The sequence below is a fragment of the Streptomyces sp. SID8352 genome (assembly GCF_009862265.1).
Classification (GTDB): domain Bacteria; phylum Actinomycetota; class Actinomycetes; order Streptomycetales; family Streptomycetaceae; genus Streptomyces.
The window spans coordinates 309175-424517 of record NZ_WWGX01000022.1 but is presented as its reverse complement, the minus strand read 5'-3'; the positions used below and the strand labels follow the sequence as shown (position 1 = coordinate 424517).

General features: G+C 73.9%; 91 protein-coding genes, 1 tRNA gene and 2 pseudogenes (2 of these 94 only partly in view). 32 read left to right on the top strand and 62 right to left on the bottom strand.

The genetic code is table 11. The annotated features are described in order from the left end of the window. Positions 1 to 843, bottom strand: partial view of a helix-turn-helix transcriptional regulator gene (locus tag GTY84_RS07185; protein WP_161225250.1) — the 5' portion only. 18 nt of this gene lie to the left of the window's left edge; the window shows 843 of its 861 coding nt (coding positions 1-843); it begins with the start codon at positions 841 to 843; the stop codon falls past the left edge of the window. A 244-nt stretch (positions 844 to 1087) separates the two neighbouring features. Between GTY84_RS07185 and GTY84_RS07180 the strand changes: the two genes are divergently transcribed. Beyond that, entirely contained in the window at positions 1088 to 1726 is a 639-nt protein-coding gene (locus GTY84_RS07180) for an ATP-binding protein (RefSeq protein ID WP_161225249.1), read from the top strand. Further along, the gene (locus tag GTY84_RS07175; protein ID WP_202550111.1) at positions 1723 to 2157 is read left to right on the top strand and encodes a hypothetical protein; all 435 of its coding nucleotides are present in this window, start codon (positions 1723 to 1725) and stop codon (positions 2155 to 2157) included. Before GTY84_RS07180 ends, GTY84_RS07175 begins: the two co-directional genes overlap by 4 nt. A gap of 418 nt (positions 2158 to 2575) precedes the next feature. Here the strand turns inward: GTY84_RS07175 and GTY84_RS07170 are convergent, their stop codons facing one another. Further along, positions 2576 to 3304, bottom strand: coding sequence for a uracil-DNA glycosylase (locus tag GTY84_RS07170; RefSeq protein WP_161225247.1), 729 nt, complete (start codon positions 3302 to 3304; stop codon positions 2576 to 2578). Positions 3305 to 3416: 112 nt separating this feature from the next. Between GTY84_RS07170 and GTY84_RS07165 the strand changes: the two genes are divergently transcribed. Continuing rightward, positions 3417 to 3977, top strand: coding sequence for an RNA-binding S4 domain-containing protein (locus tag GTY84_RS07165; protein WP_161225246.1), 561 nt, complete (start codon positions 3417 to 3419; stop codon positions 3975 to 3977). A gap of 227 nt (positions 3978 to 4204) precedes the next feature. Continuing rightward, positions 4205 to 4564, top strand: coding sequence for a DUF6343 family protein (locus tag GTY84_RS07160; protein WP_161225245.1), 360 nt, complete (start codon positions 4205 to 4207; stop codon positions 4562 to 4564). 329 nt (positions 4565 to 4893) lie between these two features. Here GTY84_RS07160 and GTY84_RS07155 read toward each other — a convergent pair whose 3' ends face one another. The 4 genes from GTY84_RS07155 to rpsA all read right to left on the bottom strand — a co-directional run bounded on the left by GTY84_RS07155 (position 4894) and on the right by rpsA (position 8743). Continuing rightward, complete coding sequence (locus GTY84_RS07155) at positions 4894 to 5274, bottom strand: tetratricopeptide repeat protein (RefSeq protein ID WP_161225244.1); 381 nt, start codon at positions 5272 to 5274, stop codon at positions 4894 to 4896. Positions 5275 to 5341: 67 nt separating this feature from the next. Next, positions 5342 to 5989: a dephospho-CoA kinase gene (coaE, locus tag GTY84_RS07150; protein WP_161225243.1), complete on the bottom strand. Its 648-nt coding sequence runs from the start codon at positions 5987 to 5989 to the stop codon at positions 5342 to 5344. A 135-nt stretch (positions 5990 to 6124) separates the two neighbouring features. Further along, complete coding sequence (locus GTY84_RS07145; RefSeq protein ID WP_161225242.1) at positions 6125 to 7063, bottom strand: PAC2 family protein; 939 nt, start codon at positions 7061 to 7063, stop codon at positions 6125 to 6127. Between the two features lie 186 nt (positions 7064 to 7249). After that, a complete protein-coding gene (gene rpsA / locus GTY84_RS07140; RefSeq protein ID WP_161225241.1) occupies positions 7250 to 8743 on the bottom strand; it encodes a 30S ribosomal protein S1 in 1494 nt (497 codons plus the stop codon). Positions 8744 to 9141: 398 nt separating this feature from the next. Here rpsA and GTY84_RS07135 point away from each other — a divergent pair, with 398 nt between their 5' ends. Together GTY84_RS07135 and GTY84_RS07130 are read left to right on the top strand one after the other, a co-directional pair. Next, complete coding sequence (locus tag GTY84_RS07135; protein WP_202549998.1) at positions 9142 to 9939, top strand: class I SAM-dependent methyltransferase; 798 nt, start codon at positions 9142 to 9144, stop codon at positions 9937 to 9939. Positions 9940 to 9981: 42 nt separating this feature from the next. After that, positions 9982 to 12732 carry an ATP-dependent helicase C-terminal domain-containing protein gene (locus tag GTY84_RS07130; RefSeq protein ID WP_161225240.1) on the top strand — a complete coding sequence of 917 codons (2751 nt, stop codon included), beginning with the start codon at positions 9982 to 9984 and terminating at the stop codon, positions 12730 to 12732. Positions 12733 to 12742: 10 nt separating this feature from the next. Here GTY84_RS07130 and GTY84_RS07125 read toward each other — a convergent pair whose 3' ends face one another. Then, positions 12743 to 14683, bottom strand: a complete 1941-nt coding sequence (locus GTY84_RS07125; protein WP_161225239.1) for a lytic transglycosylase domain-containing protein — start codon at positions 14681 to 14683, stop codon at positions 12743 to 12745. 267 nt (positions 14684 to 14950) lie between these two features. Here GTY84_RS07125 and GTY84_RS07120 point away from each other — a divergent pair, with 267 nt between their 5' ends. Continuing rightward, a complete protein-coding gene (locus GTY84_RS07120; protein WP_161225238.1) occupies positions 14951 to 15925 on the top strand; it encodes a DUF4184 family protein in 975 nt (324 codons plus the stop codon). A gap of 985 nt (positions 15926 to 16910) precedes the next feature. Here the strand turns inward: GTY84_RS07120 and polA are convergent. Beyond that, complete coding sequence (polA, locus tag GTY84_RS07115) at positions 16911 to 19637, bottom strand: DNA polymerase I (protein ID WP_161225237.1); 2727 nt, start codon at positions 19635 to 19637, stop codon at positions 16911 to 16913. 295 nt (positions 19638 to 19932) lie between these two features. Here polA and GTY84_RS07110 point away from each other — a divergent pair, with 295 nt between their 5' ends. The 7 genes from GTY84_RS07110 to GTY84_RS07080 all read left to right on the top strand — a co-directional run bounded on the left by GTY84_RS07110 (position 19933) and on the right by GTY84_RS07080 (position 29753). Then, positions 19933 to 22212: an FdhF/YdeP family oxidoreductase gene (locus tag GTY84_RS07110; protein ID WP_161225236.1), complete on the top strand. Its 2280-nt coding sequence runs from the start codon at positions 19933 to 19935 to the stop codon at positions 22210 to 22212. Positions 22213 to 22281: 69 nt separating this feature from the next. After that, a complete protein-coding gene (locus GTY84_RS07105) occupies positions 22282 to 22776 on the top strand; it encodes a hotdog fold thioesterase (RefSeq protein WP_161225235.1) in 495 nt (164 codons plus the stop codon). A 1245-nt stretch (positions 22777 to 24021) separates the two neighbouring features. Further along, positions 24022 to 25263, top strand: coding sequence for a branched-chain amino acid ABC transporter substrate-binding protein (locus GTY84_RS07100; RefSeq protein WP_161225234.1), 1242 nt, complete (start codon positions 24022 to 24024; stop codon positions 25261 to 25263). A gap of 117 nt (positions 25264 to 25380) precedes the next feature. Next, positions 25381 to 26313, top strand: a complete 933-nt coding sequence (locus GTY84_RS07095; protein ID WP_161225233.1) for a branched-chain amino acid ABC transporter permease — start codon at positions 25381 to 25383, stop codon at positions 26311 to 26313. A gap of 5 nt (positions 26314 to 26318) precedes the next feature. Next, on the top strand, positions 26319 to 28145 hold the full coding sequence (locus GTY84_RS07090; protein ID WP_161225232.1) for a branched-chain amino acid ABC transporter permease: 1827 nt from the start codon (positions 26319 to 26321) through the stop codon (positions 28143 to 28145). Between the two features lie 4 nt (positions 28146 to 28149). Then, entirely contained in the window at positions 28150 to 29040 is an 891-nt protein-coding gene (locus GTY84_RS07085) for an ABC transporter ATP-binding protein (RefSeq protein ID WP_161225231.1), read from the top strand. Beyond that, a complete protein-coding gene (locus tag GTY84_RS07080) occupies positions 29037 to 29753 on the top strand; it encodes an ABC transporter ATP-binding protein (protein ID WP_161225230.1) in 717 nt (238 codons plus the stop codon). The genes GTY84_RS07085 and GTY84_RS07080 overlap by 4 nt, the downstream gene beginning before the upstream one ends. 119 nt (positions 29754 to 29872) lie before the next feature. Here the strand turns inward: GTY84_RS07080 and GTY84_RS07075 are convergent, their stop codons facing one another. Then, entirely contained in the window at positions 29873 to 30529 is a 657-nt protein-coding gene (locus GTY84_RS07075; protein ID WP_161225229.1) for a response regulator, read from the bottom strand. A gap of 101 nt (positions 30530 to 30630) precedes the next feature. Between GTY84_RS07075 and GTY84_RS07070 the strand changes: the two genes are divergently transcribed. Beyond that, a tRNA-Leu gene (locus GTY84_RS07070) sits at positions 30631 to 30704 on the top strand. Between the two features lie 21 nt (positions 30705 to 30725). Here GTY84_RS07070 and pyk read toward each other — a convergent pair. From pyk to GTY84_RS07050, 4 genes are all read right to left on the bottom strand, one after another. After that, on the bottom strand, positions 30726 to 32156 hold the full coding sequence (gene pyk / locus GTY84_RS07065) for a pyruvate kinase (RefSeq protein WP_161225228.1): 1431 nt from the start codon (positions 32154 to 32156) through the stop codon (positions 30726 to 30728). A 155-nt stretch (positions 32157 to 32311) separates the two neighbouring features. Then, positions 32312 to 33730, bottom strand: a complete 1419-nt coding sequence (locus GTY84_RS07060) for a SidA/IucD/PvdA family monooxygenase (RefSeq protein ID WP_237532093.1) — start codon at positions 33728 to 33730, stop codon at positions 32312 to 32314. A gap of 799 nt (positions 33731 to 34529) precedes the next feature. Next, positions 34530 to 37028, bottom strand: coding sequence for an aminopeptidase N (pepN, locus tag GTY84_RS07055; protein ID WP_161225226.1), 2499 nt, complete (start codon positions 37026 to 37028; stop codon positions 34530 to 34532). A 133-nt stretch (positions 37029 to 37161) separates the two neighbouring features. Next, the gene (locus tag GTY84_RS07050) at positions 37162 to 37512 is read right to left on the bottom strand and encodes a chorismate mutase (RefSeq protein WP_161225225.1); all 351 of its coding nucleotides are present in this window, start codon (positions 37510 to 37512) and stop codon (positions 37162 to 37164) included. Positions 37513 to 37753: 241 nt separating this feature from the next. Here GTY84_RS07050 and GTY84_RS07045 point away from each other — a divergent pair, with 241 nt between their 5' ends. Continuing rightward, positions 37754 to 38389 (top strand): SIMPL domain-containing protein, encoded by a 636-nt coding sequence (locus GTY84_RS07045; protein ID WP_161225224.1) that lies wholly within the window; start codon positions 37754 to 37756, stop codon positions 38387 to 38389. Here the strand turns inward: GTY84_RS07045 and GTY84_RS07040 are convergent. Beyond that, the gene (locus GTY84_RS07040) at positions 38379 to 39128 is read right to left on the bottom strand and encodes a VWA domain-containing protein (protein ID WP_161225223.1); all 750 of its coding nucleotides are present in this window, start codon (positions 39126 to 39128) and stop codon (positions 38379 to 38381) included. The two genes, GTY84_RS07045 and GTY84_RS07040, sit on opposite strands and share 11 nt — an antisense overlap. Before the next feature lie 203 nt (positions 39129 to 39331). Between GTY84_RS07040 and GTY84_RS07035 the strand changes: the two genes are divergently transcribed. Continuing rightward, a complete protein-coding gene (locus tag GTY84_RS07035; protein ID WP_345943356.1) occupies positions 39332 to 40216 on the top strand; it encodes a chitosanase in 885 nt (294 codons plus the stop codon). Positions 40217 to 40416: 200 nt separating this feature from the next. Here GTY84_RS07035 and GTY84_RS07030 read toward each other — a convergent pair whose 3' ends face one another. The 13 genes from GTY84_RS07030 to hisI form a co-directional block, all read right to left on the bottom strand. Continuing rightward, positions 40417 to 41880 carry a glutamate synthase subunit beta gene (locus tag GTY84_RS07030; RefSeq protein WP_161225222.1) on the bottom strand — a complete coding sequence of 488 codons (1464 nt, stop codon included), beginning with the start codon at positions 41878 to 41880 and terminating at the stop codon, positions 40417 to 40419. Beyond that, positions 41873 to 46456, bottom strand: coding sequence for a glutamate synthase large subunit (gltB, locus tag GTY84_RS07025; RefSeq protein ID WP_202550106.1), 4584 nt, complete (start codon positions 46454 to 46456; stop codon positions 41873 to 41875). The genes GTY84_RS07030 and gltB overlap by 8 nt, the downstream gene beginning before the upstream one ends. Positions 46457 to 46900: 444 nt before the next feature. Further along, the gene (locus tag GTY84_RS07020) at positions 46901 to 47632 is read right to left on the bottom strand and encodes a VIT1/CCC1 transporter family protein (protein ID WP_161225221.1); all 732 of its coding nucleotides are present in this window, start codon (positions 47630 to 47632) and stop codon (positions 46901 to 46903) included. A 606-nt stretch (positions 47633 to 48238) separates the two neighbouring features. After that, positions 48239 to 49318, bottom strand: coding sequence for a prolipoprotein diacylglyceryl transferase (gene lgt / locus GTY84_RS07015; RefSeq protein ID WP_161225220.1), 1080 nt, complete (start codon positions 49316 to 49318; stop codon positions 48239 to 48241). A 125-nt stretch (positions 49319 to 49443) separates the two neighbouring features. Then, positions 49444 to 50214 (bottom strand): thioredoxin domain-containing protein, encoded by a 771-nt coding sequence (locus tag GTY84_RS07010; protein ID WP_161225219.1) that lies wholly within the window; start codon positions 50212 to 50214, stop codon positions 49444 to 49446. A gap of 111 nt (positions 50215 to 50325) precedes the next feature. Continuing rightward, a complete protein-coding gene (gene trpA, locus GTY84_RS07005) occupies positions 50326 to 51141 on the bottom strand; it encodes a tryptophan synthase subunit alpha (protein ID WP_161225218.1) in 816 nt (271 codons plus the stop codon). Further along, a complete protein-coding gene (gene trpB / locus GTY84_RS07000; protein WP_161225217.1) occupies positions 51138 to 52421 on the bottom strand; it encodes a tryptophan synthase subunit beta in 1284 nt (427 codons plus the stop codon). The genes trpA and trpB overlap by 4 nt, the downstream gene beginning before the upstream one ends. 322 nt (positions 52422 to 52743) lie before the next feature. Then, entirely contained in the window at positions 52744 to 53553 is an 810-nt protein-coding gene (gene trpC / locus GTY84_RS06995; protein ID WP_161225216.1) for an indole-3-glycerol phosphate synthase TrpC, read from the bottom strand. A gap of 116 nt (positions 53554 to 53669) precedes the next feature. Next, positions 53670 to 54206 carry a DUF2752 domain-containing protein gene (locus GTY84_RS06990; protein WP_161225215.1) on the bottom strand — a complete coding sequence of 179 codons (537 nt, stop codon included), beginning with the start codon at positions 54204 to 54206 and terminating at the stop codon, positions 53670 to 53672. 200 nt (positions 54207 to 54406) lie between these two features. After that, positions 54407 to 54652, bottom strand: a complete 246-nt coding sequence (locus tag GTY84_RS06985; RefSeq protein ID WP_161225410.1) for an HGxxPAAW family protein — start codon at positions 54650 to 54652, stop codon at positions 54407 to 54409. Between the two features lie 135 nt (positions 54653 to 54787). Continuing rightward, positions 54788 to 55432 carry a TIGR02234 family membrane protein gene (locus GTY84_RS06980; protein ID WP_161225409.1) on the bottom strand — a complete coding sequence of 215 codons (645 nt, stop codon included), beginning with the start codon at positions 55430 to 55432 and terminating at the stop codon, positions 54788 to 54790. Between the two features lie 205 nt (positions 55433 to 55637). Further along, positions 55638 to 57158 (bottom strand): anthranilate synthase component I, encoded by a 1521-nt coding sequence (locus GTY84_RS06975; RefSeq protein ID WP_161225408.1) that lies wholly within the window; start codon positions 57156 to 57158, stop codon positions 55638 to 55640. Between the two features lie 20 nt (positions 57159 to 57178). Further along, on the bottom strand, positions 57179 to 57580 hold the full coding sequence (gene hisI, locus GTY84_RS06970) for a phosphoribosyl-AMP cyclohydrolase (protein ID WP_161225214.1): 402 nt from the start codon (positions 57578 to 57580) through the stop codon (positions 57179 to 57181). Positions 57581 to 57661: 81 nt separating this feature from the next. Here hisI and GTY84_RS06965 point away from each other — a divergent pair, with 81 nt between their 5' ends. Next, on the top strand, positions 57662 to 58297 hold the full coding sequence (locus tag GTY84_RS06965; RefSeq protein WP_161225213.1) for a TIGR03085 family metal-binding protein: 636 nt from the start codon (positions 57662 to 57664) through the stop codon (positions 58295 to 58297). A 328-nt stretch (positions 58298 to 58625) separates the two neighbouring features. Here the strand turns inward: GTY84_RS06965 and hisF are convergent, their stop codons facing one another. The 8 genes from hisF to hisD are packed head-to-tail and all read right to left on the bottom strand — an operon-like array spanning position 58626 to position 64417. Further along, the gene (gene hisF, locus GTY84_RS06960; protein ID WP_161225212.1) at positions 58626 to 59381 is read right to left on the bottom strand and encodes an imidazole glycerol phosphate synthase subunit HisF; all 756 of its coding nucleotides are present in this window, start codon (positions 59379 to 59381) and stop codon (positions 58626 to 58628) included. Positions 59382 to 59426: 45 nt separating this feature from the next. Further along, positions 59427 to 59858, bottom strand: a complete 432-nt coding sequence (locus GTY84_RS06955) for a Rid family hydrolase (RefSeq protein ID WP_161225211.1) — start codon at positions 59856 to 59858, stop codon at positions 59427 to 59429. After that, the gene (gene priA, locus GTY84_RS06950; RefSeq protein WP_161225210.1) at positions 59855 to 60580 is read right to left on the bottom strand and encodes a bifunctional 1-(5-phosphoribosyl)-5-((5-phosphoribosylamino)methylideneamino)imidazole-4-carboxamide isomerase/phosphoribosylanthranilate isomerase PriA; all 726 of its coding nucleotides are present in this window, start codon (positions 60578 to 60580) and stop codon (positions 59855 to 59857) included. The genes GTY84_RS06955 and priA overlap by 4 nt, the downstream gene beginning before the upstream one ends. Continuing rightward, complete coding sequence (gene hisH, locus GTY84_RS06945) at positions 60581 to 61231, bottom strand: imidazole glycerol phosphate synthase subunit HisH (protein WP_161225209.1); 651 nt, start codon at positions 61229 to 61231, stop codon at positions 60581 to 60583. Further along, positions 61222 to 61386, bottom strand: a complete 165-nt coding sequence (locus GTY84_RS32890; protein ID WP_202549996.1) for a hypothetical protein — start codon at positions 61384 to 61386, stop codon at positions 61222 to 61224. Before GTY84_RS32890 ends, hisH begins: the two co-directional genes overlap by 10 nt. A gap of 3 nt (positions 61387 to 61389) precedes the next feature. Further along, positions 61390 to 61983 carry an imidazoleglycerol-phosphate dehydratase HisB gene (gene hisB / locus GTY84_RS06940; protein ID WP_161225208.1) on the bottom strand — a complete coding sequence of 198 codons (594 nt, stop codon included), beginning with the start codon at positions 61981 to 61983 and terminating at the stop codon, positions 61390 to 61392. Beyond that, a complete protein-coding gene (locus tag GTY84_RS06935) occupies positions 61980 to 63095 on the bottom strand; it encodes a histidinol-phosphate transaminase (protein WP_161225207.1) in 1116 nt (371 codons plus the stop codon). Before GTY84_RS06935 ends, hisB begins: the two co-directional genes overlap by 4 nt. Then, positions 63092 to 64417: a histidinol dehydrogenase gene (gene hisD, locus GTY84_RS06930; RefSeq protein WP_161225206.1), complete on the bottom strand. Its 1326-nt coding sequence runs from the start codon at positions 64415 to 64417 to the stop codon at positions 63092 to 63094. Before hisD ends, GTY84_RS06935 begins: the two co-directional genes overlap by 4 nt. A 199-nt stretch (positions 64418 to 64616) precedes the next feature. Between hisD and GTY84_RS06925 the strand changes: the two genes are divergently transcribed. The 3 genes from GTY84_RS06925 to ybaK all read left to right on the top strand — a co-directional run bounded on the left by GTY84_RS06925 (position 64617) and on the right by ybaK (position 67806). Then, positions 64617 to 66194: an oxidoreductase gene (locus GTY84_RS06925; RefSeq protein ID WP_161225205.1), complete on the top strand. Its 1578-nt coding sequence runs from the start codon at positions 64617 to 64619 to the stop codon at positions 66192 to 66194. A 280-nt stretch (positions 66195 to 66474) separates the two neighbouring features. Next, complete coding sequence (locus GTY84_RS06920; RefSeq protein ID WP_161225204.1) at positions 66475 to 67215, top strand: LON peptidase substrate-binding domain-containing protein; 741 nt, start codon at positions 66475 to 66477, stop codon at positions 67213 to 67215. 90 nt (positions 67216 to 67305) lie between these two features. After that, the gene (ybaK, locus tag GTY84_RS06915) at positions 67306 to 67806 is read left to right on the top strand and encodes a Cys-tRNA(Pro) deacylase (protein ID WP_161225203.1); all 501 of its coding nucleotides are present in this window, start codon (positions 67306 to 67308) and stop codon (positions 67804 to 67806) included. Positions 67807 to 68980: 1174 nt separating this feature from the next. On the opposite strand, the gene GTY84_RS06910 is transcribed toward ybaK, so the two are convergent. The 4 genes from GTY84_RS06910 to GTY84_RS06895 all read right to left on the bottom strand — a co-directional run bounded on the left by GTY84_RS06910 (position 68981) and on the right by GTY84_RS06895 (position 73009). Then, on the bottom strand, positions 68981 to 69706 hold the full coding sequence (locus GTY84_RS06910) for an AAA family ATPase (protein ID WP_161225202.1): 726 nt from the start codon (positions 69704 to 69706) through the stop codon (positions 68981 to 68983). A 34-nt stretch (positions 69707 to 69740) separates the two neighbouring features. Beyond that, complete coding sequence (locus tag GTY84_RS06905) at positions 69741 to 70568, bottom strand: ABC transporter permease (protein ID WP_161225201.1); 828 nt, start codon at positions 70566 to 70568, stop codon at positions 69741 to 69743. 89 nt (positions 70569 to 70657) lie between these two features. Further along, positions 70658 to 71632: an ABC transporter ATP-binding protein gene (locus tag GTY84_RS06900; protein WP_161225200.1), complete on the bottom strand. Its 975-nt coding sequence runs from the start codon at positions 71630 to 71632 to the stop codon at positions 70658 to 70660. Positions 71633 to 71794: 162 nt separating this feature from the next. Further along, positions 71795 to 73009, bottom strand: a complete 1215-nt coding sequence (locus GTY84_RS06895; RefSeq protein WP_161225199.1) for an NYN domain-containing protein — start codon at positions 73007 to 73009, stop codon at positions 71795 to 71797. Positions 73010 to 73232: 223 nt separating this feature from the next. On the opposite strand from GTY84_RS06895, the gene GTY84_RS32885 reads away from it, so the two are divergent. Further along, a complete protein-coding gene (locus tag GTY84_RS32885; RefSeq protein WP_202549994.1) occupies positions 73233 to 73400 on the top strand; it encodes a hypothetical protein in 168 nt (55 codons plus the stop codon). Between the two features lie 125 nt (positions 73401 to 73525). Here the strand turns inward: GTY84_RS32885 and dnaE are convergent, their stop codons facing one another. Beyond that, on the bottom strand, positions 73526 to 77065 hold the full coding sequence (gene dnaE, locus GTY84_RS06890; RefSeq protein WP_161225198.1) for a DNA polymerase III subunit alpha: 3540 nt from the start codon (positions 77063 to 77065) through the stop codon (positions 73526 to 73528). Positions 77066 to 77391: 326 nt separating this feature from the next. On the opposite strand from dnaE, the gene GTY84_RS06885 reads away from it, so the two are divergent. From GTY84_RS06885 to GTY84_RS06870, 4 genes and pseudogenes are all read left to right on the top strand, one after another. After that, on the top strand, positions 77392 to 78720 hold the full coding sequence (locus GTY84_RS06885; protein ID WP_161225197.1) for a DUF2252 family protein: 1329 nt from the start codon (positions 77392 to 77394) through the stop codon (positions 78718 to 78720). Positions 78721 to 78992: 272 nt separating this feature from the next. Next, a complete protein-coding gene (locus GTY84_RS06880) occupies positions 78993 to 79700 on the top strand; it encodes a hypothetical protein (protein WP_161225196.1) in 708 nt (235 codons plus the stop codon). A gap of 78 nt (positions 79701 to 79778) precedes the next feature. Continuing rightward, positions 79779 to 80579, top strand: a complete 801-nt coding sequence (locus GTY84_RS06875; protein WP_161225195.1) for a thioredoxin domain-containing protein — start codon at positions 79779 to 79781, stop codon at positions 80577 to 80579. A 162-nt stretch (positions 80580 to 80741) separates the two neighbouring features. Beyond that, a pseudogene (locus GTY84_RS06870) lies at positions 80742 to 81227 on the top strand (PhoD-like phosphatase N-terminal domain-containing protein); the annotation flags it as partial. 59 nt (positions 81228 to 81286) lie between these two features. On the opposite strand, the gene GTY84_RS06865 reads toward GTY84_RS06870, so the two are convergent. After that, complete coding sequence (locus GTY84_RS06865; protein ID WP_161225194.1) at positions 81287 to 81880, bottom strand: dienelactone hydrolase family protein; 594 nt, start codon at positions 81878 to 81880, stop codon at positions 81287 to 81289. A 134-nt stretch (positions 81881 to 82014) separates the two neighbouring features. Here GTY84_RS06865 and GTY84_RS06860 point away from each other — a divergent pair. Beyond that, a pseudogene (locus tag GTY84_RS06860) lies at positions 82015 to 83043 on the top strand (mechanosensitive ion channel domain-containing protein); the annotation flags it as partial. Between the two features lie 598 nt (positions 83044 to 83641). Here GTY84_RS06860 and GTY84_RS06855 read toward each other — a convergent pair. From GTY84_RS06855 to GTY84_RS06835, 5 genes are all read right to left on the bottom strand, one after another. Continuing rightward, positions 83642 to 85228: a Na+/H+ antiporter gene (locus GTY84_RS06855; protein WP_161225193.1), complete on the bottom strand. Its 1587-nt coding sequence runs from the start codon at positions 85226 to 85228 to the stop codon at positions 83642 to 83644. Positions 85229 to 85318: 90 nt separating this feature from the next. After that, a complete protein-coding gene (locus GTY84_RS06850) occupies positions 85319 to 85792 on the bottom strand; it encodes a GNAT family N-acetyltransferase (protein ID WP_161225192.1) in 474 nt (157 codons plus the stop codon). After that, entirely contained in the window at positions 85789 to 86733 is a 945-nt protein-coding gene (locus GTY84_RS06845; protein ID WP_161225191.1) for an RluA family pseudouridine synthase, read from the bottom strand. Before GTY84_RS06845 ends, GTY84_RS06850 begins: the two co-directional genes overlap by 4 nt. A 212-nt stretch (positions 86734 to 86945) precedes the next feature. Beyond that, the gene (gene lspA / locus GTY84_RS06840) at positions 86946 to 87671 is read right to left on the bottom strand and encodes a signal peptidase II (RefSeq protein WP_161225190.1); all 726 of its coding nucleotides are present in this window, start codon (positions 87669 to 87671) and stop codon (positions 86946 to 86948) included. An 88-nt stretch (positions 87672 to 87759) separates the two neighbouring features. Beyond that, on the bottom strand, positions 87760 to 88500 hold the full coding sequence (locus GTY84_RS06835; RefSeq protein ID WP_161225189.1) for a TraR/DksA family transcriptional regulator: 741 nt from the start codon (positions 88498 to 88500) through the stop codon (positions 87760 to 87762). A 658-nt stretch (positions 88501 to 89158) separates the two neighbouring features. On the opposite strand from GTY84_RS06835, the gene ileS reads away from it, so the two are divergent. Next, positions 89159 to 92305 carry an isoleucine--tRNA ligase gene (gene ileS, locus GTY84_RS06830; protein ID WP_202549993.1) on the top strand — a complete coding sequence of 1049 codons (3147 nt, stop codon included), beginning with the start codon at positions 89159 to 89161 and terminating at the stop codon, positions 92303 to 92305. Positions 92306 to 92687: 382 nt separating this feature from the next. On the opposite strand, the gene GTY84_RS06825 is transcribed toward ileS, so the two are convergent. The 16 genes from GTY84_RS06825 to rsmH all read right to left on the bottom strand — a co-directional run bounded on the left by GTY84_RS06825 (position 92688) and on the right by rsmH (position 110703). Then, a complete protein-coding gene (locus tag GTY84_RS06825; protein ID WP_161225188.1) occupies positions 92688 to 93860 on the bottom strand; it encodes a DivIVA domain-containing protein in 1173 nt (390 codons plus the stop codon). Between the two features lie 55 nt (positions 93861 to 93915). After that, on the bottom strand, positions 93916 to 94200 hold the full coding sequence (locus GTY84_RS06820; RefSeq protein WP_161168615.1) for a YggT family protein: 285 nt from the start codon (positions 94198 to 94200) through the stop codon (positions 93916 to 93918). Between the two features lie 71 nt (positions 94201 to 94271). Further along, positions 94272 to 94913, bottom strand: a complete 642-nt coding sequence (gene sepF / locus GTY84_RS06815) for a cell division protein SepF (protein ID WP_161225187.1) — start codon at positions 94911 to 94913, stop codon at positions 94272 to 94274. A gap of 129 nt (positions 94914 to 95042) precedes the next feature. Next, positions 95043 to 95762 (bottom strand): YggS family pyridoxal phosphate-dependent enzyme, encoded by a 720-nt coding sequence (locus tag GTY84_RS06810; RefSeq protein ID WP_161225186.1) that lies wholly within the window; start codon positions 95760 to 95762, stop codon positions 95043 to 95045. 6 nt (positions 95763 to 95768) lie between these two features. Beyond that, positions 95769 to 96497, bottom strand: a complete 729-nt coding sequence (gene pgeF / locus GTY84_RS06805; RefSeq protein WP_161225185.1) for a peptidoglycan editing factor PgeF — start codon at positions 96495 to 96497, stop codon at positions 95769 to 95771. After that, complete coding sequence (gene ftsZ / locus GTY84_RS06800; RefSeq protein ID WP_161225184.1) at positions 96494 to 97693, bottom strand: cell division protein FtsZ; 1200 nt, start codon at positions 97691 to 97693, stop codon at positions 96494 to 96496. The genes pgeF and ftsZ overlap by 4 nt, the downstream gene beginning before the upstream one ends. A gap of 286 nt (positions 97694 to 97979) precedes the next feature. Continuing rightward, positions 97980 to 98777, bottom strand: a complete 798-nt coding sequence (locus GTY84_RS06795; protein WP_161225183.1) for an FtsQ-type POTRA domain-containing protein — start codon at positions 98775 to 98777, stop codon at positions 97980 to 97982. A 25-nt stretch (positions 98778 to 98802) separates the two neighbouring features. Further along, positions 98803 to 99897, bottom strand: coding sequence for an undecaprenyldiphospho-muramoylpentapeptide beta-N-acetylglucosaminyltransferase (gene murG / locus GTY84_RS06790; RefSeq protein ID WP_161225182.1), 1095 nt, complete (start codon positions 99895 to 99897; stop codon positions 98803 to 98805). 6 nt (positions 99898 to 99903) lie between these two features. Beyond that, positions 99904 to 101286, bottom strand: a complete 1383-nt coding sequence (ftsW, locus tag GTY84_RS06785) for a putative lipid II flippase FtsW (RefSeq protein ID WP_161225181.1) — start codon at positions 101284 to 101286, stop codon at positions 99904 to 99906. A gap of 74 nt (positions 101287 to 101360) precedes the next feature. Then, positions 101361 to 102767 carry a UDP-N-acetylmuramoyl-L-alanine--D-glutamate ligase gene (gene murD, locus GTY84_RS06780; RefSeq protein ID WP_265291697.1) on the bottom strand — a complete coding sequence of 469 codons (1407 nt, stop codon included), beginning with the start codon at positions 102765 to 102767 and terminating at the stop codon, positions 101361 to 101363. Positions 102768 to 102775: 8 nt separating this feature from the next. Continuing rightward, positions 102776 to 103867: a phospho-N-acetylmuramoyl-pentapeptide-transferase gene (gene mraY / locus GTY84_RS06775; RefSeq protein WP_161225406.1), complete on the bottom strand. Its 1092-nt coding sequence runs from the start codon at positions 103865 to 103867 to the stop codon at positions 102776 to 102778. Further along, the gene (gene murF, locus GTY84_RS06770) at positions 103867 to 105297 is read right to left on the bottom strand and encodes a UDP-N-acetylmuramoyl-tripeptide--D-alanyl-D-alanine ligase (protein ID WP_161225179.1); all 1431 of its coding nucleotides are present in this window, start codon (positions 105295 to 105297) and stop codon (positions 103867 to 103869) included. Before murF ends, mraY begins: the two co-directional genes overlap by 1 nt. Before the next feature lie 28 nt (positions 105298 to 105325). Further along, the gene (locus GTY84_RS06765; protein WP_161225405.1) at positions 105326 to 106846 is read right to left on the bottom strand and encodes a UDP-N-acetylmuramoyl-L-alanyl-D-glutamate--2,6-diaminopimelate ligase; all 1521 of its coding nucleotides are present in this window, start codon (positions 106844 to 106846) and stop codon (positions 105326 to 105328) included. Positions 106847 to 107107: 261 nt separating this feature from the next. Continuing rightward, a complete protein-coding gene (locus GTY84_RS06760; RefSeq protein WP_161225178.1) occupies positions 107108 to 109066 on the bottom strand; it encodes a penicillin-binding protein 2 in 1959 nt (652 codons plus the stop codon). Between the two features lie 4 nt (positions 109067 to 109070). Further along, the gene (locus GTY84_RS06755; protein ID WP_161225177.1) at positions 109071 to 109697 is read right to left on the bottom strand and encodes a septum formation initiator family protein; all 627 of its coding nucleotides are present in this window, start codon (positions 109695 to 109697) and stop codon (positions 109071 to 109073) included. A 52-nt stretch (positions 109698 to 109749) separates the two neighbouring features. Then, positions 109750 to 110703, bottom strand: a complete 954-nt coding sequence (gene rsmH / locus GTY84_RS06750; RefSeq protein WP_265291537.1) for a 16S rRNA (cytosine(1402)-N(4))-methyltransferase RsmH — start codon at positions 110701 to 110703, stop codon at positions 109750 to 109752. Between the two features lie 417 nt (positions 110704 to 111120). Here rsmH and GTY84_RS06745 point away from each other — a divergent pair, with 417 nt between their 5' ends. The 4 genes from GTY84_RS06745 to GTY84_RS06730 all read left to right on the top strand — a co-directional run. Then, entirely contained in the window at positions 111121 to 111666 is a 546-nt protein-coding gene (locus tag GTY84_RS06745; protein WP_161225176.1) for a carbonic anhydrase, read from the top strand. A gap of 280 nt (positions 111667 to 111946) precedes the next feature. Beyond that, on the top strand, positions 111947 to 113011 hold the full coding sequence (locus GTY84_RS06740; RefSeq protein WP_161225175.1) for a MoxR family ATPase: 1065 nt from the start codon (positions 111947 to 111949) through the stop codon (positions 113009 to 113011). Further along, complete coding sequence (locus GTY84_RS06735; RefSeq protein WP_161225174.1) at positions 113011 to 114414, top strand: DUF58 domain-containing protein; 1404 nt, start codon at positions 113011 to 113013, stop codon at positions 114412 to 114414. Before GTY84_RS06740 ends, GTY84_RS06735 begins: the two co-directional genes overlap by 1 nt. Further along, positions 114411 to 115343, top strand: the start of a protein-coding gene (locus tag GTY84_RS06730; RefSeq protein WP_161225173.1) for a transglutaminaseTgpA domain-containing protein. The gene runs 1470 nt beyond the window's last position; the window shows 933 of its 2403 coding nt (coding positions 1-933); the start codon lies at positions 114411 to 114413; the stop codon falls past the right edge of the window. The genes GTY84_RS06735 and GTY84_RS06730 overlap by 4 nt, the downstream gene beginning before the upstream one ends.

The following is a 115343-nucleotide window of genomic DNA, read 5'->3' as shown; positions in this document are numbered from 1 at the left end:
ATCCCGGAGGATCTCCTTCGTGCGATGTGCCGTGGCGGCCTGCGCCGCCATGCGGTCCATGACCTCGAGATGGGTCGCCACCTCGGCGCGCGCGTCCAGGTAGACGGCGCCGGTCAGGTACTCGCTGTAGACCATGTCCGGAAGCTCCGGCATGGCGAATCGGAACAGCACGAAGGGCCCGTAGGTGCCGGGGTGCGGCCCGTTGGCGAACGGGGCGACCTGCAGCGTGACGTTGGGCAGCTTCGTGGCGTCGAGCAACCTGTCGATCTGGGCACGCATCACCTCCGGACCGCCGACCCCGCGGTGCAGCGCGGTCTCGTCCATCACGACCCACAGGCGGGGCGCGTCCTGGCGGGTCAGCAGCTCCTGGCGCCGCATGCGCAGCGCGACATGGCGTTCGATGTCGTCGGGCCGGGTCTGGCCTATGGCGCCCGAGCGGAGGACCCCCCGCGCGTAGTCCTCGGTCTGGAGCAACCCGGGGACGAAGTGGGGGTCGTAGGAGCGGATCAGGGAGGCCGCGCCCTCCAGGCTGACGTACATGGAGAACCAGCCCGGCAGGATGTCGTGGTAGCGCTGCCACCACCCGGGCTTGTTGGCGTCCTCGGCGAGCCGGACGAAGATCTCCGCCTCGTCGTCCGGGATGCCGTAGGCCTTCAGGAGCAGCTGGAGGTAGGGGATCTTGAGGGCGACCTCGGCGGTCTCCATGCGGCGGACGGTGGCCGGGGCGACGCGCAGGACGCGGGCCGCCTCCTCGCGCTTGAGTCCGGCGCGTTCGCGCAGGTCCAGCAGTCGACGGCCGAGGACGACCTGGCCGACCGTCGGCGCGGACCGGGGCTCACTCACCCTTTCACCTCCTGAAAGCACTGCTGCGAACGGGCCCGTTGGTCCGGACCGGTCCGGACCCGTCCGGACAGCCCGGCGGCGCCATTCGAAGATCCGTTCGAAGGCCCGCGGCAGACCTTCGGGGATCTGAAGTGGCGCCGCTCGACGTGCTGTTGTGAGCAGTGTGCCACGACCGCTCAGACCGTCACACAGCACTCTGCATTTTTCAGAGTGACACTTGCCAAGTGTTCTCGGCGGGGCGATAGTGGCAAGCGTGATTCCGTCCGCGCCCTTAGGAACTGATGCCATCGTGAACCGTCCGGTTCTCGGTGCCGCCATGGGAGCCGGCCCGTTGGGGGCCGTCGCCGCCCAGCGCCGTTTCCGTTTCGAGCTGGCCGCGCATCCGGGCTCTCCCGCGCAGGCCAGACGCCTGACCCGGGACCGGCTGACCGGCTGGGCGGTGGGCGAGGACACCCGCGACACGGCGGCCCTGGTGGTCTCCGAACTCGTCACCAACGCGATCGTGCACACCGCGAGCGCGCACATCGTCTGCGAGCTGCACGACGACGACGATCTGGTCCGCATAGCCGTGCGCGACGAGGGCTGCGCCCCTGGCCGGCCCCAGCCCTCGGCCGACCGGCAGCCCGAGGACGAGCACGGCCGGGGGCTGCTGCTCGTCGACGCCCTCTGCGAGGCGTGGGGCGCCCATGAGCACGGCCCCGGTCTGCTCGTCTGGGCCGAGCTGACGCGTGGGACGGACACCTCCCGGGAGCCCCGCGACGACCTGGGCTGGGGCGCCCGTCCGAAGCCGGTGCCGCCGCGCGGCGGCGGGGGGACCGAGGCCGAACCGGGTTTCGGGGCACGACAGCAGATCCACGGGGGAACGGGGACCGCATGGCTATGAGGGCCGCGACCGGCATCCGGCCGCTCGGCATGGACACGCTGGTACGGCTCCAGCGCGAACTGCGCGCTCCGGCGCTGCCCCGGCGACTGCCCGTGCCGGACGGTATGACGGCGCCGCTGGGCTGCGACGCGGTGGCGGTGCCCGCGCGGCTGGGCCCGCTGGTGATGCCCCGGCTGCCGCGCGTGGGCTGTGTCTACGCCGACGAGGCGCACTGGTGGTGGATCGTCCCGTCCGACTCCGACTACGCCCTGGAGTGGCCCGCCCCGGCGTGCTACGCCACCGGCGCGGTCCTGCCGGACTCCCCCGTCCTCCCCGGGCTCATCCACCGCCCCGACGGCACCGTGCCGTACACGCCGCCGATACCTCTCTACCTGGCGCTGTGCCGGCTGACGGACACGAAGCCCACCTGGTCGCGGGCGGTCAGCGCGTAGCGGTGGCGAACGGCCCCGCGGTGCGGCAGCGTCGGCGGCGGCAGCAGGGGGACGGTGCCGGCTCCGGGCCCCGGTTTCACCGTCACTGGTGAACGGCTCCCCCGTCCCCGTCCATGACGACCGCGCGGCCGCCTCCACGGCCACCCGCAGGCCGCCCACCACGGCACCCCCGCACAGCGGCGCGGGCCCGGGACACGGCCACCACGGCCGGCGGCGCCTTCACGGCACGCACACCACCAGTGCCGCGCCGCCGCGTCCCCCGCGCGACGAAGACCGGTGACTCACGCGCCGTACGGCGCCCTCGTACCGCCGCGAGCGTGGTGCCCGCGCGCCCACGCGCCCGGGGATGGCCGAGGCGGCCGTTCCGGGGACGACGGGAGTCGTCGCGGACGGCGCGGACTCCTGTCCGGGCGCCCGCTCATTCCTCGTCCTTCGTCGGCAGTCCCGCCGCCCCGGCCGCCGTGCGCAGCACGTCGCGCAGCATCGCGGGGGTGAGCCGGCCGGTGAACGTGTTGCGCTGGCTGACGTGGAAGCAGCCGAAGACCCGGAGCGGCTCGCCGCCGGGCGCCTCCAGGGTGGCCCGGGCCCCGTGGGAGAAGACGGGGCGGGGGCGGGGCACCGTCCAGCCCGCCGCGGCGAACGCGGGCAGCGCGGCCTGCCAGCCGAAGGCGCCGAGGACGACCGCCGCGCGCACGGTGGGCCGCAGCAGGTCAAGCTCGCGCACCAGCCAGGGGCGGCAGGTGTCGCGCTCCCCGGGAGTGGGCTTGTTGGCGGGCGGCGCGCAGTGCACCGGTGAGGTGAGCCGCACCCCGCGCAGTTCGAGGCCGTCGTCGGCGGAGACCGCGGTGGGCCGGGATGCGAGGCCCACGTCGTACAGCGCCCGGTACAGCACGTCGCCGGAGCGGTCGCCGGTGAACATCCGTCCGGTGCGGTTGGCGCCGTGGGCGGCCGGGGCGAGGCCGACGATCAGCAGGCGGGCATCGGGTGGGCCGAAGCCCGGCACCGGGCGGCCCCAGTACGTCCGGTCGGCGAAGGCCGCGCGCTTGGTGCGGGCCACCTCCTCGCGCCAGGCGACCAGCCGGGGGCAGGCCCGGCAGCCCGTGATCCTCCGGTCGAGGTCGGCGAGGCCGCTGCCGCTGCTGTTCATGGCTCCACGGTAGGACCGCCGGGCGGGTCGCCGCTCCGGGACCGCGTCGGGGCCGCGGGGCGCCCCCGGATATCCGCTCCCCGTGCGCGGGGGTGACGGCTAAGGTCGGGGCATGGCTTCCGAGCGTGACGAGGACGGCGACGGCGGGGCGCGGACCCCGCGGGACCCCATGGACCGGGCGACCGGCACGGACCCGGCGACCGTCGCAAACGACCCCGCGGACGGCACGGACGCGACGGCGCGTGCGGCGGCCGCCGCCGACGCGGCCGGGCCGCGGACCGGCGAGAGCGTCCGGATCGACAGCTGGATCTGGGCGGTCCGGCTGATCAAGACGCGCTCGCTCGGCGCGTCCGCCTGCCGGGGCGGCCATGTCCGGGTCAACGGCGAGCGGGTCAAGCCCGCCCACGCGGTGCGCGTCGGTGACGAGGTCCGCCTGCGGCACGAGGGCCGGGAGCGGGTGGTGGTCGTGAAGCGGCTGATCCGCAAGCGGGTCGGCGCCCCCGTGGCCGTCCAGTGCTATGTCGACAACTCCCCGCCGCCTCCGCCCCGCGAGGCCGTCGCCCCGGCCGGCGTCCGCGACCGCGGCACGGGCCGTCCGACCAAGCGCGACCGCCGCGATCTGGAACGCCTGCGCGCGCTGGAGAGCCAGGGCCGCCGGGCCGCCGGGCACTGAGCCCTCCGCGGTCCCCTCCCTCCGCGGTCCCCTCCCTCCGTGGTCCCCTCCCGCCCCGGGCCCCTCTGGGACGCCCCTCCTCCGCCGTGCGGAGACGGAGGCAGCCCCGGGGCCGTGGTGGGTGCCCGTGGCAAGGCACCGGGGAGCGCCGCCCCACGGGCACCCTCCGGCGCCCGTGCCATCCCGTTGCGCCCGCAGTACCGTGGCAGCAGGAGTAGTGGTTCCCGATGCGTACGGGCAGTGAACCGGCGACCGCGCGCAGCGCCCTGCGGGCGCGATTCTGGCTGAGCCTGTGGGGGCTGGTCTGGGCGGTCTTCGGAACGGCGGTCTTCGCCCTGACCGGGCGGCTCGGCTGGGCCCTGGCCTGCGGGGTGCTGTGGCTCGTCGCCACCGTCGACATGACCGTGATCCTGCGCCACATCCGCCAGGGACCCCACTACCAGCCCGGCCCCGACGTCCCTCCGTACCGGCCGCCGGCCGTGCCCCCGGACCGGTCGCGGGGCGCTCCCCCGCACCGCCCGCCGGACATCCCCTCGGGGCGTCCCCCGGACCGACCGCCCGGCGGGGACCGCGACCGGCGCGGGTGACGTACCAAAGCCCAGCCCAGCCGACCGGCACCAACGTCGACGCCGACACCAACGTCGACGCCGACGCCGCACCGAGACTGCACCGGCACCGGCACGAGAGAGTCACGACATCGGCCGCTCCCCCGCGCCCCGCCGCCTCCCACGGCTTCCGGCCCGCACCCCGCGCCCGACGGCACTCGCGCCCGGCCCGGCGACCGCCGCGCACGCTCCTGAACCCACCGCACCGGTCCCACGACGCACCGGCCGGGGCCGGGCCGGTCACCAGGGGCCGGTCGCCCGGGGCCGGTCACCCGGGCCCGTCGGCCCCCCGCCCGGGGCCCCGCCCCGGATCAGTCCTCGAAGCGCGCCCGCTCCAGGTACTCCGGGTTCGGGTCCAGTGCCGCCGCCAGCCGGAAGTGGCGCCGGGCCAGGTCGGGACAGCTCCGGCGCTCATAGGTGCGGGCGAGGGCGAAGTGCGCGAACGCGTTGTCCGGCTCGCGCTCCAGGACGATGGTGAACTCCAGCTCGGCCGCCCTGAGCTGCGCCGCGAGGAAGAAGGCCCGCGCCCGCAGCAGCCGGGCCGCGGTGTTCTCCGGGTGCGCGGCGATGACGGCGTCCAGGAGCTTCACCGCGCCCCGGGGGTCGCGGGCGGCGAGGAGTTGCTCGGCGGCCCGGAAGTCTATGACGTCGGTCTCCGGAGTGCGTCCGGTCGGGCCACTGGTCTCGGACACGGCACTGTCCTTCCTTCGGTGGAGACGGTCGACGCCCCCGCGGGGGCCGCTGTTCCCGGGCGTTCCCTCACCCGTCACCCGGCCCCGGGGGCCGGTCGCGGTCCGGGGCGGGGTCCGCCGCCCGCGCCCTGCGGACCAGCTCCGCCCACACCTCCCGCACCCGGCGCCGCAGGTCCTCCAGCGGCACGTCGTTGTCGATGACGATGTCCGCGACGGCCCGGCGCTGCTCGCGGGTCGCCTGGGCGGCCATGCGCGCGCGGGCGTCCCCGGGCGTCATGCCGCGCAGCCGCACCAGCCGGTCGAGCTGGGTGGCGGGGTCGGCGTCGACCACGATCACCAGGTCGTACCGGGGGGCGAGGCCGTTCTCGGTGAGCAGGGGGACGTCGTGGACGACGACGGCGTCCGGGTCGGCGGCCTCCTCCAGGGCGCGGGAGCGGGCGGCGACCAGGGGATGCACGATCGCGTTCAGCGCGGCCAGCTTCTCGGGGTCGGCGAAGACCACGGCGCCCAGGGCGGGCCGGTCCAGACTTCCGTCGGGGGCGAGCGCCTCCGGGCCGAAGGCCGCCGCGACCGCGGCAAGGCCCGGCGTCCCCGGGGCGACGACCTCCCGCGCGATGCGGTCCGCGTCGACCAGCACGGCCCCGCAGTCGACGAGGAGCCTGGACACCTCGCTCTTGCCGGCGCCGATACCACCGGTCAGGCCCACGGACAGCATGGCAGCGCCTCCACCCCTCACCGCCCCGCGCCGGCGGGGACACTCGTACCGGCCGCGGCCCGCGGCGGACGCCCCGCCGCCGGTCCGGCCGGCGGCCGGGACCGGCCGGGCGCGGTCCGCCAGCAGCCTAGCGGATCAGCCCTCGCCCTCCCGTTCGGCCAGGAAGCGCTCGAACTCCCGGCCGATCTCGTCCGCCGACGGGATCTCGACGGGCTCGGCGAGCATGTTGCCGCGGGTCTCGGCACCTGCGGCGGCGTCGTACTGGTGCTCCAGGCCCTGGACCAGCGCGGTCAGCTCCTCGTCGCCCTCCCGGACCTGCCGGTCGATCTCGGTCTGGGTGCGGTGGGCGTCGGTGCGCAGGGAGTGGGCGACGCCGGGCAGCACCAGCCCGGTGGCGGCGGTGATGGCCTCCAGCACGGTCAGCGCCGCGTCCGGGTAGGCGGAGCGGGCGATGTAGTGCGGAACGTGCGCGGCGACCCCGAGGACCTCGTGTCCGGCCTGCGCCAGCCGGTACTCGATCAGCCCCTCTGCGCTGCCCGGGACCTGCGCCTCGTCGAAGGGGCTGCGGTGGCCCGGAACGAGGTCGGTCCGGTTGCCGTGCGGAGTGATGCCGACGGGGCGGGTGTGCGGGACGCCCATGGGGATGCCGTGGAAGTTCACCGAGAGGCGCACGCCGAGCCGCTCGACGATCTGGCCGACGGCGGCGGCGAAGCGCTCCCATTCGACGTCCGGTTCGGGGCCGGACAGCAGCAGGAAGGGCGCACCGGTGGCGTCCTGGACGAGCCGCACCTCGATGGCGGGCTCCTCGTAGTCGGTCCAGGCGTCCTTCTGGAAGGTGAGCAGCGGGCGGCGGGCGCGGTAGTCGACGAGCCGGTCGTGGTCGAACCGGGCGACGACCTGATGGGGCAGCGTGTCGAGCAGCCGGTCGACGATTTGGTCGCCCGTCTCGCCGGCGTCGATGTAGCCGTCGAAGTGGTAGAGCATGACGAGTCCGGCGGACTCCTGGGCGAGGGCCACGTCGACGACGCCCAGGCCCTTCGGCTCCCATGCGTACAAACCCTGCGGATCAAGCACAGTGACCGCTCCCCTCCTCGTGTTCGCTACCCACAACACGGGTACCGGTTCCGGCATTCCCGTCCGTTCCCATGATCATGTCCTGGCCGCCGCTCCGGGAACGCCGGAGGGCCCGCATCCCGGGTGGGGATGCGGGCCCTCCGTCATGAGCTACCGCTCGGGGCGGAACCCCTGCTCAGCGCGTGATCAGCTCTGGCCGCCGGCCAGCTTCTCGCGCAGCGCGGCCAGCGCCTCGTCCGACGCCAGGGCGCCGGAGTTGTCGCCGCCCTCGGAGGAGTACGAACCGCCGCCGGAAGCGGCCGGAGCGGCGTCCTCGCCACCCTCGGCAGCCGCCTGGGCGTCCGCCTCGCGGGACTTGATGACCTGCGCCTGGTGCTGCTCGAAGCGCTGCTGCGCCTCGGCGTACTGGCGCTCCCACTCCTCGCGCTGCTTCTCGTAGCCCTCGAGCCAGTCGTTGGTCTCGGGGTCGAAGCCCTCGGGGTAGATGTAGTTGCCCTGGTCGTCGTAGGACGCGGCCATGCCGTACAGGGTCGGGTCGAACTCGACCGCCGACGGGTCGGCACCGAAGGACTCGTTGGCCTGCTTGAGGGACAGCGAGATCCGGCGGCGCTCCAGGTCGATGTCGATGACCTTGACGAAGATCTCGTCGTTGACCTGGACGACCTGCTCGGGGATCTCCACGTGGCGCTCGGCCAGCTCGGAGATGTGCACCAGGCCCTCGATGCCCTCGTCCACACGGACGAACGCGCCGAACGGAACCAGCTTCGTGACCTTGCCGGGGACGACCTGGCCGATCTGGTGGGTGCGGGCGAACTGCTGCCACGGGTCTTCCTGGGTCGCCTTCAGCGACAGGGAGACGCGCTCGCGGTCCATGTCGACGTCCAGGACCTCGACCGTGACCTCCTGGCCGACCTCGACGACCTCGGAGGGGTGGTCGATGTGCTTCCAGGACAGCTCGGAGACGTGAACCAGACCGTCGACGCCACCCAGGTCCACGAAGGCACCGAAGTTGACGATCGAGGAGACCACGCCGGAGCGGACCTGACCCTTCTGGAGGGTCGTGAGGAAGGTCTGGCGGACCTCGGACTGGGTCTGCTCCAGCCAGGCACGGCGGGACAGGACCACGTTGTTGCGGTTCTTGTCCAGCTCGATGATCTTCGCCTCGAGCTCCTTGCCCACGTAGGGCTGGAGGTCGCGGACGCGGCGCATCTCGACCAGGGAGGCCGGGAGGAAGCCGCGGAGGCCGATGTCGAGGATGAGACCACCCTTGACGACCTCGATGACGGTACCGGTGACGATGCCGTCCTCTTCCTTGATCTTCTCGATGGTGCCCCAGGCACGCTCGTACTGCGCGCGCTTCTTCGAGAGGATCAGGCGGCCTTCCTTGTCCTCCTTCTGGAGGACAAGGGCCTCGATCTCGTCACCGACGGCGACGACCTCGTTGGGGTCGACGTCGTGCTTGATCGAGAGCTCGCGGCTCGGGATGACACCTTCGGTCTTGTAACCGATGTCGAGCAGGACCTCGTCCCGGTCGACCTTCACGATGACGCCGTCGACGATGTCGCCGTCGTTGAAGTACTTGATCGTCTCGTCGATCGCGGCGAGGAAGGCTTCCTCGTTACCGATGTCGTTGACCGCTACCTGCGGGGTGGTGGCGGTGGTCTCGGTGCTGCTCGTCATGTGGGAAAGGGCTCCGGTACGGACATTGAAGTCGTAGGCACTGCTTGCGCCGGGAGCCGGTTTCGCTCTGAAGAAGCCGGACAGCCAAGGAAGCGTCAGCCGAAACCACTGGCGACGCCTCGACAACCGAGGGGACATACAACAGATGCGAGCGCGACCTGCTACGTCTGAGGTGCGCAGGCCCGCAGCGCAACTTGTAGCATACGGGGGCAGCCGGGCAGGGTCAATGCGCGAAGCCGCACACGCGGGGCGGTTCGCCGCATACCCGGCACGAAAACGTCCCCCGGAGCCGCCGCGACACCTCCGCGCACCGTGCGCGCCGGCCCGCGGCCCCCGGGGACGGACCACGGAAGTGCCCGCAGATTAGTACGAGGGAGCCGGTCATCCAAGAGCCCGTCATGTCCGACGAACCGGAGGCCACCCGGCGTGCCGCCGGGGTCACGGAGAGCGCCCGCGCCAACCGCGGCTGGTGGGACCGCAACGCGGACGAGTACCAGAACGAGCACGGCACCTTCCTCGGCGACGACCGCTTCGTGTGGTGCCCCGAGGGACTGGACGAGGTGGAGGCCGAACTCCTCGGCCCCGCGGATGAGTTGAAGGGGCGGGACATCCTGGAGATCGGCGCCGGGGCGGGCCAGTGCTCGCGCTGGCTGGCCGCCCGGGGCGCCCGTCCGGTGGCCCTGGACCTCTCCCACCGCCAGCTCCAGCACTCCCTGCGCATCGGCGGTGACTTCCCGCTGGTCTGCGCGGACGCCGCGGTGCTGCCCTTCGCCGACGCCTCCTTCGACCTGGCCTGCTCGGCGTACGGGGCGCTGCCCTTCGTGGCCGACCCCCGGCTGGTGCTGCGGGAGGTGCGCCGGGTGCTGCGGCCCGGGGGCCGGTTCGTGTTCTCGGTGACCCACCCGCTGCGCTGGGCGTTCCCGGACGAGCCCGGCCCCGAGGGGCTGTCGGTGGCCTCCTCCTACTTCGACCGCACGCCCTACGTCGAGCAGGACGAGGCGGGCCGCGCGGTCTACGTCGAGCACCACCGCACGCTGGGCGACCGGGTCCGGGACGTGGTGGCGTCCGGGTTCCGGCTGGTGGACCTGGTGGAGCCGGAGTGGCCGGACTGGAACACCTCCGAGTGGGGCGGCTGGTCGCCGCTGCGCGGGGGGCTGATCCCGGGCACGGCGATCTTCGTGTGCGAGCGCGACTGAGCGGCGGTGACCGCGCCCGGCCGGGTCGACGACACTGGGTCCGTGATCCGTGACGACGCCCTGGCCTCCCTGCCCGTCCGCGATGCCCTGCCCGCCCTGCACGAGGCCCTGGCGGGGCACGGCTGCGCGGTGCTGGTGGCGCCGCCGGGCACCGGCAAGACGACCCTGGTGCCGCTGGCGCTCGCGGGCCTGCTGGACGGAGGGCCGGCGCGACGGGTGGTCGTGGCGGAGCCGCGGCGGATCGCGGCGCGGGCGGCGTCCCGGCGGATGGCGTGGCTGCTGGGCGAGCGGCCCGGCGGGCTCGTCGGCCACACGGTCCGCGGCGAGCGGGTGACCGGGCGGAACACCCGGGTGGAGGTCGTCACCACGGGCGTGCTGCTCCAGCGGCTCCAGCGGGACCAGGAGCTGGCCGGCACCGACGTGGTGGTGCTGGACGAGTGCCACGAGCGTCATCTGGACGCGGACACCGCGGCGGCGTTCCTCTGGGACGTGCGGCAGGCCCTGCGGCCCGGGCTGCGACTGGTGGCGGCGTCGGCGACGACGGACGCGGAGGGCTGGTCGGAGCTGCTGGGCGGGGCCCCGGTGGTCGCGGCGCCGGGCGTGTCGTACCCGGTCGAGGTGGTGTGGGCGCCGCCGGTCCGGCCGGTGCGCCCGCCGCACGGGACGCGGGTGGACCCGGCGCTGCTCGCGCACGTGGCCGCGGTGGTGCGGCGGGCGCTGGCCGAGCGGGACGGGGACGTGCTGTGCTTCCTGCCCGGTGTCGGGGAGATCGCCCGGGTCGCCGGGCTGCTCGGGGACGCCGGCCCGGAGGTGCTCCAGGTGCACGGGCGGGCGCCCGCCGCGGTGCAGGACGCGGTGCTCGCGCCCGGGGCGCGGCGCCGGGTGGTGCTGGCGACGTCGGTGGCCGAGTCGTCGCTGACGGTGCCGGGGGTGCGGGTGGTGGTGGACGCGGGGCTGGCGCGCGAACCCCGGGTGGACCACGCGCGGGGGCTGAGCGCGCTGACGACGGTGCGCGCCTCGCGGGCGTCGGCCCGGCAGCGGGCCGGCCGGGCGGGGCGGGAGGCGCCGGGGGCGGTGTACCGCTGCTGGGCGGAGGCGGAGGACGCGCGGCTGCCGGGGTTCCCGGCGCCGGAGATCAAGGTGGCCGATCTGACGGCCTTCGCGCTCCAGGCGGCCTGCTGGGGCGACCCGGACGCGTCGGGGCTGGCCCTGCTGGACGCGCCGCCGGGCGGGGCGATGGCGGCGGCGCGGGCGGTCCTGACGGCAGTCGGCGCGGTCGACCGGGCGGGCCGCGCCACGGAGCGGGGCGCGCGCATGACGCGTCTGGGGGTGCACCCCCGGCTGGGCCGGGCGCTGCTGGACGCGGGCGGCGGGGACGCGGGGGACGCCGTCGCGGAGGTGGTGGCGCTGCTCAGCGAGGAGGCCCCGCGCGAGTACGGGGACGATCTGGTGACCGCGCTGCGCACCGCCCGGCGCGGCGGCGACGCGTACGGGGCGCGCTGGCGCCGGGAGGCACGGCGGCTGCGCGCCGCCGCGGCGGACGACGGGAGCGGGGGCGCGGGCGGACGCGGGGGCGGGGACCGGGGCGCGGCGGCGGACCCCGGGCACGGTGGCACGGACGGGCACGGATCGGCCGGCGGCGGGCGCGGAACGGAAGGCGCTCGTGGCACGGCCGCCGCCGGGCGGCGCGGGAGCGCGGGCGGCACCCGGACCACGGGGCGGCATGAGCCGGCGGACCGCGTCCGGCGGAGCACCGGAGGCCCCGGGTCGGCGGACCGGGGAGGTGCGGCCGGCGGCGGGGGCGGGGCGGCGCGCGGTTCCGAGGAGGCGCTGGTCGGCCGGGTGGCCGCGCTGGCGTATCCGGAGCGGGTGGCGAGGCTGGACGGAGGGTCGTACCTCATGGTCTCCGGCACCCGCGCGGAGCTGCCGGAGGGGTCGGCGCTGCGCGGGGCGCCGTGGATCGCGGTGGCGGTGGCCGACCGGCCCGTCGGGCGGGGGCACGCGCGGGTGCGGCTCGCGGCGGCCGTCGACGAGGCGACGGCCGTGCGGGCGGCGGGCGCGCTGCGGGAGACGCGGGACGAGGTGCGCTGGGCCGACGGCGACGTCGTGGCCCGGAGGGTGGAGCGGCTGGGCGCCGTCGAACTGGCGGTGCGGCCGCTGCGGGACGCCGCCCCGGACCTCGTGCGGGAGGCGTTGCTGGAGGGGCTGCGCCGGGAGGGGCTGGAGCCGCTGCGCTGGTCGGCCGGGGCGCGGTCGCTGCGGCTGCGGCTGGCGTTCCTGCGGCTGCGGCTCGGCGGGCCCTGGCCGGACGTCGCCGACGAAGCGCTGCTGGCGCGCGCGGACGAGTGGCTGGAGCCCGAGCTGGGCCGGGCGCGGCGGCGGGCGGACCTGGCGCGGATCGACGCCGGGCAGGCGCTGGCGCGGCTGCTGCCCTGGGCCTCCGGGGAGGCGGGGCGGCTGGACGAGCTGGCCCCGGAACGGATCACGGTGCCCAGCGGCTCCCGCGTCCGGATCGACTACGCCGACCCCGAGCGGCCGGTGCTCGCGGTCAAGCTCCAGGAGATGTTCGGGCTGGACCGCTCGCCCGAGGTGGCGGGTGTGCCGCTGCTGGTGCACCTGCTGTCCCCCGCAGGGCGGCCCGCCGCCGTCACCGCCGACCTGGCCTCCTTCTGGCGGGACGGCTACCGGGGCGTGCGGGCGGAGCTGCGCGGCCGGTATCCCCGGCATCCGTGGCCCGAGGACCCCGCCGCGGCCGAGCCGACGCGCCGCACCGACGCGCGGCCCGGACGGTGACGGACGGGGGCTACTTCGCGGCGCCGGGCGAGGGCGAACCGGTGGACGGGGTGCCGGACGCCGACGCGGACCCGGATCCCGACGGGGTGGCGGATCCGGACGGGGTGGCGGCGGGCGCCGTGGCGGAGGGGCTCGGCGAGGTCCCGGCCGAGGGCTCCCCGGACGGCGTGGACGGGCTCGGGGACGGTTCGGCCTCCTCGGCGGGGGTCACGGTGAGCCCGATGTTGAGCGTGGCGCCGCCCGGGGCGGTCAGCCGCAGCACGTAGGCGCCGGCCGTGTCGTCCGCGTGCAGCCGTGGCAGCGTCAGCAGCCCCTTGGCGTCGGTGAGTCGGGTGAGGGTGCGGACGGGTTCGCCGTCGGCACCCTCGAAGTAGGGGCCCTTGTCGTTCTCGGCCGGGTCGGTCGCCGACCGCACCAGGGTGGCGGTGACGGCGACCCCGCTCGCGGCGGCGCCCTTGAGGGTTGCCCTGACCCCGATCGGGTCCGCGAAGGTGCCGCCGGCCGCGCAGACCGGGGCGGTGCCGTCGCCGGTGCGGGCGAGGGCGTCGGCGACGCGCTCGGTGACGGTGGCCCGGTAGCCGAGGCCGGGGACGGCGCGGCCGACGACGGTGGCGCGGACGGTGAACGCGCCGGTCCGCTCGCCCGCGACCAGGGCGGGGGCGGTGGCCACGCCGGAGCGGTCGGTGAGGACGGTGGCGACGCGTTCCCCGCCGGTGAAGACGGTGTCGGTGTCGCCCCGGATGGTGAAGCGGACCCGGACCTTGGCGACGCCCCTGCCCTCGTCGGTCTCCGCGCGGGCGGCGGCCCGCTGGGCGAAGGTCTCCCCGGCGGTCGCGGTGAGCGGCTCGGTGCCGGTCTTCTCCAGGTGGTCCACCGTGTCGGTGGGCGTCGGCTTCGTGCCGGGCGGGGGCGGCGTCGGCGCGGGCGGCTTGGGCTCGGCGGGCTTGCCCGGTTCGGTCGGCTTCGTCGGGTCGGTCGGCTTCGTCGGGTCGGTCGGCTCGGTCGGCTCGGTGGGCTCGGTGGGCGTGCCGGTGCCCGTGCCGGGCGAGGGCGTGCCGGGACCGGTGGGGCCGCCGGGCGGGATCGACGGCGGGACCACCGGGGACGGGTCGTCGCTGCGGCCCACGGGCAGTGTGCCGGTGCCGTCCGGGACCGAGTGGCTTCCCCTGCGGTAGTAGTCCAGCCAGGACAGGACGGTGTGCAGGTAGTCCTGCGAGTTGTTGTAGCTGAGGATCGCGCGCTTGAGGTGGGCCGGAACGTCGAGGTCCCAGCCGTTGCGGCAGAGGTAGCCGCCGGCCGAGAGGGCCGCGTCGTAGACGTTGTTCGGGTCCGCGCGTCCGTCGCCGTTGCCGTCGCGGCCCGCCCACGCCCAGGTGGACGGGATGAACTGCATGGGGCCGACGGCGTTGTCGTAGGCGCTGTTGCCGTCGTACAGACCGTTGTCGGTGTCCTTGATGAGCGCGAAGCCGTTGCCGTCGAGCTGGGGGCCGATGATGGGGCTGGTGGTGGTGCCGTCGGCGCCGACCCGTCCGCCCCGGGCGTGGCCCGACTCCACCTTGCCGATGGCGGCCAGGAGTTGCCAGGGCAGGTTGCAGCCGGGCTTGGTGCGGCGCAGTTCGGCCTCGGCCCTGCGGTAGGCGTCGAGGACGGTGGCGGGGATGCCCTCCTCGGCGGGGCCCTGGACGACGGGCGTGCCGCCGATGGTGGGGGACGGCGCGGGACTCGGGCTGTTCAGCGGCGGAAGGTCGGTGTGGTACGGCGAGTTGCCGGTGGCGCTCTGGTCGGCGGGGGGCGCGTCGGACGCGGTGGCGCTGTCCGACGAGGTCCGTCTGCCCTGGGCGTCGACCGTCACGTCGGGAGCCTGGGAGGCGGACAGGGCCGCGACGGCGAGTGCCGCCACGGTGGTGGTGACCGCCGCCTTGCGGAGTCTCCTGTCGAAGTGCGCCGCCATAGAGTGAACCCCTCCCCTGAACGCTCGTGCGCGTCGTCGTCCGTCCGTGCCCGTCGTCTTCCGCTGTCGTGCCCGCCCGGTCGGGGCGGTACGCCGGCACTCGCCCCGCGGTGACGGACGAGCGCTCGGGGGACGCACCGAATCCCTCCCCGGGCGTTGATCGTCTGTTCGACCGGTACGGTGCCGCTGGCGACCCTACGGCACCTTGCTGTGAGCGGGCACCGGTACCCGCCCGATTTTCACCGATTGACCACGCGAGGAGCTCCGTTGCCGTTCACCGCAAGCCATGCCGCCGCCGTCCTGCCCGCCGTGCGCGGGGACGGGACCGGGCGGGGACGGCTGGTGCCGTCGGTCCTCGTGGCGGGTTCGTTCGCGCCCGACATGACCTACTACGCGGCGAGTCTGGTCCCCGGGGCGATGGAGTTCGGGCGGGTCACGCACTCCTTCCCGGGCGTCCTGACCCTGGACGTGCTCGTCGCCTGGACGCTGGTGGGGCTGTGGCTGACGGTGCGTGAGCCGCTGGTGGCCCTGCTTCCGGCGGGCCGTCAGGGGCGGCCGGCCGCGCTGCTGCGCTGCGGGGCGCCCCGGGCGCGGCCCCGGCCGTCCCTGGTGGCCCGGTGGTACGCCTCGGCGGTGCTCGGCGCGCTCACCCATGTGGTGTGGGACGCCTTCACGCATCACAGCCGGTGGGGCGCGCGGATGTTCCCGGTCCTGGAGCGGGAGTTCGCGGGGTCGCCGCTCTACTGGTACCTCCAGTACGGCGGTTCGGCGGTGGCGGCGGTGGTGATCGCGCTGTTCCTGCTCCGGGCGCTGCGGGGGATGCCGGACCTCCCCCGGCCGGCCGTGCCTTCGCTGTCGGCGCGGGACCGTTGGTGGGCCCTGGCCCTGTTCGGCGGCTGCGCGGCGACCGGTGCGGTGGTGCGGGCGGTGCGGTGGTGGGCGTACTGGGGAGCGGTCGCGAAACCGTGGGAGCTGATCCCGACGGTGTGCTTCGGCGCCGGGGCGGGGCTGCTGCTCGCCCTGCCGCTGTACGCGATGGCGGCCAGGACGTGGCGCCCGGTCCGGGCACCCGGCGGTACGGCGGGACCGGAAGCGGACGGCGACGCGGGGGCGGGCGCGGGCCCGTGCGGGGGAGCGGACGGCGGCACGGGGGCGGACGCCGGTCCGGGCACGAGGACGGACGGCGACACGGGAACGGGCGCGGGCCCGGACGCCTCGCGGGGGCGGCGGGTGACGCGCTGAGACGGCGCCGGGTCCCGTCCTCGGCCCCTCGCCCGGCCGAGGCCGGGCCGGAAGGCGTCCGGCGCGTGACCTCCCACGGTGGCGGCGCACCGGTGCGGTGTGCCGACGTCCGGGGCACCTCCGCGGAGGTGCCCCGGACGGCAACGCCCGAAGGCACGCTCCGGAGAAGGGGTCTCAGGCATGTCCGACCATTCCCGTCCCCCTCACGACGCCGTGCGCGCACTCCCGCCGCACCACCCCCGGCACCGAGTACGTCCGCATGCGAAGGCCCGGGGCAGGCGCGCCGACAGCGCGCACCTGACACCGCGCGGCCGCCCTACGGGCGACGACGGCAATCGTCGGACAGGCCCCGGCCGCGGCGGTCGGACCGCAGGCGCGGCACCAGGGCGAGGACGCCGGCCAGACCGCCCCGGACCGGCCCGCTCCCGGACCTCGGGGCAGGGGGTTCACGCGGGACGACGGCCGCCGGAACACTGCGGGCGAGCCGCCGCCGCAGAACGGCCGCCGTGCGGCGGGGGGTGTCCAGGAGGGTGGTGGGGACGCGGAGGGTGCTCGCGTCGGGGGCGAGGACCGGAGCCGGTGGGAGGAGCACCCGGGCGGGTCGCTGTGTGCCTGCCCGTGCCGGGTTCGTCCGGTGGTGGAGCATGCGTATACCCATGCCCGCCATCCTCACGGCCCCCTCTCCGGCCGTCCTTCCCACGGCCCCCACCTGAGTGACGCGCCTCCCGGCCCGTCCCCGCCGCGACACCCGCCCCGGGACGGGCGGCCGGGCCCACGCCCCGGAGCCGTCCGCGCGGGACCGTCGGAACCGGTGCCGTCCGCGCGGGGCCGCCCGTACAGGGGCGCCCGTACGGTGAGCGCCCGGGCACGGAACCCGGCCCCGGGAGCGGCGCTGCCGCGCGTCGACCCCGGCCGGGCGCCCCCGCGCAGGGGGCGGTCGGACTGGGCGGAGGACCTCCGGCGCGGGGCCGGGACACGTCCGCCGTCAGTGGGCCGCCGACTCCCAGTCCGGGCCCGAGCCGACCGAGACGCCCAGCGGCACCCGCAGGTCCACCGCCGTCGACATCTCCCGGCGGATGATCTCCTCCACCGCGGCGCTCTCCCCGGGGGCGATCTCCAGGACGATTTCGTCGTGCACCTGGAGCAGCATCCGGGAGGTGAGCCCGGCCTCGCGCAGCGCCCGGTCCACCCGGAGCATGGCGATCTTGACGATGTCGGCCGCCGTGCCCTGGATCGGGGCGTTGAGCGCCATCCGCTCGGCCGCCTCCCGGCGCTGGCGGTTGTCGCTGTTGAGGTCGGGAAGATACCGGCGGCGGCCGAACAGCGTCGCCGTGTAGCCCGTCGCCCGCGCCTCCTCCACCACCCGGTGGAGATAGTCCCGTACGCCGCCGAACCGCTCGAAGTAGGCGTCCATGAGCCCGCGGGCCTCGGCCGCCTCGATGTTGAGCTGCTGGGAGAGACCGAAGGCCGACAGCCCGTAGGCCAGCCCGTACGACATGGCCTTGATCTTGCGCCGCATCTCCGCGTCGACCGCGGACCGCTCCACGGAGAACACCTGTGCGGCGGCCGTGGTGTGCAGGTCCTCGCCGGAGGTGAACGCCTCGATCAGGCCCGCGTCCTCGGAGAGGTGGGCCATCACCCGCAGCTCGATCTGGCTGTAGTCGGCCGTCATCAGGGACTCGAACCCCTCGCCGACGACGAAGCCGCGCCGGATCGCCCGGCCCTCGTCGGTGCGGACCGGGATGTTCTGCAGGTTCGGGTCGGTGGAGGAGAGCCGGCCGGTGGCCGCGACCGTCTGGTTGAAGGTCGTGTGGATACGGCCGTCCGCGGCGACCGTCTTGATCAGGCCCTCGACGGTGACGCGCAGCTTGGCCTGCTCCCGGTGGCGGAGCATGATCACCGGCAGCTCGTTCTCCGTCTGGGTGGCCAGCCAGGCGAGCGCGTCGGCGTCGGTGGTGTAACCGGTCTTGGTCTTCTTGGTCTTGGGCAGGTTCAGCTCGCCGAAGAGGACCTCCTGGAGCTGCTTGGGCGAGCCGAGGTTGAACTCGCGGCCGGCCGCCGCGTGCGCCTCCTTCACCGCCTGCTGCACCGCGCCCGCGAACATCTGCTCCATGGCCCGGAGGTGCTCCGGGTCGGCCGCGATGCCGTGCCGCTCCATGCGGGCCAGCAGGGCGGAGGTCGGCAGCTCCACGTCGCGCAGCAGGTCGGCGGCGCCGACCTCGGCCAGCCGGTCCCCGAACGCCTCGCCCAGATCGAGGACGGCGCGGGCCTGCACCATCAGCGCCTCGGCCTCGGCGCCCTCGTCCGTGCCGAAGGCGAGCTGGCCGTCGGCCGCGGCGGCCGGGGCCAGTTCGCGGTGCAGGTACTCCAGGGAGAGCGCGTCCAGGTCGAAGGAGCGGCGGCCCGGCTTCACGAGGTAGGCGGCGAGCGCGGTGTCCATGGAGACGCCCTCGACCGACCAGCCGTGCTCGGCGAAGACCCGCATGGCGCCCTTGGCGTTGTGGAGGACCTTGGGCCGGGAGGCGTCGGCCAGCCAGCCCGCGAACGCCGTCTCGTCCGCCTCGTCCAGCTGGGCCGGGTCGAACCACGCGGCGGTGCCGTCGGCCGCGGCCAGCGCCACCTCGGCGACCGAGCCGGTGCCGAGCGCCCAGGTCGCGACGGTGGCGACGCCGAGCGGCCCGGCTCCGCGCCCGGCGAGCCAGCCGGCCAGCTCGCCGGTGGCCAGCACGGTGCCGTCCAGCTCCACGCCGTCCGTGACGACCGGTGCGGCCTCGGCCTCCTCGGAGCCGGGGTCGACGGCGAACAGCCGCTCGCGCAGGGAGGGATTGCGGATCTCCAGGGTGTCCAGGATCATCGCGACGCCCTTGCGGTCGTACGCGGGGCGCTCCAGCTCGGTGACCCGCCGGGGCAGCTCCACCCGGCGCTCCAGCTCGGTGAGCCGGCGGTTGAGCTTGACGGACTCCAGGTGGTCGCGGAGGTTCTGCCCGGCCTTGCCCTTGATCTCGTCGGCGCGCTCGACCAGCTCGGCGAAGGAGCCGAACTCGTTGATCCACTTGGTGGCGGTCTTCGGGCCGACGCCGGGGATGCCCGGGAGGTTGTCGGACGGGTCGCCGCGCAGGGCGGCGAAGTCGGGGTACTGGGCGGGGGTCAGTCCGTACTTCTCGACGACCTTCTCCGGGGTGAACCGGGTCAGCTCGGAGACGCCCTTGGTCGGGTAGAGCACCGTGGTGTGCTCGCTGACCAGTTGGAAGGAGTCCCGGTCGCCGGTGACGATCAACACGTCGAAGCCCTCGGCCTCGGCCTCGGTGGCGAGGGTGGCGATGACGTCGTCGGCCTCGAAGCCCTCCACGGCGAACCGGGGCACGTGCATCACGTCGAGCAGCTCGCCGATCAGCTCCACCTGGCCCTTGAACTCGTCCGGGGTCTTGGAGCGGTTCGCCTTGTACTCGGTGAACTCCTCGGAGCGCCAGGTCCTGCGGGAGACGTCGAAGGCCACCGCGAAGTGCGTGGGCGCCTCGTCGCGCAGCGTGTTGGCCAGCATCGACGCGAAACCGTAGATCGCGTTGGTCGGCTGGCCCGTCGCGGTGGTGAAGTTCTCCACGGGCAGCGCGAAGAACGCGCGGTACGCCAGCGAGTGCCCGTCCATGAGCATCAGGCGCGGGCGGCTGCCGCCGGGGGTCTGGTCGGTCTTCTTCGATGCTGTCTCTGCCACGCCCCCGATCCTGCCACGAACCACTGACACCCGGTCCCGCCCACGCCCTGCCGCGCCGCCGGACCGCGCCGCCGGGCTCCCCGGCCGCTCCCCTCCGGGTCCGGCGGCCCGCCCCAGCGCAGCCTCTTCGCAGCCCCGCCGCGCCCCGCCGCGCCGGCCGCGCCTCTGCCGTGTCCCCGCAGGGCCCCGGCCCCCGGTCCCGGAGGGCCCGGATGTCGGCGGGGCGTGCGAGGATCGCTGACACGGCCCGTACGACGGATACGAGGCCCGCACGGGACGCGAAGGGGAGTGCGCGATGGCCAGGAAGCCGCCCGCGAGTGATCCGGTCCAGGACGCGCCGACGGTCACCGGACCGAAGCACGCGGCGGCGGGAATCCCCGCCGTCGCCCACACCCTGCGCGCCGCGCAGCGGCAGATGGGCGTGCGGCGCACCGCGCTGACCCTGCTGAGCGTCAACCAGGAGAACGGTTTCGACTGCCCGGGGTGCGCCTGGCCCGACCCGGAGCACCGGCACACGGCGGAGTTCTGCGAGAACGGCGCGAAGGCGGTGGCCGAGGAGGCCACCCTGCGCCGGGTCACCCCCGAGTTCTTCGCCGCGCACCCCGTGGCCGACCTCGCGACCCGCAGCGGCTACTGGCTGGGCCAGCAGGGGCGGCTCACCCACCCGGTGTACCTCCCGGAGGGCGGCGAGCACTACGAGCCGGTGACCTGGGAGCGTGCCTTCGGGATCGTCGCCGAGGAGCTCGGCGCCCTCTCCTCCCCCGACGAGGCCCTCTTCTACACCTCCGGGCGCACCAGCAACGAGGCGGCCTTCCTCTACCAGCTCTTCGCCCGCGAGCTGGGCACCAACAACCTGCCGGACTGCTCGAACCTGTGCCACGAGTCGTCCGGCTCGGCGCTGACCGAGACCCTCGGCGTCGGCAAGGGCAGCGTCCTGCTGGAGGACCTCCACCGGGCCGACCTGATCATCGTGGCCGGGCAGAACCCGGGCACCAACCACCCGCGGATGCTCTCCGCGCTGGAGCGGGCCAAGGCGAACGGGGCGCGGATCGTCAGCGTCAACCCGCTGCCCGAGGCGGGCATGGAGCGGTTCCGCAACCCGCAGACCCCGAAGGGGCTCACCCGGGGGACCGCGCTGACCGACCTGTTCCTGCAGATCCGGCTCGGCGGCGACCAGGCGCTGTTCCGGCTCCTCAACCGGCTGGTCCTGGAGACGCCGGGCGCGGTCGACGAGGAGTTCGTCCGGGAACACACCCACGGCTACGAGGAGTTCGCCCGGACCGCTCGGGAGGCCGACTGGGAGGAGACGCTCGCCGCGACGGGTCTCACCCGCGCGGACATCGAGGAGGCGCTGCGCCTGGTGCTCGGCTCCGAGCGGATCATCGTGTGCTGGGCGATGGGGCTGACCCAGCACAAGCACTCGGTGCCCACCATCCGCGAGATCGTCAACTTCCTGCTGCTGCGCGGCAACATCGGCCGCCCCGGCGCCGGGGTGTGCCCGGTGCGCGGCCACTCCAACGTGCAGGGCGACCGCACCATGGGCATCTTCGAGCGCCCCGCGCCCGCCTTCCTGGACGCCCTGGAGAAGGAGTTCGGCTTCGCCCCGCCGCGCGAGCACGGGTACGACGTCGTCCGGGCCATCCGGGCGCTGCGCGACGGCGACGCCAAGGTGTTCTTCGCCATGGGCGGCAACTTCGTCTCCGCCTCCCCCGACACGGAGGTCACCGAGGCGGCCGTGCGGCGCGCGCGGCTGACGGTGCACGTGTCGACGAAGCTGAATCGCTCGCACGCGGTCACCGGCGCGCGGGCGCTCATCCTGCCGACGCTCGGCCGCACCGAGCGCGACGTGCAGGCGGGCGGCGAGCAGTTCGTGACGGTCGAGGACTCGATGGGCATGGTGCACGCCTCGCGCGGCCGGCTGGAGCCCGCGAGCCCCCATCTGCTCTCCGAACCGGCGATCGTGTGCCGCCTGGCGCGGCGGGTGCTCGGCGGGCGCAGCAGGGTGCCGTGGGAGGAGTTCGAGCGGGACTACGGGACCGTCCGCGACCGCATCGCGCGCGTGGTGCCCGGCTTCGAGGACTTCAACGCGCGGGTGGCCCGCCCCGGCGGCTTCGCGCTGCCGCACGCGCCGCGCGACGAGCGCCGCTTCCCGACGGCGACCGGGCGGGCGAACTTCACCGCCGCGCCGGTGGAGTACCCGAGGCTGCCCGAGGGGCGGCTGCTGCTCCAGACGCTCCGTTCGCACGACCAGTACAACACCACGATCTACGGCCTGGACGACCGCTACCGGGGCATCCGCAACGGGCGCCGGGTCGTCCTGGTGAACCCGGAGGACGCCGGGCGGCTCGGGGTCGCGGACGGCTCGTACGTCGATCTGGTCGGGGAGTGGCCGGACGGGGTGGAGCGGCGGGCCCCGGGCTTCCGCGTGGTGCACTACCCGACGGCCCGGGGCTGCGCGGCGGCGTACTACCCGGAGACGAACGTGCTGGTGCCGCTGGACGCCACGGCGGACACCAGCAACACCCCGGCCAGCAAGTCGGTGGTGGTCCGTCTGGAACAATCGGCGACCGGCTGAGCGTTCGCTCAGCCCGTGCGGCGCGCAGGCCGCGCCGCACCACCGATCACGAAGAACGGAGTCCGGCCCATGGGCGAGCAGCAGCGGGTCACGTTCCCCCGGGAAGTCCTCGACGAGTACGCCGCGCTCGGCATCGACCTGCCCGCCCTGTTCTCCGCCGGGGCGCTCGGCAAGCGGATGGGCGTCGAACTGCTGGAGGCGTCGGCGGACCGCGTGGTCGGCACGATGCCGGTGGAGGGCAACACCCAGCCGTACGGGCTGCTGCACGGCGGCGCCTCGGCGGTCCTGGCGGAGACGCTGGGCTCGGTCGGCGCGATGCTGCACGGCGGCAGCACGCGGATCGCCGTCGGTGTCGACCTGAACTGCACCCACCACCGCGGGGTCCGCTCCGGGACGGTCACCGGTGTGGCCACGCCGGTGCACCGGGGCCGCACGACGGCGACGTACGAGATCGTGATCAGCGACGAGAGCGGCCGGCGGGTGTGCAGCGCCCGGCTGACCTGTCTGCTGCGGGAGTCGGCCGTCCCCGCGGACGCGGCGCGGCCCGGCGGCGGCACGGCCTGAGCGGAGCCGGCGGCGGGCGCCCCTGACGGCGCCCCCACCGGCCCCCTCCCCACGGCCGGGGCCCCCACGGCCGCCCCGCCGGCCGGTCCTTCCCCCTCCCCATCGGCGTCGCTTCCCACAGGCCGGCATTTCCCGGCCGGCCGGTGCTCCCCCTCCGTCCGCCGCGCGCTCCGGACGCCCCGAGGATCGCCACGGCCGGGCTCCGCGGCCCACGCGGGCCCTCTGCCACCCGGCACTCCCCCACCGGCCGGGGCCGCTCCCCCGGGCCGGGGCCGCGATGCCGGGGCGCGCCGGGCGACCCGCGACCCGTCAGCAGCCGCCCCGCGCCTTCCGGCTCCGCGCGCCCCGGGCCGCCGCCCCCGCCCCGGTCGCACCGCCCACGGCACCGGGACGGCACCTCCCCGTGTCGTCCCGCCGACCTCCGTGCGGGGCCGCCGAGGCCGCCGAGGCCGCCGAGGCCGCCGGCGAGTCAACCTGCCCGAACCGGCGCGGTTGAGCCCCCCCCCGGCCTCCCCACGCACCCCCCTGGCCACCCCGACCCGCCCCCTTGCACACCCCACCGCTTCCTAGCCACCGTCAGGGGCCGGAACCGGCCTTTTTCCTGAGCGGGCGCCAATGGCTCCCGCAGGCGCTCCGGCACCACCGCCGACGGTCTCCGCACCCGTCCGCGAACGGCGGGAAACGACCGGTCACGCGCCTGCGGGAGCCACCCGCCGCCGGGTTACTCCACCGCCGGGGAACCTTTCCCGACAAAGCCGCATTCCCTGCACAAGATCATTGCCACACCGCGGATCACGGAATATGAAAAAGCACCACGGAACCCCGGACTCCCCTTCTTGGGCGTAACGCTGTGTAATGCACACACAATGCACATGCATGATTTCCGGCCGCCCCGGAGCTATGTCCAACCTCCCCCCATAGGCCCCACCAGTCGCCCCTGGCAACGTTTTCCGGTAATCACCAAAACGGCTCATACGCCTGAACAAGCCCCGTCGTTCCTGCGGGTTCTCACGATGCGGACAGGGCGAATCGGCCTGAATTCCGCCCTTCTTCCCCACTGACACCGCTCTGCATTACCGCGTGTCATAACAAGAGAGTCACATCATCAGTCAGACCCTCCTCCACATTCCCCGCACCCGCCTAGAGTCACGGCCAGTCACCGCGCAGTCGGAATGACACTTCGGCACAGCGCTCGACTCGGCCGCCTTCCACAAGGCAGCGGCCGTGCCAGGGAAAGGACTGATCGTGCGCCAACGTTCGCTCATCGCCATCACCGCCGCTCTGGCGGCGGGAGCGCTCACCCTCACCGCCTGCGGTTCGCGTGACGACGACGGCGGCTCCAAGTCCGGTGACGGTTCCGGCGGTGGCAGCACCACCGTCGTCATCGGCGTGGACGCCCCCCTGACCGGCGACCTGTCCGCGCTGGGCCTCGGCATCAAGAACTCCGCGGACCTCGCCGCCAAGACGGCCAACAAGCAGAAGTTCGTCGAGGGCGTCACCTTCAAGATCCAGGCGCTCGACGACCAGGGTCAGCCCTCGGTCGGCCAGCAGAACGCCACCAAGCTCGTCGCCAACAAGGACGTGCTCGGCGTGGTCGGCCCGCTGAACTCCTCGGTCGGCGAGTCCATGCAGAAGGTCTTCGACACGGCGAAGCTGGTCGAGGTCTCCCCGGCCAACACCAACCCGTCGCTGACCCAGGGCGTGGACTGGCAGAACAAGCAGGTCCGCCCGTACAAGTCGTACTTCCGCACCGCGACCACGGACGCCGTCCAGGGCCCGTTCGCCGCGCAGTACGTCTACAACGACTCCAAGAAGCGCAAGGTCTTCGTCATCGACGACAAGAAGACCTACGGCGCCGGCCTCGCGGGCACCTTCACGGAGGAGTTCAAGAAGCTCGGCGGCAAGGTGGTCGGCACCGAGCACATCAACCCGGACACCAAGGACTTCAACGCGGTCGCCACCAAGGTCAAGAACTCCGGCGCCGACGTCGTCTACTACGGCGGCGAGTACCCGCAGGCCGGCCCGCTGAGCAAGCAGATCAAGGAGGCCGGGGCGAAGATCCCGCTGGTCGGCGGCGACGGCATCTACAGCGCCGACTTCATCAAGCTCGCCGGCGCCAACGGCACCGGCGACCTCGCGACCTCGGTCGGCGCGCCCGTCGAGGAGCTCCCGTCCGCCAAGGAGTTCGTCGCCAACTACAAGGCCGAGGGGTACAAGGACGCCTTCGAGGCGTACGGCGGCTACTCCTACGACTCCGCCTGGTCGATCATCGAGGCCGTGAAGAAGGTCGTCGACGACAACGGCGGCAAGCTGCCGGGCGATGCCCGCGCCAAGGTCGTCGAGGCCATGCAGAGCGTGTCGTTCGACGGTGTGACCGGCAAGGTCTCCTTCGACGAGTTCGGTGACGCCACCAACAAGCAGCTCACCGTCTACGCCGTCGAGAACGGTGCCTGGGGTGCCGTGAAGTCCGGTACCTACGGCGGCTGACCCCGCCCGCCCGCACCACTGCCCACGAGCCGCGCGGGGCGCTGTTCCACAGGCGCCCCGCGCGGACTCGCATCCGGCCTCATCCGTCGAACGTCCGAAAGTCTCGGAGGACATGCGGTGAACGAACTGCCGCAGCAGCTGGTCAACGGCCTGCTACTGGGATCCATGTACGGGCTGATCGCCATCGGCTACACAATGGTCTACGGCATTGTCCAGCTCATCAACTTCGCCCACGGCGAGATCTTCATGGTGGGAGCCTTCGGGGCGCTCACGGTCCATCTGTACGTCCTGCCCGACGGCACCTCCATGTGGATCGCCCTGCCCCTGATGCTCCTGGGCGCCATGGTGGTCTCCGTCCTGGTCGCCATCGGGGCGGAACGGTTCGCCTACCGTCCGCTGCGCGGTGCCCCGCGGCTGGCCCCGCTCATCACGGCCATCGGCCTGTCCCTCGCCCTCCAGCAGGCCGTGTGGGCGCTGTACCCCGAGGCCAAGTCGAAGCTGCCCTTCCCGCAGATCGCGGGCGGCCCCTTCAGCATCGGCGGCGCCACCCTGCAGACCGGTGACATCTTCCTGCTCGCCGCCGCCCCGCTGAGCATGGCCTTCCTCGCCTACTTCGTGATGCGCACCCGGACCGGGCGCGGCATGCAGGCCACCGCCCAGGACCGCGACACCGCCAAGCTGATGGGCATCAACACCGACCGCATCATCGTGGTCGCCTTCGCCCTCGGCGCGGTCTTCGCCGCCGTCGGCGGTGTCGCCAACGGCCTCAAGTACGGCCAGATCGACTTCAAGATGGGCTTCATCCTCGGCCTGAAGGCCTTCACGGCCGCGGTGCTGGGCGGCATCGGCAACATCTACGGCGCCATGATCGGCGGCGTCGTCCTCGGCGTCGCGGAGACCCTGGCCACCGCGTACATCGCCGACATCCCCGGCCTGGACAAGTTCGGCAGCCAGTCCTGGGCCGACGTCTGGGCGTTCATCCTCCTCATCCTCGTGCTCCTGTTCAGGCCGCAGGGCCTGCTCGGCGAACGCGTCGCGGACAGGGCGTGACACCGATGACCACAGAGACCACCGCTCCGAAGACCGCGGGCGAGCCCGCCGCGGACGCTCCCACCGGCCTGATCGGCATCCCTCCGCTGCTCGGCCGCGCCCTCGCCACCGGCGGCGCCGCCCTGGCCGTCGTCGCCACGTTCATGGCCTGGACCTGGACCTCCGAGTTCCCCGGTGACCTCACCGTCTACGGCTACCCGGGCGGACTGCAGGTGCTGGTGCTGATCGGCGGCGCCCTGACCACGCTCCTCGGCATCGCCTCGTACGGTGTCAAGGGGCTGCGCTGGCTGGTGCCCGCCGGGGCCGACGCGGCGCTCAAGCTCGCCGCCCTGGCCACCTTCGCCACCGCCTGGTACACGGTCCTCGCCATCAGCACCGAGCTCGGCGGCGCGGTCAACCTGGAGCCCGGCGGCTACCTCGTGGCCGCCGCCACCCTGGTGTCGCTGCTCGGCGCACTGGCCCTGCCGTTCGAACGGCCCGAGCCGGACCCCTTCGACCCGGACGAGACCGGCTGGGAGCGGTTCAAGCACAACGCCGTGCAGAAGCGGCACACGCTCCGCGCGGCCTTCGCCGCGGGCACCCCGCGCCCGGCCCGCCCGCTGCCCTCCTACGCCGAGATCCTGATCATCGTCGCGGTCCTCGCGATCGCACTGGTGGTCTTCACCTACGGCATCGGCACCGAGTACGACGAGCTGTTCGTCGGCTTCCTGATCATGGCCGGGCTCGGCTTCGCGGCGCTCAACAAGGCCGGTCTGATCTCCCGGGTCTCGCAGATCACCGCCCGGCACCAGAACATCACGGTCTGCGGCGCGTTCATCGCGGCGGCCTGCTTCCCCTTCACCCAGACGGATGATCAGTACGCCACCCTGGGCGTCTACATCCTGATCTTCGCCACCGTCGCCCTCGGCCTGAACATCGTCGTCGGCCTCGCGGGCCTGCTGGACCTCGGCTACGTCGCCTTCCTCGGCGTCGGCGCCTACGCGGCGGCCCTGGTGTCCGGCTCGCCCAGCTCGCCGTTCGACGTGCACTTCCCGTTCTGGGCGGCCGTGCTGGTCGGCGCCGTCGCCTCGCTGGTGTTCGGTGTGCTGATCGGCGCCCCGACGCTGCGGCTGCGCGGCGACTACCTGGCCATCGTCACCCTCGGCTTCGGTGAGATCTTCCGCATCGCCGCCAACAACACCGACGGCACCTCGGGCCCGGACATCACCAACGGATCCAACGGCGTGTCGTCCATCCCGGACCTGAAGATCCTCGGCTTCGACCTCGGCATCCAGCACGACATCGGCGGCTTCACCATCGGCCGGTTCGCCAACTACTTCTTCCTGATGCTCGTCATCACGGCGGTCGTGGTGCTGGTCTTCCGGCGCAGCGGCGACTCCCGCATCGGCCGCGCCTGGGTCGCCATCCGCGAGGACGAGACCGCCGCGCTCGCCATGGGCATCAACGGCTTCCGGGTCAAACTCATCGCCTTCGCCGTCGGCGCCACCCTGGCCGGCCTCGCGGGCACCGTACAGGCGCACGTCACCTACACGGTGACGCCCGAGCAGTACCTGTTCGCCGGCACCACCCCGCCCAACTCGGCCTTCCTGCTGGCAGCGGTCGTCCTCGGCGGCATGGGCACCATCGCCGGCCCCCTGATCGGTGCCGCCCTGCTCTTCCTGATCCCCAACAAGCTCCAGTTCCTCGGCGACTACCAGCTGCTCGCCTTCGGACTCGCGCTCGTCCTGCTGATGCGGTTCCGTCCGGAGGGCCTCATCCCCAACCGGCGCCGCCAGCTGGAGTTCCACGAAGAGGACGACGCGCCCACCGTCCTGAGCAAGACAGGGGCCTGACCACATGACCACCGACACCACCACCAAGGGCACCGCCACCACGGTCCTGGACGCCCGCGGGGTCACCATGCGCTTCGGCGGCCTGACGGCCGTGCGCGGCGTGGACCTCACGGTCAACAGCGGCGAGATCGTCGGCCTCATCGGCCCCAACGGCGCCGGGAAGACCACCTTCTTCAACTGCCTCACCGGTCTGTACATCCCGACCGAGGGCGAGGTCCGCTACAAGGACCGGGTGCTGCCGCCCAAGTCGTTCAAGGTGACCGCCGCGGGGATCGCCCGGACGTTCCAGAACATCCGGCTGTTCAACAACATGACGGTGCTGGAGAACGTCCTCGTCGGCCGCCACACCCGCACCAGGGAGGGCTTCTGGTCGGCCGTCCTGCGCGGCCCCGGCTTCCACCGGGCGGAGGCGGCCTCCCGCGAACACGCCATGGAACTCCTGGAGTTCGTGGGCCTGGCCGCCAAGGCGGACCATCTGGCCCGCAACCTCCCCTACGGTGAGCAGCGCAAGCTGGAGATCGCCCGCGCCCTGGCCAGCGAGCCGGGCCTGCTGCTGCTGGACGAGCCGACGGCCGGCATGAACCCGCAGGAGACCCGGACCACCGAGGAACTGGTCTTCGCGATCCGCGACAAGGGCATCGCGATCCTCGTCATCGAGCACGACATGCGGTTCATCTTCAACCTCTGCGACCGCGTCGCCGTCCTGGTGCAGGGCGAGAAGCTGATCGAGGGCGACAGCGCCACCGTCCAGGGCGACGAGCGCGTCGTCGCCGCCTATCTGGGCGAACCCCTGGAGAACGACCCCGGCGCCGCGGAAGCCGCCGAGGTGGAGGCCGCCGAGGCCAACGCCGGCACCGCGGCCGACACCCCGGCCGGCAAGGAGAACGACCGATGACCGCCCTGCTCGAAGTCGAGGACCTCCGGGTCGCCTACGGCAAGATCGAAGCCGTCAAGGGCATCTCGTTCACGGTGGAGGCCGGCGAGGTCGTCACCCTCATCGGCACCAACGGCGCGGGCAAGACCACGACGCTGCGCACCCTGTCGGGGCTGCTGAAGCCCGTCGGCGGACAGATCCGCTTCAACGGCCGGTCGCTGAAGAAGGTCCCCGCCCACCAGATCGTCTCCCTGGGGCTCGCCCACTCCCCCGAGGGGCGGCACATCTTCCCCAGGATGGCGATCGAGGACAACCTCCGGCTCGGCGCGTTCCTGCGCAGTGACCGGCAGGGCATCGAGCGGGACATCCAGCACGCCTACGACCTCTTCCCGATCCTCGGGGAGCGGCGCAGGCAGGCCGCGGGCACCCTGTCCGGCGGTGAGCAGCAGATGCTCGCCATGGGCAGGGCGCTGATGTCGCAGCCGAAGCTGCTGATGCTGGACGAGCCCTCGATGGGCCTGTCGCCGATCATGATGCAGAAGATCATGTCGACGATCGCCGACCTGAAGGCGCAGGGCACCACGATCCTGCTGGTCGAGCAGAACGCCCAGGCCGCGCTGTCGCTGGCCGACCAGGGCCATGTGATGGAGGTCGGCAACATCGTGCTCTCCGGCACCGGCCAGGACCTGCTGCACGACGAGTCGGTCCGCAAGGCGTACCTGGGCGAGGACTGAGCACCCCGCCCCGGCGCCGCACGCGTCCGGGCCCGTACCCCTCGACGGGGGTACGGGCCCGGACGCGTGCGGTGCCCTTCCCGGGCGGGGGCGGGCGGGGCCCGGCCGGTGACGGAGGGTCAGCCCTTGGCCGCCTTCTTCTCCTCGGCGTCCAGGATGACCGCCTCGGCCACCTGCTGCATCGACATCCGGCGGTCCATGGAGGTCTTCTGGATCCACCGGAAGGCGGCGGGCTCGGTCAGTCCGTACTCGGTCTGGAGCACGGACTTGGCGCGGTCCACCAGCTTGCGGGTCTCCAGGCGCTGGCTGAGGTCCGCGACCTCCTTCTCCAGCGTCTTCAGCTCGGTGAACCGGGAGACGGCCATCTCGATCGCCGGGACGACGTCGCTCTTGCTGAAGGGCTTGACCAGGTACGCCATCGCCCCGGCGTCCCGGGCCCGCTCCACCAGATCGCGCTGGGAGAAGGCGGTCAGCATCAGCACCGGCGCGATGCTCTCGGCGGCGATCCGCTCGGCGGCCGAGATGCCGTCCAGCTTGGGCATCTTCACATCGAGGATCACCAGGTCGGGCCGGTGCTCACGGGCCAGCTCCACCGCCCGCTCGCCGTCGCCGGCCTCGCCGACCACGGAGTACCCCTCCTCCTCCAGCATCTCCTTGAGGTCGAGCCGGATCAGGGCCTCGTCCTCGGCGATGACGACGCGGGTCGTCATCGGAGGCACGTGCGACGCGTCGTCTTCGGGCACGTTCTCTGGCTGGGGCGGCTCGGGGGCGGTCACGTGGGGCTCCTCGTTCGGTGCAGGGGCACTGCTGACAAGAGCCTACCCAGCTCCTGTATGTTTGCTTCACCGAGGGGATACACTGCCTTCGGTTCGAAGAGGCTCCGGTAGTCCAATCGGCAGAGACGATGCCCTCAAAAGGCATTCAGTGTGGGTTCGAGTCCCACCCGGGGCACGTATCCCTTTCTTTCAGAGGTCAGCAGTCGTCCTCCCCGATGTGATGGACGCGCACCATGTTCGTCGTCCCCGGGACACCGGGCGGCGATCCGGCCGTGATGACCACGGCGTCGCCCCTCTCCCCGCGCCCGTACCGGGTGAGCAGTTCGTCCACCTGGTCGACCATCGCGTCGGTGGACTCCACCCGCGGCCCGAGGAAGGTCTCCACGCCCCAGGTGAGGCTGAGCTGCGCGCGGGTGGCCGGGTCCGGGGTGAAGGCCAGCAGCGGGATGGGCGAGCGGTAGCGGGACAGGCGCCGGGCGGTGTCCCCGGACTGGGTGAACGCCACCAGGAACTCCGCGCCGAGGAAGTCGCCGATCTCCGCCGCCGCGCGGGCCACCGCGCCGCCCTGGGTGCGGGGCTTGTCCTGCCCCGTCAGCGGCGGCAGCCCCCGGGCGAGGAGGTCCTCCTCGGCCGCCGCCACGATGCGGGCCATCGTCCGCACCGTCTCCACCGCGTACTTGCCGACGCTGGTCTCCCCGGAGAGCATCACGGCGTCCGTGCCGTCGATGACCGCGTTGGCGACGTCCGACGCCTCGGCGCGGGTCGGGCGGGCGTTGTCGATCATCGAGTCGAGCATCTGGGTGGCGACGATGACCGGCTTGGCGTTGCGCCGGGCCAGCTTGACCGCGCGCTTCTGCACGATCGGGACCTGTTCCAGGGGCATCTCGACGCCGAGGTCGCCGCGGGCCACCATGACGCCGTCGAAGGCCGCGACGATGTCCTCGATGTTCTCGACCGCCTGCGGCTTCTCGACCTTGGCGATGACGGGGAGCCGGCGGCCCTCCTCGTCCATGATCCGGTGCACGTCCAGCACGTCGCGGCCGCTGCGCACGAAGGACAGGGCGATCACGTCGAAGCCGCTGCGCAGCGCCCAGCGCAGGTCGTCCTCGTCCTTCTTGGACAGCGCGGGGACCGAGACCGAGACGCCGGGCAGGTTGAGCCCCTTGTGGTCGGAGACCATGCCGCCCTCGACCACCCGGGTGCGCACCCGGGGGCCGTCGACGCCGGTCACCCGCAGGCAGACCCGGCCGTCGTCGACCAGGATGCGCTCACCGGGGGTGACGTCGTCGGCGAGACCGGCGTAGGTGGTGCCGCAGCCGTGGCGGTCGCCCCCGGCGCCCTCCTCGACGGTGATGGTGAACTCGTCGTCGCGCTCGAGCAGGACGGGGCCCTCGGTGAAATGGCCGAGCCGGATCTTCGGGCCCTGGAGGTCGGCGAGGGTGCCGACGCTGCGGCCCGTCTCGTCGGCGGCCTTGCGCACCCGCTGGTAGCGCTCCTCGTGCTCGGCGTGGGTGCCATGGCTGAAATTGAAGCGGGCCACGTCCATACCGGCCTCGACCAGGCTCTTGATCTGGTCGTAGGAATCGGTGGCGGGCCCCAGGGTACAGACGATTTTCGCTCGGCGCATGGGTCGAGCCTATGCCGTACCAGCGGGTAGTGAATTGGCCGCACATGACCACTCAACCACCTTTGGGCAAAGGGTTCCTGACAAACCGTCAACAGTGCGGAACCCCGCTCCGATGAGCGTCGCACGCGGGGGCGGGGGCGCGCCGTCCGGCGGCCTCAGGTGCCGTCCGCGAGCGGTACGAGGGTGCGGTACCGGCGCGCGGACGGGACCCGGAGGCGCTCCTCGGCCAGTCCGAAGGTGGTGAAGGCGGTGCGGCCCGGCAGGGGGTAGGGCTCGGTGCCGGTCAGGTCGTTGAGGATGCTCGCGCTCCGCCAGGCGCCCAGGCCGAGGTCGGGGGCGCCGACGCCGTGGGTGTGCGTCTCGGCGTTCTGGACGTAGATCCGGCCGGTGACGGAGGGGCCGAGGTCCAGCCGGAAGCACTCGTCGACGCGGGGGCGCCCCCGGCCGTCCCGGCGCGGCTGCGGTTCCAGGGCGGCCAGCAGGCGGTCCAGGGGGCGTTCGCGGTGACCGGTGGCGAGGACGACCGCGTCGGTGGTCAGCCGGGTGCGGGTGCTCTGCGGGACGTGTTCCAGGTGGAGTTCGACCTGGCTGGCGGCGAGCCGCCCGGCGGTGCGGACCCGGACGCCGGGGGTGAGCACGGTGTCGGGCCAGCCGCCGCCCAGGGTACGGCGGTACAGCTCGTCGTGGATGGCGGCGGCGGTGTCGGCGTCGATGCCCCTGTGCAGCTGCCACTGGGAGGCGACGAGGCCGTCGCGCACCTCCTCGGGCAGGGCGTGGAAGTAGCGGGTGTGGTCGGGGGTGAAGTGCTCCAGCCCGAGCCGGGAGTACTCCATGGGCGCGAAGGCGCCGGTGCGGCCGAGCCAGTGCAGCCGCTCGCGGCCGACGGGGCGGTGGCGGAGCAGGTCGAGGAAGATCTCGGCGCCGGACTGGCCGGTGCCGATGACGGTGATGTGCCCGGCGGCGAGCAGCGCGTCGCGGTGGGCGAGGTAGTCGGAGGAGTGCACGACGGGGGCGCCGGGGGCGCCGACGAGGGGCGCGAGCGCCTCCGGGACGTGGGGTTCGGTGCCGATGCCGAGGACGACGTTCCTGGTGCGGGCGCGGGCCCGGGCGGTCGCCCCGCCGTCGGCGCCGATCCGGGTGTGGTCGATCTCGAAGAGGCCGTCCCGCGCGTTCCAGCGGACGGCGTCGACGCGGTGGCCGAAGCGCAGGGCGGGCAGGCGCTCGGCGACCCAGCGGCAGTAGGCGTCGTACTCGGTGCGCGGGATGTGGAAGCGCTCGGCGAAGTAGAAGGGGAAGAGGCGCTGGCGGGCCCGCAGGTGGTTGAGGAAGGACCAGGGGCTGCCGGGGTCGACCAGGGTGACGAGGTCCGCGAGGAAGGGGACCTGGACGCGGGCGCCGTCGATCAGCAGCCCGGGGTGCCAGTGGAAGGCGGGCCGCTGGTCGTAGAAGACGGCGTCGAGCCCGCTCAGGGGGTCGGCCAGGGCGGCGAGGGAGAGGTTGAAGGGGCCGATGCCGATACCGACGAGGTCATGGGGCTCGTCGGGGGCGGGCTGGGCGGACTGCGGGTCGTTCATCGGACGGGGGTTGTCCTTCCACGGGGCCGAGGAGCCGGCCGGGTCGTCGGGCCGGAGGTGGGGGCGGGGCGGACCGTCGTACGCGCGGACATGGGGCGCGCGGAGGTCCGGAGGTGCGCGGGGCCCGGCCCCCGTGCCCGGCCCGGTGCGCCGGTGGGCGCCGGCCTCCCGGGGGTTCGGTGCCGGGGTCGGCCGGGGGCTCCGGGGGGCGGGGGTGCGGACGGGGGGCGGCATGCCCATGGACTGCCTTCCGGGCGGGAACGGACAGCCCCCAGGGTGGCCGCGCTCCCCCGGGCATGCCCGGCAACCGCGCTGATCGGAACCCGAAAGGGGGTACCGCCGCCCGTCGCCCCACCGGCGGGGGCCCTGCGGGCACGTCCGCCCCGGGCGCCGCGCGGAGCCTGGGGCGGTGGCCTGCCGGGGTGGGGACGGGCGCCGTCCCGGGAGGTTGCCGCGAGGCCGGTCCCTTCCCGCGTCCGGGCTTCCGGCCCGCTCCCCCGCCGTCGGCCGCGGGCGCCCGGCGGATGCCGTCGGCCCGTTCCGCCGGGCGGCGGCTCCCCCCGGCCCGTCCTCCGGTCGGGCCCGTTCCGTCAACCCGGCTCGTCAACCGACCCGCCGGGCCACCGACCGGACCCGGCCGGCCATCCCGAGGCCAGGGGACCCGGGCTGACCTCCCGGCCTCGGGCCGGACCACCCCGGGACCGGCCTCCGGAACCGGGCCCCGGCCGCCCCCGGAACCGGGCCCCGGCCACCTCCCGGGCCGGGCGGCGGCCCCGGAGGCGGGGCACCGCCCGTGCCGTCAGTCCGTCTCGACCCCCCGGACGCGCAGGGCGCGGGCCAGGTCGTCGAGCTGGTCGACGAGCTTGCGGCGCAGGGCCGGGGTCGGGCCGTCCGTGTCGAGGCACTCCCGGCCGAGGCGCAGCGTCCCGGGGTCGACGGCGTACACCGGGAAGGCGCCGTGTCCGGCGGCCTCCGCCATGGCCGGTCCCCGGCGGGCGGCGAGGGCGACCGCGTCGGGGTAGTAGCGGGCGACGTACTCCGCGGTCAGCTCGGCCTGCTCGGGCTGCCAGAAGCCCTGGGCGGTCGCGGTGAACAGGTAGTTCGACAGCTCGTCGGAGTCGAACATGGCGGCCCAGGCGCGGCCCTTGGCCCCGGCGTCGGGCAGCGCGGCCCGACATCGGGCGGCGCCCTCCCGCCCGGTGGCGCTGGGGTCGTGCGCCAGCTCGGCGGCGATCTCCACCTCGCCGACCGCGCCGAGCACGGAGAGCCGGGTGAGGACCCGCCAGCGCAGCTCCGGGTCGAGTTCCGGGCCGCCGGGGACGGTGCCCTCGGCGAGCCAGCCGGTGATGGTGTCGGGCTGGGTGGCCGTGCTGATGCGGTGCCGCACGGCGATCAGCCGCAGCCCGGGGTGGTCGCCGTCCTCGGTGCGCCGGATGAGGTCGCGGCACAGCTCGGCCAGGACGGCCAGGGCGGCGGGCCGCTGCTCGGGGGTGACGTAGCGGCGGGCGACCTGGGTGGTGGCGAAGGTCAGCACCCCGTCGACGAGGGCCAGGTCGGTCTCGTGCGGAAGGTGCGCGCGGGCGGTCTCCAGGTACTCGGTGACCGGCAGCTCGCCGTCGCGCACGGCGTCCTGGAGCGCGTTCCAGACGACGGCCCGGGTGAGCGGGCCGGGGAGTCCGGACAGGGTCGCGGCGAGGGTGCGGAAGGACTCGGCGTCGAAGCGGACCTTGGCGTAGGTGAGGTCCCCGTCGTTCAGGACGATCAGGGCGGGGCGCTTGCCGATGGGCCGGGGCTCGCTCTGCGGCACGTCGATGTCGAGGCGCTCGCGCAGGCTCAGCCGGCCCTCGTCGGTGAGGTCCTGGTCGTAGAGGCCGACGGCGATGCGGTGCGGGCGGCTGCCGGTGCGTTCGACGGTGAGGAGGCGCCCGCCGTTGTCCCCGGTGACGCGCGGGGTGAGGGTGTCGACGCCGGTGGTGCGCAGCCAGGCGTCGGCCCAGGTGTGCACGTCGCGCTCGGTGGCGGCGGCGAGCGAGTCGATGAAGTCGGCGAGGGTGGCGTTGCCGAACCGGTGCCGCTCGAAGTGGAGGTTGATGCCGGCCAGGAAGTCCTTCTCGCCGAGCCAGGCGACGAGCTGGCGCAGCGCGGAGGCGCCCTTGGCGTAGGAGATGCCGTCGAAGTTGAGCAGCGCGGAGGCGGTGTCCTCGACGTTCTCCGGGGCCACCGGGTGGGTGGAGGGGCGCTGGTCGGCGTTGTAGCCCCAGGCCTTGCGGGCGACGCCGAAGTCGGTCCAGATGTCGGTGAAGCGGGTGGCCTCCCCGACGGTCCGGTAGCCCATGTACTCCGCGAAGGACTCGTTGAGCCAGATGTCGTCCCACCACTTGAGGGTGACGAGGTCACCGAACCACATGTGGGCCATCTCGTGGGCGATGACCATGGCGCGGGTCTGCCGCTCGGTGTCGGTGACGGCGGAGCGGAAGACGAACTCGTCGCGGAAGGTGACCAGTCCGGGGTTCTCCATGGCGCCGGCGTTGAACTCGGGGACGAACGCCTGGTCGTAGGAGTCGAACGGGTAGGGCTCGGTGAACTTCTCGTGGTAGCGGTCGAAGCAGGCGCGGGTGATCTCGAACAGCTCGTCCGCGTCGGCCTCCAGGTGGGGGGCGAGCGAGCGGCGGCAGTGGATGCCGAAGGGCAGCCCGCGGTGCTCGGCGCGCACGGAGTGCCAGGGCCCGGCGGCGACGGCGACGAGGTAGGTGGAGATGCGCGGCGTGGGGGCGGCCGTCCAGACGCCGCCGCCGGTGTGCTCGGTGACGCCGTTGGCGAGGACCGTCCACTCCTCGGGGGCGGTGACGGTCAGGGCGAAGACGGCCTTGAGGTCGGGCTGGTCGAAGGCGGCGTAGACGCGCTGCACGTCGTCGAGGAAGAGCTGGGTGTAGACATAGGTCTCGCCGTCACTGGGATCGGTGAAGCGGTGCATGCCCTCACCGGTGCGCGAGTAGCGCATGGACGCCTCGACGCGCAGCTCGTGCTCGCCCGGCGCGAGACCGGTCAGCGGCAGCCGGTTGCCGTCCAGGGCGCCGGGGTCGAGGGGCCGTCCGTCGAGGGTCACGGAGCGCAGTTCGGCGGGCTTGACCTCGACGAAGGTGTCCGTGCTGCCCGTCCCCGAGCGGACGGTGAACCGGATGGCGGTACGGGAGCCGAAGGTCTCGTCGCCGCCGGTCAGGTCGAGGTCGATGGTGTAGTGGTGGACATCGAGAAGCTGGGCACGGGTCTGCGCTTCGTCGCGCGTCAGTACGGACATGGTGGCCATGCTGCCCGATGGTGGGGGCGGCGCACAGGGCCGGGCCGTTTCACGGCGCTTGTCCGGTTCGTTCGGCGGTGGCGGCGCGCCCTGCGGGACCGCCGCGCGCCGTGCCGGGCCGCCGGGCGGGCGGTCAGTCCCGCGCGGGGACGGTGTCCTCGTCCTTGTGCTCCGCGATGCGCTCGTGGTGGTGGATCACCTCGGCGATGATGAACGTGAGGAACTTCTCGGCGAAGGCCGGGTCGAGTCTGGCGCTCTCCGCGAGGGAGCGCAGCCGGGCGATCTGCCGGGCCTCGCGGGCCGGATCGGCGGGCGGCAGGGAGTGCCGGGCCTTGAGGTGGCCGACCCGCTGGGTGCATTTGAACCGTTCGGCGAGCATGTGGACGACGGCGGCGTCGATGTTGTCGATGCTGTCGCGCAGCCGGGTCAGCTCCTCGACGACGGCGGGGTCCTCCGCGCCGGTGCCCGTGTTGCTGGTGGTCATGGTCGCCCACCCTACGGGTGGGGGGCGGAACGCCGCAGACCGTCTCACGGCCCGAACGCCTCCCCGGCGCGCCGGGGCGTGCGGCGCGCCGCGCCGCCGCCGCCCGCGGACACCGCCCGCACGGCGGGGACGGACGGCGCTGTGGGGCGGACCCGGCACCGGCACCCGCGCCGGGGCGGGAGCGGGCGGCCCTGGCGGGCGGGGCGTGACCGGTGTCCGGGCGCGGTGCTTGAATGCCCCCATGACGGAGGCGGACGGGGAGCCCGGCGGGCTCACGGTGACGGGTGTGGGCCGGGTGCGGGCGGAGCCGGGGCTGGCCCGGGTGGCCCTGGTGGTCGAGGTGGTGGAGCCCTCCCCCGACCTGGCGTTCCGCAACGCCGGGGAGGCGGTGTCGAGGCTGCGCGGAGTGCTGCGCCGGCACGGTCTGGCCGACGAGGGGGTGTCGGCCTCGCGGCTCGCCCTGGCCTCGGAGTTCGACGGCTACGGCACCGGCCGCAGGTTCGTCGGCTACGCGTGCCGGGCGGCGTACGGGGTGGAGACGGAGGCGCTGGACGGCCTCCAGCGGCTGATCGTGGACGTGGTGGCCGCGGGCGCGCAGCGGATCGACGGTGTGGAGTTCGACGTGCGGGACCGGGAGGCCCTGGGCGACGAGGCGCGCCGCCGCGCCGTGGCCGACGCCCGGCGCAGGGCCGGGGTGTACGCGGGGGCGGCGGGGGTGCGGCTGGGGCCGGTCGTCTCCCTGCGGGACCTGGAGGCGGGGCACGCCCAGGCGCCCGGTCTCCGTGCCGGGGCCGGCGGAGGGCCCGCGGGCGACCTCGCCCCCGGCGCGGTGGAGTTGACGGCCGCGGTGCGGGTCGGCTGGGCCCTCATCCCCTGACCCCGGCCGCCCCGGTCCCGCCGCGGACGATGCCCGCCGCGCGGGCCGCCGCGAGCCACTGCGGGAACTCCCCCAGCAGCAGGTCGTAGAGCCGGGCGTCGGACATCCGGCGGGGATCGCGCCCGGCGTGGAAGAACCCGGCGTTGTCGACGACCCGCCTGGCGGGCACGGCCAGCTCGTCCAGCCTGCGCAGATAGTCGAACCGGCGGCTGTCCGGGTCGCCGAAGCCGATGAACTGCCAGAACAGCGGCAGTCGGGCTGCCTTGCACAGATGGCGTTCGGCGGCGGTCCGGCTGCTCGGGCCGCCGTCGGTCTGGAAGACGACGAGGGCGGGGTCGCGGGCGCCGCTGTCCAGGTAGTGGTCGATGACGGCGTCCATGGCCGCCTCGTAGTGGGTGCGGCCCATGTGCCCGAGCCCGGCGGCGATCCGCCCGATGCGCCCCTCGTGGCCGGCGAGCGTGATCTCGGCGACGGCGTCGACGTCGGTGGAGAAGAAGACGACCGGCACGGTGCCGTCGTCGTCGAGGTGGGCGGAGAGCCCGAGGACCCGGTCGGCGAGCGCCTGGACGCTGCCGTCCCGGTAGTACGGCCGCATGGAGCCGGAGTGGTCGACGACCAGGTACACCGCCGCGCGGACGCCCTCCAGCCCGTGCTTCGTCAGCGACACCCCGGCGCTGCGGTACGGCCCGGCCAGGGCGGGCGCGCTCTCCAGCACCTTGGTCAGGCTGATGGCGGCCATCCGGGCTCCCCTCCCGCAGCGGCTTCGGCGTGGCCCGAGCGTACGGCATCCTCGACCGGGCTCCGGAGGGCCGCCGGGGTTGGTAGCTTGGTTCGCCGCCGGGCCGGTCGCGCCCCGCCGGACCGCGGGGTCACGGGACCGCGCGGCGGTGGGGGCGGTGGCCGGTGCCGGGTGTCGTCAGCGACGGGCGGAGGTCCTTCCCAGTGAAACGTGCCGGTGTGCTGCTTCTCATGGCCGCTCCCGTGGTGGTCACGGGCGCGTACCTGCTCATACCGGCCGACACGGCCGACGCCCCGTCCGCCCCGTCCGCCGTGACCGCCCCGGCCGCGTCGCGGGAGGCCGGCGGGGACCGGGCCGACGGGCGGGCCGAGGGTGCCCCGGCGGGGCTGGCCTCGCCGGAGAAGAAGGAGCTGGCGCAGCAACTGGTGTCGAGCGCCGAGAACTCCACCGTCGAGTGGCGCACCTCCTACGGCGCCATCGAGGACGACGGGCACGGCGACGGCTACACGGCCGGCATCATCGGCTTCTGCACCGGCACCCACGACCTGCTCGCCCTCGTCGAGCGCTACACCCGCGCCCGTCCGGACAACGGCCTGGCCCGCTACCTGCCCGCGCTGCGCGCGGTCGACGGGACCGGCTCCCACGAGGGACTGGACCCGGGCTTCCCCGACGCCTGGCGGGCCGAGGCGGAGGTCCCGGCGTTCCGGAAGGCGCAGGAGGAGGAGCGGGACCGGGTCTACTTCGATCCGGCGGTGCGCCGGGCCGAGCGGGACGGCCTGGGCGCGCTGGGCCAGTTCGTCTACTACGACGCGATGGTCTTCCACGGCCCGGACACGGGTCCCGACGGTTTCTACGGACTGCGCGAGCGGGCGGCGGAGCGGGCGGCGACCCCGGCCGCCGGCGGCTCCGAGACGGACTTCCTGAACGCCTTCCTCGATGTGCGGCGCGCGGCCATGCTGGCCCGGCGCCCCGGCATCGACACCTCCCGGATCGACACCGCCCAGCGCCGCTTCCTGGGGGCCGGGAACCTGGCGCTGCGGACCCCGCTGACGTGGCAGACGTACGGGGACACGTACCGGGTGCCGTAGGGCGCGGCCGGCCCCGGCGGGCGGTCGGCGGGAGGCCCGGGGACGGCCCGGACGGGCGCGGGGCGTACGGAGAGACGACAGCGCCTGCCCGGGGTCCGGTCGGGGACAGGGCAGGCGCCATCTCGGGGGGTCCGGGGGAAAGTCCCCCGGAGTGCCCGCCCGTACGCCGTTGTACGGGACGTCTCGGATCGATCCGCCGGTCAGACCGCCAGGGAGCGGTCGGTCGGGCGGATCGGGGCCGGCAGGTCGCTGGCCCCGGTCAGGAAGCGGTCGGCACCGCGGGCGGCCGAGCGGCCCTCCGCGATGGCCCAGACGATGAGCGACTGGCCCCGGCCGGCGTCGCCGGCGACGAACACACCCGGCACATTGGTCTGGAAGTCGGCGTCCCGGGCGATGTTACCCCGTTCGTCGAGTGCCAGTCCGAACTGTTCCACCAGGCCGTTCTCCCGGTCGGTTCCGGTGAAGCCCATGGCGAGGGTGACGAGCTGGGCCGGGATGCGGCGCCCGGTGCCCGGCTTCGGCGTGAACCCGCCGTCGGCGAACTCCACTTCGGCGAGGTGGAGCCACTGGACGCGGCCCTCCTCGTCGCCCTCGAAACGGGTGGTGGAGACGGCGTAGACCCGCTCGCCGCCCTCCTCGTGGGCCGAGGTGACCTTGTAGAGCATGGGGAAGGTCGGCCAGGGCTGCGAGGCCGGATTCCGCTCCTCGCCCGGCCGCGGCATGATCTCCAGCTGGGTGACGGAGGCGGCGCCCTGGCGGTGGGCGGTGCCCACGCAGTCGGCGCCGGTGTCGCCGCCGCCGATGACGACGACGTGCTTGCCCTCGGCGGAGATCGGGGAGGTGACGTAGTCGCCCTCCTGGACCTTGTTGGCCAGCGGCAGGTACTCCATCGCCTGGTGGATGCCGAGGAGTTCACGGCCGGGCACCGGCAGGTCGCGGGCGGTGGTGGACCCGGCGGCGATGACCACGGCGTCGTAGCGGCGGCGCAGGTCGGTGGCCTTCAGGTCGCGGCCGATCTCGACGCCGGTGCGGAACCGGGTGCCCTCCGCGCGCATCTGCTCGATGCGCCGGTTGATGTGCCGCTTCTCCATCTTGAACTCGGGGATGCCGTACCGCAGCAGGCCCCCGACGCGGTCGGCGCGCTCGTAGACGGCGACGGTGTGGCCGGCCCGGGTGAGCTGCTGGGCGGCGGCCAGCCCGGCCGGGCCGGAGCCGATGACGGCCACGGTCCGCCCGGAGAGCCGCTCGGGGACGCGCGGGACGACGTCACCGGTCTCCCACGCCTTGTCGATGATGGAGACCTCGACGTTCTTGATGGTCACCGGCTGCTGGTTGATGCCGAGGACGCACGCCGACTCGCACGGGGCCGGGCACAGGCGGCCGGTGAACTCCGGGAAGTTGTTGGTGGCGTGCAGGCGCTCCTGGGCGGCCGGCCAGTCCTCGCGGTAGGCGTAGTCGTTCCACTCGGGGATCAGGTTCCCGAGCGGGCAGCCGCTGTGGCAGAACGGGATGCCGCAGTCCATGCACCGGGACGCCTGGGTGCCGATGATCGGCAGCAGGGAGCCGGGGACGTACACCTCGCTCCAGTCCCTGACGCGCTCCGCGACGGGACGCGTCCTGGCGGCCTCGCGGTCGTGGTTGAGGAAGCCCTTGGGATCAGCCATGGGACGCCGCCTCCATCATCTTCTCGGTGATCGCGGTCTCGGTGAGACCGGCCCGCTCGGCGGCGTCCTTGGCGGCGAGCACTGCCTTGTACGTACGGGGGATGATCCGGCTGAACCGCGCCGCGGCGGCGGGCCAGTCGGCGAGGAGCGCGGCGGCGACGGTCGAGCCGGTCTCCTCGTGGTGCCGGCGCACCACGTCGTGCAGCCGTTCCCGGTCGGCGTCGTCCAGCGGCTCCACGGCGTCCAGGTTCCCGGCGTTGACGCGGCGCGGGTCGAGGTCGAGGACGTGGGCGACCCCGCCGGACATGCCGGCCGCGAAGTTGCGCCCGGTCGGGCCGAGGACGACGGCGTGGCCGCCGGTCATGTACTCGCAGCCGTGGTCCCCGACGCCCTCGGAGACGGCCAGCGCGCCGGAGTTGCGGACGCAGAAGCGCTCTCCGACCCGGCCGCGCAGGAACATCTCGCCGCCGGTGGCGCCGTAGCCGATGGTGTTTCCGGCGATGGTGGAGTACTCCGCGAGGTGGTCGGCGCGCCGGTCCGGGCGGACGACGATCCGGCCGCCGGAGAGGCCCTTGCCGACGTAGTCGTTGGCGTCGCCCTCCAGGCGCAGGGTGATGCCGCGCGGCACGAAGGCGCCGAAGGACTGCCCGGCGGAGCCGGTGAAGGTGAGGTCGACGGTGTCGTCGGGCAGGCCCGCGCCGCCGAACCTCCGGGTCACCTCGTGGCCGAGCATGGTGCCGACGGTGCGGTTGATGTTGCGGATGGCGACCCGGGCCCGCACCGGGGCGGCGGCCTCGGCGCCGGGGGCGCCCAGGGCGTCGGCCGCGAGCCGGATCAGCTCGTTGTCCAGGGCCTTCTCCAGGCCGTGGTCCTGGGCGACGGTCCGGTGGCGCACCGCGCCCTCGGGCAGGTCGGGCACGTGGAACAGGGGGGCCAGGTCGAGGCCCCGCGCCTTCCAGTGGTCGACGGCCCGGGTGACGTCGAGGGCCTCGGCGTGGCCGACGGCCTCCTCGACGGAGCGGTAGCCCAGCTCGGCGAGGAGCTCGCGGACCTCCTCGGCGATGAACCGGAAGAAGGTGACGATGTGCTCGGCCCGGCCCGCGAACCGCTCGCGCAGCACCGGGTTCTGGGTGGCGATGCCGACGGGGCAGGTGTCCAGGTGGCAGACGCGCATCATGACGCAGCCGGAGACGACGAGCGGCGCGGTGGCGAAGCCGAACTCCTCGGCGCCGAGGAGGGCGGCGATGACCACGTCGCGACCGGTCTTGAGCTGGCCGTCGGTCTGGACGACGATCCGGTCGCGCAACCCGTTGAGCAGCAGGGTCTGCTGGGTCTCGGCCAGGCCCAGCTCCCAGGGGCCGCCCGCGTGCTTGAGCGAGGTCAGCGGGGAGGCGCCGGTGCCGCCGTCGTGGCCGGAGACGAGGACCACGTCGGCGTGGGCCTTGGAGACCCCGGCGGCGACGGTGCCGACGCCGACCTCGGAGACCAGCTTGACGTGGACGCGCGCCCGGGGGTTGGCGTTCTTGAGGTCGTGGATGAGCTGGGCGAGGTCCTCGATGGAGTAGATGTCGTGGTGCGGCGGCGGGGAGATCAGGCCCACGCCGGGGGTGCTGTGCCGGGTCCTGGCGACCCAGGGGTAGACCTTGTGGCCGGGGAGCTGGCCGCCCTCGCCGGGCTTGGCGCCCTGGGCCATCTTGATCTGGATGTCGTCCGCGTTGACCAGGTACTCGCTGGTGACGCCGAAGCGCCCGGAGGCGACCTGCTTGATGGCGGAGCGGCGGACGGGGTCGTGGAGCCGCTCGGGGTCCTCGCCGCCCTCGCCGGTGTTGGACTTGGCGCCGAGCCGGTTCATGGCGACGGCGAGCGTCTCGTGCGCCTCCTGGGAGATGGAGCCGTACGACATGGCGCCGGTGGAGAAGCGCTTGACGATCTCGGAGACGGGCTCGACCTCGTCCAGCGGGACGGGGGTCCGGCCGGAGGCGAAGCCGAACAGCCCGCGCAGCGTCATCAGGCGTTCGGACTGCTCGTTCACCCGGGACGTGTACTTCTTGAAGATGTCGTAGCGCCCGGAGCGCGTGGAGTGCTGGAGGCGGAAGACCGTCTCCGGGTCGAACAGGTGGGGCTCGCCCTCGCGGCGCCACTGGTACTCGCCGCCGATCTCCAGAGCGCGGTGCGCCGGGGCGATGCCGGAGGCGGGGTACGCCTTGGCGTGGCGGGCGGCGACCTCCCGGGCGATGACGTCGATGCCGACGCCGCCGATCTTGGTGGCGGTGCCGTGGAAGTAGGTCTCCACGAAGGACTCGTCGAGACCGACGGCCTCGAAGACCTGGGCGCCGCGGTAGGAGGCGACGGTGGAGATGCCCATCTTGGACATCACCTTGAGGACGCCCTTGCCCAGGGCGTGGATGAGGTTGCGGAGGGACTGCGCGAGGTCGGCGCCGGGCAGGAAGGTCCCGGCCCGCACGAGGTCCTCGACGGACTCCATCGCGAGGTAGGGGTTGACGGCCGCGGCGCCGTAGCCGATGAGCAGGGCCACGTGGTGGACCTCGCGGACGTCGCCGGCCTCGACCAGCAGGCCCACCTGGGTGCGCTGCTTGGTGCGGATGAGGTGGTGGTGGACGGCCGCGGTGAGCAGCAGCGAGGGGATCGGGGCGTGCTCGGCGTCCGCGTGGCGGTCGGAGAGCACGATCAGCCGGGCGCCGTTGTCGATGGCGGCGTCGGCCTCGGCGCGGATCTCCTCGATCCGGGCGGCCAGTGCCTCGCCGCCGCCGTGCACCCGGTAGAGGCCGGAGAGGGTGGCGGCCTTGAAACCGGGCATGTCGCCGTCGGCGTTGATGTGGATGAGCTTGGCCAGCTCGTCGTTGTCGATCACCGGGAAGGGCAGGACGACGCTGCGGCAGGACGCGGCGGTCGGGTCCAGCAGGTTGCCCTGGGGGCCCAGGGAGCTGCGCAGGGAGGTGACCAGCTCCTCCCGGATGGCGTCCAGGGGCGGGTTGGTGACCTGGGCGAAGAGCTGGGTGAAGTAGTCGAACAGCAGCCGGGGCCGCTCGGAGAGGGCGGCGATCGGGGAGTCGGTGCCCATGGAGCCGATCGGCTCGGTGCCGGTGCGGGCCATCGGCGCCAGGATGACCCGCAGCTCCTCCTCGGTGTACCCGAAGGTCTGCTGGCGGCGGGTGACCGAGGCGTGGGTGTGGACGATGTGCTCGCGCTCGGGCAGGTCGGACAGCTCGATCTCGCCGGCCTCCAGCCACTCGGCGTAGGGCTGTCCGGCGGCCAGGGCGGCCTTGACCTCGTCGTCCTCGATGATGCGGTGCTCGGCGGTGTCGACGAGGAACATGCGGCCGGGCTGGAGGCGGCCCTTGCGGACCACCCGGGCCGGGTCGATGTCCAGGACGCCGACCTCGGAGCCGAGGACCACGAGGCCGTCGTCGGTGACCCAGTAGCGGCCGGGGCGCAGCCCGTTGCGGTCGAGGACGGCGCCGACCTGGGTGCCGTCGGTGAAGGTGACGCAGGCGGGGCCGTCCCAGGGCTCCATCATCGTGGAGTGGTACTGGTAGAAGGCGCGGCGGCCCGCGTCCTCGATGTTCATGGACTCGTGGTTCTCCCACGCCTCCGGGATCATCATCAGCACGGCGTGCGGCAGCGAGCGCCCGCCCAGGTGCAGCAGTTCCAGGACCTCGTCGAAGGAGGCGGAGTCCGAGGCGTCCGGGGTGCAGATGGGGAACAGCCGCTCCAGTCCCGCGGCGACGCTCTCGCCCGCCGCCCCCTCCCGCGCCGGTCCGTGGCCGAACAGGTCGGAGGCGAGCTGGGACTCCCGGGCGGCCATCCAGTTGCGGTTGCCCCGGACGGTGTTGATCTCGCCGTTGTGCGCGACGAACCGGTAGGGGTGGGCCAGCGGCCAGGCCGGGAAGGTGTTGGTGGAGAACCGGGAGTGCACGAGCGCGATCGCGGAGGCGAAGCGGCGGTCGGACAGGTCCGGGAAGAACGGTTCGAGCTGGCCGGTGGTCAGCATGCCCTTGTACACGACGGTGCGCGCGGACAGCGAGGGGAAGTAGACGCCCAGCTCGCGTTCGGCCCGCTTGCGCAGGGCGAAGGCACGGCGGTCCAGGGCGATGCCCCGGGAGGTGCCGTCGGTGACGAAGAGCTGGCGCAGGACCGGCATCGTGGCACGGGCGGTGGCGCCCAGCAGTTGCGGGGCGACGGGGACCTCGCGCCAGCCGAGGACGGTCAGTCCCTCCTCGGCGGCCAGTTCCCCGACCCGCTCGACGGCGGCGCCGGTCCCCTCCGGCGGGAGGAAGGCGATGCCGACGGCGTAGCCGCCGGGCTCGGGCAGGTCGAAACCGGCCACCTCGCGGAGGAAGGCGTCGGGCACCTGCGTCAGGATGCCCGCGCCGTCGCCCGAGTCGGGCTCGGAGCCGGTGGCTCCCCGGTGCTCCAGGTTGCGCAGCACGGTGAGGGCCTGGTCCACCAGGGTGTGGGACGCCTCACCGGTGAGGGTGGCGACGAATCCGACGCCGCAGGCGTCGTGCTCCTCGCGGGGGTCGTACAGGCCCTGCCGGGCGGGGCGGGCGTCCATGAAGGACCGGTTCCGGTCGGTCACGGGCTGCTGGGACGGCTGGCGCGGCATGTGCATCGGCTCTCCCCATCGTCGTCGGGTGGCAAGTCGAGTTGCCGAGGGACGACGCTGGCCCTCCGCTGAGTGCGAAAGCTGGTGCAGGCTACACGATGTTGCGGATCTCGCAAAGCGGAAACGCCGTACCATTATGCGGACATCTGAGGGGTCGGCGACGGGTTTCGGGGTCGCGGACCCGATGGTGCGAGGTGGTGGGTCGAGCCGAGGGAAAGGACGCTGACCGGCGGCTCTGGGACAAAGGGGCGTCGTCGCCCGCTCCGCGGGATACGCGACGGGCTTCCTCACCCGTGGCGCTTACGCACCATGCCCGCTGGCTTCGGGGACGAAACCAGCGGGCAGGGAATTTACTTGTGTGTAACGCGGGGAGGCCGATCCGGACGGAGCGGGTCAGCCCAGGGCCGAGTCGAACAGGGTGCCCAGGAGGTAGGTCACCCCGGCCGCCGCGCCGCCCAGCGCGAGCTGCCGCAGCCCGCTGAACCACCAGCTCCGGGCGGTGACCTTGGCGACCACCGCGCCGCACAGGAACAGCCCGGCCAGCGCCAGCAGCACGGCGGGCCAGAGGGCCTCGGCGCCGAGGAGGAAGGGCAGCACCGGGAGCAGGGCGCCGAGGGCGAAGGAACCGAACGAGGAGACCGCCGCGACCAGCGGGGAGGGCAGGTCGGAGGGGTCGATGCCGAGCTCCTCGCGGGCGTGTATCTCCAGCGCCTGCTCGGGGTCGCGGGAGAGCTGCCGGGCAACCTCCCGGGCCAGCTTCGGCTCGACGCCGCGCGCCTCGTAGAGGGCGGCCAGCTCGGCCTCCTCGTCCTTCGGGTGCTTGCGCAGCTCCCGGCGCTCCACGTCCAGCTCGGCCTCGACCAGCTCGCGCTGGGAGGCGACGGAGGTGTACTCGCCGGCGGCCATCGAGAAGGCTCCGGCCGCCAGGCCCGCCAGACCGCTGAGCACGATGGTCTGCTGCCCGGCCGCGCCCCCGGCGACGCCGGTCATCAGGGCCAGGTTGGAGACCAGCCCGTCCATGGCGCCGAAGACGGCGGGGCGCAGCCACCCCCCGTTGACGTCCCGGTGGGTGTGGTTGTCGCGGTGCGCCACGTGGAGCGCGGCTTCGGTCTCGATGATGGCCATGCGGGTCCCCCCGGGGAGCGTCGAGCACGTCGTCGACGCGTGCTCTTTGGACGAATTCCACTTCTCGACAACAACCAATCTACGGTGATCCATTCCCTGCCGCCAGCAAGGAAAGGCTGCGCTTACCTGCGGTTTTGTCGCCGGAAGGACGTCCATGGCCATGCTCGCACGCGAGTAGGACAGGGCGGACCGGACCCCTCCCGGACCGGTTCCCGCCGGGGCGACGGACACGGGACGGCACGGGGTCGCGGGGCGCCCGGGAGGGGACGTACGGAGGGGTGCGGGGCGGGCGGAGGGGCCGGATGAGCACCGGATGAGGCAGGACGGTGCGGGCGGAGCCGGGCGGTGCGGGCGGACCCCGGGTGCCGGACACCTCCGAGCCCCCGGACATCCGCGCCGTCACACCTCCGAGCCGCCTCCCGGCGCCCAAGGGCTCGGAGCCGAGGCTCGGGACCGGCGGGCCTGGGGCCCGGGGCCGGGGGCCCGGGACCAGGGGGCCTGGGGCCCGGGACCAGGCGGGACCGGAACCCGTGGCCGGACATGACGAGGGCGGCGGTGAAGACACCGCCGCCCGTACGCGCCCCGGCCGTCCGGCCGGGTGCCGGCTCAGCCCTTCTTGGCCGACCCGGCGCCGTTCCTCACGTCGCCGGAGTCCCCGGCGTCCCCGTCCCGAGCGTCGGGAATGTCCTCGGCGCCCTTCGCGGCCCCGGCGCTCCCGGGTCCGTCGGCGCCCTCGGCGGGCTCCGGGCCCTTCGCGTCCTTCGCGGGCTCCTCCTTCGCGGGCTCCGCGGCCTCGGCGGCGCCCTTCGCATCCGTCCCGGAGGCGTCCTTCGGGGCCTTGGCGTCCTCCGCCGCGCCGTCGGCCTTCTCCGCGCCCGGCTCGACCACGGCCTCCCGGCCCGGCCGCGTCCGGGCCGAGACCACCATGTAGACCACGGCCAGCAGGAACACGAGGAGCGCGGTCCAGTTGTTCAGCCGCAGGCCGAGGATGTGGTGGGCGTCGTCGACACGCATGTACTCGATCCAGAAGCGGCCCGCGCAGTACGAGGCGACGTACAGGGCGAAGGCCCTGCCGTGGCCGAGCGAGAAGCGCCGGTCGGCCCAGATGACGAGGAGCGCGACGCCCACGCACCACAGCGACTCGTACAGGAACGTCGGGTGGTAGGTGCCCGGCTCCCGGCCCCCGGCGGAAGAGGTGATCTTCAGCGCCCACGGCAGGTCGGTGGCCCGCCCGTACAGCTCCTGGTTGAACCAGTTGCCCCAGCGGCCGATGGCCTGGGCCAGGGCGATGCCGGGGGCGACGGCGTCGGCGTAGGCGGGCATCGGGATGCCCCGGCGCCGGGCGCCGATCCAGGCACCCAGCGCGCCGAGCGCGATGGCGCCCCAGATGCCGAGGCCGCCCTCCCAGACCTTGAAGGCGCCCACCCAGTCACGGCCCTCGCTGAAGTACAGCTCGTAGTCCGTGATCACGTGGTAGAGCCGGCCGCCGATCAGGCCGAAGGGAACGGCCCAGACCGCGATGTCGGCCACCGTGCCCGCCCGGCCGCCCCGGGCGATCCAGCGCCGGTTGCCGAGCCACACGGCCACGAAGACACCGATGATGATGCAGAACGCGTAGCCGCGCAGCGGAACGGGGCCGAGGTGCAGCACCCCGCTCGACGGGCTGGGAATGAAGGCAAGTTCCATGGCAAGGTCGACGCTACCGTGTCGGACGGGACCTGCGGCAAGACACCTCGGCTACGGGTCCGTAACGGGAGGGCGGATTCGTCCGCCCGCGCCCGGTCCTTCCTACTTGTGGGCCTTCCACGAGCCTACTTGTTCGCCTCCGCGACGCGCTGCTTCAGCTTGTCGGGGGTCATGCCGCCGTCCTGGTAGATGTTCTCGCCGTCCAGCAGGACCGTCGGGGTGCCGCTGAAGCCGCCCTTCTTGAACGCCTGGTTGGACTTGGCGACCCAGGCGTTGTGCGTGCCGTCCCGCACGCACTCCTGGAAGGCGGGGGTGTCCAGGCCGTCGACCTTGCCCGCCAGGGTGATCAGCCGGTCCTTGTCGGCGAAGGCGTCGTCGATCTCCGCGGGCTGGTTGTCGTAGAGCACGTCGTGGTACGGGGAGAACCTGCCGGCGTCCTGGGCGCAGGCCGCCGCGTTGGCCGCCTCGCGGGAGCCGGTGCCGCCCATGTTGCCGTCGATCAGCGTGGCCAGGTGGTACTCCACCTTGAGCTGCCCGGCGGCGGTCAGCTCGTGGATGGTGTCCCGGTAGGCCAGCTCGAAGGCCTTGCAGGCGGGGCAGCGGAAGTCCTCCCAGATGGTGAGCGTCGATCCGGCGCTCTCCTTCCCGGCGGGGATGGCGAGGCTGTCCTTGCCCCGGGCCCCGGAGGGCACCACGACCGGGCCGGCCGACTCGCCGCCGTCGTCCTTGCCCGCGTTGGCGGCGATCACCCCGATCACCGCCGCGAGCCCCAGGACGCCGACCACGCTCACGCCGACGATCAGGCCGCGCCGGCGCCGGTCCCTGGACTGCTGCTTCTGCCGCTCGGCCGCCATCCGCTCCCGGGCGGTGCGCTTTCCTCGGTTCTTCTCGCTCACACCCCGCAGAACGAACCGGGGAGGCGCAACGCGCCTCCCCGGCCCCAGGTCCACCCGTACGAGGGACCCATATGACATTCGGCCCGGTCCGCCGGGCCGCGCGTCGGGCGGCTACGCCCGGCCGCGGACGCCCTTGGCCAGATCGGCCGCGAGGGCGCGGACCTCCTCCAGCCCGGTCGCCGAGTCGGGGGCGTCCAGCATCCGCTTGACGAAGGCGGAGCCCACGATCACCCCGTCGGCGAAGCGGGCGACCTCGGCGGCCTGGACGGCGTCGGAGACGCCGAGGCCGACGCAGACCGGGGTGCCGGTGGTGGCGCGGGTGCGCCGCACCAGGTCCTCGGCCTGCGAGCTGACCGAGGTCCGGGTGCCGGTGACGCCCATCAGGGAGGCCGCGTAGACGAAGCCGCTGCCGACCGCGGTGATCTCCGCGAGCCGGGCGTCCTCGCTGCTGGGCGCCACCACGAAGACCGTGGCGAGCCCGTGCTTGTCGGCGTGCTCCCGCCACGACGCGGACTCCTGGACCGGCAGGTCGGGCAGGATGCACCCGGCGCCGCCCGCCTCGGCCAACTCGGCGGCGAAGCGCTCCACGCCGTAGCGGTCGACCGGGTTCCAGTAGGTCATGACGAGGATCGGCCGGCCGGTGGCCTCATGGGCCTCCTTGACGGTGCGCAGCACGTCGGCGATGCGCACCCCGCCGCGCAGGGCGATGTCGTCGGCGGTCTGGATGACCGGGCCGTCCAGGACCGGGTCGCTGTGCGGCAGCCCGATCTCGACGATGTCGGCGCCGCCCTCGATGACGGCCTTGGCCGCCTCGATGCCGCCGTCGACGGTGGGGAACCCGGCCGGGAGGTAGGCGATGAGGGCCGCGCGGCCCTCGGCCTTCGCGGCCGCGAGGGTCTCGTCCAGCAGTCGTACGTTCCCGCTCACTTCGCGTCCCCCTCGATCTCGGCGGTGCCCGCCCGGTCGGCGGCGACCTCGGCGTCGGTGTCGTACAGCCCGAAGTAGCGGGCGGCGGTGTCCATGTCCTTGTCGCCGCGGCCGGAGAGGTTGACGACGAGCAGCCCCTCCGGTCCCAGCTCCCGGCCGACCTCCAGGGCCCCGGCCAGCGCATGGGCGCTCTCGATGGCCGGGATGATGCCCTCGGTGCGCGACAGCAGGCGCAGGGCCTGCATGGCGGCGTCATCGGTGACCGCGCGGTACTCGCCGCGGCCGGAGTCCTTCAGGTACGAGTGCTCCGGGCCGATGCCCGGGTAGTCCAGGCCGGCCGAGATCGAGTACGGCTCGGTGATCTGGCCCTCGTCGTCCTGGAGGACGTAGGAGCGGGAGCCGTGCAGGATGCCGGGCTCCCCGGCGCTCAGGGTGGCGGCGTGCTCGCCGGTCTCCAGGCCGTGGCCCGCCGGTTCGCAGCCGATGAGGCGGACGCCCTCGTCGGGGATGAAGGCGTGGAAGAGGCCGATGGCGTTGGAGCCGCCGCCGACGCAGGCGACCGCGGCGTCGGGGAGCCGCCCGGCCCGCTCCAGGATCTGGCGGCGGGCCTCCACGCCGATGACGCGGTGGAAGTCGCGGACCATGGCCGGGAAGGGGTGCGGACCGGCGACGGTGCCGAACAGGTAGTGGGTCCGGTCGACGTTGGCGACCCAGTCGCGGAACGCCTCGTTGATCGCGTCCTTGAGGGTGCGGCTGCCGGACTTCACGGCGATGACCTCGGCGCCGAGCATGCGCATCCGGGCCACGTTGAGCGCCTGGCGCCGGGTGTCGACCTCGCCCATGTAGATGGTGCACTCGAGGCCGAACAGGGCGCAGGCGGTGGCGGTGGCCACACCGTGCTGGCCCGCGCCGGTCTCGGCGATGACGCGGGTCTTGCCCATCCGCCGGGTGAGCAGGGCCTGGCCCAGCACGTTGTTGATCTTGTGCGAGCCGGTGTGGTTCAGGTCCTCGCGCTTGAGGAAGATCCGGGCGCCGCCCGCCTCGGCGGCGAAGCGGGGGACCTCGGTGAGGGCGGAGGGCCGCCCGGTGTAGTGGGCGAGCAGGTCGTCGAGCTCACGGGCGAACTCGGGGTCGGCCTTGGCCTTGTCGTACTCGACGGCGACCTCGTCCACGGCGGCCACCAGGGCCTCCGGGATGAACTTGCCGCCGTAGGCGCCGAAGTAGCCCTGGGGGCTGGGGACCTGACCCTCGGGGTCGGGGATGAAGAAGGAGCTGGGCATGCGAGAGCCTCACGGTGGTCTGGTGGGTGGGCACTGTGCGCCGCGGGGTGGGGGCGTCCGGCCGCGCGGCCCGTCGGCGCCCGATGGCACCCGACAGCCGCGCGGCTCAGTGGCGGCCCGCGCCCCTCAGGGGGCGCGGTGCCATCGCATCCCGTTCACCTGGCCGGGCTCGTCCCCGATCACATAGCGCACCCGGCGCCCGTGGACCCGGCGCGCGGGGGCGCGGCAGCCGCGCGGGCGGCAGCCGCGCGCCAGGCGCGCGTAGGGGTCCCTGGACGCGGGAACGGGCCGGGGAGCGGTCATCGGGGACTGCCGGCCGGGGTCAGCCGCGGCCGTGCCGCAGGGCCGGGTGCTCGCCGGCGGCCACCAGGTCGGAGACGGCGGTCCGGGGGTCGCGGCCGGTGACCAGGGACTCCCCGACGAGGACGGCGTCGGCGCCCTCGTTGGCGTAGGCGATGAGGTCGTGCGGGCCGCGGACGCCGGACTCCGCGACGCGGACGATGCCGGCCGGGATCTCGGGGGCGACGCGCTCGAAGGTGCCGCGGTCGACCTCCAGCGTCTTCAGGTTGCGCGCGTTGACGCCGATGACCTTGGCCCCGGCGTCGACGGCCCGCTCGACCTCCTCCTCGTCGTGGACCTCGACGAGGGGGGTGAGCCCGATGGATCCGGCGCGCTCGATCAGCGACTCCAGGGCGGGCTGCTCCAGGGCGGCGACGATCAGCAGGGCCAGGTCGGCGCCGTGCGCGCGGGCCTCCCAGAGCTGGTACGAGGTGACGATGAAGTCCTTGCGCAGGACGGGGATGTCCACCCGGGCGCGGACGGCGTCCAGGTCGGCCAGCGAGCCGCCGAAGCGGCGCTGCTCGGTGAGGACGGAGATGACGGCCGCGCCGCCCGCCTCGTAGTCGGCGGCGAGCCCCGCCGGGTCCGCGATGGCGGCCAGCGCGCCCTTGGAGGGGCTGGAGCGCTTGACCTCGCAGATGACCTTGACCCCGTCGCCGCGCAGGGCGCTCACACCGTCCCGCGCGGGCCTGGCCCGGGCCGCGCGCTCCTTGAGCTCGTCGAGGCTGACGCGCGCCTGCCGCTCGGCGAGGTCGGCACGGACTCCGTCGATGATCTCGTCGAGCACACTCACGCGAGAGGCCCCTTTCGGACGGCGGAACGTTCGGTCACTGAGATGGTATCCGCAGCGGGGCGCGGGGCCCGCATCCGGCCACCGCCGGTCCCACAAGGTGGACATCGGGCGGTCCGTCAAGGGGTCAGCCAGCCACCGAGGGGCAGGTTCCGGACGATGGTGAAGGCCAGCAGCAGGGAACCCAGGGTCCAGAGCAGCACGGGGCCCGGGGAGAAGGCCGAGCGGCGGCCCCGGGCGGCGCGCACCGTCCAGAGGGTCCAGAGCACGGCGAAGGCCGCGTAGCCGAGGACGGCGGGCGCGTTGGCGTGCAGGGCGGCGGGCAGGTCCCCGTGGGCGACGGCGTGGGCGCTGCGCAGTCCGCCGCAGCCGGGGCAGTACAGGCCGGTGAGGCGCAGCAGGGGGCAGACGGGGTAGTGGCCGGGCTCGTTCGGGTCGACGGCCGCCACATAGGTGAAGGCCCCGGCGACGGCCGCGAGCACGGCGGTGGGCACGGCGAGGCGCCCGGCGACGGCCCGGGGACCGGAGGCGGGACGGTGGCCGGAGACGGCGCGAGGCCCGGGTCCGGCGGGTGGCGCGGCGGGCCCGGCCGACGGGTGCCGGGGGGCCGGGTCGGGCGGCGGCTTCGGGAGGGTCTCGGCATCCACGGTCCGCATTCTGCCCGGCACGGCGGGGGCCCGCACGGGGGCGCCGGGCGGGAGAGCGCGGCACCCCGGGCGCGGCACGAAGGGGCGCGACGCCGGGCGCGGGCACGACGGCGACGATCCCCGCGGGCCGGGAACGCGCGGGGGGCGGGTGGCACCCGGGTGCCACCCGCCCCCCGTGGAGGCGTTCCGCCGTCGTGCGGCGCCCGCCCTCAGGCGCCGGCCGCGGCGCGGCTCTCGGCGATGCTGCGCGAGGGGTCGACGTGCTTCGGCTGGCCGAGGCCCATCAGCTTCATGACGCCGCCCACGACACCACCCACGAGGGTGACGCCGATGCCCGCCCAGAAGCCCACGGGCTGCGCCATCACCATGAACATGCCCGCGACGCAGAAACCGATGAAGGCGATGATGACGCCGGTCCAGGCGGCCGGGGTGTGACCGTGGCTGCTGCCCGCCATTGCTTGCTCCTCGTTGCTGTGTACGTGTCTGAGCAGGACGCTCGCGCTCATTGTCCCGCACGGGCGGGCGTGGCGTGATCGGGGGTCCACCGCCCGGTGGGCGCGTCCCCCGTACGGGTGCCAAGGACGGGCCGGTCAGGCCCCGGTCGGGTCCTCGCCGCGGTCGAGCGCCTTCCAGAGGTCCTCGGGGCGGTCCGGGTCGACCGGGCGCTCCCGGCGGCGCGGGCGGGGCGTGCCGTCGCGCTCGTAGCGGCCGGACATCGCGGGCCACAGCCGCCCGTAGCGCAGCGCGAGCAGCCCGGCGAGCAGGAGCAGGAGCCCGCCGGCGGCGGCCGCGTAGGGCCAGGCGGTGTGGGTGAGGGCGTCCACGGTGGCCGAGGTGTCGCCCGCCGCCCGGACCGCCTTGTCGTCCAGGGCGGAGCTGTCCAGGGCACCGGCGACGGCCGCGGCGACGGTGCCCGCGCCGCACAGCGCGAGCAGCCCGGCGACCGCGAGGCGCCCGGCGCCGCGGACGGCGAAGACGGCGACGAGCGCGGCGAGGCCGACTATGGCGAGCGCCGCGGGGACGCCCGTGACGTCGCTCCCCCTGGCGGTCAGCGGGAAGGCTCCGCCGGCCACCGTCGCGGTGCCCTCGGACCATTCCTGGCGGGTGGCGAGCAGGGCGACGGCGGCGCCGAGCGCGCCGCTCAGCAGGGCGAGGGCGAGGCTGCGGCGGCCGTGGGACCTGCCGGGACCGGCGTCGGGGGTGCGGGGGTGAGGAACAGCAGTCACGTACTCCACTATCACCCGGGCCCCGGGTGCCGCGGCACCCGGGGTTCACGATCGGAGGGTGAGAAGTCCCCCATCGGAGGCCTCCGGCGGCGGTTTCCGGCCACACCCGGGACGCGCGCACGCCCAGGGCGACGCGCGGGCACGGCCCCGGGCCGGACGGAGGACCCCCGCGCCCCCGTCCCGCCACGGTCGGCGGCGGCCGTGGCGGCCGCCGTCAGCCGCCGAGGCGGTTGGCCGTGTGGACGGCGCGCAGCACGGCCGCCGCCTTGTTGCGGCACTCGGTGTCCTCGGCGACCGGGTCGGAGTCCGCCACGACGCCCGCGCCCGCCTGGACGTAGGCGGTGCCGTCGCGCAGCAGGGCGGTGCGGATGGCGATGGCGGTGTCCGAGTCGCCCGCGAAGTCGAGGTAGCCGACGGCGCCGCCGTAGAGGCCCCGGCGGGAGGGTTCGAGTTCGTCGATGATCTGCAGGGCGCGCGGCTTGGGGGCGCCGGAGAGGGTGCCGGCCGGGAAGCAGGCGGTGAGCACGTCGAAGGCGGTGCGGCCGGGCGCGACCTGCCCGGTCACCGTGGAGACGATGTGCATGACGTGCGAGTACCGCTCGACGGACATGAAGTCGACGACCTCGACGGAGCCGGGCTCGCAGACCCGTCCGAGGTCGTTGCGGCCCAGGTCGACGAGCATCAGGTGCTCGGCGCGCTCCTTGGGGTCGGCGAGCAGTTCCTCGGCCAGCGCCTGGTCCTCCCCGGGGGTGGCGCCGCGGTGGCGGGTGCCGGCGATGGGGTGCAGCAGGGCCCGGCCGGCCTCCACCTTGACCAGGGCCTCGGGCGAGGAGCCGACGATGTCGAAGCCGTCGAGGCGCAGCAGGTACATGTACGGGGACGGGTTGGTGGCGCGCAGGACCCGGTAGACGTCGAGGGCGCTCGCGGTGCAGGGCGTCTCGAACCGCTGGGAGGGGACGACCTGGAAGGCCTCGCCCGCGCGGATGCGCTCCTTGATGTCCTCGACGGCCGCCTGGTATTCGGTGCCGCCCCAGAGGGCGGTGTACTCGGGCAGTTCGGAGGGGGGCAGCGCGGCCGGGGGCTGGGCCACGGCGCGGCCGAGGTCGGCCTGCATGGCGTCCAGGCGGGCCACCGCGCCCGCGTAGGCCTCGTCGACGCCGGTGTCCAGGTCGTTGTGGTTGATCGCGTTGGCGATCAGCCAGACCGAGCCCTCCCAGTGGTCCATCACGGCGAGGTCGCTGGTGAGCAGCATGGTCAGCTCGGGCAGCCGCAGGTCGTCGCGCTCGCCGGGGCCGATCTTCTCCAGGCGGCGGACGATGTCGTAGCCGAGGTAGCCGACCATGCCGCCGGTGAAGGGCGGCAGGCCGAGGTCCTCGGCGAGGTCGCGGGGGGTGTGCAGGGCCTCGATGGTGGCGCGGAGCGCGCCGAGGGGGTCGCCCGCGGCGGGGACGCCGACCGGCGGGGTGCCCTCCCAGTGGGCCAGGCCGTCCCGCTCGGTGAGGGTGGCGTCGCTGCGGACGCCGATGAAGGAGAAACGGGACCAGGAGCGCCCTCCCCCGGTGCTGAACTCCTGGGAGGCCCCCCCGTCCGCGGACTCCAGGAGGAAGGTGCCGGGGCGTTCGGCGGCGAGCTTGCGGTAGAGGGCGACCGGGGTGTCGCCGTCGGCGAGGAGCTTGCGGGTGACCGGCACGACGCGGCGGTCGGCGGCGAGCCTGCGGAAGGTCTCGAGGTCCATGACGTCCATGGCCGCAGACCCTACTGATCCGCCACGGGCGCGTCGCCACCCGTTCCGTCGCCGAGGAGCACATCGGCGTCGAAGCAGGTGCGGGCCCCGGTGTGGCAGGCGGCGCCGGTCTGGTCGACCTTGACGAGGACGGTGTCGGCGTCGCAGTCCAGGGCGACGGACCTGACCCGCTGGACGTGTCCGGAGGTGTCCCCCTTGACCCAGTACTCGCCGCGGCTGCGGGACCAGTAGGTGCAGCGGCCGGTGGTCAGGGTGCGGTGCAGCGCCTCGTCGTCCATCCAGCCGAGCATCAGCACCTCCCCGGTGTCGTACTGCTGGGCGATGGCCGGGAGGAGTCCGTCGGGGCTGCGCTTGAGGCGGGCGGCGATCTCCGGGGCGAGCGGGCTGGGCCCCCGGGGCGGGCTGCTGGTCATGCGTCCATTGTGCCGCGCGCGGGAGGCCGGTCCCGGCCGTGTCCGGTGGGCGGACCGGGGGCGCGGCCGTAGGCTGACGGCATGTCGACATTCGCCAAGCGTGAGCGGCTGCTGCTGGCCGACCTGCTGGAGACCGCCGGTCCGGACGCCCCCACCCTGTGCGAGGGGTGGGTGACGCGGGATCTGGCGGCGCACGTCGTGGTGCGCGAGCGGCGGCCGGACGCCGCCGGGGGCGTGCTGATCAAGCCGCTGGCGGGCCGGCTGGAGAAGGTGTCCCGGGAGTACGGGGAGAAGCCGTACGAGGAGCTGATCGGCCTGATCCGCTCCGGGCCGCCGAAGTTCTCGCCGTTCACGCTGAAACAGGTCGACGAGGCGGCGAACACGGTGGAGTTCTACGTGCACGCCGAGGACGTCCGCCGGGCGCAGCCGGAGTGGTCGTCGCGCGAGCTGGACCCGGTGTTCCAGGACGCCCTGTGGGCCCGGCTGGAGCGCACCGCCCGGCTGGTGGCCCGGGACGCCCCGACGGGGCTGGTGCTGCGCCGTCCGGACGGGCGGACGGTGGTGGCCCACCGGGGCACGCCGGTGGTGACGGTCACGGGCGAGCCCTCCGAGCTGCTGATGTTCGCCTTCGGGCGGCAGGACGCGGCGAAGGTGGCGCTGGACGGCGACGAGGACGCGATCACCCGGCTGCACGAGGCGAAACAGCTCGGCCTCTGAGGCCGCCGCGCCCCGGACGCCGCCGCGCGCGCCGGCGGCGCTCCCCCTGCGGGCCGGGCCGTCCCGGGCCGGAACACGGCCGGGGGTCCGGGCCGCCCGTGCGGTGGCCGGGACCGGGTGCCCGGCGCAGGAGCGACCGGTCCCGGGCGCCCGGGAGGGTCCGGCGCCCGTCCGACGGCCCCCGTCCGCCGCACGACGCTCCGCACGCACTCGCGCCGCGCCTGCCCCGGGTACGCCCGGCGAGGGCCCGGGACCATGCGCGCCGAGCGCAGGCTCCCGACGCCGCGCGGCCGCCCCGCGGGCGACGACGGCGACTGCCGGACGGCGCCTAGCGGACCGGGTGGCCCGCCGACCGCAGGGCGTCCTTGACCTCGCCGATGCGCAGGTCCCCGAAGTGGAAGACGGAGGCGGCCAGCACCGCGTCCGCGCCCGCCCCGACGGCCGGGGAGAAGTCCGCGAGCCGCCCCGCGCCGCCGGAGGCGATGACGGGGACGGAGACATGGCGGCGGACCGCCGCGATCATCTCCAGGTCGTAGCCGTCCTTGGTGCCGTCCGCGTCCATCGAGTTGAGCAGGATCTCCCCCGCGCCCAGCTCCGCCGCCCGGTGCGCCCACTCGACCGCGTCGGTGCCGGTGCCGCGCCGTCCGCCGTGGGTGGTGACCTCGAAGCCGCCGGAGGGGGTGCGGCGGGCGTCCACGGACAGGACCAGCACCTGGCGGCCGAAGCGCTCCGCGATCTCGCGGATCAGCTCGGGCCGGGCGATGGCCGCGGTGTTGACGCCCACCTTGTCGGCGCCGGCCCGCAGCAGCCGGTCGACGTCGTCCGCGGTGCGCACCCCGCCGCCGACGGTCAGCGGGATGAACACCTGCTCGGCGGTGCGGCGCACCACGTCGTAGGTCGTCTCGCGGTCGCCGGACGAGGCGGTGATGTCCAGGAACGTCAGCTCGTCGGCGCCCTCGGCGTCGTACACCTTGGCCATCTCGACGGGGTCGCCCGCGTCGCGCAGGTTCTGGAAGTTGACGCCCTTGACGACCCGGCCGCCGTCCACGTCCAGGCAGGGGATGACTCGGACCGCCAGGGTCATGAATCCACGGCTCCTCTAGTGCCTCGTGCTGTGCTGTTACCGCTGCTACCGGGCCCGCGCGGGGCCCTCCGCGCCGGGCGGCGCGGTCCCTCCCGCGTAGGCCTCCAGTTCCACCGAGACCAGGATGCGGGAGTCGACGAAGCCCTCCACGACCAGGAAGGTCGCGGCCGGGCGCACGGAGCCGAACAGCTCCCGGTGGGCCCGGCCCACCGCGTCGACGTCGCGCGCGTGGGCCAGGTGGACGCGGGTGAGGATCACGGACCCGATGCCGAGCCCGAACTCCCCGATCGCGTCCAGGGCGGCGGCGAAGGCCGCCCCGGCCTGCTCGTAGGGGTCGCCCTCGCCGTGCAGCACCCCGTCCCGGAAGGCGGTGGTGCCGCCGACGACGACCCGGTCGCCCGCCGCGACGGCCCGCGCGCAGCCGAAGGACTCCTCCCAGGGACTTCCGCTGTGCACGCGCCGTACGCCGGACGTCATGACGACACTGCCTCCAGGGCCTCTTCCAGGGTGAACGCCTTCGCGTAGAGGGCCTTCCCGACGATGGCGCCCTCGACACCCAGCGGGACGAGCCCGGTGAGCGCGCGCAGGTCGTCCAGCGAGGAGACGCCGCCGGAGGCGACGACCGGGCGGTCGGTGGCCGCGCAGACGTTCCTCAGCAGCTCCAGGTTGGGCCCCAGGAGGGTGCCGTCCTTGGCGATGTCGGTGACGACGTACCGGGCGCAGCCCTCACCGTCGAGGCGGGCCAGCGTCTCGTAGAGGTCGCCGCCGTCGCGGGTCCAGCCGCGCCCGCGCAGGGTGGTGCCGCGCACGTCGAGGCCGACGGCGATCCGGTCGCCGTACTCGGCGATGACCCTGGCGACCCACTCGGGGGTCTCCAGGGCGGCGGTGCCGAGGTTGACGCGGGTGCAGCCGGTGGCGAGGGCGGCGGCCAGGGTGTCGTCGTCGCGGATGCCTCCGGACAGCTCGACCTTGATGTCCATGACCTTGGTGACCTCGGCGATCAGCTCGCGGTTGTCACCGGTGCCGAAGGCGGCGTCCAGGTCGACCAGGTGCAGCCACTCGGCGCCGGAGCGCTGCCAGGCGAGGGCCGCGTCCAGGGGGGCGCCGTAGGAGGTCTCGGTGCCGGACTCGCCGTGCACGAGGCGGACGGCCTGCCCGTCGCGGACGTCGACGGCGGGAAGGAGTTCGAGCGTGCTCATCTACAGGGTCTCGATCCAGTTGGTGAGGAGCTGGGCTCCGGCGTCGCCGGACTTCTCGGGGTGGAACTGGGTGGCCCACAGCGCGCCGTTCTCGACGGCGGCCACGAACGGTTCGCCGTGGGTGGACCAGCTCACCCTGGGCGCGGTGAAGGCGGGGTCGCGCGGCTGGAGGGTCCACTCGTGGACGGCGTAGGAGTGCACGAAGTAGTACCGGGCACCGGCGTCCAGCCCGGCGAAGAGCTGGGAGCCGGGGGCGGCCTCGACGGTGTTCCAGCCCATGTGGGGCACGACCGGGGCGCGCAGCGGGGCGACGGTGCCGGGCCACTCGTCCAGGCCGTCGGCCTCGACGCCGTGCTCGATGCCGCGGGCGAACAGGATCTGCATGCCGACGCAGATGCCCATGACCGGGCGGCCGCCGGAGAGGCGGCGGTCGACGATCCAGTCGCCGCGCGCGGCCCGCAGGCCCTCCATGCACGCGGCGAAGGCGCCGACGCCCGGCACCAGCAGGCCGTCGGCGTTCATCGCCGCGTCGAAGTCACGGGTGATCTCGACCTCGGCTCCCGCGCGCGCCAGGGCCCGTTCGGCGGAGCGCACGTTGCCGAAGCCGTAGTCGAAGACGACGACCCGCTTGGCGGCGGGGCTCAATTCCACACCTCCAGGCGCATCACGCCCGAGACGAGGCACATCGCGGCGCCGATGGAGAGCAGCACGATGAGGCTGGTGGGCATCTTCTGCTTGACGAAGGAGATGATGCCGCCGAGGAAGAACAGTCCGACGACGATCAGGACGGTGGCGGTACCGCTCATGGTCTACAGGGCGCCCTTCGTGGACGGCAGGATTCCGGCGGCGCGGGGGTCGCGCTCCGAGGCGTAGCGCAGGGCCCGGGCCAGGGCCTTGAACTGGCACTCCACGATGTGGTGCGCGTTGCGCCCGTAGGGCACGTGCACGTGGATCGCGACCTGAGCCTGGGCGACGAAGGACTCCAGTATGTGCCGGGTCATGGTGGTGTCGTAGGCGCCGATCATCGGCGCCATGCCCTCGGGCTCGGTGTGCACGAGGTAGGGGCGGCCGGAGAGGTCGACGGTCACCTGGGCGAGGGACTCGTCCAGCGGCACCGTGCAGTTGCCGAAGCGGTAGATGCCCACCTTGTCGCCGAGGGCCTGCCGGAAGGCGGCGCCCAGCGCGAGGGCGGTGTCCTCGATGGTGTGGTGGGAGTCGATGTGCAGGTCGCCGTCGGTCTTCACGGTCAGGTCGAACAGACCGTGCCGGCCGATCTGGTCGAGCATGTGGTCGTAGAAGCCGACACCGGTGGCGATGTCCGTCTTCCCGGTGCCGTCCAGGTCGATCTCGACGAGGACCGAGGTCTCCTTGGTGGTGCGCTCCACGCGCCCGACGCGGCTCATGCGCCTTGCTCCTGTTCTTTCTTCAACTCACGGACCGCGTCCAGGAACGCGTCGTTCTCCGCCGGGGTGCCCGCGGTCACCCGCAGCCATCCCGGTACGCCGTTGTCCCGGACCAGGACGCCCCGGTCGAGGATGCCGCGCCAGGCGGCACGGGTGTCCTCGAACCGCCCGAACTGGACGAAGTTCGCGTCGGACTCGGTCACCTCGTAGCCGATGGCGCGCAGTTCGGCCACCAGCCGGTCCCGCTCGGACTTGAGCTGCTCGACGTAGGTGAGCAGGTCGTCCGTGTGTTCCAGGGCGGCCAGCGCGGTCGCCTGGGTGACGGCGGACAGGTGGTAGGGCAGCCGTACGAGCTGGACGGCGTCGACGACGGCCGGGTGCGCGGCGAGGTAGCCGAGCCGCAGGCCCGCGGCGCCGAACGCCTTCGACATCGTGCGGGAGACGACCAGGTGCGGCCGGTCCGCCAGCAGCGGCAGCAGCGAGGCGCCGTGGCTGAACTCGATGTACGCCTCGTCCACCACGACCATCGTCGGCTTCACGGCCTGCGCGGCGTCGTGCAGGGCGAGGACGGTGGCGGCCGGTACGGCGTTGCCGGTGGGGTTGTTGGGGCTGGTGACGAAGACGACGTCCGGGCGGTGCTCGGTGATGGCGCGCACGGCGGCGTCCAGGTCGATGGTGAAGTCCTCGTTGCGCGGTCCGGAGATCCATCCGGTGCCGGTGCCGCGCGCGATGAGGGCGTGCATGGAGTACGAGGGCTCGAAGCCGATCGCGGTGCGGCCGGGCCCGCCGAAGGTCTGCAGCAGCTGCTGGATGATCTCGTTGGAGCCGTTGGCCGCCCAGACGTCGCCCGGGCCCACGGGGTGGCCCGTGGTGCGCGTCAGGTAGGCGGCGAGCGCGGTGCGCAGCTCGACGGCGTCCCGGTCCGGGTAGCGGTTGAGGTGGCGGGCGGCCTCGCGGACCCGCTCGGTGATCCGCTCGACCAGCGCCTCGGGCAGCGGGTAGGGGTTCTCGTTGGTGTTCAGCCGTACGGGCACGTCCAACTGGGGCGCGCCGTAGGGGGACTGGCCGCGCAGTTCGTCCCGTACGGGCAGATCGTCGATGCCGAACGTCACTTGCTTGCCGGGACCTTCCACTCGAACCGTGCCTTGATCGCCGCGCCGTGCGCGGGCAGGTCTTCCGCCTCCGCCAGCGTCACCACGTGGTGCGCGACCTCGGCCAGGGCGTCGCGCGTGTAGTCGACGACGTGGATGCCGCGCAGGAAGGACTGCACGGACAGGCCCGAGGAGTGGCAGGCGCAGCCACCGGTGGGCAGGACGTGGTTGGACCCGGCCGCGTAGTCGCCGAGGGAGACCGGCGCCCAGGGGCCGACGAAGATCGCCCCGGCGTTGTGGACGCGGTCCGCGACGGCGGCGGCGTCGGCGGTCTGGATCTCCAGGTGCTCGGCGCCGTAGGCGTCGACGACGCGCAGCCCCTCCTCGATGCCGTCGACCAGGACGACGGCGGACTGGCGGCCGGCGAGCGCGGGGGCGATCCGGTCGTCCAGGTGCTTGGCGACCGCGGTCTGGGCCGCCAGCTCCTTCTCGACGGCCTCCGCGAGCGCGGCCGAGTCGGTGACCAGGACGGCGGCGGCCAGCGGGTCGTGCTCGGCCTGGCTGATCAGGTCGGCGGCGACGTGCACCGGGTCGGCGCCGGCGTCGGCGAGGACGGCGATCTCGGTCGGCCCGGCCTCGGCGTCGATGCCGATGCGGCCGGCGAAGTGGCGCTTGGCGGCGGCGACCCAGATGTTGCCGGGGCCGGTGACCATGTTGACCGGCGGGCAGGACTCGGTGCCGTGCGCGAACATCGCGACGGCGGTGGCGCCGCCGGCCGCGTAGACCTCGTCGACGCCGAGCAGGGCGCAGGCGGCGAGGATGGTCGGGTGCGGCAGCCCGCCGAACTCGGCCTGGGCGGGCGAGGCCAGCGCGATCGAGCCGACGCCGGCCTCCTGGGCGGGCACCGCGTTCATGATCACGGACGAGGGGTAGACCGAGCGGCCGCCGGGCGCGTAGAGGCCGACCCGCTGGACCGGCACCCACTTCTCGGTGACGGTGCCGCCGGGCACGACCTGGGTGGCGCGGGTGGTGCGGCGCTGGGCGCGGTGGACGACGCGGGCGCGGCGGATGGACTCCTCCAGGGCCGCGCGAACGGCCGGATCCAGCTCCTCCAGCGCGCGTGCCAGCGCGGCGGCCGGGACCCGGACGCTCTCCAGGGTGACCCCGTCGAACCGCTCGGCGAAGTCGATCAGCGCCGCGTCGCCACGATGATGCACGGCCTCGCAGATCGGACGCACCTTCTCCAGGGCGGCCGAGACGTCGAAGTCGGCTCGGGGCAGCAGGTCGCGCAGGGCCGCGCCCTCGGGGAGGGCGGCGCCGCGCAGATCGATTCGGGAGATCACGGAACCAATTCTCTCAGACCCGCGTCGGAGGCCGTCCGCGCGTATCAGTGGCTGATACGGAACGCCACGGCCCGTCACCGCCCCGGGAGGACACCGAAGTTCGCCCTCACGTTGAGTGTTCAGGTGGTCACACAGTGGGCATGAACGGTTGTACGAAGTGTGACGGACTGCCGAAGGGACGGGGAGGGAGTGATGTGCCGTGACCGAAGGGGACGGCCACCGTGACGGAGAGCTGCCGGAAGACCTGACACTGGTCGAGGCCGGCATGTGGCAGGCGTTCCGCGAGGGCGGCGTGTACGACCTCAGCGGCGGTGACGCGCTGGTCGACGATCCGCACGGCGGGCAGGTGTGGGGTCCGGAGCGGACGGTGCGGGCGCGCGTCGTGTGCTGGCTGCTCCTCGACGGTCCCCCGGCGCTGGCGGGCCGGGTGGCCTCACTCCAGCTCGTGGGCGTGCGGATCAGCGGCACCATGGACCTCGCGGGCGGCACGGTGGTGCCGTACGTGGAGCTGCGGCGCTGCCGCTTCGACCGGCAGGTGCTGCTGCCGGAGGCCCGCTTCACCACGGTGCGGATGGTCGACTGCGCGGTGCCCCGGCTGGAGGCCGCCCGGCTGCACACCGAGGGCGACCTGCACCTGCCGCGCTGCCGCTTCGCCCAGGGCATCCGGCTGACGGACGCCCGGATCGGCACCGACCTGCTGCTCAACCAGGCGGTGGTGCACCGGGACCGCAGCGGGCGCTCCATCGCCGCGGACGGCATGACGGTGGGCCAGGACCTCCAGGCCGAGATGATGGAGTCGTACGGGGAGATGAGCCTGCGCGGCGCCACGGTCGGCGTGTCGCTGAGCCTGCGCGGCGCCCTGCTCCGCAACCCGTACGCCCGGCTCGCGCTGAACGCGCCGCAGCTCACCGTGGAGCGGACGCTGTACCTGACCCCGGCGGGGCTGGGCAGCTCGCTGCTGCGGGGCACCACACCTGCGGAGGGGACGCGGGTCCAGCGCTTCTCCTGCCAGGGCGGGGTGCGGCTGGACGACGGGCGCTTCGGCGACGCGGTCGACCTGGAGCAGGCGCGGTTCACCTTCACCGACGAGCAGGAGCTGTCGCTGCGCCGGGTGCAGACGCCGGAGCTGCGGTTCCTGGGCGAGAACCCGACGCGCGGAAAGGTGGTGCTGTCGGGGGCGCGGGTCGTCAATCTGGTCGACCGGGCGGAGAGCTGGCCGGGTCCCGGCCGGCTGCACATGGGCGGCTTCTCCTACGAGAACCTGGTGCCGCGCGGCCCGTTCCCGCTGGAGCGGCGGCTGCGCTGGGTCGCCGCGGCGACGGCGGAGTACAACCCGGAGCCGTACGAGCGGCTGGCCGCCGTGCTCCGTCCGAAGGCGGACGCCGAGGACGCCCGGGAGGTGCTGCTCGCCAAGCAGCGCCGCCGCCGCGAGAGCCTGCCGCCGGCCGCGAAGCTGGTGGGGTACGCGCAGGACTGGACGGTGGCCTACGGCTACCGTCCGGGGCGGGCGGCGGTGTGGATGGCGGTGCTGTGGGCGGCGGGGTCGCTGGCCTTCGCGCGGGCCGATCCGCCGCCGCTGAAGGGCGAGGAGCATCCGGAATGGAGCCCGGTCCTGTTCGCGCTGGATCTGCTGCTGCCGGTGATCGACCTCGGCCAGGTCGGCTTCTGGCACCTGCGCGGCCCGTGGAAGTGGCTGGCCGCGGCCCTGGTCCTGGTCGGCTGGATCCTCGCCACGACGGTCGCGGCGGGCGCGACCCGCCTTCTGCGCCGGAGCTGACCGGGGCCGCGCTCCGGGACGCGGCCGAAGCGGTGCGGAGGGCGGCGCCCGCAGGGCCTCCGCGCGCCCGCGGGACGCACGGCGGTCCCGGCGGTCCCCGGGTGCGCCCCACCGGTCGCAGGGCCCCTCTGCGGGCGGGCGATGGTCAAGGTGACGCCCGGGGCGTCACCCCGCCGGGCCTCCCGCACGGGGCTCGGAGCGGAGCTTCGGCCGGGCCGGGCGGGGCGCGTGGCGGGTGGGGCCGCCGGGCCGGGCGCGGCGCGCATTAGGCTTCTGCGTCGTGACCACCGTCCGGCTCCCCCTCTTCCCGCTGAACTCGGTGCTGTTCCCGGGGCTGGTGCTCCCGCTCAGCGTCTTCGAGGAGCGCTACCGCGCGATGATGCGCGACCTGCTGAAGACCCCCGAGGACGAGTCCCGGCGGTTCGCCGTCGTGGCCATCCGCGACGGGCACGAAGTGGCCCCCAGCGCCCCCGGCATGCCCGATCCCACGGCCGTGCCCGAGCGCGGGCCCACCGCCGGGTTCGGTCCCGACCCGATGGCGTCCTTCCACCGGGTCGGCTGCGTCGCGGACGCGGCGACCGTCCGGGAGCGGCCGGACGGCACCTTCGATGTGCTGGCCACCGGCACGACCCGGGTGCGGCTGCTGTCCCTGGACTCCTCGGGACCGTTCCTGACGGCCGAGCTGGAACCGCTGCCCGAGGAGCCCGGCGACGAGGCGGGCGCGCTGGCCGAGGGGGTGCTCCGCTCCTTCCGCCAGTACCAGAAGCGGCTGGCGGGCGCGCGCGAGCGGTCCCTGGCGACCGGCGCCGAGCTGCCCGACGAGCCCAGCGTGGTCTCGTATCTGGTGGCCGCCGCGATGATGCTCGACACGCCGACCAAGCAGCGCCTCCTCCAGGCCCCGGACACGGCCTCCCGGCTCCGGGACGAGCTGAAGCTGCTGCGCACCGAGACGGCGATCATCCGCACCCTGCCGTCGCTGCCGGCCTCGGAGCTCACCACCGGCCCGACGCACTACAACTGATCCGCGCCCCGGCGGACACCGCCGGGCACACGATCCGTGTACGGGGCGCCGTACGCACCCGACGCACGGTCTCCCGGAGGGACGGCAGCGATGGCGAAGAAGGCGAAGAAGCAGCAGGCCGGGGGCACCCCGGCGACGGTGGCGCTGACCGCGGCCGAGGTGGCGTACACGGTGCACGCCTACGACCACGACCCCGCCCACCCGTCCTACGGCGAGGAGGCGGCCGAGGCGATGGGCGTCTCCCCCGAGCGGGTCTTCAAGACGCTGGTCGCGGACGTCGACGGCGCGCTGACGGTCGCCGTGGTGCCGGTGGCGGGCTCGCTGGACCTGAAGGCCCTGGCGTCGGCGGTGGGCGGCAAGCGCGCGGCGATGGCCGACCCGGCGCTCGCGGAGCGCACCACGGGCTATGTGCGGGGCGGCATCTCCCCGCTGGGCCAGCGCAAGCGGCTGCCCACGGTCCTGGACGCCTCCGCCTCCGGCCATCCCACGATCTGTGTCTCGGCGGGCCGCCGGGGCCTGGAGGTCGAACTGGCCCCCACCGACCTGGCCGCCCTGACCAACGCCGTCCTCGCCCCCATCGGCCGCCTCTGACCCGGCCGGGCCCTCCCCACGGGAGGGCGGGGGACGGCACCGACAGTGCGCCGGTGCGGGCGGCCGGGCCCCATTGCCCTCCGGCACCGGGCGGACGGCACGGGCGGGCCGGCGGGGAAGCGTCCGGCCGGACGGGACCGGCCACACCGGAACCCGGGCGCCCGCACCCGGCCACCGAGACCGGACCCGGCCCTCCGCCGAGGCCGGACCCGGCCGTTCGAGAGTCGCGCGGGCGTGCGGGGCGCGTACGGCTGCGCTGACGCGAGCCGGGTGCGCGAGGGAGCACGGACCGGGCACGAGCGTGTGCGGGCGCGAGCGGCGAGCGTGTGCGGGGCGCGGGACGGGCGGGGCCGCCGCGCGGGCGAGCCGGGCGGGCACGCAGGGCGCCGTACCGCTCCGCGGGCACCAGCCGAGCGCGAGCGGAGCGCGGGCCCGAGCCGGACAGCCGCATGGGGCGCCGCGCGGGCATGAGCCGGACAGGTACAGAGGCACGGGGGAAGCACCGGACGGGCGCACGCCCCTGAGCGCCGGGCAGACGCACGTGATGTCCAGGGCGCCGACGTGCCCGGCTCCTCAGCCGGGCCGAAACCGGCCTCCGGAAGCCGCTCCGGCACGCGGAGCGCCGCACGGCTGCGCGGACGCGAGCGGGCACAGGCACGAGGAAGCGCGGGCGCGGCGGGGCGCAGGCAGGGGCGGGGGCAGCCGCATGGAGCGCCGGGCGGGCACGCAGGGCGCCGTATCGCCCGCGGGCATGAGCCGAGCGGGCAAGCGGGCGCGACGGAAGATGCCGGACGGACGCACGCGGGCGTCGGGCGGACCCGGCCGACGGCATGGGCGGCCGACGACAGCGGACACGCCCCGGCCTACGAAACGGGTGGCCCGGGGGGCCGGGACCAGGACGGGCCGACCGGGCCCGCGCAACGGGACGGACGGACCCGGAACCGGACCAGCGGGAAGAACTGGCCGAGGGACGGGCGGACCGAGGAACCGGCAACGGCGTGGACGGGCCGAAGCCCCGGACAGCGGCGCGGACGGGCCGAAGCCCCAGGCAGCGGCGCGGACGGGGCCGAAGCCCCAGGCAGCGGCACGGGTGGGCCGAAGCCCCGGACAACGGCGCGGGCGGCCGAAGCCCCGGCAACGTGACCCGGCCCCTTCCGCGTCCCCTCCGGGAGACCTACGTCGGCTTGCCGTCCCCCGCCCCCCGCGGCGACTCCCCCTGCGGCGTGCCCGCCGGGAGCCCGGGGTTTCCGGGGGCGTACGGGTCCGGGTCCGGGTCGCCCGGGGTGAACAGGCTGGTCAGGCCCAGGTGGACGCCGAGCGCGGCGATGGGCCAGGCCAGCAGCGCCCCGTGGGCGCCCAGCTTCAGCGGCGCGGAGAAGGTCACGCCCTTGCCCACGGCCCTGGCGTGGGCGATCACGTTCTGGGTGGGGCCGAGCCAGATGCCGACCCGCCAGGCGACCAGCGAGCCGAGCAGCCCCCCGGCGCCGAGCGCCACCGCCAGCGGCACCCCGCCGCCGCGCCGCAGCAGGAAGACCGCCGCCCCGGTGACCGCTCCGAAGGCCAGCGCCAGGAGGGTGAACGTGCCGTCGACCCCCACCGCCTGCTCGCCCTCGGAGTCCTTGAGGTAGACGACCCAGCTGTCGCCCATCGCGTCGCCGACCAGCGGCACGTGCGGCGCCAGCCACCACCAGAGGACCCCCAGCAGCACCCCGGAGAGCGCCAGCGCCACCAGCGCCAGGACGGCCTGCCGCACTTCCGGCCACGTCCAGAGGCCCTGCTGGTCACCGTTCCGGTACGGGGCGAGGTCCACCGCGTGCGCGCCGGCGGGCGGCGGTACCGGCCCGCCCCCGCCCGAGGGACGGCCGTGGGGTGGTGTGGGGGGAGTCAGGGGTGCGGTCACCCTGACATGTTGCCAAACGCGCCCGTGGCGCGCGTCACCGGACGGCGGCCCGCCGGTACGCCCAGGTGGCGACGGCCAGCGAGACCACGCCGACCGCGGCGCACACGGCGAGGTCGCCGAGGACCAGGGCCCAGTCGGGGTCCTTCCCGAAGGTCCGGGCGAACGCCTCGACGCCATAGGTCGAGGGCAGCAGGTCCCGGGCCAGCCGCACGACCCCGGGCATCCGCTCGGCCGGGAGCACGCCCAGCAGCAGCGCCGCCGACATCCCGAGCTGGCCCAGCAGGGTGGCCAGCTCGGGCCGGGGCGCCAGCAGCCCGAGCGCCGCGCCGAGCCCGGCCAGCGCGGCCCCGGCCAGGGGGATGACGGCCACCAGCACCCAGAGGTGGGTCAGCGGCAGCCCGAAGAGCACGCAGCCGAAGACCGCCGTGACCACCGTCCCGGGCACGGTGAAGGAGGCGTAGGCGCCCGCCGCGCCCAGCACCACCGCGGCGGGCGGCACCGGCAGGGTCGCGTAGTGGTCCAGCCCGCCGCTGGCGCGGAGCTGGCCGAAGTACTGGGCCAGGAGGTTGAGCGCGACGAAGGCGACGACCAGCACCGCCGAGCCCGCGACCACGGCCCGCGCCTCACCGCCGCCGTCCACGACGCCGCGCATCAGGATCATGATGCCGACCGACTGGAAGGTGGCGACGAACAGCAGCGGGATGCGGGCGACCCGTGCCCGGGAGAGCTGGGCCCGGTACACCGCCGCCAGGGAGGGCCACAGCCGCGCCGCGGGGGCCAGCTCCGCCGCTCCGGGGGCGGCACCGGGCCGCTCGGCGGCCAGGGCACCGCCCGGCCGGACATCGCCGGGAACGACACTCACGTCGCGCAGCTCCGTTTCCTCGCGGTCCTCGGGTCGGGCCGTGACCGGGGGCGCGGGCACGGTGCCCCCCATTCTGGCCCCGCGGGCGCTCACGCCCGCACCAGCCCCTGCCGGGCGTCGCCGCCCAGCGCCAGGTACACGTCCTCCAGGCTGGGCGTGGCCAGGGTGAAGTCGTCCAGGGCGGCGAAGGCGGCACCGCCGGTGACGGTGGCGACGACGGCGCGGGCCTCCTCGGGGGCCAGCCGCAGCGTCCAGCGGCGCCCCGACTCGGCGGCGCGGTCGCGCAGGGCGGCGACCTCGGGGACGTTCAGGGGGGCCGTCTCGCGCCAGACCAGGTCGACGCGGACCTCGCCGGCGACCCGCTCCTTGAGCCCGGCGGGCGTGTCGCAGGCGATCACGCGTCCCTGGTCGAGAACGGCGACCCGGTCAAGGACGGTCTCGGCCTCGATGACGTTGTGGGTGACGAGCAGCACGGTCGTGCGGTGCTCGGCGCGGCGCCGGTCGACGGCGGCCCAGACGGCGCGGCGCGCCACCGGGTCCATGCCGGTGGTCGGCTCGTCGAGGACCAGCAGGGGGCGCTCCCCCACCAGGGCGGCGGCGAAGCAGGCCAGGCGCCGCTGGCCGCCGGAGAGCTTCTTCAGCGGGCGGGAGGCGAGCGGGGTCAGACCGAGTTCGTCCAGGACGGCGTCCCGCTCGGCGCGGGCCCGTCGGACGTCCAGTCCGCGCAGCCGCCCGGTGGTCTCGGCGGCCAGCGACACCGTCAGCTCGTCCAGGGCGGTGGACTCCTGGCCGAGGTAGGCGAGGATGCGGGCGGCCCGCTCCGGATGGCGCACGATGTCGTGGCCGAGGATCTCGACGCCGCCGCTGTCGGGGCGCATCAGCCCGGTGAGCTGGCGCACGAGGGTGGACTTGCCCGCGCCGTTGGGCCCCAGCAGTCCGAAGATCTCACCGCGGCGGATCTCCAGGGTCACGTCGTCGGTGGCCCGGACCTCGGGGGCGGCGGGGACCCCGCGCCTGCCGCGCACGGCGGGGTAGGTCTTGGTCAGCGCGCGGACGACGCACACGGCATCGCCACCGGGTCGAGATGACTGTGCCGCGCGCGTACTCACAAGGGACGAGACTACGGGGTCGGCGGTCCCGTCCCGCCGCCGGGTCCGCGCACGGGGGCCGTTTCGGCGGGCGCCCCGGTGGCCCGCCGGGGGCGCCCGGTGGCGGCCGGGGGCGCGTCAGTCGCCCGCGGAGGCGCGTTCGGTCGCCGTGCGCTGGTCGATCTCGCGCCAGAAACCGGCCCGGATCGCGTACCGGTCGTGCTCGTCGATCTGGTCGTCCTTGTGGGCGAGCAGTCCGAAGCGGGCCGCGTAGCGCAGCAGCTCGCCGTCGACCCGGTGCGGGATGCGCGGGTACATCACGGAGAGCTTCTGCAGGTGGACGTGGTCGCCGAGGCGCTCCACCCAGCGCCGGGCGAAGACCTGGCCGACCTCGAAGGGGTCGCCGCCGACGGTGGTGATGTCCTCCTCGCGGTCGGCCCAGCGCTGCTCGGCGGAGGTGAGTTGGGCGAGCGTGGGCAGCGAGAGGGTCTCGGCCGGTTCACCCGCGGCGGGGCGGTCGACCCAGCCCTTGTCGGAGGACCAGCGCAGGGTGGCGCTGGCGGGGTGCGGATGCGGCTGGGGGTGCGGGCCGGGGGCGCGCAGGGCGGCGAGGTCCTTGGGGGTGGGGACGCCCTTGGCGGGCGGTACGCGCTCCCCCGCGCCGGGGGCGGGCAGGGCGGCGGGGTGCGCGGGCTCCGGGGCGGGCTCGGCGGGGGCGGGCAGGGAGGAGTCGGGCAGCGGCGCGGAGAGGATGGCGGCGATCTCGGGGCGGGGCGCGGGCGGCGGGGCGCAGATCCCGCCGATCTCCCGGGCCCGGACGGCCTTGGTGATCCAGGCGCGGTCCAGGACGCGGCGCTCGTCGGCCTCGGCGACGAGGTCCTCGGACTGGTTGTAGTCGCCGTCGGCGGCCTGGACGGCCCACAGGTGGACGGCGACGCCGTGCTCCTTGGCGGCCATCATGCCCGGCAGCAGGTCGCCGTCGCCGGTGACGAGGACGACGTCGGAGCAGGCGCGGTTGCGGGCCAGCTCGGTCAGTTCGGCGTGCATGGCGGCGTCCACGCCCTTCTGCGCCCAGCGCCCGTCACTGCGGGTGAGGGCGCCGAGGCGGACGGTGACGCGGGGCATCACGCGCAGCCGCCGGTGCTCGGGCTGCGGGACGCGGTCGGGGGCGCCGTCGAACCAGTAGATGCGCAGCAGGGGCTGCTGGGTCTCGGACTCGGCACGTTCGCGCAGCCCCTGAATGAGGGAGGCGTGGTCGACGCTGATGCGGGAGCGTGAGGGCTCGCCGGCGAGGAGACTGGCGGCGGCCCCCAGCAGATACCCGGCGTCCACCAGGACGATGCAGCGGTCCACGCGATCCACCCTCTTTCCGGGAGGTTTGCTTCGGCTTCCTTCGAGTCTGCCCGACCGCGCGGAGGTTAACGGCCCGAACTCGATCATCGGCGTGGCGTTTCCGTGCCGCACGGCCCGACGAGCCGCGTCACGGACGGTAATTGCCCGATATGCGTTCTTTGTTGGCCTGTGTAAATCTGGTTCCGGCCCTGGCCCCTAGATCCCCCTCAGGAGGCAGATCACCATGGCCAAGAACAAGCACAACCGTGACCGCAAGCAGCAGTCCCAGCCCTCGCGCGGCGCGCAGCAGAGCGAGCCGTCGACGTTGGACCGCGAGGAGCAGCTCGCTCCGCAGCTCTCCCCCGGCGACCACGCCTCCCGCAAGCGGGAGAAGCGCTTCGGCCACAACTGACGCGCGGCGCACGGCCTGTCGCGGCCGGTGAACACGACAGGGGCGCACCCGGTGCACGGGTGCGCCCCTGAGCCGTCGGACGCGCCCGCGAGCCGGGCGCGGCGGCCGGGCCCCGGCCCGGCGGGTCAGCCCGCCAGGCAGGACGGGCCGAGCAGCACCTTCAGATCGCCGAAGAGGGCCGGGTCGGGCTTGACCCGGTGCCGGTCCAGGCGCAGGACGGTGGTCCGGGTCGGGCCCTGGAGCCTGATCCGCACCTCGCTGTCGCCCTTGTGGTGGGTGAGGATCTCCCCGAGCCGGCTGACCATGGGCGGGGTGACCCGGGTGGCCGGGATGGTGAGCACCACGGGCGCGTTGGTGCCCGCGTGGGAGAGGTCGGGGACGGTCAGCTCCATGGCGACCAGCCGCGGCACGTCCTCCCGCTTGTCGAGGCGGCCCTTGACGAACACCACGGCGTCCTCGACGAGTTGCGTGGAGACGAGCTGGTAGGTGGCCGGGAAGAACATGCACTCGATGGCACCGGCCAGGTCCTCGACGGTGGCGATGGCCCAGGCGTTGCCCTGCTTGGTCATCTTGCGCTGGAGGCCCGAGATGATGCCGCCGATGGTGACGACCGCGCCGTCGCCGAAGTCACCGCCGGTGAGCTGGGAGATGCCCGCGTCGGCCTTGTCGGACAGCACGTGCTCCAGCCCGAACAGCGGGTGGTTGGAGACGTAGAGGCCGAGCATCTCCCGTTCCTGCGCGAGCAGGTAGGTCTTCTCCCACTCGTCCTCGCCGAAGACCACGTCGAGCCCGAAGCCCGGTTCGTCGCTCTGCTCGTCGCCCATGCCGCCGAAGAGGTCGAACTGCCCCTCGGCCTCCTTGCGCTTGACCGCGACCACGTTGTCGATCATCGGTTCGTACTGCGCGGTGAGGCCCTTGCGGGTGTGGCCCATCGTGTCGAAGGCGCCGGCCTTGATCAGTGACTCGGTGGTCCGCTTGTTGCAGACGACGGCCTCGACCTTGTCGAGGTAGTCGGGGAAGGAGGCGTACTTCCCCTTGGCCTTGCGGCTGCGGATGATCGCCTCGACCACGTTGGTCCCGACGTTGCGGACGGCGGAGAGGCCGAAGAGGATCACGTCGTCGCCCTGGGCGGCGAAGTTGGACTCGGACTCGTTGACGTTGGGCGGGAGCACCTTGATGCCCATGTGCCGGCACTCGTTGAGGTAGACGGCCGACTTGTCCTTGTCGTCCTTGACCGAGGTGAGCAGGGCGGCCATGTACTCGGCCGGGTGGTTGGCCTTGAGGTAGGCGGTCCAGTAGGAGACCAGTCCGTACGCGGCGGAGTGGGCCTTGTTGAAGGCGTATCCGGCGAAGGGGACCAGCACGTCCCAGAGGCCCTGGATGGCCTCGTCGCTGTAGCCGTTCCTGCGGGCGCCGGCCTGGTAGATGACGAAGTTCTTCTCCAGCTCCTCCGGCTTCTTCTTGCCCATCACGCGGCGGAGGATGTCGGCCTCGCCGAGCGAGTACCCGGCGATGATCTGGGCGGCCTTCTGCACCTGCTCCTGGTAGACGATCAGGCCGTAGGTGACGTCCAGGACCTCCTTGAGCGGCTCCTCCAGCTCCGGGTGGATCGGGGTGATCTCCTGCTGGCCGTTCTTCCGCAGCGCGTAGTTGATGTGCGAGTTCATGCCCATCGGGCCCGGCCGGTACAGGGCCGAGACGGCGGAGATGTCCTCGAAGTTGTCGGGCTTCATCATGCGCAGCAGGGAGCGCATGGGGCCGCCGTCGAACTGGAAGACGCCCAGGGTGTCGCCGCGCTGGAGGAGTTCGAAGGTGGTGGGGTCGTCGAGCGGGAGGCCGAGGAGGTCGATGTCGATCCCCTTGTTGGCCTTCACCATCTTGACGGCGTCGTCCATGATCGTGAGGTTGCGCAGGCCGAGGAAGTCCATCTTCAGCAGGCCGAGCGACTCGCAGCTCGGGTAGTCCCACTGGGTGATGGTCACGCCGTCGGAGTGCCGGACCCACACCGGGACGTGCTCGGTGATGGTCTCACTGGACATGATGACGCCGGCGGCGTGCACGCCCATCTGCCGGACCAGGCCCTCCACACCGCGGGCGGTGTCGATGACCTTCTTCACGTCCGGTTCGTTCTCGTACATCCCGCGCACCTCGCCCGCCTCCGAGTAGCGGGGGTGCTTGGGGTCGGTGATGCCGGAGAGCGGGATGCCCTTGCCGAGGACGTCGGCGGGCATCGCCTTGGTGATGCGGTCGCCCATCGCGTACGGGTAACCGAGCACGCGGGCGGAGTCCTTGATGGCGTTCTTCGCCTTGATCTTGCCGTAGGTGCCGATCATGGCGACCTTGTCGGCCCCGTACTTCTCGGTCACGTACCGGATCACCTCGACGCGCCGACGCTCGTCGAAGTCGATGTCGACGTCGGGCATGGAGACGCGCTCGGGGTTGAGGAACCGCTCGAAGATCAGTCCGTGCGGGATCGGGTCGAGGTCGGTGATGCCCATGGCGTAGGCGACGATCGAGCCGGCCGCGGAGCCCCGGCCGGGGCCGACGGCGATGCCCTGGTTCTTGGCCCACATGATGAAGTCCGCGACCACCAGGAAGTAGCCCGGGAACCCCATCTGGATGATGACGTCCATCTCGTAGGCGGCCTGCCGCTGGCGGTCCTCGGGGATGCCGCCGGGGAAGCGGCGCTCCATGCCCCGGCGGACCTCCTCCTGGAACCAGGTGACCTCGGTGTAGCCGTCGGGGATGTCGAACTTCGGCATCAGGTCGCGCTTGTGGAACATGCCCTCGACGTCGACCATCTCCGCGACCAGCCGCGTGTTGGCGCACCCCTCCTGCCAGGCGTCGGAGGAGTCGATGGCGTACATCTCGTCGGTCGACTTCAGGTAGTAGCCGGTGCCGTCGAACTTGAAGCGGTCGGGGTCGGAGAGGTTCTTGCCGGTCTGGATGCACAGCAGCGCGTCGTGGGCGGTCGCCTCGTGCGCGTAGGTGTAGTGCGAGTCGTTGGTGACCAGGGGCGGGATGCCGAGCTTGCGCCCGATGTCCAGCAGCCCGTCGCGGACCCGGTGCTCGATGTCGATGCCGTGGTCCATCAGCTCCAGGAAGTAGCGGTCCTTGCCGAAGATGTCCTGGTAGTCGGCGGCGGCCTTGAGCGCCTCGTCGAAGTGGCCGAGCCGCAGCCGGGTCTGGACCTCGCCGGAGGGGCAGCCGGTGGAGGCGACGATCCCCTCGGACCACTGGGCGATGGTCTCCTTGTCCATGCGCGGCCACTTCTGCAGCCAGCCCTCGGCGTAGGCGTCGGAGGAGAGGCGGAAGATGTTGTGCAGGCCCGTCCGGTTCACCGCCCACATGGTCTTGTGGGTGTAGCCGCCGGAGCCGGAGATGTCGTCGCGCTTCTGGTGCGGCTGGCCCCAGAGGATCTTGCGCTTGTTGCGGCGCGACTCGGGCGCCACGTACGCCTCGATGCCGATGATCGGGGTGATCCCGGCGCTCCGGGCGGTGTGGAAGAAGTCGTACGCCCCGTGCAGGTTGCCGTGGTCGGACATGGCGATGTGCGTCATGCCCATCTCGTTGCAGGCGTCGAACATGTCCTTCAGCCGCGCGGCACCGTCCAGCAGCGAGTACTGGGTGTGGACGTGCAGGTGCGTGAACGGCGGCTTCGACACGTGCGGCCTCCTGGGAAGACTGGGGACGACGGGCTGCGGTCAGTCCGGGGGGTCAGCGTCGAAGTCTATGCCTCACCACTGACGCCCCGGGCCCCGCACGCGTACCGTCGGCCCCGGGCCCGCGTGTCGGGCCGCCCGCCCCGGCCGGGGCACTCCCGCGCGGTGCCGCACGTTGGTCCGAACGGAGCGCCCGCCCCCCGGACGCATCCCCCGGACCCGGACCGGCTCCCCCCAGCAGACACCACCGGGGCCGCCCGCCCGCACCGCTCCCCCACGGACCGCACCACACCCCCGGAACGCACCACCGCACCAGGAGGCACCCAGCGATGCCGGTCCCGCAGCCCGACGACGAGCGACGCGGCGAGGAGATCCTCGCCGTCCTCCACACCGCCTTCGGCCGGCTCCCGGCCACCGACCCGGACGCGTACCGGGCGCGCCTGCGCGGGATGGCGGGCTCCGCCCTCGCCTTCCACAGCGGCGCGGCCTGCCTCTTCCACCACGACCTGGCCGGCGAGGAGCGCGGCGGGCCGTACCTGGACGAGCGCACCTCCCGGGTGTGGACGCACGGCGACCTGCACGCCGGGCGCTTCGGCACCCGCATGGACTCCACCGGCCGCCTGGTCTTCGGCGCCACCGGCTTCGACGAGGCCTACGTCGGCCCCTTCACCCGGGACCTGAGGCGCTTCGTCACCTCCGTCGCGCTGATCTGCTGGTCGAAGGCGCTGAGCGACGCCTGGATCGGCGAGGTGGTGCGGGCGTACGCGGACGCCTACCGGGAGCGCGTGCACGCCCTGGCGACCGGCGCCAAGAGCGACGAGGTGCCGCCCTTCACCCTGGACACCGCGGAGGGGCCGCTGCTGGGCGTGCTGCGCCGGGCGCGGGCGCTGACCCGGACCGGGCTGCTGGACTCGCTGACGGAGGTCCGCGACTTCGAGCGCCGCTTCACCTCCGCCGCCGGGGCCGTCGAGCTGGACGCGGCCACCCGCTACAAGGTGCTTGCGGCCTTCGACGGCTATCTGGAGACGCTGCCGGAGTGGTACCTGACCCGGCCCGACTCCTACCGCGTGAAGGACGTGGTGGGACGGCGCGCCCCGGGCACCGGCGGGTCCGGTCCCGCGGCGTCGTACGACATCCTCCTTGAGGGCGGCAGCGACGCCCTGGAGAACGACGTGGTGATCCGCGTCGAGCGGCCCGGCACCCCGGCCCTGTCCCGGCACGTGGCCGACGCGGAGCTCCGGGACCGGTTCGAGCACGAGGGCCACCGCGCGGTGGTCTCGCAGCGGGCGCTGCAGACGCACACCGACCCGTGGCTGGGCTGGACCGAACTGGACGGCACCGGCCGCCGGGTGTCCGAGGTCTCCCCCTACGAGGCGGTCCTGGACTGGGACGCCCTGGACGACCCGGAGGAGATGGCGGAGGTGGCCGCGGACCTGGGCCGGGCGACGGCCGCCCTGCACGCGGCGGCGGACGACCCCTCCGGGGACTCCCCGGTGCCGTTCGCCACCGAGCGGGCCATCGACGCCGCGCTCGCCGCCGACGAGGAGGGGTTCGCGCCGCTGCTGGTGGACTTCGCGCACGAGGGTGCCGCGCGGGCGCGCGCCGACCACCGGATCCTCGTCGGCCTGCTCCGCGAGGGCCGGGTGCCCGGCGTCTGAGCCGGGCCGGGCCGGGACGGCGGGGTGCCCGCCGCGGCTCTGGGCCGGGACGGCGGGGTGCCCGCCGCGGCTCCGGCTCCGCGCGCGGCGGCGGCGCGCGCCCCGGCGGCCGGCGGCGGTCCGCGGTGGGGTGACCAGCGGTGGTCCGCGGTGGGGTGACCGGCCGCGGCGCCCGGTGGAGGCGACCGGCGGCGGTTCCCGGTGGGTGCCGATATTCACAGCCCTCCTTTAGGAGTTCTTTACCTGCCTTCGTGCCACACTCGTGAATCGCTATGGACATATCCGGGACCCCACTCAGAGCCGTACGCGCGGCGCTGTTCACGGCACTCGTCGTGACGCTCAGCACCGCGTCGCACGTGCTGCTGTCCGGGGTCCCGCTGCCGTTGCGCACGGTGACGGCCGTGGCCGCCGCCGTGTTCGTCATCGCGTACGCCCTGGCCGGGCGCGAGCGCGGCTTCGGGCGCATCGCCGCGCTGCTGATCCCCCTGGAGCTGGCCGCCGACACGGTCTTCACCACCGGCCAGCACGTCTGCTACGGCAGCGCGGGCGGGCCGGTCACCGGGCCGCTGCGGTCCGTCGGCCTCGGCGTGCTCTGCGGCGACGGCACCGGCGTCGGCTCCGGGGTCGCCGCCCCGCTGGCCCGGGTCACCGGCGCCGAGGGCGACCGGCTGGCGGTGGCGCTGTCCGACGCCGCTCCGGCCACGGCCTGGCTGCTGCTCGGCGCGCACGTCGCCGTCGGCCTGGCCGCGGCCGCCTGGCTGCGGCGCGGCGAGCGGGCGCTGGCCCAGGTGCTGCGCGCGGTGGGCGCGACCACCTTCCGCCCACTGCTGGTGGCGGTCGCGGCGGTGACGGTGCGCCGGATCCCGGCCGCCGCCCGCCCGGTCCGCCCGGTGCGCCGCGCCGCCGTCGCGCGCGAGCTGATCCGCACCCATTCCCTGGGACGGCGGGGACCGCCGTGCCGCCCGGTCGCCTCCGTGTGACCGAGCACGCACCGCACTCCCCCCTTTCACGCATGCCCGCACACCCCCGTGCGCGCGTCCCCAGGAGAGAACACCACCATGAGCAAGAGGAACAGCCAGGCGGCGAAGACGGCGGCCCGCGAGCGTCTGCGCCAGGAGCGCGAGCGCCAGGCCAAGCGCGACAAGGCCAAGCGGCAGGTCGTCGTGGCCTGCTCGATCGTCGGCGTACTGGCGGTGGCCGGCGGCATCGGCTACTTCGTCGTGCAGAACAGCAAGCCCACCGGGTGGGACAAGGCCGCCGAGGCGAAGGTGGTCCTCCCGGCCAACTCGTCGGGCAAGGACGGCACCACGGTCCTCATCGGCGACTCCAAGTCCGACAAGGTCGTCCACCTCTACGAGGACCCGCGCTGCCCCGCCTGCGCCTCCATGGAGCAGGGCCTCGGCGAGACGATCAACAAGGGCATGAAGGACGGCGACTACAAGCTGTCCTTCACCCTGGGCACCTTCCTCGACAACAACCTGAGCGGTGAGGGCTCCAAGAACGCGCTCAGCGCGCTCGGTGCCGCGCTGGACGTGAGCACGGACGCCTTCATCGACTACAAGGGCGCCCTGTTCTCGGCGGAGCACCACCCCGACGAGTCGACCGACAAGTTCGCGGACGACTCCTACCTGATCAAGGTGGCCGACACCGTCGACGCCCTGAAGGGCAACAAGAAGTTCCAGGACTCCGTGAAGAACGGCACCTTCGACCCCTGGGCGATGCGCATGAGCGACTCCTTCCAGAAGGCGAAGGACGTCGAGTCGACGCCCACCATCAAGATCGACGACAAGGTGATCAAGAACCCGGGCTCGGTCGAGGAGTGGAACAAGACCCTCAAGGACGCCGGCATCGGGAAGTGACCGGCGGCCGACGGGCGGGCGGACTCTCCCCGGTTCGCCCCCTCGCGGCCCTACCGATCGGTAACATGATCGGGCGTGACCAGTCGACCCGGAACATCCGCTGACCCCGTCCCGCCCACCGCCGCACCGGCGGGCCCACGGCCCCCGAGCCGCCGCACGGTCGTGAAGGCCGCGGCGGCCGGGGCCGTCCTGGCCGCCCCGCCCGCCGGGGCCGGCGCCGCCGCGCCCGCCTTCCTGCACGGCGTCGCCTCGGGCGATCCGCTGCCCGACGGCGTCCTGCTGTGGACCCGGGTGACCCCGGTGCCCGAGGCCGTGCCGGGCTCCGGCGCCGGACCCGACACCGAGGTGCGGTGGACCGTCGCCGCCGACCGGGCGTTCACCCGCGTCGTCGCCCGGGGCACCGTCCCCGCCACCGCCGCCTCCGACCACACCGTCAAGGCCGACGTCCGGGGCCTGGCGCCCGCCACCGACCACTGGTTCCGCTTCTCCGCCGGGGACACCGACTCCCCCGTCGCCCGCACCCGCACCGCCCCCGCCCCCGGAGCCGCCGTCGCCGGACTGCGCTTCGGCGTGGTCTCCTGCGCCAACTGGGAGGCCGGCCACTTCTCCCCGTACCGGCACCTCGCGGCCCGCGGCGACCCGGACGCCGCCTCCGTCCGGGTCCGCTCCTACCGCACGCTCAGCGGCACCCAGCGGGTCCAGCGGGCCTACGACCCGGTCGGGCCGTCCTCGCCGAGGGAGTCGAGGAAGCCGAGCGCCACCCGCCAGGTGGACGCCGCCGCCTCCGCGTCGTAGTCCGGCAGCCCGGGGTCGGTGTAGAGGTGGCCCGCCCCGGGATACCGGTGCACCTCGACGTCGGCGCCGATCCGCCCCATCCGCAGGTACCAGGCGCTCAGCCAGTCGTCCGTCTCGAACGGGTCCGGCTCCGCCACGTGGAGCTGCACCGGCAGGCCGTCCACCGCCGCGTTGGGCGCGATGTCCGAGGTGCCGTGCAGGAGGAGCAGCCCGCGCGCCCGGTGGTCGCCGAGGGCGAGGGTCTGGGCGACGGAGGCGCCGAGCGAGAACCCGGCGTAGACCAGGCCGCGTTCGGAATAGGGCGCGGCGGCCAGCACGGCCCGCCGCAGCAGTTCCTCCCGGCCGATCCCCTCCTGGTGGGCCATGCCCTCCTCGACCGTGTCGAACGTCCGCCCGCCGAAGAGGTCCGGGGTCCACACCTGGTGCCCGGCGCCGCGCAGGCGCTCGGCGGCCTCGCGCACCGCGGGACGCGGGCCATGGGTCGAGTGAAAGAGCACGATGTTCATGGGGCCATCGTGCCAGGCGGGCAGGGTCGCGCCGCGCACGCCGGCTCCCCGGCGGAGGGCACGCGCACCGGCCGCGCCCGGCGGGGGCGAAGATCACAGGTTCGGTCCGCGCCCCGCCGGTTACGTTCCAGGGCATGGAGAACATACTCCGCCCGCTGATCGTCGTCGGCGGCTCCGTCCTGCTGACCCTCGCCCTCGGCTGGGCCACCGACCTGCTGCTGCGCAAGGCCGACGCGCGCCACCGCGAGACGCCCCTCTGGGGGCTGCTGCGCCGGGCCCTCGTCCCGTACCGGCTGGTGCTGTGCGCCGCCCTGCTGAGGGGCTCCTACGACCAGGCCGGGCTGTTCCCGTCGCACCGGGCCGGGATCGGCCGGACGCTGACGCTGGTCCTGATCGGCTCCACGGCCTGGCTGGTCGTCCGGATCGCCGCGGCGGTCGTCGAGACCTCCTACGCCCGCTACGCCCACGCGCACACCCGGCGCGACCCGGCCCGGGTGCGCCGGGTGCGCACCCAGGTCTCGCTGATCAGACGGGTGGTGTCGGCGGCGGTGGGCGTGGTCGCCGCCGCGTCCATGCTGCTGACCTTCCCCGACATGCGCGCGGCCGGGGCCTCGCTGCTGGCCTCGGCGGGCATCCTGGGCATCGTCGCCGGTGTGGCCGCGCAGTCCACCCTCGGCAATCTCTTCGCGGGGCTGCAGATCGCCTTCGGCGACATGGTGCGCATCGGCGACACCGTCGTGGTGAACGGCGAGTGGGGCACGGTCGAGGAGATCACCCTGACCTTCCTGACGGTGCGCACCTGGGACGAGCGCCGGTTCACCATGCCGGTGTCGTACTTCACCTCCCAACCGTTCGAGAACTGGTCGCGGGGGACCCCGCAGATGACCGGCGTCGTCCACTGGCACCTGGACCACACCGCGCCGCTGGACGCGATGCGCGAGCGGCTGCGGGACATCCTGCGGGACTGCCCGGCTTGGGACGGGCGGACCTACAACCTGACCGTCACCGACACCACCCCGAACACCATGCAGGTGCGGGCCCTGGTGACGGCGAAGGACGCGGACGACATCTGGACGGTGCGGGTCCATGTCCGCGAACGGATGATCCGCTGGCTGGCCGAGCACCACCCGCACGCCCTGCCCCGGGTCAACACCGCCCCGGCGGCCCGGGCCGGCGCGCCGGGACCGGCCTCCGGGACGACGACGGCTGGGACGGGGGCGACCGGGACGGAGAGGGCGGGGACGGAGGCGGCAGGGAAGGAGGCAGCGGAGACGTCGGCGGGGAGGGAGGCGGAGCCGACCGCCGCCCGCGAGGGCCTCCCGCGCTCCCGCCGGGCGCCGGACGGCCGCCCCGAGGCGGCGGAGCCGGGCGGCGGGCGGGCCCACCGTCCGGGCACCCGACGCTGAACGGCGCGCGGCGCCGGAGCGGACCGCGCCCCGAGGGGGCCGCGCCGGGCAGGCCCCGCCAGAGCCGGAACGCGCTCCCGTCCGGACCCGGCCCGGCAGGACCTCCCGGGTCGGCCGGGCGGGTCGGCCGGGCGGCCGGGGAGGACGCGGGCACGGGCGGGACGTGGGCGGCGGGACGCGGGCGGCGGGACGTGGGCGGCGGGACGCGGCGAGCGCCCGCGCGGGGCTCGGTCCTCATGGCCGGTCCCGTCCGGGTGCGGCCCCCGGAAGGAGCGGAGGTATCGCCCGGACGAGACCCGTGCCGGGCCGCGGCCCGGCCGCTGGGACCGTCCCGGACGGCGGCCCGGACCCGCGGTCAGCGCATGCTGCGCACGTCCAGGTGGCGCAGCACCCGGTCGACGATCTCCGGGTCGGCGCCGGGCTCGCTGCGCGCCGCCAGCACCTCGTGCCGGGCGGCGCTGAGCATCTCGGCCTGGATCCGGCGGATCCTGCGCAGCCGCCGGACGCGCTGCTCCTGTGCCTCGCGCCGCTCCTCGTCCCCGATGTCCGGACTGATCCGCAGCCCGATGTCGAAGGCGCGCCGCACCATCTGCTCGGACAGCTCCTCCGGAAGCTCCTCCACCGTCTCGATCTCCTTGAGCCGCTGCTTGGCGGCGCGCGCGGCGCGCACCGCGAGCTGCTTCTCGTACTCCTTCTCCCGCTCGGTGTCCGCGCGCACCCCCAGCCGGTTCACCAGCCAGGGCAGGGTGAGGCCCTGGAGCAGCAGGGTCGCCATGATCACGCCGAAGGCGATGAAGATCAGTTCCTCGCGGTGGGGGAAGGGCGCCCCGTCCTCGGTGCGCAGCGGGATGGCGAGGGCCAGCGCCACCGAGGCCACGCCGCGCATCCCGGACCACCACATCACCACCGTCTCCCGCCAGCTCGTGGGGATGTCCTCGTCCTGGTCGCGCCGGGAGTGCAGCCGCTTGGTCAGCCAGGTGGCCGGCAGCAGCCAGGCCAGCCGCACCAGGATCACCACCCCGGCCACGGTGGCGGCCCAGCCCAGCAGTTCGGTCCACCGCCCGGAGGCGGTGCGCAGCGCGTTGTGCAGCTCCAGGCCGATCAGCCCGAAGGCGACCCCGGTGACGAGGGTGTCGACGACGTCCCACACGGTGTGCCCGGCGAGCCGGGACATCACGTCGTCGGCGTCGGAGGCGTACTCGGCGAGGAACATCGCGGTGGTGAGCACGGCGAGCACCCCTGAGCCGTGCAGTTCCTCGGCGAGGACGTAGCTGACGTAGGGGACGAGCAGCGTCAGCCCGATCCGGAGGGTGGCGTCGCCGAGCACGTCCATCAGCTTGTACGCGCCCCAGCCGAGCGCGAGCCCCACGGCGACGGCAACGACGGCCGACAGCACCAGGTCCAGCCCGGCCCGCCAGGGCGAGAAGGTGCCGCCCACGGCCGCGGCGATGGCCACGTGGTAGAGGACGATGGCCGTCACGTCGTTGAAGAGGCCCTCGCCCTCCAGGATGGACACCAGCCGGCGCGGCAGCCCGAGCTGGCCGGCGACGGCGGTCGCGGCGACCGGGTCGGGCGGTGCCACCAGGGCCCCGAGGGCGAAGGCGGCGGCCAGCGGCAGCCCCGGCACGACGGCGTGGGCGACGGAGGCGACGCAGGCGGTGGTGACGAAGACCAGCGCGACCGCGAGCAGGAAGATCGGGCGCTTGTTGGCCGCGAACTGCCGCCAGGAGGTGCGCCGCACGGCCGCGTAGAGCAGCGGGGGAAGCAGCGCGGGGAGGATCAGCTCGGGCGGGATGTCCACGTCGGGGACGAAGTCGATGAGCGCCAGGGCGATTCCGAGGAGCGTGGTCAGCACCGGCGCCGGGAGCCCGAGGCGGTCCCCGAGCGGCACGCTCAGCAGGGCCCCGATCAGCAGCAGGAACAACAGGGCCAACTGATCCACGGTCACGGCTCCGGCGGGGTCTGGGCGTTCACACGGCTGATCCCCAGACTGCCATGCGGCCGGCTCCCCGGGCGGGTACGGCGCCCCAGGTCACAGGGCGCGCCGCATGGCGCGGTGGGGCATCCCCGCGTCGGGGAACTCCGGTCCGTACGCCGTGTACCCCAGCCGTTCGTAGAAACCCAGGGCATGGGTCTGGGCGTGCAGGTCGACCGCGGTGAGCCCGCGCGCGCGGGCCGCCTCCTCCAGGGCGCGCACCAGGGCCGCGCCGACGCCCCGGCCGCGGGCCCGGCGGAGCACGGCGAGCCGGCCGAGGGCACCGGTGTCCGGTGCCCCGGTGCGGGCGGCGGCGGCCGGGCCGTGCAGCAGTCGGCCGGTGCCGAGCGGGGTGCCGTCCCCGTCGGCGGCCAGGACGTGCACGGCCCCGGCGTCGTCGGCGTCGTACTCGATCTCCTCGGGGACGCCCTGTTCGACGACGAAGACCTCCCGGCGCACCGCGAGGCAGGCCCGGCGGTCGGCGGCGCCGTCGGCGACGCGCACCCGCGCCGGGCGAGCGGCGCCGGTCACCCGTAGGTCTCCTCGCGGACCCGGTCGAGCGCGGCCTGGAGGTCCTCCGGGTAGTCGCTGGCGAACTCGGCCCACTGCCCGTCACCGGGGTGCTCGAAGCCGAGGCGCACGGCGTGCAGCCACTGGCGGGTCAGCCGCAGCCGCTTGGCGAGCGTGGGGTCGGCGCCGTAGGTGAGGTCGCCGACGCAGGGGTGTCGGTGGGCCGCCATGTGGACGCGGATCTGGTGGGTGCGGCCGGTCTCCAGCTTGACGTCGAGCAGGGAGGCGGCGCGGAAGGCCTCGATCAGGTCGTAGTGGGTGACGGAGGGCTTGCCGTCGGCGGTCACCGCCCACTTGTAGTCGTGGTTCGGGTGGCGCCCGATGGGTGCGTCGATGGTGCCGCTGGTGGGGTCGGGGTGGCCCTGGACGAGCGTGTGGTAGCGCTTGTCGACCGTGCGCTCCTTGAACTGCCGCTTGAGCGAGGTGTAGGCGCGCTCCGACTTGGCGACCACCATCAGCCCGGAGGTGCCGACGTCGAGGCGGTGCACGATGCCCTGGCGCTCGGCGGCGCCGGAGGTGGAGATCCGGTACCCGGCGGCGGCCAGTCCGCCGATGACGGTCGGGCCGGTCCAGCCGGGCGAGGGGTGGGCGGCCACCCCCACGGGCTTGACGATCACGACCACGTCGTCGTCGTCGTGGACGATCTCCATGCCCTCGACGGGCTCGGCCACCACCTGCACCGGCGCGGCGGCCGGCGGCATCTCGACCTCCAGCCAGGCGCCGCCGCTGACCCGCTCCGACTTGCCGACCACCGCCCCGTCGACCTGCACCTTCCCCGCCGCCGCCAGCTCGGCGGCCTTGGTGCGGGAGAAGCCGAACATGCGGGAGATGGCGGCGTCGACGCGCTCGCCCTCCAGGCCGTCGGGCACGGGCAGGGTACGGATCTCGGGAAGCGTGCTCACCCGTCGAGTATGCCGGACGCGCTCCCCGGGCCCGCACGCGCTCCCGGCCGGGCCGACCGGCCCCGACCTGGCAGGACCCCGCGGGGCGGCCCCGGGAGGTCCCGGCCGGGGCCACCGGGGGCGCGGGCGCGGTCCGGGGCGGGACGCGGGGCGGTCCGGGCGGGACGCGGGGCGGCGGGGCCCGGCGGGGCCCGGCGGGCGCCCGCGCGGGCTCAGTCCTTGTGGACGGTCCCGTCCGGGTCCAGCCCCCGGAAGGAGAGCAGCACGATCAGGATGCCGCCGCAGACGATCGCGGAGTCCGCGAGGTTGAACACGGCGAAGTGCTTCGGCGCGATGAAGTCGACGACGGCGCCCTCGAAGACGCCCGGCGAGCGGAAGATCCTGTCGGTCAGGTTGCCCAGCGCGCCGCCGAGCAGCAGGCCGAGCGCGATCGCCCAGGGCAGGCTGTACAGCTTGCGGGCCAGCCGGGCGATGACGACGATCACGGCGGCGGCGATCACCGTGAAGATCACGGTGAAGGCCTCGCCGAAGCCGAAGGCGGCGCCCGCGTTGCGGATCGCCTCGAAGCGCAGCCACTCGCCGATGATCTCGATCGGCTCGTGGTGCTCCAGCCGGGCGACCACGAGCATCTTGCTGCTCAGGTCGATCAGATAGGCGACCAGGGCGATGGTGAACAGCACCGCGATCCGCCGCTTGCCCCGCGCCGCCGGAGCGGTGGCCGCCCCCTCCGCCGGGGCGTCCGGCCCGGGGGCGGACTCGCCGGCCGCCGGCTCCGGGTGACCGGCCTCCGGGTGACCGGCCTCCGGCGCGGCGGGCGGCACCGTCCGGCCGGCCGCGGGCCGCGGGCCGCCGTCGCCCGTCCGTTCGCTCTCCGCGCGCCCGTCCCCCGCCGCGTCCGGAGTCTCCGGCGTACCGATGATGCGCTCCGCCTCTGCCACGTGAGTCCCTCGACCTAGGTACCTGACTGAGGACGAGGGTACGGCACGCCCCGCGCGTCCCCCCTGCTCGGGACGCCCGGGGCGCGGCTCAGTACCGCCGCTCCTGCTTCTGCTTGCACTCCACGCACAGGGTGGCCCGCGGGAAGGCCTGCATCCTGGCCTTCCCGATGGGCTTGCCGCAGTTCTCGCACAGGCCGTAGGTGCCGGCGTCGAGGCGCTCCAGGGCCCGCTCGGTCTGGATGAGCATCTCGCGGGCGTTGGCGGCCAGCGCCAGTTCGTGCTCGCGGGTGATGTTCTTGCTGCCGGTGTCCGCCTCGTCGTCCCCGGCACCGTCGCCGGAGTCGCGCATCATGCCCTGGAGCGAGCGCTCGGAGGAGGCGATCTCGGTGCGCAGCCGCTCCGCCTCCGACTGGAGCTCCGCGCGGGCCGCCTCCGCCTCCTCCGCCGTCCAGGGGTCCTCGCCGGGGCGCACGGCCAGCTCCCCGGCCTCGGCGCCGCGTGCCTGGGGAACGGCGGCCTTGTCCGCCGTGGCCGTGCCAGGGGTCTTCTTCGCAACCACCGTCGTGGCTCCCGTCTGCTCGGCGGCCTCGGCCGCACCCGCCTTCTCGGCCGCGGACTTCCCGGCCGCGGTCCTCTTGGCCGTGCTCTTCTTCGACGCCCCCCGTGGCGCGGTGCCCTCGGCGCCGCCCTTCCCGGCCGTCCTCCGCGCGGCCCGCTTCCCGGCCCGCGCCTCCCCGGCCGGGACACCTCCGGCGGCCGTCCCGCCCTCCTGCGGACCGCTCCCGGCCGGGGGCTCCTCCGCCGCTCCGTGCGTGCTCTTCGCCACCATGGCCGCGGCCCCTTCACCCTGGGTGATCTTGCGCGCGAATCGTGCTGGGACGATAAATCGACCCGGGCCCCTCGGCAACGGGGCACGCCGCCCGCATCGCCCGCCCCGGGACCGCCGCGCGGCGGACCTGCCTGCGTTGTGCCCAGCTCCCGGCCGGGTATGCCGCCGGCGCGCGCCCCCGCACCGCCCCGGACGCCCGGCCGCGCCATTCGGGTCACCCCGGCCCGTCCCGCGCGCCCCGCCCGCGCCCGGTCACCCGCTCTCCCCCGCCCGGCCCCCGCACCCGCTCCGCGGCCGGGCGGGGCCGGGGAAACTCGGTCGGCCGCCGTCCGCGCGGCGCCGTACACTGGGCGGAGCGAAAAGCGTGGATGGGGACGAGTAGCGGCGTACGCGGTCCGCAGCGACCCGGGGACGGTGGAAGCCCGGGGGCCAGCGCGACGTGAAGATCACCCCGGAGCCGCCGGAGGAAAGCCCGGACCAGCAGCCGGGCGAGTAGAACCGGCATCGCGACCCCAATGAGGGGGCTCACCGGAGCACACGACGCACCGGGGGGCCAAGGAGGGTGGTACCGCGGGAGCGCGCCGCACAGTGCGGCGTCCGTAGCCTTACGGCTCTCGTCCCTCCGACGGAAGGCAGCACGTCCGCCGGAGGAAGCCCGTTGAACACGCAGCCCCAGTACCGACAGGTGCCCGCCCAGGTCGACCTGCCCGCGCTCGAACACGCGGTGCTCGACTTCTGGCGCGAGCAGAAGATCTTCGCCAAGAGCCTGGAGCAGTCCGCGGGCCGCCCCGAGTGGGTCTTCTACGAGGGTCCGCCCACCGCCAACGGCATGCCGGGCGCCCACCACATCGAGGCCCGCGTCTTCAAGGACGTCTTCCCCCGCTTCCGCACCATGCGCGGCTACCACGTGGGCCGCAAGGCCGGCTGGGACTGCCACGGCCTCCCGGTGGAGCTGGCGGTCGAGAAGGAGCTGGGCTTCAACGGCAAGCAGGACATCGAGGCGTACGGCATCGCGGAGTTCAACGCCAAGTGCCGCGAGTCGGTGACCCGGCACACGGACGCCTTCGCCGAGCTGACCACCCGCATGGGCTACTGGGTCGACCTCGACGACGCCTACCGGACCATGGACCCGGAGTACGTCGACTCCGTCTGGTGGTCGCTGAAGGAGATCTTCGGCAAGGGCCTGCTGGTCCAGGACCACCGCGTCGCCCCCTGGTGCCCCCGCTGCGGCACCGGGCTGTCCGACCACGAGCTGGCCCAGGGCTACGAGACGGTCGTCGACCCCTCCGTCTACGTGCGCTTCCCGCTCACCTCCGGCCCGCTGGCCGGCGAGGCCGCCCTCCTGGTGTGGACGACCACCCCCTGGACCCTGGTCTCCAACACCGCCGTCGCCGCCCACCCCGAGGTCACCTACGTCGTCGCCACCGACGGCCGGGAGCGGGTCGTCGTCGCCGAGCCGCTGGTCGCCAAGGCCCTCGGCGAGGGCTGGGAGACAACCGGGCAGACTTTCACCGGCACCGAGATGGAGCGCTGGACCTACCGGCGCCCCTTCGAGCTGGTCGAGTTCCCCGAGCCCGCGCACTACGTGGTGAACGCCGAGTACGTGACGACCGAGGACGGCACGGGTCTGGTCCACCAGTCCCCCGCCTTCGGTGAGGACGACCTCAAGGTGTGCCGCGCCTACGGGCTGCCCGTCGTCAACCCGGTGCGCCCGGACGGCACCTTCGAGGAGGACGTCCCGCTGGTCGGCGGCGTCTTCTTCAAGAAGGCCGACGAGCGGCTGACCGAGGACCTGAACGCCCGGGGCCTGCTCTTCCGCCACATCGCCTACGAGCACAGCTACCCGCACTGCTGGCGCTGCCACACCGCGCTGCTCTACTACGCGCAGCCGTCCTGGTACATCCGCACCACCGCCGTCAAGGACCGCCTGCTCCAGGAGAACGAGCGGACCAACTGGTTCCCCGACTCCGTCAAGCACGGCCGCTACGGCGACTGGCTGACCAACAACATCGACTGGGCGCTCTCCCGCAACCGCTACTGGGGCACCCCGCTGCCGATCTGGCGCTGCGAGGAGGGCCACCTCACCGCCGTCGGCTCCCGCGCGGAGCTGACCGGGCTGACGGGGACCGACCAGTCCTCCCTCGACCCGCACCGCCCGTACATCGACGCGGTCACCTTCGCCTGCCCCGAGGAGGGCTGCGGCAGGACGTCCACCCGGGTGCCGGAGGTCATCGACGCCTGGTACGACTCGGGTTCCATGCCGTTCGCGCAGTGGGGCTACCCGTACCGGAACAAGGAACTCTTCGAGTCCCGCTACCCGGCGCAGTTCATCAGCGAGGCCATCGACCAGACCCGCGGCTGGTTCTACACGCTGATGGCGGTCGGCACCCTGGTCTTCGACCGCTCCTCGTACGAGAACGTGGTCTGCCTCGGCCACATCCTCGCCGAGGACGGCCGCAAGATGTCCAAGCACCTGGGCAACATCCTCCAGCCGATCCCGCTGATGGACCAGCACGGCGCCGACGCGGTGCGCTGGTTCATGGCGGCCGGCGGCTCGCCGTGGGCGGCCCGCCGGGTCGGCCACGGCACCATCCAGGAGGTGGTCCGCAAGACCCTCCTCACCTACTGGAACACGGTCGCCTTCCAGGCCCTCTACGCCCGCACCTCCGGCTGGGCACCCGGCGAGGCCGACCCGGCGCCCGCCGACCGCACGGTCCTCGACCGCTGGCTCCTCTCCGAACTGCACGCCCTGACCGAACAGGTCACCCGGGCGCTCGACGCGTACGACACCCAGCGCGCCGGGAAGCTGCTCTCCGCCTTCGTCGACGACCTCTCCAACTGGTACGTTCGCCGCTCCCGCCGCCGCTTCTGGCAGGGCGACAGGGCGGCCCTGCGCACCCTGCACGACGTGGTCGAGACCGTGACCCGGCTGATGGCCCCGCTCACCCCGTTCATCACCGAGCGGGTCTGGCAGGACCTGGTCGTGCCGGTCACCCCGGGCGCCCCGGAGTCGGTCCACCTGTCCTCCTGGCCCGAGGCCGACCCGGACGCCGTCGACCCCGAACTGTCCCGGCACATGGTGCTGGTGCGCCGGCTGGTCGAGCTGGGCCGCGCCACCCGCGCCGAGTCCGGCGTCAAGACCCGCCAGCCGCTGCGCCGCGCCCTGATCGGGGCCCCCGGCTTCGACGGGCTCTCCCCGGAGCTGCGCGCGCAGATCACCGAGGAGCTGAACGTGGAGTCCCTCGCCTCGCTGAGCGAGGTCGGCGGCTCCCTGGTCGACACCACGGCCAAGGCCAACTTCCGCGCCCTGGGCAAGCGGTTCGGCAAGCGCGTCCAGGACGTCGCCAGGGAGGTCGCCGCCGCGGACGCCGCCGCCCTCTCACTCGCCCTGCGCGAAGGCACCGCCTCGGTGGAGGTGGACGGCGAGACGGTCGCCCTCGCCCCCGAGGAGGTCATCGTCACCGAGACGCCCCGCGAGGGCTGGTCGGTCGCCTCCGACGCGGGCCTCACCGTCGCCCTCGACCTGGAGATCACCGAGGAGCTGCGCCGCGCGGGTCTCGCCCGGGACGCCATCCGCCTGATCCAGGAGGCCCGCAAGAACAGCGGCCTCGACGTGGCGGACCGGATCGCCCTGCGCTGGACGGCCACGGACCCGGCGGTCGCCTCGGCCCTGACCGAACACGCCGGGCTGATCGCGGACGAGGTGCTCGCCACGGACTTCGCCCGGGGCGAGGCGGACGACGCGTACGGGGAGCCGTTCACCGACGGGCCGCTGACGCTGACCTTCCGTCTCCGCAAGCGGTAACGGCGGTTCCGCCGACGCCCGGTGGACGCCCTCCCGGCAGCGGGAGCGGCCCACCGGGCGTCGGCGGGCGGGCGAGGGCGGGGACGAAGGGGACGGACGGGGCCGCCGCGCGGCACGGGTCCGTTCCCCTCGTCCTCGCCCTCCCGTTCCTCCTGCCGGGGCCGCGCCGTGCGGGCGTCAGCCGGCGCCCGGGGCGAGGCCAGGGGCCGGGCCCGACCGGACTCGCGGGGCACGGCGGGGCGCACCGCGCGGCGGGGACCGCCCGGGGGCTCCCACCACGAGCGCGCACGACACAGGGGCGGGCCCCGGGTGGTGAACACCCGGGGCCCGCCCCTGTGTCGTGCCGTGCGCTACGCCGTCCTGACGGCGCCCGCGCACCGGCTCAGTTGTCGTCCTCGTCGATCAGGAACCCGCGCATCGGCGAGGGCGCCTGCCCCATCGGGGACGGACCCTGCGGACGCACCGGCGCCATCGGCTGGGTCATCGCGGGCGACATCTGCTGCTGGCCGCCGTAGGACGGAGCGGACGGGCCGGGGCCCGCGCCCATCGACTGACCGCCGCCGTACGACGGGGCACCGGCGCCGGCCGGCGCCATCGAGGGCGTCGGGGACGGCGGCAGCGACGCGGCGGCCGGCGTGCGCGGCGGGGCCAGCGAGTCGTCCGCCTGGGTCTCCAGCTGACGGAGCTGCGACTCCAGGTAGGACTTCAGCCGGGTGCGGTACTCCCGCTCGAAGCCGCGCAGGTCCTCGACCTTGCGCTCCAGCGTGGCGCGGGCGGACTCCAGCGAGCCCATCGCGACACGGTGCTTCTCCTGGGCGTCCCGCTCCAGGGCGTCCGCCTTGGCACGGGCGTCCCGCTCCAGACCCTCGGCCCGCGAACGCGCCTCGCCGACAATCTTGTTGGCCTCGGAACGGGCCTCCGCGATCGCCTGGTCGGCGGTCTGCTGGGCGAGCGAGAGCACCCGGGCGGCGCTGTCGCCGCCGGGGGCCTGCGGACCGGGCATGCCGGGGCCGCCGGGACCCTGCGGGCCGCCCATGGGGCCGCCCATCGGGCCGGGACCCATCTGACCCTGCATCGGACCGGGGACCTGGCCCATGGGACCGGGACCCTGTCCCATCGGTCCGGGACCCTGGCCCATGGGACCGGGGCCCTGCGGACCGCCCTGACCGCCGGGTCCGGCGGGCAGTTGCGGAGCACCGCTCGGCAGCTGGGGCGGACCACCCATGGGGCCACCCATCTGCTGCTGCGGCGGGCCCGATATGCCGGCGGGCACCGGAGCGCCGGGACCCCGCATGCCCTGCGGCGGCATTCCCTGCTGGGGATGCTGCTGGTCCTGCGGCGGTTCCGGGGGCTTGCGCATGTTCTGCTGGTTCTGGGCGGCCGCGCGCGTGGCGGCGGCCAGTTTGGCGCGCAGGTCCTCGTTCTCGCGCAGCAGGCGCGTCAGTTCGGCCTCGACCTCGTCGAGGAAGGCATCGACCTCGTCCTCGTCATAGCCTTCACGAAGGCGGACGGTCGTGAACTGCTTGTTCCGTACGTCCTCGGGAGTCAACGGCATCTCTTCACCTCAACGTAGTCGTCGGCATTCGGCAAGCCCGTGTCTCTGTCATCGCTCACAGCCGGCTCACGATCGAGATCAGGATGTAGACGATGATCATCAGTACGAAGAAGGACAGGTCGAGCGCCACGCCTCCGAGACGCAGCGGCGGAATGAACCGCCGCAGGAGCTTCAGCGGTGGATCGGTGACAGTGTAGGTGGCCTCCAGAACGACCACCATCGCCTTGCCGGGTTGCCACGAGCGGGCGAACTGGAAGACGTAGTCCATGACCAACCGGAAGATGAGCACGATGAGGAAGCACATCAACGCGATGTAGACGACATCCAGGAACACGCTCATCCCTGTGCTTCCCTCTCCCCTGTTCCAACTCTCGGATCCGCTCCGGATCCGCTGCCCACCGGTGGTGCGTCTCAGCTCTGGTTGAAGAACCCGCCCTCTGCGATACGGGCCTTGTCCTCCGCCGTGACATCGACGTTAGCAGGCGACAACAGGAACACCTTCTGCGTCACCCGCTCGATACTGCCGTGAAGACCAAACACCAGACCGGCGGCAAAGTCGACAAGTCGCTTCGCATCTGTGTCATCCATCTCAGTGAGATTCATGATCACCGGAGTGCCCTCACGGAAGTGTTCCCCGATGGTACGGGCCTCGTTGTAGGTCCGCGGGTGAAGCGTGGTGATCCGGTACGGCTCTCGTTCCGACACGACCTTGGGCATGATGACCGGTGCGCTCTTTTCCAGGCTTGCGCGTTCTTGTGTGATGGACGCCACGGGCGCGATCCGCGCGGGGCGGCCCGATTCAGCGGCGAGCGAAGCGGATCGGGGCACCGGCTCTCGCTGGGCGGGCGGCTGTACGACTCGTACCTCTTCTTCCCTTTGCGGCTGATGTGAACCATGAGGCTGGTGTGCCGGTTCGTGCCGGCGGTGGTCCCGCTCGGGCTCCGGGTCCAGTTCGGGTTCGAAGTCGTCGTCGGGGTCGAACCCCCGGCCGTCGTAACCATCGTCCTCCACGAGGCCGAGGTAGACCGCCATCTTGCGCATCGCGCCGGCCATTCTCTGAGTCCTCCGCTCTGTGGTGGATCGGCTGACGACTGCCAAGTGCCTGCCATCCACGAGGTCGTTGCGTCCGCCTCTCGACGGTAATGACCATATTTTCTACTGTGGTCCGACTTCTTGGCGACGTTACCGGAGCACGGGGCGGACTCCGAGTACCGCGGTGCCGACGCGTACATGTGTCGCCCCGGCGGCCACGGCCTGTTCGAGGTCCGCGCTCATCCCGGCGGAGACCATGGTGGCAGCCGGATGGTCGCGGCGCAGGCCGGCCGACACATCCATGAGACGTTCGAAGGCGGCCTGTTGACGCCCCGCGTACTCCCCCGTGAGCGGCGCGACGGTCATCAGCCCGTCCAGCCGCAGCCCGGGCGCGTCGGCGACGCGGGCGGCCAACTCCCCGACCCCGCCGGGGGCGACACCGCCGCGCTCGCCGCGGCCGCCCTCCCCGGCGTCGAGGGCCACCTGGAGGAGACACCCCACCTCCCGGCCGGCCCGCTCCGCCTCCTTGGACAGCGCCGTGACGAGGCGCGCCCGGTCGACGGACTGCACGACATCGGCATAACCGACCACCGAACGCACCTTGTTGGTCTGGAGCTGTCCGACGAAGTGCCAGGAAAGCGGCAGATCCGAACAGGCGGCGGCCTTGGGCGCCGCGTCCTGGTCGCGGTTCTCCGCGACGTGCCGCACACCGAGCGAGGCGAGGCGGCGGACGTCGTCCGCCGGATAGGTCTTGGTGACCACGATCAGGGTCACCTCGTCACGGTGACGGCCCGCCGCCGCACACGCGGCGGCGATCCGCTCCTCCACCTTCGCCAGGTTCGCGGCGATTTCATCCCTACGGTCCGTCATGCCCCATCAGTCCAGCCATACATAGCCCGCGAGGCGCCCGGTGGCGCGGTCGCGGCGGTACGAGAAGTGGTCCTGCGACTCCAGGGTGCACACCGGTGAACGGGACCGGTCACCCACCCCCAGGCGCGCGAGCTGTGCGTGCACTCCGGCGCCCACGTCGAGCGCCGGAGTGCCCCGGCCCGTCTCGGCGTACGCCGCCGGCTCGACGGCGGACACCTCGGCGCGCATCTCCTCCGGCACCTCATAGCACCTCCCGCACACCGCGGGTCCGGTCCGCGCGACGATGCGGGCGGGGTCGGCGCCCAGCTCCGTCATGGCCCGCACGGCGGCCGGGACCACCCCGGCGGCCAGACCGGGCCGCCCGGCGTGCGCCGCGGCGGCGACACCGGCCACCGGGTCCGCCAGCAGGACGGGCACGCAGTCGGCGGTGAGCACGGCGAGGGCGAGGCCCCGCTCGGCGGTGACGACGGCGTCGGCGGGCGGGACCGGGTGGTCCCCCCAGGGCGCGTCGACCACGACGGTGTCGGCCCCGTGCACCTGGTGCATCCAGACCACCCGGACGGGGTCCAGCCCCAGCGACCGCGCGGCGCGGTCCCGGTTGGCCGTGACGGCGGCGGGATCGTCCCCGACGGCACCGCCGAGGTTCAGCTCCTCGTACGGAACGGCGCTCACCCCGCCCCACCTGTCGGTGAAGCCGAAGTGCGCGCCGTTCACGGTGTCGCGCTGTCCTATCACTTCAGGAAGTCCGGCACGTCCAGTTCCTCGGCGGCGCTGTCCGAGTAGGTCCGCGACGGCGGGACCGGCGGCGGGGCCACCGGCGGCAGGTCGTTGACCGGCTCGGGCATGCCCCGCTCCGGCTCCTCCTTCGGCTTCACGCTGCCGAGCGAGCCGAAGGACGGGCGGCTCTCGGCCTGCCGGACGGGGGCCGGCTCCTCACGCTTGGCGGCGGTGGAGCCGAGCACGTTGTCCCGCTTGGCCGGGGGCTGGCCCCCGTCGAAGCCGGCCGCGATCACGGTGACCCGGACCTCGTCGCCGAGGGCGTCGTCGATGACGGCGCCGAAGATGATGTTGGCCTCGGGGTGGGCGGCCTCGCTGACCAGCTGGGCGGCCTCGTTGATCTCGAAGAGGCCGAGGTCGGAGCCGCCGGAGATGGAGAGCAGCACTCCCCGGGCGCCGTCGATGGACGCCTCCAGCAGCGGCGAGGAGATCGCCATCTCGGCGGCGGCCACCGCGCGGTCGTCGCCGCGGGCCGAGCCGATGCCCATGAGGGCCGAACCCGCCTCGGACATGACGGACTTGACGTCCGCGAAGTCCAGGTTGATCAGGCCGGGCGTGGTGATCAGGTCGGTGATGCCCTGCACACCGGAGAGCAGCACCTGGTCGGCGGACTTGAACGCGTCGAGCACGCTGACCTGGCGGTCCGAGATGGACAGCAGCCGGTCGTTGGGGATCACGATGAGGGTGTCGACCTCTTCGCGGAGTTCCGCGATCCCGTCCTCGGCCTGGTTGGCCCGGCGCCGTCCCTCGAAGGTGAACGGGCGGGTGACCACGCCGATGGTCAGGGCGCCCAGCGAGCGCGCGATGTTGGCCACGACGGGCGCGCCGCCGGTGCCGGTGCCGCCGCCCTCACCGGCCGTCACGAAGACCATGTCGGCCCCCTTGAGGACCTCCTCGATCTCCTCGCGGTGGTCCTCGGCGGCCTTGCGGCCGACGGCCGGGTTGGCTCCGGCACCGAGTCCGCGGGTGAGTTCGCGGCCGACGTCGAGCTTGACGTCGGCGTCGCTCATCAACAGCGCTTGCGCGTCGGTGTTGATGGCGATGAACTCGACGCCCTTGAGACCGACCTCGATCATCCGGTTGATGGCATTGACACCACCGCCGCCGACACCGATGACTTTGATGACTGCGAGGTAGTTCTGCGGTGCTGCCACGTCGAAGGCCTCTCGCCTCGAGTTACGTGTCGTCCGGTGACGGGAGCACTGCTGCCCGGCGACCGGCGACTGATGCCGAATGGGGCGGTCCGTAGCGCCGACCCGAACCCTAACGCTGAACTTTAGGGTTATCAGTGTGTCCGTTCCTTGGAGTCTTCCGAACAGGACACTAAGTCGACACGTGGCGCGCGTTCAACGAACACGCCGAACCTCCCGTTTTTCTTTTCACCCTATGTGATCAGCCGTAGCGCTGCCCAACCAGGGTGCTGGCCTGCGGGTATGGCCGTCAACTCCCGGATGACGCGGGCGCCGTGGGCGCGCTCACGTCGAAGTGACGTGCTTTCGGGGTGGCCTTCATCAGCGCCGTGAGCGTCCGGGCCTTCTCCTCGCCGAGTTCGGCGCTCCCCCAGGCCACCGTCCGCCCGCCGTCCAGCTCCAGCGCGATGTCGTCGTAGGAACGGACCCTGATCTTCCGGGTCCGCTGCGCGACCTTCCCCGGGACGGTGTCGGCGACCTCGACCGCGGCCCGCACCAGGCGGTCCTCACCGAAGCGCCGCGCGGCGGCCGCCGCCGACCCCGTCCGGACGACGTCCAGATCCAGCACGGGGACCTTCTCCGGGGCCTTCGGCACGGTGGCGAACCGGACGCCCTTCCCGTCCACTTCGGTGAAGGTCCCGCCCTTCTCCATCACCAGGACCGGCGTGCGTTCGGTCACCTTCACCCCGATCCCGTCCGGCCAGGAGCGCTCCACCGACACCGCGTCGATCCGCGGCAGCGCCCGGCGCAGCCGCGCCTCGATGGCGGCGGTGTCGACGGAGACCAGGGGGGCGCCGAGCGGTGCCCCGGCAGCCGCGCGCACCTCGTCGGGGGTCAGCACGCGCGTTCCGGTGACGGACACGCGTTCCACCCGCAGCCAGTCGGAGCCGTAGAGGACCCACACCCCGCCGCCCGCCAGGAGCACGAGGACGAGGGCCGAGATGACGATCGTACGAAGGCTGGGGGTCCTGAACCACCCCCCGGGGGGCGGGCCGGACGACTCCCGCTGACGTTCGCCGCGCTCCGCGGTGGTGGTCGGTCCGGCCACGCTCCCTGCCCTCCGTCAGACGTTCCTAGTGGCGCGCACGGGCGGCGATCGCCTCGTACACCATGCCGACGAGCAGGTCGTCGGCGTCCCGGCGGCCGAACTCGGCGGCGGCGCGGGACATCTCGTACAGCCGGTGCGGGTCGGCGAGCACGGGCAGCACGTTGTGCTGCACCCACTCGGGCGTCAGCTCCGCGTCGTCGACCAGCAGTCCACCGCCGGCCTTGACCACCGGCTGGGCGTTCAGCCGCTGTTCGCCGTTGCCGATGGGCAGCGGGACGTAGGCGGCCGGGAGCCCGACGGCGGAGAGTTCGGCGACGGTCATCGCGCCCGCGCGGCAGAGCATCATGTCGGCGGCGGCGTACGCGAGGTCCATCCGGTCCAGGTAACTTACCGGCCTGTAGGGGGGCATCCCCGGCATCTGGTGCACCTGCGGCAGTTCGTTCTTGGGACCGACCGCGTGCAGGATCTGGATGCCGGCCTGCTGGAGCCAGGGGGCGACCTGCTGGATCACCTCGTTGAGGCGGCGGGCGCCCTGCGAGCCGCCGGTCACCAGCAGCGTCGGCAGGTTGGGGTCCAGCCCGAACAGGGCGCGGGCCTCGGGGCGGGCCGCGGCGCGGTCCAGGGTGGCGATGGAGCGGCGCAGCGGGATGCCGATGTAGCGGGAGTTGCGGAGCTTGCTGTCCGGAGTGGAGACGGCGACCTGGGCGGCGTAGCGCGAACCGATCTTGTTGGCCAGCCCGGGGCGGGCGTTGGCCTCGTGCACGATGATCGGCACGCCGAGCCGCTTGGCGGCGAGGTAGGCGGGCAGGGCGACGTAGCCGCCGAAGCCGACCACGGCGTCCGCCCGGGTGCGTTCGAGGATCTGCTCGGTGGCCTTGATGGTGCCGCGCAGCCGCCCCGGGACGGTGATCAGTTCGGGGGTGGGCCTGCGCGGCAGCGGGACGGCCGGGATCAGCGCCAGTTCGTACCCGCGCTCGGGTACGAGGCGGGTCTCAAGACCGCGTTCCGTGCCCAGGGCCGTGATCCCCACGGACGGGTCCTGCCTGCGCAGGGCGTCCGCGAGGGCGAGCGCGGGCTCGATGTGGCCCGCGGTTCCTCCGCCGGCGAGTACGACATGCACCGAAATTCACCGCTCTCCGGACGGACGCGCCACAGAGGCACGCCGTCGCATCGTGTTCCGACTCCGGGGTTTCCGCTTGGGTCCGGAGCCCCCGCTTCCCCCCGTTCCCCGCTTTCTACCAAAGCGGGGTCGCCGCAGCGCAAGCGCCGTCCGCGCACCGGGCTCGTCGCGGGCGAAGGCGATCAGCAGTCCGATGGCGAACATGGTCGGCAGCAGGGCGGAGCCCCCGTAGGAGAACAGCGGGAGGGGGACACCCGCGATCGGCAGCAGCCCGAGGACCGCACCGATGTTGATCACGGTCTGCGCCATGATCCAGGTGGTCACGCCTCCCGCGGCATACCGTACGAAGGAGTCCTCCGTGCGTCCGGCCACGCGGATACCCGCATAGCCTAGAGCCGCGAACAGGGCGAGCACCGACAGCGTCCCCGCCAGGCCCAACTCCTCGCCGGTGACGGCGAAGATGAAGTCGGTGTGCGCCTCCGGGAGTTGCCCCCACTTCTCCACGCTGGCACCGAGTCCGGACCCGAAGATCCCGCCCGAGGCCAGCGCGTAGATCCCGTGCACGGCCTGCCAGCAGGTGTCGTCCGGGCCCGGGTCGGTGGCGAGCAGGCAGCCCATCCGGGCCATCCGGTTGGCGCTGGTCTTGATCAGCACGGCGCCGATCAGCAGTGCGACGGAGAGCACACCGACGAACAGCCGGGTGGGCGCGCCCGCCAGCCAGAGCAGCCCGAAGAGGATCGCGGTGAGGATGATCGCGGTGCCCATGTCGCCGCCGATCATGATGAGCCCGAGCAGCATGAACGCGGCCGGCACCAGCGGCACCAGCATGTGCTTCCACTGGGCCAGCAGGTTCCGGTCGTGCTTGCGGGCGAGCAGGTCCGCGCCCCAGAGCACGAGGGCGAGCTTGCCGATCTCGCTGGGCTGCACCTGGAAGGAGCCGCCCAGCGAGATCCAGTTCTGGTTGCCGTTGACCGACATCCCTATCCCCGGCACCTGGACCAGGATCATCAGGGCGACGGCACCGGCGAGGATCGGGTAGGCCAGGGCGCGGTGCAGCTTCACCGGCATCCGCATGGCGGCGAACATCAGCCCGGCGCCGATCAGCGCGGCGAGGAACTGCTTGCGGAAGAAGTACGACCCCGGGAGCGACAGTTGCAGCGCCGTGATCTGGGAGGCCGAGTAGACCATCACCAGGCCCAGGACGGTGATCAGCGCACTGCCGCCGAAGATCACGTAATAGGCGGTCAGCGGCCGGTCCCAGGCCCTGCGCACCCGGTGGTACAGGCGCATGACGGCGTTGTCCTCCCGCGGCGGGCGGGCCGGGGAGGGTCGCCGGGGAGCCCGCTGGGCGGGCGGGCGGCCGGTGCGGCTGCCGGGGCTAGCGGGCATCGCGGCCTCCCCTGTACGTCGGTTCGGACCGTCCCACGCGTCCCTCCCGAGAGCGCCCGGCGCGGTCGGCCGGGTCAGGCGCCGAGTTCGCGAACGGCCCGGGCGAACGCGTCACCGCGCTGGTTGTAGTTGGTGAACATGTCCATCGAGGCGCAGGCCGGGGCCAGCAGCACCGTGTCGCCGGGCCGGGCGAGCCGCCGCGCCTCCTGGACGGCCTGGAGCATCGCCCCAGTGTCGGTCCGGTCGAGGTCGACGACGGGTACCTCCGGGGCGTGTCGCGCCAGGGCTTCGCGGATCAGGGCCCGGTCGGCGCCGATGAGGACGGCACCCCGCAGCCGCCCGGCGGCACCGGCGACCAGCTCGTCGAAGGCGGCGCCCTTGGCGAGTCCCCCGGCGATCCAGACGACCGATCCGTACGCCGTCAACGACGCCTCGGCGGCGTGGGTGTTGGTGGCCTTGGAGTCGTCGACGTAGGCGACCCCGTCGAGGTCCGCCACGTGCGCGATGCGGTGGGCGTCCGGAGTGAAGGCCCGCAGCCCGTCGCGGACGGCGGCGGCCGGGACGCCGTGGGCGCGGGCCAGGGCCGCCGCGGCGAGGGCGTTGGCGATGTTGTGCGGGGCCGGCGGGCGGACGTCGGAGACCTCGGCGAGCTCCTGGGCGTTGCGCTGCCGGTCCTCGACGAAGGCGCGGTCGACCAGGATGCCGTCCACGACGCCGAGTTGGGACGGGCCCGGGGCGCCGAGGGTGAAGCCGACGGCCCGGCAGCCCTCCTCGACGTCGGCCCCGCGGACCAGGTCCTCGGTGGCCCGGTCGGCGGCGTTGTAGACGCAGGCGACGCGGTTGCCCTCGTAGACGCGCCCCTTGTCGGCGGCGTACGCCGCCATGGAGCCGTGCCAGTCGAGGTGGTCGGGGGCGAGGTTGAGCACGGCGGCCGAGTGGGCGCGCACCGACGGCGCCCAGTGGAGCTGGTAGCTGGACAGCTCCACGGCCAGGACGTCGTACTCCTCGTCGCCGGTGACCGCGTCCAGCAGCGAGACGCCGATGTTGCCGACGGCAGCCGTGCGCAACCCGGCGGCGGTGAGCATGGCGGCGAGCATCCGGACGGTGGTGGTCTTGCCGTTGGTGCCGGTGACCGCCAGCCAGGGGGCGGCGCCGGGGCCGCGCAGCCGCCAGGCGAGTTCGACGTCGCCCCAGACGGGGACGCCGGCCTCGCGGGCGGCGGCGAACAGCGGCTTGTCCGGACGCCAGCCGGGGGCGGTGACGATCAGCTCGGTGCCCTCGGGCAGGGTGTCGCCGTCGCCCAGGCGCACCGTGACGCCGAGCGGCTCCAGCTCCGCGGCCTGGCTCCGGGAGCGCTCGTCGTCGCCGTCGTTGACGACGGTGACGCGGGCGCCCAGGCCGCTGAGGACCCGGGCGGCCGGGACGCCGGAGACGCCCAGGCCGGCCACGGTGATGTGCTTGCCGGTGAAGTCCGAAGGCACCGAGGAGGTCACTTGTCCGCTGCCCATCCCGCGTAGAAGATGCCGAGTCCGACGATCACGCAGATGCCCTGGATGATCCAGAAGCGGACCACGACGAGGACCTCGGACCAGCCTTTGAGTTCGAAGTGGTGCTGGAGCGGTGCCATCCGGAAGACCCGCTTCCCGGTGAGCCGGAAGGAGCCGACCTGGATGACGACCGACATGGTGATGAGGACGAACAGACCGCCGAGGATGGCGACCAGCAGCTCGGTGCGCGAGCAGATCGCGAGACCCGCGAGGACACCGCCGAGCGCCAGCGAACCGGTGTCACCCATGAAGATCTTGGCCGGCGAGGTGTTCCACCAGAGGAAGCCCAGGCAGGCGCCCATCAGCGCGGAGGCGACCACCGCCAGGTCGAGCGGGTCGCGCACCTCGTAGCAGGCACCGGGGTTGGTCAGGGTCTGCGCGTTGGCGCAGGACTCCTGGAACTGCCAGACGCCGATGAAGGTGTAGGCGCCGAAGACGAGGACGGACGCGCCGGTGGCCAGGCCGTCCAGACCGTCGGTCAGGTTCACGCCGTTGGACATCGCCAGGATCATGAACAGCGCCCAGACGACGAACAGCACCGGGCCGATGGTCCAGCCGAAGTCCGTGATGAACGACAGCTTGGTGGAGGCCGGGGTGTTGCCGCGGTTGTCGGCGAACTGCAGGGCGAGGACGGCGAAGGCGATGCCGACGATGAGCTGCCCGGCCATCTTCGCCTTGGCCCGCAGGCCCAGCGAACGCCGCTTGACGATCTTGATGTAGTCGTCGAGGAAGCCGACCAGGCCCATGCCGACCATCAGGCCGAGCACCAGCAGGCCCGAGAAGGTCGGCCCGGTGTCCGCCTCCCCGTCCAGGTAGCCGGTGATCACCTTGGCCAGGAAGTAGGCGATGACCGTGGCCAGGATGAAGGCGATGCCGCCCATGGTCGGCGTGCCGCGCTTGCTGGCGTGCTCGCGCGGCCCGTCGTCGCGGATGTACTGGCCGTAGCCCTTGCGGGCCAGCAACTTGATCAGCAGCGGCGTGCCGACCAGCGTCAGGAAGAGGCCGATGACTCCCGCGAACAGGATCTGCTTCATCATCGGGCGGCGACCTCGCCCTCGGCGCCGGTCTCCAGGAGCGCCGCGGCGACGCTCTCCAGCCCCACCGACCGGGACGCCTTCACGAGCACGACGTCCCCCGGGCGCAGCTCGCTGCGCAACAGGTCGACAGCCGCCTGTGCGTCGGACACGTGCACCGACTCCTCACCCCACGAACCCTCGTTGTATGCGCCCAATTGCAGCCAGGCGGCTTCCCTGCCCCCGACCGCGACGAGCTTGCTGACGTTGAGCCGGACGGCGAGCCGTCCGACCGCGTCGTGCTCGGCGAGCGACTCGTCCCCCAGCTCGGCCATCCTGCCGAGCACCGCCCACGTGCGGCCCCCGCGTGCCCGGGAGGCACCGCCCATGGCCGCCAGCGCGCGCAGCGCGGCCTTCATGGACTCGGGGTTCGCGTTGTAGGCGTCGTTGACGACCGTCACACCGTCCGGGCGCTCGGTGACCTCCATCCGCCAGCGGGAGAGGGAGCCCGCCTCGGAGAGCGCGGTGGCGATCTCGTCTGCGGACATGCCCAGCTCGTGGGCGACGGCGGCCGCGGCGAGCGCGTTCGACACGTGGTGCTCACCGTACAGGCGCATGGTCACATCGCTTGCACCGGAGGGTGTGAGAAGGCGGAAGGAGGGCTGCCCGCTGTCCGTGAGTCGCACGTTCTCGGCGCGTACGTCCGCTTCGTCGGACTCACCGAAGAACAGCACCTTCGCCTCGGTCCGGGAGGCCATGGCGCGCACCAGGGGGTCGTCCATGTTGAGGACGGCGGTGCCGCCCTCGGCCGCCGCCGGGAGGGCCTCCACGAGTTCGCCCTTGGCCTCCGCGATCCGCTCCCGGCCGCCGAACTCGCCGATGTGGGCGCTGCCGACGTTGAGGACCAGCCCGATCCGGGGCGGGGTCAGCCCGGTCAGGTAGCGGATGTGGCCGACGCCCCGGGCGCCCATCTCCAGGACGAGGAAGCGGGTCTCCTCGGTGGCGGTGAGCGCGGTGAGCGGCAGCCCGATCTCGTTGTTGTGCGAGCCCGGTGTGAAGACCGTGGGGGCCTTGCGCCGGAGCACCTGGGCGATGAGGTCCTTGGTGCTGGTCTTTCCGGCCGACCCGGTCAGCGCCACCAGCGTGGCGCCGAGCCGCCGCACGACGTGCCGGGCGAGGGCCCCGAGGGCGGCCTGCACGTCGTCCACGACGATCGCGGGCACGCCGACGGGACGGGAGCCGAGCACGGCCACCGCCCCCGCCCCGACGACCGCGCGGGCGAAGTCGTGGCCGTCGGCGCGCTCACCGACGAAGGCGACGAACAGGCTGCCGGGACCCGCCTCGCGGGAGTCCCGGACGACCGGTCCGGTGACCTCGACGGACGCGTCCGGTATGTCGTGCATCTGCCCGCCGACGACTTCTGCGATCTCGGCGAGGGAGAGGGCGATCACAAGTTCATCCCCTGGATCATGCGGGAGTTCATCCCTGGGTCTTCTGAATGGCTTCGCGAAGCACCTGGCGGTCGTCGAAGGGACGGACCACCCCGGCGATGTCCTGGCCCAGCTCGTGGCCCTTGCCCGCGACCAGCACGGTGTCGCCGGGGCCGGCGAGGCCGACGGCGGCGCTGATGGCGGCGGCCCGGTCCTCGAAGACCTGCACCTCGCCGCGCTCGTGCGCGGGCACGGAGGCCGCGCCGCGGAGCATGGTGGCGAGGATGGCGAGGGGGTCCTCGGAGCGGGGGTTGTCTGAGGTGAGCACGGCCGTGTCGGCGAAGCGGGCCACCGCCGCGCCCATCGGCTCGCGCTTGGTGGTGTCCCGGTCGCCGCCGCAGCCGAGGACGGCGTGCAGCCGCCCGCCGGTCACCTTGCGCAGGGCCCGCAGCACGGACTCCACGGCGTCGGTCTTGTGGGCGTAGTCGACGACCGCGAGGTACGGCTGCCCGGCGTCGACGCGCTCCAGGCGGCCCGGAACGCCCGGGACCGCGGCGACGCCCTCGGCGGCGGAGTGCGGGTCGAGCCCGGCGGCGGCCAGGGCGGCGATCGCGGCGAGGGTGTTGGCCACGTTGAACGGGCCGGCCAGCGGCGAGCGGGCGGGGATCCGCTCGCCCTCCGGTCCGACCGCGGTGAACGTCGAGTCGAGCGGGCCGAGCGCGACGTCCTCGGCGCGCCAGTCGGCGTCCGGGTGGCCCTCGGCGGAGTAGGTGACGACCGGCACGGTGGCCTGCCGCGCGAGCCGGCGGCCGTACTCGTCGTCGGTGTTGACGACGCCGAGCCTGCTGCGGCGCGGGGTGAAGAGCTGCGCCTTGGCCTGGAAGTAGTCCTCCATGCCGGAGTGGAACTCCATGTGCTCCGGGCTGAGGTTGGTGAAGACCGCGATGTCGAAGACGCAGCCGTCGACCCGGCCGAGGACCAGGGCGTGGCTGGAGACCTCCATGGCGACCGCCTCGGTGCCGCGCTCGCGCATGACGGCGAAGAGGGCCTGGAGGTCGGTGGCCTCGGGGGTGGTGCGCTCGGAGGGGATGCGCTCGTCGCCGATGCGCATCTCGACGGTGCCGATCAGCCCGGTGGTCCTGGCCGTGCGCAGCCCGCCCTCGACGAGGTAGGCGGTGGTGGTCTTGCCGGAGGTGCCGGTGATGCCGATCTGGAGCAGTCCGTCGCCGGGCCGACCGTAGATGGTGGCGGCCAGGTCGCCCATCCGCGCCCGCGGGTCGTCCACGACGAGGGCCGGCAGTCCGGCCGCCGCGGCGCGCTCCGCGCCGTCCGGGTCGGTCAGCACGGCGACGGCGCCGAGACCGGCCGCCTGGGTGACGAAGTCGGCGCCGTGCAGGCGGGCCCCGGGCAGGGCGGCGTACAGGTCGCCGGGGCGGACGGCGCGCGAGTCGTGGGTGATGCCGGTGACGCCGACGGTGCCGTCCGGGGCGGTGACACCGAGCTGGCCGGCGAGTTCCGCGAGCGCCGTGGTGGTGCTGCGCACGGGCCGGGGGGGTCCCGGATGGGTCACGGAGCGGCCCTTCTGGGTGGTTTGGGACTGATCAGCGTGTGGCACGGCGGTGAGCGTACCGGGCCCACCCGCCTCCGGGCGAAGTGAGTCGCGGGGGTCGCTCTGGTTCCCGGAATCCGGGGTGATGGTGGTCACGAATGGTTCCTGGTGGCTCGGTACCGGCGGTGCCGTCGGGCTCCGCCCCGGCGGTGGCCGGGGCGGGCTCCGTGGCGCGGGGGCGGGTGGGGGACGGCTCGGAGGGGGCGGGGACCGCGGGGGCGGTCAGGGCTGGAAGGTGACCGGGAGGTTGGCGGGGGCGGCCCCGGTCGGCGGGACCTGGAGGGTCTTCAGGGCGAAGGCCATGACCTCCTTGTAGATGGGTCCGCAGATCTGGCCGCCGAAGTAGTTGCCCTTGGTGGCGTTCTGGATGGCGCAGTAGACGGTGACGCGGGGCTGGTCGGCGGGGGCGAACCCGGCGAACGAGGAGGTGTAGCCGCGGTACTTGCCGGTGGCCGGGTCCACCCGGTTGGCGGTACCGGTCTTTCCGGCCACCCGGTAGCCGGGGATGCGAGCCTTGGCGCCGGTGCCCTCCTCGTCGTCGACGACGGACTCCAGCATCCGGGCCAGGGTCTTGGCCGTCTTCTCGCTGACCACGCGCTTCTTCTCGGGTTCGGGGGCGGGTTCGAAGTGCCCGTCGGGCCCCTTGGTGCCGCGGACGAGGGTGGGGGCGACGCGGACGCCGCCGTTGGCGATGGTCGAGTAGACGGAGGCCGCCTGGAGCGCGGTGACGGAGACGCCCTGGCCGAAAGGGATCGTGTACTGCTGCGAGGTGGACCACTGGGCGGGCGGCGCGAGGATGCCCTTGGTCTCGCCGGGGAAGCCCAGGCCGCTGTACTCGCCGAGGCCGAACTTCCGCAGATAGGAGTAGAGCACCCGGTTCGCCTCGCCCTGGTCCTTGCCGAGCTGGCCGGTGGCCAGGATCGTCCCGATGTTGCTGGACTTGGCGAGTACCCCGTTGAGCGTCAGGTACCAGGTGGCGTGGTCGATGTCGTCCTTGAACAGCCGGTCGCCGCGGTGCAGCCGGTTGGGGACGGTGACATGGGTCCCGGGGGTGGCGGCGTTCTCCTCCAGGACGGCGGCCATGGACAGCACCTTGGCCGTGGAGCCGGGCTCGTAGGCGTCCTGGAGGGCGCCGTTGCCGAGAGCCTTGGGGTCGGCGTGGGCGAGGTCGCCGGGGTCGAAGCCGGGCGAGTTGGCCATGGCGAGGATCTCGCCGGTGCGGGTGTCCTGGACGATGACGTAGCCGCCGTCCGCCCTGGACTTCTTCACCTGTTCGCTGATGGCGTGCTGGGCGGCCCACTGGATGTCGCGGTCGAGGGTCAGCTCGACGTCGCTGCCGGGCACCGCCGGGGTCCCGCTGGAGCCCGCGGTGGGCACCTGGCGCCCGCCCGACTGCGCGTAGCGGATCTCGCCGTCCTCGCCCGCCAGGACGGCCTCCAGCTGGCGCTCCAGGCCGCCGCCGCCCTCGCCGTCGGCACCGACCCAGCCGAGGACCCCGGCGGCGAGGTCGCCGCCGGGGTAGACGCGCTTGCTGCTGGGGTCCGCGAAGACCCCCGCGAGGACGTTGACCGCGGTGGGGTCCGTCCTGGCCCTGCTGTTCAGCGCGGACTTGAGGTCCTTGATCTGGTTCCAGACCTGCGGGGTGCGCAGCCGGGCCAGCCGGACGTAGCGCAGCTCCTTGTTCTTCGGCCGCAGCTGGGCCACGAGCTTGTCCTGGTCCTCGCCGAGGATCGGTGCCAGCAGGGCAGCCGCCTGCTCGGGCCCGTCGTCGACGGAGAGCTGCTCGGGGGTGAACATCGTGGGGTCGGCGGTGATGTCGTACGAGTCCACGGTGGTCGCCAGGGCCACACCGTTGCGGTCGGTGATGCCGCCGCGCTCGGCGGACAGGGTGTGGATGACATAGCGGTTCTGCTCGGCCTTGGCGGTGTAGGTGCCTGCGTCGACGGCCTGCACCTGGAGCAGCCGGAAGACGAAGGCGCCGAGCACCAGGGTCAGGGCGAGCCCGACCATGCGCAGCCGGGGGCGCGGGCTGCCGAGCCGGAGGGCGCGGGGCGGGGCGGGGCGGGACGGCCGGGGGCCGCGGGCCGGTCGGGCGGCCGGGCCGGGCTGCCGCTTCGCCGCGGGGCGCGCGGGCCGGGCGGGGCCCGGCACACGGCGGCGCGGCGCTTGCCTGTCGGACACTTCCTCACCTGCCGGGGGTCGGGGTCGGGGTGGCGGGGGCCTCGGTGGCCGGGGGCGCGCCGGCGGGGCCGGTGGCGGCCGTGCCGGGCGGGGCGGGGGTGCTGGACGCGGGGGTGCCGCTCGCCGGGGTGCCCGGAGGGGCGGTGGTCCCGGAGGCGCTCGCGGTCGGCGCGGGGGTGGCGGAGGGGCCGGCGCCGGGCGAGGCCGTGGCCGGGGGCGGGGTGAGCGCCTCGGGCGCGGGGAGCAGCGGGGTCGGGGCGGCGGGCGCGGGGCTCGCGGAGCCCCGGACGGCGCCGTCGGGGGCGAGGAAGACCGGGTCGCCGCCGGGCACCATGCCGAGTTCGCGGGCCCGCCGCTCCAGGGCGCGGGGCGCGGAGTAGGCGTCGATGTCCCGCTGGATCGCCTGCTCCTCGTCGGTGAGGCCCTTGGTCCGCTGTTTGAGGTCCTCCAGCTCGAACGAGCCCTCGCTGAGGGCGGAGTTGAGGACCAGGAGTCCGATGAGGCCGCCGCCGAGCAGCAGGACGACGAGCAGGACGAAGGGCGCGCGGGCCGCCCGGCCGACGCGGCTGCCGGCCGGGAAGAGGCGGGCGAGGCGGGCCGCCCTGCCCTTGAGCCGGGGTTTTCCGCTCATGTGCCCTCCCTTCGGACCGGGCGGCGGATCCCGGCCCGGCGCCTGGCCCGGCTCACTCGGCGTCCTCCCTGATGCGCTCGGCGCCGCGCAGCCGCGCCGGGGCCGCGCGCCGGTTCTCGGCGATCTCCTCCTCGGTGGGAAGTTCGGCACCGCGCGTCAGCAGCTTGAGCCGGGGCGCGTAGCGCTCCGGTACGACGGGCAGCCCGGCGGGCGCCGTGTTGGCGGCCCCGGCCGCGAGGACCTGCTTGACCAGGCGGTCCTCCAGGGAGTGGTACGAGAGCACCGCGATCCGGCCGCCGACGGCGAGGGCGCCCACGGCGGCCGGGATCGCCCGCTCCAGGACGGCGAGTTCGCCGTTGACCTCGATGCGCAGCGCCTGGAAGGTGCGCTTGGCCGGGTTTCCGCCGGTGCGCTTGGCGGCCTGCGGCAGGGCGGCTCGGATCAGCTCCACCAGGCGGGCGCTGTTGCCGAACGGCTCCCGCTCCCGCTCACGGACGACGGCGGAGACGATCCGCTTGGCCTGCTTCTCCTCGCCGTAGGCCCGCAGGACGCGGACGAGTTCGCCCGGCGGATAGGTGTTGAGGACCTCGGCGGCGCTGATGCCGGTCGTCTGGTCCATCCGCATGTCCAGCGGGGCGTCCTGGGCGTAGGCGAAGCCCCGGTCGGCCTCGTCGAGCTGCATGGAGGAGACGCCGAGGTCGAACAGGACGCCCTGGACGCGCGGTACGCCCAGGCGCTCCAGCACGTCGGGGAGTTCGTCGTAGACGGCGTGCACCAGGGTGGCGCGCTCCCCGTGGGGCGCGAGCCGCTCGCCGGAGAGCCGCAGGGCCTCCTTGTCGCGGTCCAGCGCGATGAGCCGGACCCCGGGGAAGCGCGTGAGCAGCGCCTCGCTGTGCCCGCCGAGCCCGAGGGTGCAGTCGACGACGACGGCTCCCGGCTCCTGGAGGGCGGGCGCCAGCAGGTCCATGCACCGCTGGAGCATCACCGGGACGTGTCTTAGGCTCACGGGGCCCTCTCAGGTCCGGCGCGGCGTCACGCACGCCGGTTCCCCGCACGCCCGTCAACGGGATGGCGACCGGCGCCGGGGGCGTCGGCCGACCGGAGCGGGAGGAGGCCGAGCCGTACGTACGCGCCGCGCACGCGGGGAGATCCGGCGGCATCGGCCGCATCTCCGGGGAAATCAGTCCAGCAGGGAGAGCCGCGTCTCCCGCTTCGCGTCACTTTAGTCCACCGTGTCGCGCGGTCAATCAACCGGCCTGCGCGTCGCGGACCCCGCGGTCCGCCGACCGGCGCCGTGCGGCTTTTCACTCGGACGGCGGCCTTCGTGCCGCCCTGTGGATTGGCTCACAGCGCGCCACGATGACGTTCTTTGTCCCCGTTTCACGCCGGACCCCCCGAACGGGCGAGCAGTAACGTCATGGTTATGACGACTTCTGCATCGGTACCCACAGGCTCGGACCCCGCCCCGGCGGGCGGCACCGTCACGGACCGGCTCGTCGAGGCGAACCAGCGGTACGCGGCCGCGTTCGCCGACCCCGGCATGGACGCCCGTCCCGTGCGCCGCGTCGCGGTCGTGGCCTGCATGGACGCCCGGCTCGACCTGCACGCCGCCCTCGGCCTCCAGCTCGGCGACTGCCACACGATCCGCAACGCGGGCGGTGTGGTCACGGACGACGTCATCCGCTCGCTCACCATCAGCCAGCGGGCGCTGGGCACCCGCAGCGTGGTCCTCATCCACCACACGACGTGCGGCATGGAGACCATCACCGAGGAGTTCCGGCACGACCTGGAGCTGGAGGTCGGGCAGCGCCCGGCCTGGGCCGTGGAGGCCTTCCGGGACGTCGACCAGGACGTCCGGCAGTCCATCCAGCGGGTGCGGACCTCGCCGTTCCTGCCGCACACCGACGATGTGCGGGGCTTCGTCTTCGACGTGCGGACCGGCGGGCTGCGCGAGGTCACCCCGGGCTGAGCCGGCGTCCGCCCGGCCGGAACAGGTGCCGCGCCACCCCGGCGGACACCGCCGCACGGTCATACCGAAAGTCGGGAAAGCTGACAATGTGCGGGTAGTTGTCCACAGGCGAGTGACACGAATCCATAACGGCGGCGAGAATGCGGGAGCGGCACCGCGCGGAACCTTTCCCGTGCGGCGTCCGTGGTGAGGGGTGGGCCGCCCCGCCGCAGGCACCGGCCCGGCAAGCTGGGGATTCCCCGCTCCGCGCGAGCAGGGAAAGGGCCGAGGAGGGCCACGGGTGACGACCTTTGAGGAACGGGCGAGCCATGGGGGGCACCCCGTGCGTGCGGAGCCGGTGACGGACGACGGGCTGACCGCGGTGGCCGAGCGGGTGCGCTCCTCCGTGGAGGCCGTGATCGAGGGCAAGCCCGAGGTCGTCCGGCTGGCGCTGACGGTGCTGCTGGCCGAGGGACACCTGCTGATCGAGGACGTCCCGGGGGTCGGCAAGACCATGCTGGCCAAGGCCCTGGCGCGGTCCGTCGACTGCTCGGTGCGCCGCATCCAGTTCACCCCGGACCTGCTGCCGTCGGACATCACCGGCGTCTCCATCTGGGACCAGCAGCGCCGGGACTTCGAGTTCAAGCCGGGCGCGATCTTCGCCCAGGTGGTGATCGGCGACGAGATCAACCGCGCCTCGCCCAAGACCCAGTCGGCGCTGCTGGAGTCCATGGAGGAGCGGCAGGTCACCATCGACGGGCAGAGCTACGAACTGCCGAGCCCCTTCATGGTGGTGGCGACGCAGAACCCGGTCGAGATGGAGGGCACCTATCCGCTGCCCGAGGCCCAGCGCGACCGCTTCATGGCGCGGGTCTCCATCGGCTACCCCGGCCCGGAGGCCGAGCTGCGGATGCTGGAGGTGCACGGCGGGGCCAGCCCGCTGGACGACCTCCACCCGGTGGCCCACGCCCACGACATCCTCAAGCTGATCGAGACGGTCCGCGCCGTGCACGTCGCGGAGCCGGTCAAGCGGTACGCGGTGGACCTGGTCGCCGCCACCCGCGCCCACCCCGACCTGCGGCTCGGTGCCTCCCCCCGCGCCACGCTGCACCTGCTGCGCGCGGCCAGGGCGTCCGCCGCCCTCGGTGGCCGGGACTTCACGCTGCCGGACGACGTGCAGGCCCTCGCGGTGCCGGTGCTGGCGCACCGTCTGCTGCCCACCGCCCAGGCCCAGCTCAACCGGCGGAGCGCCGAGCAGATCGTGGGGGAGATCCTCCAGCGCGTCCCGGTGCCCGCCGCGCACCCGCAGCGCACCGGCGCGGGCCAGGGCGCCCCGCCGCACGGGCAGCCCCCGCGGAGGCCGTGATGACCACCGCCGGGGAGCCTGACGGGACCCGGGACGAGGAGGACCGGGCGGGCGGTGTCCGCACCGCGCTGACCGGTCTGACCACCCGGGGGCGCTCCTTCCTGGCAGCCGGCGCGGCCGCCGCCGTCTGCGCCTACGTCCTCGGGCAGGGCGACCTGCTGCGGGTCGGCCTGCTGCTGGGCGTGCTGCCGCTGGTGTGCGCGACGGTGCTGTACCGGACCCGGCACCGGGTCGCGGGCAGCCGCCGGCTCGAACCGGGCCGGGTGCCCGCGGGCAGCGAGGCCCGGGTCCATCTGCGCGTCGAGAACATCTCCCGGCTCCCCACCGGTCTGCTGATGCTCCAGGACCGGGTGCCCTACGTGCTCGGGCCGCGCCCCCGCTTCGTGCTGGACCGGGTGGAGCCGGCGGGGCGGCGCGAGGTGTCCTACCGGGTCCGTTCGGATCTGCGCGGCCGCTATCCGCTGGGCCCGCTCCAGCTCCGGCTGGCCGACCCGTTCGGGATGTGCGAGCTGACCCGGTCCTTCTCCACGCGGGACACCCTCACCGTGATCCCGCGCGTGGAGCCCCTGCCGCCGGTCCGGTTCGGCGGCGGGGCCACCGGGTACGGCGAGGGGCGGAGGCGCTCCCCGGCGCTGGCCGGCGAGGACGACGTGATCCCGCGCGGCTACCGGTACGGCGACGACCTGCGCCGGGTGCACTGGCGCTCCACCGCGCGCCACGGCGAGCTGATGGTGCGCCGGGAGGAGCAACCGCAGCGCGCCCGCTGCTCGGTCCTGCTGGACACCCGGGGCATCGCCCACGAGGGCGCGGGCCCGGACTCGGCGTTCGAGTGGGCCGTCTCCGGGGCGGCCTCCGTGCTGATGCACCTGCTGGAGCGGGGGCTGTCGGTCCGGCTGCTCACGGACACCGGCAGCGTGGTGCCCGGCGAGGGCGCGGAAGGCTTCGCCGGGGCGGGCCAGGAGTCGGCCGACGCGGCCGGGACGCTGATGGACACGCTCGCGGTGATCGACCACTCGGACGGCACGGATCTGTCCGCCGCCCACGAGGTGCTGCGCGGCGGGTCCGAGGGGCTGCTGGTGGCCTTCTTCGGTGAACTGGACGAGGAGCAGGCGGAACTGGCCGGGCGGATGCGGCGGCACGGCGGCACCGCGGTCGCCTTCGTCCTCGACGACGCCTCCTGGCGGCACGAGTCCCTCTCCATCCTCGACGACGCCTCCTGGCAGCACGAGCCCGCCGGTCCGGGGGCGGGACCGGACCGGGCCGAGGAGCGGCTGACGACGCTGCGCGAGGCCGGATGGACGGCGGTGAAGGTGCCGCGGGGCGTCCCGCTGGAGGAGTTGTGGCGCTCGGCGGACCGGCAGCGCGCCGGTCTCGCCCCGGCGGGCGGGGAGGGTGCGCGATGAGCGGGCAGGTACGGCTGGCGCTGTGCGCGTGGGCGGCCACGCTGCTGACGGCGTGCGCGCTGCTGCCGCTGGTGGACCCGCCGTCCTGGCTGTTCCAGGCGGCGTTCCTGCTGGCGGTCCAGTCCGGGGTGGGCACGGCGGCCCGCCGGGTGCCCCTGGCCCGGCCGCTGACCGTGGCGGCGCAGGCCGTGACGGCGCTGGCGCTGCTGACCCTGGTCTTCGCCCGGACCCAGGCGTTCGCCGGGCTGGTGCCCGGGCCCGAGGCGTTCCGGCGCTTCGCGGAGCTGCTGCGGCAGGGCGCCGACGACATCGCCCGGTACGCGGCCCCGGCGCCGCTGGAGTCCGACGGCATCCGGCTGATGCTGATCGCCGGGGTACTGGTGATAGGGCTGCTGGTGGACACCCTCGCGGTGACCTTCCGCAGCGCCGCCCCGGCCGGGCTGCCGCTGCTGGCGCTGTACTCGGTGGCCGCAGGGCTCTCCGAGGCCGGTTCGGACTGGCTGTGGTTCCTGACGGCGGCGGGCGGCTATCTGATGCTGCTGCTCGCGGAGGGCCGCGAGCGGCTCGCCCGGTGGGGCCGGGTCTTCGGCGGCGCGGCCCGCGCTCCGGACGGCCGGCGGCCCGGGGCGGTGACCCCGGTACGCACCGGGCGCCGCATCGGCGCGCTGGCGCTGGGCACCGCCCTGGTCGTGCCGCTGGCCCTGCCCGCGATGGAGGGCGGGCTGCTGGACGGAGCCGGGAGCGGCCGGGGCGAGGGCGGCGGGGGTGGCACCATCTCGGCGGTGAACCCGCTGGTCTCCCTGCGGGACAGCCTCAACAACGACGACGACCGCGAGGTCCTCACCGTCCGGACCGACGCCGCCTCCCTCTCGGACCTGTATCTGCGGATCGTCTCCCTGGACGACTTCGACGGCACCACGTGGAAGCCG

What these genes read in the sequence shown, in the direction of transcription:
- GTY84_RS07175 (WP_202550111.1), top strand. Translation starts at nt 1,723, where the DNA reads ATGAGGGCCGCGACCGGCATCCGGCCGCTCGGCATGGACACGCTGGTA.
- GTY84_RS07170 (WP_161225247.1), bottom strand. Translation starts at nt 3,304, where the DNA reads ATGAACAGCAGCGGCAGCGGCCTCGCCGACCTCGACCGGAGGATCACG.
- GTY84_RS07165 (WP_161225246.1), top strand. Translation starts at nt 3,417, where the DNA reads ATGGCTTCCGAGCGTGACGAGGACGGCGACGGCGGGGCGCGGACCCCG.
- GTY84_RS07160 (WP_161225245.1), top strand. Translation starts at nt 4,205, where the DNA reads ATGCGTACGGGCAGTGAACCGGCGACCGCGCGCAGCGCCCTGCGGGCG.
- coaE (WP_161225243.1), bottom strand. Translation starts at nt 5,989, where the DNA reads ATGCTGTCCGTGGGCCTGACCGGTGGTATCGGCGCCGGCAAGAGCGAG.
- rpsA (WP_161225241.1), bottom strand. Translation starts at nt 8,743, where the DNA reads ATGACGAGCAGCACCGAGACCACCGCCACCACCCCGCAGGTAGCGGTC.
- GTY84_RS07135 (WP_202549998.1), top strand. Translation starts at nt 9,142, where the DNA reads ATGTCCGACGAACCGGAGGCCACCCGGCGTGCCGCCGGGGTCACGGAG.
- GTY84_RS07125 (WP_161225239.1), bottom strand. Translation starts at nt 14,683, where the DNA reads ATGGCGGCGCACTTCGACAGGAGACTCCGCAAGGCGGCGGTCACCACC.
- GTY84_RS07110 (WP_161225236.1), top strand. Translation starts at nt 19,933, where the DNA reads ATGGCCAGGAAGCCGCCCGCGAGTGATCCGGTCCAGGACGCGCCGACG.
- GTY84_RS07105 (WP_161225235.1), top strand. Translation starts at nt 22,282, where the DNA reads ATGGGCGAGCAGCAGCGGGTCACGTTCCCCCGGGAAGTCCTCGACGAG.
- GTY84_RS07090 (WP_161225232.1), top strand. Translation starts at nt 26,319, where the DNA reads ATGACCACAGAGACCACCGCTCCGAAGACCGCGGGCGAGCCCGCCGCG.
- GTY84_RS07085 (WP_161225231.1), top strand. Translation starts at nt 28,150, where the DNA reads ATGACCACCGACACCACCACCAAGGGCACCGCCACCACGGTCCTGGAC.
- GTY84_RS07080 (WP_161225230.1), top strand. Translation starts at nt 29,037, where the DNA reads ATGACCGCCCTGCTCGAAGTCGAGGACCTCCGGGTCGCCTACGGCAAG.
- pyk (WP_161225228.1), bottom strand. Translation starts at nt 32,156, where the DNA reads ATGCGCCGAGCGAAAATCGTCTGTACCCTGGGGCCCGCCACCGATTCC.
- GTY84_RS07060 (WP_237532093.1), bottom strand. Translation starts at nt 33,730, where the DNA reads ATGAACGACCCGCAGTCCGCCCAGCCCGCCCCCGACGAGCCCCATGAC.
- pepN (WP_161225226.1), bottom strand. Translation starts at nt 37,028, where the DNA reads ATGTCCGTACTGACGCGCGACGAAGCGCAGACCCGTGCCCAGCTTCTC.
- GTY84_RS07050 (WP_161225225.1), bottom strand. Translation starts at nt 37,512, where the DNA reads ATGACCACCAGCAACACGGGCACCGGCGCGGAGGACCCCGCCGTCGTC.
- GTY84_RS07045 (WP_161225224.1), top strand. Translation starts at nt 37,754, where the DNA reads ATGACGGAGGCGGACGGGGAGCCCGGCGGGCTCACGGTGACGGGTGTG.
- GTY84_RS07040 (WP_161225223.1), bottom strand. Translation starts at nt 39,128, where the DNA reads ATGGCCGCCATCAGCCTGACCAAGGTGCTGGAGAGCGCGCCCGCCCTG.
- GTY84_RS07030 (WP_161225222.1), bottom strand. Translation starts at nt 41,880, where the DNA reads ATGGCTGATCCCAAGGGCTTCCTCAACCACGACCGCGAGGCCGCCAGG.
- gltB (WP_202550106.1), bottom strand. Translation starts at nt 46,456, where the DNA reads ATGGACGCCCGCCCCGCCCGGCAGGGCCTGTACGACCCCCGCGAGGAG.
- GTY84_RS07020 (WP_161225221.1), bottom strand. Translation starts at nt 47,632, where the DNA reads ATGGCCATCATCGAGACCGAAGCCGCGCTCCACGTGGCGCACCGCGAC.
- lgt (WP_161225220.1), bottom strand. Translation starts at nt 49,318, where the DNA reads ATGGAACTTGCCTTCATTCCCAGCCCGTCGAGCGGGGTGCTGCACCTC.
- trpB (WP_161225217.1), bottom strand. Translation starts at nt 52,421, where the DNA reads ATGCCCAGCTCCTTCTTCATCCCCGACCCCGAGGGTCAGGTCCCCAGC.
- GTY84_RS06990 (WP_161225215.1), bottom strand. Translation starts at nt 54,206, where the DNA reads ATGCGGACCGTGGATGCCGAGACCCTCCCGAAGCCGCCGCCCGACCCG.
- GTY84_RS06985 (WP_161225410.1), bottom strand. Translation starts at nt 54,652, where the DNA reads ATGGCGGGCAGCAGCCACGGTCACACCCCGGCCGCCTGGACCGGCGTC.
- GTY84_RS06975 (WP_161225408.1), bottom strand. Translation starts at nt 57,158, where the DNA reads ATGGACCTCGAGACCTTCCGCAGGCTCGCCGCCGACCGCCGCGTCGTG.
- hisI (WP_161225214.1), bottom strand. Translation starts at nt 57,580, where the DNA reads ATGACCAGCAGCCCGCCCCGGGGGCCCAGCCCGCTCGCCCCGGAGATC.
- GTY84_RS06965 (WP_161225213.1), top strand. Translation starts at nt 57,662, where the DNA reads ATGTCGACATTCGCCAAGCGTGAGCGGCTGCTGCTGGCCGACCTGCTG.
- hisF (WP_161225212.1), bottom strand. Translation starts at nt 59,381, where the DNA reads ATGACCCTGGCGGTCCGAGTCATCCCCTGCCTGGACGTGGACGGCGGC.
- GTY84_RS06955 (WP_161225211.1), bottom strand. Translation starts at nt 59,858, where the DNA reads ATGACGTCCGGCGTACGGCGCGTGCACAGCGGAAGTCCCTGGGAGGAG.
- priA (WP_161225210.1), bottom strand. Translation starts at nt 60,580, where the DNA reads ATGAGCACGCTCGAACTCCTTCCCGCCGTCGACGTCCGCGACGGGCAG.
- GTY84_RS32890 (WP_202549996.1), bottom strand. Translation starts at nt 61,386, where the DNA reads ATGAGCGGTACCGCCACCGTCCTGATCGTCGTCGGACTGTTCTTCCTC.
- hisB (WP_161225208.1), bottom strand. Translation starts at nt 61,983, where the DNA reads ATGAGCCGCGTCGGGCGCGTGGAGCGCACCACCAAGGAGACCTCGGTC.
- ybaK (WP_161225203.1), top strand. Translation starts at nt 67,306, where the DNA reads ATGGCGAAGAAGGCGAAGAAGCAGCAGGCCGGGGGCACCCCGGCGACG.
- GTY84_RS32885 (WP_202549994.1), top strand. Translation starts at nt 73,233, where the DNA reads ATGGCCAAGAACAAGCACAACCGTGACCGCAAGCAGCAGTCCCAGCCC.
- GTY84_RS06885 (WP_161225197.1), top strand. Translation starts at nt 77,392, where the DNA reads ATGCCGGTCCCGCAGCCCGACGACGAGCGACGCGGCGAGGAGATCCTC.
- GTY84_RS06880 (WP_161225196.1), top strand. Translation starts at nt 78,993, where the DNA reads ATGGACATATCCGGGACCCCACTCAGAGCCGTACGCGCGGCGCTGTTC.
- GTY84_RS06875 (WP_161225195.1), top strand. Translation starts at nt 79,779, where the DNA reads ATGAGCAAGAGGAACAGCCAGGCGGCGAAGACGGCGGCCCGCGAGCGT.
- GTY84_RS06865 (WP_161225194.1), bottom strand. Translation starts at nt 81,880, where the DNA reads ATGAACATCGTGCTCTTTCACTCGACCCATGGCCCGCGTCCCGCGGTG.
- GTY84_RS06835 (WP_161225189.1), bottom strand. Translation starts at nt 88,500, where the DNA reads ATGGTGGCGAAGAGCACGCACGGAGCGGCGGAGGAGCCCCCGGCCGGG.
- GTY84_RS06825 (WP_161225188.1), bottom strand. Translation starts at nt 93,860, where the DNA reads ATGCCGTTGACTCCCGAGGACGTACGGAACAAGCAGTTCACGACCGTC.
- GTY84_RS06820 (WP_161168615.1), bottom strand. Translation starts at nt 94,200, where the DNA reads ATGAGCGTGTTCCTGGATGTCGTCTACATCGCGTTGATGTGCTTCCTC.
- sepF (WP_161225187.1), bottom strand. Translation starts at nt 94,913, where the DNA reads ATGGCCGGCGCGATGCGCAAGATGGCGGTCTACCTCGGCCTCGTGGAG.
- GTY84_RS06810 (WP_161225186.1), bottom strand. Translation starts at nt 95,762, where the DNA reads ATGACGGACCGTAGGGATGAAATCGCCGCGAACCTGGCGAAGGTGGAG.
- ftsW (WP_161225181.1), bottom strand. Translation starts at nt 101,286, where the DNA reads ATGCCCGCTAGCCCCGGCAGCCGCACCGGCCGCCCGCCCGCCCAGCGG.
- mraY (WP_161225406.1), bottom strand. Translation starts at nt 103,867, where the DNA reads ATGAAGCAGATCCTGTTCGCGGGAGTCATCGGCCTCTTCCTGACGCTG.
- GTY84_RS06755 (WP_161225177.1), bottom strand. Translation starts at nt 109,697, where the DNA reads ATGAGCGGAAAACCCCGGCTCAAGGGCAGGGCGGCCCGCCTCGCCCGC.
- GTY84_RS06745 (WP_161225176.1), top strand. Translation starts at nt 111,121, where the DNA reads ATGACGACTTCTGCATCGGTACCCACAGGCTCGGACCCCGCCCCGGCG.
- GTY84_RS06735 (WP_161225174.1), top strand. Translation starts at nt 113,011, where the DNA reads ATGACCACCGCCGGGGAGCCTGACGGGACCCGGGACGAGGAGGACCGG.